This window comes from Thioalkalivibrio sp. ALJ4 (genome assembly GCF_000377225.1).
Lineage (GTDB): Bacteria > Pseudomonadota > Gammaproteobacteria > Ectothiorhodospirales > Ectothiorhodospiraceae > Thioalkalivibrio.
The window spans coordinates 1-114102 of record NZ_KB897920.1; the positions used below are offsets into that span (position 1 = coordinate 1).

108 protein-coding genes and 1 tRNA gene are annotated in these 114102 nt (G+C 65.5%); 65 read left to right on the top strand and 44 right to left on the bottom strand.

Annotation, left to right across the window (positions count from 1 at the left end; translation table 11 throughout):
* From C936_RS14345 to C936_RS0111490, 11 genes are all read right to left on the bottom strand, one after another.
* Positions 1-287, bottom strand: a 287-nt coding sequence (locus C936_RS14345; protein ID WP_038044202.1) for an FAD-dependent oxidoreductase, incomplete at its 3' end; no start/stop codon positions are given.
* Between the two features lie 14 nt (positions 288-301).
* A complete protein-coding gene (locus C936_RS0111445) occupies positions 302-616 on the bottom strand; it encodes a c-type cytochrome (protein ID WP_018175526.1) in 315 nt (104 codons plus the stop codon).
* Between the two features lie 625 nt (positions 617-1241).
* A complete protein-coding gene (locus C936_RS0111450; RefSeq protein WP_018175525.1) occupies positions 1242-1712 on the bottom strand; it encodes a DsrE/DsrF/DrsH-like family protein in 471 nt (156 codons plus the stop codon).
* 39 nt (positions 1713-1751) lie between these two features.
* Positions 1752-1919 (bottom strand): hypothetical protein, encoded by a 168-nt coding sequence (locus C936_RS15050; protein ID WP_018137714.1) that lies wholly within the window; start codon positions 1917-1919, stop codon positions 1752-1754.
* 33 nt (positions 1920-1952) lie between these two features.
* Positions 1953-2495 carry a methyl-accepting chemotaxis protein gene (locus C936_RS0111460; RefSeq protein ID WP_018137713.1) on the bottom strand — a complete coding sequence of 181 codons (543 nt, stop codon included), beginning with the start codon at positions 2493-2495 and terminating at the stop codon, positions 1953-1955.
* On the bottom strand, positions 2495-3082 hold the full coding sequence (locus tag C936_RS0111465) for a DUF302 domain-containing protein (RefSeq protein ID WP_018137712.1): 588 nt from the start codon (positions 3080-3082) through the stop codon (positions 2495-2497). Before C936_RS0111465 ends, C936_RS0111460 begins: the two co-directional genes overlap by 1 nt.
* A 99-nt stretch (positions 3083-3181) precedes the next feature.
* Positions 3182-3832, bottom strand: a complete 651-nt coding sequence (locus tag C936_RS0111470; RefSeq protein ID WP_018137711.1) for a division plane positioning ATPase MipZ — start codon at positions 3830-3832, stop codon at positions 3182-3184.
* 82 nt (positions 3833-3914) lie between these two features.
* Positions 3915-4391, bottom strand: a complete 477-nt coding sequence (locus C936_RS0111475) for a sulfur globule family protein (RefSeq protein ID WP_038038903.1) — start codon at positions 4389-4391, stop codon at positions 3915-3917.
* Positions 4392-4938: 547 nt separating this feature from the next.
* Complete coding sequence (locus tag C936_RS0111480) at positions 4939-5628, bottom strand: hypothetical protein (RefSeq protein ID WP_018175523.1); 690 nt, start codon at positions 5626-5628, stop codon at positions 4939-4941.
* Positions 5629-5664: 36 nt separating this feature from the next.
* Positions 5665-9741, bottom strand: coding sequence for an efflux RND transporter permease subunit (locus tag C936_RS0111485; protein WP_018175522.1), 4077 nt, complete (start codon positions 9739-9741; stop codon positions 5665-5667).
* 25 nt (positions 9742-9766) lie between these two features.
* Positions 9767-10873 carry an efflux RND transporter periplasmic adaptor subunit gene (locus C936_RS0111490; RefSeq protein ID WP_018175521.1) on the bottom strand — a complete coding sequence of 369 codons (1107 nt, stop codon included), beginning with the start codon at positions 10871-10873 and terminating at the stop codon, positions 9767-9769.
* A gap of 496 nt (positions 10874-11369) precedes the next feature.
* Here C936_RS0111490 and C936_RS0111495 point away from each other — a divergent pair, with 496 nt between their 5' ends.
* From C936_RS0111495 to C936_RS0111505, 3 genes are all read left to right on the top strand, one after another.
* Entirely contained in the window at positions 11370-12734 is a 1365-nt protein-coding gene (locus C936_RS0111495) for a sigma-54-dependent Fis family transcriptional regulator (RefSeq protein ID WP_018175520.1), read from the top strand.
* A 109-nt stretch (positions 12735-12843) separates the two neighbouring features.
* Positions 12844-13164, top strand: coding sequence for a rhodanese-like domain-containing protein (locus tag C936_RS0111500; protein ID WP_018137705.1), 321 nt, complete (start codon positions 12844-12846; stop codon positions 13162-13164).
* Positions 13165-13170: 6 nt separating this feature from the next.
* Positions 13171-13899: a glycosyltransferase gene (locus tag C936_RS0111505; RefSeq protein WP_018137704.1), complete on the top strand. Its 729-nt coding sequence runs from the start codon at positions 13171-13173 to the stop codon at positions 13897-13899.
* Positions 13900-13916: 17 nt separating this feature from the next.
* Here C936_RS0111505 and C936_RS0111510 read toward each other — a convergent pair whose 3' ends face one another.
* Positions 13917-14840, bottom strand: coding sequence for an MBL fold metallo-hydrolase (locus C936_RS0111510; protein WP_018175519.1), 924 nt, complete (start codon positions 14838-14840; stop codon positions 13917-13919).
* Between the two features lie 239 nt (positions 14841-15079).
* On the opposite strand from C936_RS0111510, the gene dapC reads away from it, so the two are divergent.
* From dapC to C936_RS0111525, 3 genes are read left to right on the top strand one after another with little or no spacing between them, the layout of a single operon-like run.
* Positions 15080-16273 carry a succinyldiaminopimelate transaminase gene (gene dapC, locus C936_RS0111515; protein WP_018137702.1) on the top strand — a complete coding sequence of 398 codons (1194 nt, stop codon included), beginning with the start codon at positions 15080-15082 and terminating at the stop codon, positions 16271-16273.
* A gap of 31 nt (positions 16274-16304) precedes the next feature.
* On the top strand, positions 16305-17126 hold the full coding sequence (dapD, locus tag C936_RS0111520) for a 2,3,4,5-tetrahydropyridine-2,6-dicarboxylate N-succinyltransferase (protein WP_017925459.1): 822 nt from the start codon (positions 16305-16307) through the stop codon (positions 17124-17126).
* Entirely contained in the window at positions 17119-17472 is a 354-nt protein-coding gene (locus C936_RS0111525) for an ArsC family reductase (protein ID WP_018175518.1), read from the top strand. The genes dapD and C936_RS0111525 overlap by 8 nt, the downstream gene beginning before the upstream one ends.
* Before the next feature lie 915 nt (positions 17473-18387).
* Here C936_RS0111525 and C936_RS0111530 read toward each other — a convergent pair.
* Entirely contained in the window at positions 18388-19623 is a 1236-nt protein-coding gene (locus C936_RS0111530; protein WP_018137700.1) for a methyl-accepting chemotaxis protein, read from the bottom strand.
* Positions 19624-19804: 181 nt separating this feature from the next.
* Positions 19805-21118: a DEAD/DEAH box helicase gene (locus C936_RS0111535; protein WP_018174526.1), complete on the bottom strand. Its 1314-nt coding sequence runs from the start codon at positions 21116-21118 to the stop codon at positions 19805-19807.
* Positions 21119-21607: 489 nt separating this feature from the next.
* Here C936_RS0111535 and C936_RS0111545 point away from each other — a divergent pair, with 489 nt between their 5' ends.
* Both C936_RS0111545 and C936_RS0111550 read left to right on the top strand, forming a co-directional pair.
* The gene (locus tag C936_RS0111545; RefSeq protein WP_018174525.1) at positions 21608-24136 is read left to right on the top strand and encodes an EAL domain-containing protein; all 2529 of its coding nucleotides are present in this window, start codon (positions 21608-21610) and stop codon (positions 24134-24136) included.
* Positions 24067-24489: an EAL domain-containing protein gene (locus tag C936_RS0111550; protein ID WP_255325701.1), complete on the top strand. Its 423-nt coding sequence runs from the start codon at positions 24067-24069 to the stop codon at positions 24487-24489. The genes C936_RS0111545 and C936_RS0111550 overlap by 70 nt, the downstream gene beginning before the upstream one ends.
* A 93-nt stretch (positions 24490-24582) precedes the next feature.
* Here C936_RS0111550 and C936_RS0111555 read toward each other — a convergent pair whose 3' ends face one another.
* Positions 24583-24954 (bottom strand): hypothetical protein, encoded by a 372-nt coding sequence (locus C936_RS0111555; protein WP_018137695.1) that lies wholly within the window; start codon positions 24952-24954, stop codon positions 24583-24585.
* Positions 24955-25139: 185 nt separating this feature from the next.
* On the opposite strand from C936_RS0111555, the gene C936_RS0111560 reads away from it, so the two are divergent.
* The 6 genes from C936_RS0111560 to C936_RS0111585 all read left to right on the top strand — a co-directional run bounded on the left by C936_RS0111560 (position 25140) and on the right by C936_RS0111585 (position 29302).
* Complete coding sequence (locus tag C936_RS0111560; protein ID WP_018137694.1) at positions 25140-25787, top strand: ERCC4 domain-containing protein; 648 nt, start codon at positions 25140-25142, stop codon at positions 25785-25787.
* A gap of 153 nt (positions 25788-25940) precedes the next feature.
* Positions 25941-26264 carry a ferredoxin FdxA gene (gene fdxA, locus C936_RS0111565; protein ID WP_012982432.1) on the top strand — a complete coding sequence of 108 codons (324 nt, stop codon included), beginning with the start codon at positions 25941-25943 and terminating at the stop codon, positions 26262-26264.
* Between the two features lie 440 nt (positions 26265-26704).
* Positions 26705-27610 carry a hypothetical protein gene (locus C936_RS0111570; protein ID WP_018137693.1) on the top strand — a complete coding sequence of 302 codons (906 nt, stop codon included), beginning with the start codon at positions 26705-26707 and terminating at the stop codon, positions 27608-27610.
* 138 nt (positions 27611-27748) lie between these two features.
* Positions 27749-28081, top strand: a complete 333-nt coding sequence (locus C936_RS0111575) for a hypothetical protein (protein WP_018137692.1) — start codon at positions 27749-27751, stop codon at positions 28079-28081.
* A gap of 10 nt (positions 28082-28091) precedes the next feature.
* Positions 28092-28799 (top strand): C39 family peptidase, encoded by a 708-nt coding sequence (locus C936_RS0111580; RefSeq protein ID WP_012982429.1) that lies wholly within the window; start codon positions 28092-28094, stop codon positions 28797-28799.
* Positions 28796-29302 (top strand): hypothetical protein, encoded by a 507-nt coding sequence (locus C936_RS0111585; protein ID WP_018137690.1) that lies wholly within the window; start codon positions 28796-28798, stop codon positions 29300-29302. The genes C936_RS0111580 and C936_RS0111585 overlap by 4 nt, the downstream gene beginning before the upstream one ends.
* A 25-nt stretch (positions 29303-29327) precedes the next feature.
* Here the strand turns inward: C936_RS0111585 and C936_RS0111590 are convergent, their stop codons facing one another.
* From C936_RS0111590 to C936_RS0111610, 5 genes are all read right to left on the bottom strand, one after another.
* A complete protein-coding gene (locus C936_RS0111590) occupies positions 29328-30344 on the bottom strand; it encodes a transporter (protein WP_018174524.1) in 1017 nt (338 codons plus the stop codon).
* 97 nt (positions 30345-30441) lie between these two features.
* Complete coding sequence (locus C936_RS0111595; RefSeq protein WP_018174523.1) at positions 30442-31869, bottom strand: sigma-54 dependent transcriptional regulator; 1428 nt, start codon at positions 31867-31869, stop codon at positions 30442-30444.
* 341 nt (positions 31870-32210) lie between these two features.
* Positions 32211-32600 (bottom strand): DUF4870 domain-containing protein, encoded by a 390-nt coding sequence (locus C936_RS0111600; protein ID WP_018174522.1) that lies wholly within the window; start codon positions 32598-32600, stop codon positions 32211-32213.
* A 94-nt stretch (positions 32601-32694) separates the two neighbouring features.
* Entirely contained in the window at positions 32695-33585 is an 891-nt protein-coding gene (locus tag C936_RS0111605; RefSeq protein WP_012982424.1) for a DMT family transporter, read from the bottom strand.
* Between the two features lie 42 nt (positions 33586-33627).
* Positions 33628-34143: a hypothetical protein gene (locus C936_RS0111610; protein ID WP_018174521.1), complete on the bottom strand. Its 516-nt coding sequence runs from the start codon at positions 34141-34143 to the stop codon at positions 33628-33630.
* Between the two features lie 173 nt (positions 34144-34316).
* Between C936_RS0111610 and C936_RS0111615 the strand changes: the two genes are divergently transcribed.
* The 15 genes from C936_RS0111615 to C936_RS0111685 all read left to right on the top strand — a co-directional run bounded on the left by C936_RS0111615 (position 34317) and on the right by C936_RS0111685 (position 48346).
* The gene (locus C936_RS0111615; protein ID WP_012982422.1) at positions 34317-35192 is read left to right on the top strand and encodes a decaprenyl-phosphate phosphoribosyltransferase; all 876 of its coding nucleotides are present in this window, start codon (positions 34317-34319) and stop codon (positions 35190-35192) included.
* Complete coding sequence (locus tag C936_RS0111620; RefSeq protein ID WP_018174520.1) at positions 35189-36160, top strand: lysylphosphatidylglycerol synthase transmembrane domain-containing protein; 972 nt, start codon at positions 35189-35191, stop codon at positions 36158-36160. The genes C936_RS0111615 and C936_RS0111620 overlap by 4 nt, the downstream gene beginning before the upstream one ends.
* Positions 36157-37455, top strand: coding sequence for an FAD-binding oxidoreductase (locus C936_RS0111625; protein ID WP_018174519.1), 1299 nt, complete (start codon positions 36157-36159; stop codon positions 37453-37455). The genes C936_RS0111620 and C936_RS0111625 overlap by 4 nt, the downstream gene beginning before the upstream one ends.
* Entirely contained in the window at positions 37452-38216 is a 765-nt protein-coding gene (locus tag C936_RS0111630; RefSeq protein WP_018174518.1) for an SDR family oxidoreductase, read from the top strand. The genes C936_RS0111625 and C936_RS0111630 overlap by 4 nt, the downstream gene beginning before the upstream one ends.
* Positions 38216-38869: an HAD family hydrolase gene (locus tag C936_RS0111635; protein ID WP_018174517.1), complete on the top strand. Its 654-nt coding sequence runs from the start codon at positions 38216-38218 to the stop codon at positions 38867-38869. Before C936_RS0111630 ends, C936_RS0111635 begins: the two co-directional genes overlap by 1 nt.
* Positions 38866-40377 carry a glycosyltransferase family 39 protein gene (locus C936_RS0111640; RefSeq protein WP_018174516.1) on the top strand — a complete coding sequence of 504 codons (1512 nt, stop codon included), beginning with the start codon at positions 38866-38868 and terminating at the stop codon, positions 40375-40377. Before C936_RS0111635 ends, C936_RS0111640 begins: the two co-directional genes overlap by 4 nt.
* A gap of 114 nt (positions 40378-40491) precedes the next feature.
* Positions 40492-41022, top strand: a complete 531-nt coding sequence (locus C936_RS0111645) for an invasion associated locus B family protein (protein ID WP_018174515.1) — start codon at positions 40492-40494, stop codon at positions 41020-41022.
* 34 nt (positions 41023-41056) lie between these two features.
* The gene (locus C936_RS0111650; protein ID WP_018139075.1) at positions 41057-41611 is read left to right on the top strand and encodes a Na+/H+ antiporter subunit E; all 555 of its coding nucleotides are present in this window, start codon (positions 41057-41059) and stop codon (positions 41609-41611) included.
* Positions 41608-41925, top strand: a complete 318-nt coding sequence (locus C936_RS0111655; protein WP_018139076.1) for a monovalent cation/H+ antiporter complex subunit F — start codon at positions 41608-41610, stop codon at positions 41923-41925. Before C936_RS0111650 ends, C936_RS0111655 begins: the two co-directional genes overlap by 4 nt.
* Entirely contained in the window at positions 41915-42211 is a 297-nt protein-coding gene (locus C936_RS0111660) for a monovalent cation/H(+) antiporter subunit G (protein WP_018139077.1), read from the top strand. Before C936_RS0111655 ends, C936_RS0111660 begins: the two co-directional genes overlap by 11 nt.
* The gene (locus tag C936_RS0111665) at positions 42208-43203 is read left to right on the top strand and encodes a hydrogenase subunit MbhD domain-containing protein (protein ID WP_018174514.1); all 996 of its coding nucleotides are present in this window, start codon (positions 42208-42210) and stop codon (positions 43201-43203) included. Before C936_RS0111660 ends, C936_RS0111665 begins: the two co-directional genes overlap by 4 nt.
* Before the next feature lie 19 nt (positions 43204-43222).
* Positions 43223-43624: an NADH-quinone oxidoreductase subunit K gene (locus C936_RS0111670; RefSeq protein WP_018174513.1), complete on the top strand. Its 402-nt coding sequence runs from the start codon at positions 43223-43225 to the stop codon at positions 43622-43624.
* The gene (locus C936_RS0111675; RefSeq protein ID WP_018649386.1) at positions 43621-45105 is read left to right on the top strand and encodes a complex I subunit 5 family protein; all 1485 of its coding nucleotides are present in this window, start codon (positions 43621-43623) and stop codon (positions 45103-45105) included. The genes C936_RS0111670 and C936_RS0111675 overlap by 4 nt, the downstream gene beginning before the upstream one ends.
* Positions 45102-46625, top strand: coding sequence for a complex I subunit 5 family protein (locus tag C936_RS0111680; RefSeq protein WP_018139081.1), 1524 nt, complete (start codon positions 45102-45104; stop codon positions 46623-46625). The genes C936_RS0111675 and C936_RS0111680 overlap by 4 nt, the downstream gene beginning before the upstream one ends.
* Positions 46622-48346, top strand: a complete 1725-nt coding sequence (locus C936_RS0111685; protein WP_018649385.1) for a complex I subunit 5 family protein — start codon at positions 46622-46624, stop codon at positions 48344-48346. Before C936_RS0111680 ends, C936_RS0111685 begins: the two co-directional genes overlap by 4 nt.
* Before the next feature lie 58 nt (positions 48347-48404).
* Here C936_RS0111685 and C936_RS0111690 read toward each other — a convergent pair whose 3' ends face one another.
* Positions 48405-49304 carry an alpha/beta hydrolase gene (locus C936_RS0111690; RefSeq protein WP_018139083.1) on the bottom strand — a complete coding sequence of 300 codons (900 nt, stop codon included), beginning with the start codon at positions 49302-49304 and terminating at the stop codon, positions 48405-48407.
* A gap of 234 nt (positions 49305-49538) precedes the next feature.
* Between C936_RS0111690 and C936_RS0111695 the strand changes: the two genes are divergently transcribed.
* From C936_RS0111695 to C936_RS0111720, 6 genes are all read left to right on the top strand, one after another.
* Positions 49539-51035: an FAD-linked oxidase C-terminal domain-containing protein gene (locus C936_RS0111695; RefSeq protein ID WP_018649384.1), complete on the top strand. Its 1497-nt coding sequence runs from the start codon at positions 49539-49541 to the stop codon at positions 51033-51035.
* A 107-nt stretch (positions 51036-51142) separates the two neighbouring features.
* Entirely contained in the window at positions 51143-52117 is a 975-nt protein-coding gene (locus tag C936_RS0111700) for a sensor domain-containing diguanylate cyclase (RefSeq protein WP_018649383.1), read from the top strand.
* Between the two features lie 170 nt (positions 52118-52287).
* Entirely contained in the window at positions 52288-53592 is a 1305-nt protein-coding gene (locus tag C936_RS0111705) for a citrate synthase (protein WP_018139086.1), read from the top strand.
* A 388-nt stretch (positions 53593-53980) separates the two neighbouring features.
* Positions 53981-54184, top strand: a complete 204-nt coding sequence (locus C936_RS0111710) for a DUF2892 domain-containing protein (RefSeq protein WP_018649382.1) — start codon at positions 53981-53983, stop codon at positions 54182-54184.
* A gap of 110 nt (positions 54185-54294) precedes the next feature.
* On the top strand, positions 54295-54498 hold the full coding sequence (locus tag C936_RS0111715) for a DUF2892 domain-containing protein (protein WP_012982402.1): 204 nt from the start codon (positions 54295-54297) through the stop codon (positions 54496-54498).
* Between the two features lie 139 nt (positions 54499-54637).
* Positions 54638-55372, top strand: a complete 735-nt coding sequence (locus tag C936_RS0111720) for a hypothetical protein (protein WP_018139088.1) — start codon at positions 54638-54640, stop codon at positions 55370-55372.
* On the opposite strand, the gene C936_RS0111725 is transcribed toward C936_RS0111720, so the two are convergent.
* Positions 55373-56416, bottom strand: a complete 1044-nt coding sequence (locus C936_RS0111725) for an acyltransferase family protein (RefSeq protein ID WP_018649381.1) — start codon at positions 56414-56416, stop codon at positions 55373-55375.
* A gap of 212 nt (positions 56417-56628) precedes the next feature.
* Here C936_RS0111725 and C936_RS0111730 point away from each other — a divergent pair, with 212 nt between their 5' ends.
* Positions 56629-57132 (top strand): heme-binding protein, encoded by a 504-nt coding sequence (locus C936_RS0111730; protein WP_018139090.1) that lies wholly within the window; start codon positions 56629-56631, stop codon positions 57130-57132.
* An 81-nt stretch (positions 57133-57213) separates the two neighbouring features.
* Here C936_RS0111730 and C936_RS0111735 read toward each other — a convergent pair whose 3' ends face one another.
* The 4 genes from C936_RS0111735 to C936_RS0111750 form a co-directional block, all read right to left on the bottom strand.
* Positions 57214-58359 (bottom strand): PQQ-dependent sugar dehydrogenase, encoded by a 1146-nt coding sequence (locus C936_RS0111735; protein WP_018649380.1) that lies wholly within the window; start codon positions 58357-58359, stop codon positions 57214-57216.
* A 111-nt stretch (positions 58360-58470) separates the two neighbouring features.
* Positions 58471-59961 carry a lysine--tRNA ligase gene (gene lysS / locus C936_RS0111740; protein ID WP_018174505.1) on the bottom strand — a complete coding sequence of 497 codons (1491 nt, stop codon included), beginning with the start codon at positions 59959-59961 and terminating at the stop codon, positions 58471-58473.
* A gap of 24 nt (positions 59962-59985) precedes the next feature.
* A protein-coding gene (gene prfB / locus C936_RS0111745) for a peptide chain release factor 2 (RefSeq protein WP_155987368.1) occupies positions 59986-61081 on the bottom strand; the annotation gives its coding sequence in 2 pieces (ribosomal slippage) (positions 59986-61008 and positions 61010-61081; 1095 coding nt in all).
* Positions 61082-61181: 100 nt separating this feature from the next.
* Positions 61182-62129, bottom strand: a complete 948-nt coding sequence (locus C936_RS0111750) for a hypothetical protein (protein WP_018649379.1) — start codon at positions 62127-62129, stop codon at positions 61182-61184.
* A gap of 167 nt (positions 62130-62296) precedes the next feature.
* Here C936_RS0111750 and C936_RS0111755 point away from each other — a divergent pair, with 167 nt between their 5' ends.
* Entirely contained in the window at positions 62297-63907 is a 1611-nt protein-coding gene (locus C936_RS0111755) for a DUF255 domain-containing protein (RefSeq protein ID WP_018649378.1), read from the top strand.
* 1 nt (position 63908) lies between these two features.
* On the opposite strand, the gene C936_RS15055 is transcribed toward C936_RS0111755, so the two are convergent.
* From C936_RS15055 to C936_RS0111770, 3 genes are read right to left on the bottom strand one after another with little or no spacing between them, the layout of a single operon-like run.
* Positions 63909-64082: a hypothetical protein gene (locus C936_RS15055; protein ID WP_018649377.1), complete on the bottom strand. Its 174-nt coding sequence runs from the start codon at positions 64080-64082 to the stop codon at positions 63909-63911.
* Complete coding sequence (locus tag C936_RS0111765) at positions 64082-64831, bottom strand: type III pantothenate kinase (RefSeq protein ID WP_018139097.1); 750 nt, start codon at positions 64829-64831, stop codon at positions 64082-64084. Before C936_RS0111765 ends, C936_RS15055 begins: the two co-directional genes overlap by 1 nt.
* Positions 64824-65630 (bottom strand): biotin--[acetyl-CoA-carboxylase] ligase, encoded by an 807-nt coding sequence (locus C936_RS0111770; protein ID WP_018649376.1) that lies wholly within the window; start codon positions 65628-65630, stop codon positions 64824-64826. The genes C936_RS0111765 and C936_RS0111770 overlap by 8 nt, the downstream gene beginning before the upstream one ends.
* A gap of 60 nt (positions 65631-65690) precedes the next feature.
* Between C936_RS0111770 and C936_RS0111775 the strand changes: the two genes are divergently transcribed.
* A complete protein-coding gene (locus tag C936_RS0111775; protein WP_018139099.1) occupies positions 65691-66476 on the top strand; it encodes a lytic transglycosylase domain-containing protein in 786 nt (261 codons plus the stop codon).
* Positions 66477-66512: 36 nt separating this feature from the next.
* Here the strand turns inward: C936_RS0111775 and C936_RS0111780 are convergent, their stop codons facing one another.
* The 6 genes from C936_RS0111780 to C936_RS0111805 form a co-directional block, all read right to left on the bottom strand.
* Positions 66513-66827, bottom strand: a complete 315-nt coding sequence (locus C936_RS0111780; RefSeq protein ID WP_018139100.1) for a DUF2007 domain-containing protein — start codon at positions 66825-66827, stop codon at positions 66513-66515.
* A 26-nt stretch (positions 66828-66853) separates the two neighbouring features.
* Entirely contained in the window at positions 66854-67480 is a 627-nt protein-coding gene (locus C936_RS0111785; RefSeq protein ID WP_018139101.1) for a hypothetical protein, read from the bottom strand.
* A gap of 132 nt (positions 67481-67612) precedes the next feature.
* A complete protein-coding gene (locus C936_RS0111790) occupies positions 67613-69043 on the bottom strand; it encodes an FAD-dependent oxidoreductase (RefSeq protein ID WP_018649375.1) in 1431 nt (476 codons plus the stop codon).
* The gene (locus C936_RS0111795; RefSeq protein WP_018649374.1) at positions 69043-69423 is read right to left on the bottom strand and encodes a DUF302 domain-containing protein; all 381 of its coding nucleotides are present in this window, start codon (positions 69421-69423) and stop codon (positions 69043-69045) included. Before C936_RS0111795 ends, C936_RS0111790 begins: the two co-directional genes overlap by 1 nt.
* 67 nt (positions 69424-69490) lie before the next feature.
* A complete protein-coding gene (locus tag C936_RS0111800; RefSeq protein WP_018139104.1) occupies positions 69491-70630 on the bottom strand; it encodes an acyl-CoA dehydrogenase family protein in 1140 nt (379 codons plus the stop codon).
* A 33-nt stretch (positions 70631-70663) separates the two neighbouring features.
* Complete coding sequence (locus C936_RS0111805) at positions 70664-71212, bottom strand: OsmC family protein (RefSeq protein WP_018649373.1); 549 nt, start codon at positions 71210-71212, stop codon at positions 70664-70666.
* Positions 71213-71646: 434 nt separating this feature from the next.
* On the opposite strand from C936_RS0111805, the gene C936_RS0111810 reads away from it, so the two are divergent.
* The 9 genes from C936_RS0111810 to C936_RS0111850 all read left to right on the top strand — a co-directional run bounded on the left by C936_RS0111810 (position 71647) and on the right by C936_RS0111850 (position 82894).
* Entirely contained in the window at positions 71647-72477 is an 831-nt protein-coding gene (locus tag C936_RS0111810; RefSeq protein ID WP_018649372.1) for an ABC transporter ATP-binding protein, read from the top strand.
* A gap of 59 nt (positions 72478-72536) precedes the next feature.
* Positions 72537-73820, top strand: coding sequence for an ABC transporter substrate-binding protein (locus C936_RS0111815; RefSeq protein ID WP_018649371.1), 1284 nt, complete (start codon positions 72537-72539; stop codon positions 73818-73820).
* Positions 73817-74656: an ABC transporter permease gene (locus tag C936_RS0111820; protein ID WP_018649370.1), complete on the top strand. Its 840-nt coding sequence runs from the start codon at positions 73817-73819 to the stop codon at positions 74654-74656. Before C936_RS0111815 ends, C936_RS0111820 begins: the two co-directional genes overlap by 4 nt.
* 143 nt (positions 74657-74799) lie before the next feature.
* Complete coding sequence (locus C936_RS0111825; protein WP_018649369.1) at positions 74800-76440, top strand: sigma-54-dependent Fis family transcriptional regulator; 1641 nt, start codon at positions 74800-74802, stop codon at positions 76438-76440.
* 189 nt (positions 76441-76629) lie between these two features.
* Positions 76630-78090: an ABC transporter substrate-binding protein gene (locus C936_RS0111830; RefSeq protein WP_018649368.1), complete on the top strand. Its 1461-nt coding sequence runs from the start codon at positions 76630-76632 to the stop codon at positions 78088-78090.
* Positions 78091-78093: 3 nt separating this feature from the next.
* Positions 78094-78939: a nitrate ABC transporter permease gene (gene ntrB, locus C936_RS0111835; RefSeq protein ID WP_018139110.1), complete on the top strand. Its 846-nt coding sequence runs from the start codon at positions 78094-78096 to the stop codon at positions 78937-78939.
* Positions 78940-78969: 30 nt separating this feature from the next.
* Positions 78970-79884 (top strand): ABC transporter ATP-binding protein, encoded by a 915-nt coding sequence (locus tag C936_RS0111840; protein WP_018649367.1) that lies wholly within the window; start codon positions 78970-78972, stop codon positions 79882-79884.
* Between the two features lie 39 nt (positions 79885-79923).
* The gene (gene cynS, locus C936_RS0111845) at positions 79924-80370 is read left to right on the top strand and encodes a cyanase (protein WP_018649366.1); all 447 of its coding nucleotides are present in this window, start codon (positions 79924-79926) and stop codon (positions 80368-80370) included.
* Between the two features lie 106 nt (positions 80371-80476).
* On the top strand, positions 80477-82894 hold the full coding sequence (locus tag C936_RS0111850; RefSeq protein ID WP_018139113.1) for a bifunctional diguanylate cyclase/phosphodiesterase: 2418 nt from the start codon (positions 80477-80479) through the stop codon (positions 82892-82894).
* Between the two features lie 43 nt (positions 82895-82937).
* Here the strand turns inward: C936_RS0111850 and C936_RS0111855 are convergent.
* Positions 82938-83013, bottom strand: a tRNA-Ala gene (locus C936_RS0111855).
* 357 nt (positions 83014-83370) lie between these two features.
* Here C936_RS0111855 and C936_RS0111860 point away from each other — a divergent pair.
* The 11 genes from C936_RS0111860 to C936_RS0111910 all read left to right on the top strand — a co-directional run bounded on the left by C936_RS0111860 (position 83371) and on the right by C936_RS0111910 (position 95518).
* Positions 83371-84174, top strand: a complete 804-nt coding sequence (locus tag C936_RS0111860) for an MBL fold metallo-hydrolase (protein WP_038044208.1) — start codon at positions 83371-83373, stop codon at positions 84172-84174.
* A 112-nt stretch (positions 84175-84286) separates the two neighbouring features.
* A complete protein-coding gene (gene phoB / locus C936_RS0111865) occupies positions 84287-84976 on the top strand; it encodes a phosphate regulon transcriptional regulator PhoB (protein ID WP_018139115.1) in 690 nt (229 codons plus the stop codon).
* Between the two features lie 45 nt (positions 84977-85021).
* Positions 85022-86344, top strand: a complete 1323-nt coding sequence (phoR, locus tag C936_RS0111870; RefSeq protein ID WP_018139116.1) for a phosphate regulon sensor histidine kinase PhoR — start codon at positions 85022-85024, stop codon at positions 86342-86344.
* 123 nt (positions 86345-86467) lie between these two features.
* A complete protein-coding gene (locus C936_RS0111875) occupies positions 86468-87442 on the top strand; it encodes a PstS family phosphate ABC transporter substrate-binding protein (protein WP_018139117.1) in 975 nt (324 codons plus the stop codon).
* A 208-nt stretch (positions 87443-87650) separates the two neighbouring features.
* Positions 87651-89921: an ABC transporter permease subunit gene (locus C936_RS0111880; protein WP_018649365.1), complete on the top strand. Its 2271-nt coding sequence runs from the start codon at positions 87651-87653 to the stop codon at positions 89919-89921.
* A 10-nt stretch (positions 89922-89931) separates the two neighbouring features.
* The gene (gene pstA, locus C936_RS0111885) at positions 89932-91599 is read left to right on the top strand and encodes a phosphate ABC transporter permease PstA (protein ID WP_018649364.1); all 1668 of its coding nucleotides are present in this window, start codon (positions 89932-89934) and stop codon (positions 91597-91599) included.
* 217 nt (positions 91600-91816) lie between these two features.
* Positions 91817-92647, top strand: a complete 831-nt coding sequence (gene pstB / locus C936_RS0111890; protein ID WP_018139120.1) for a phosphate ABC transporter ATP-binding protein PstB — start codon at positions 91817-91819, stop codon at positions 92645-92647.
* 26 nt (positions 92648-92673) lie between these two features.
* Positions 92674-93396, top strand: a complete 723-nt coding sequence (phoU, locus tag C936_RS0111895) for a phosphate signaling complex protein PhoU (RefSeq protein ID WP_018649363.1) — start codon at positions 92674-92676, stop codon at positions 93394-93396.
* A 101-nt stretch (positions 93397-93497) separates the two neighbouring features.
* On the top strand, positions 93498-94064 hold the full coding sequence (locus C936_RS0111900; protein WP_018649362.1) for a DsrE family protein: 567 nt from the start codon (positions 93498-93500) through the stop codon (positions 94062-94064).
* Between the two features lie 60 nt (positions 94065-94124).
* Positions 94125-94568 carry a glutathione S-transferase N-terminal domain-containing protein gene (locus C936_RS0111905; protein WP_018139122.1) on the top strand — a complete coding sequence of 148 codons (444 nt, stop codon included), beginning with the start codon at positions 94125-94127 and terminating at the stop codon, positions 94566-94568.
* Positions 94569-94648: 80 nt separating this feature from the next.
* Positions 94649-95518: an amidohydrolase family protein gene (locus tag C936_RS0111910; RefSeq protein ID WP_018174489.1), complete on the top strand. Its 870-nt coding sequence runs from the start codon at positions 94649-94651 to the stop codon at positions 95516-95518.
* A gap of 63 nt (positions 95519-95581) precedes the next feature.
* On the opposite strand, the gene C936_RS0111915 is transcribed toward C936_RS0111910, so the two are convergent.
* The gene (locus C936_RS0111915; RefSeq protein WP_018174488.1) at positions 95582-97492 is read right to left on the bottom strand and encodes a methyl-accepting chemotaxis protein; all 1911 of its coding nucleotides are present in this window, start codon (positions 97490-97492) and stop codon (positions 95582-95584) included.
* Between the two features lie 131 nt (positions 97493-97623).
* Positions 97624-99153, bottom strand: a complete 1530-nt coding sequence (locus tag C936_RS0111920; RefSeq protein WP_018174487.1) for a DASS family sodium-coupled anion symporter — start codon at positions 99151-99153, stop codon at positions 97624-97626.
* Positions 99154-99320: 167 nt separating this feature from the next.
* On the opposite strand from C936_RS0111920, the gene C936_RS0111925 reads away from it, so the two are divergent.
* From C936_RS0111925 to ppk1, 4 genes are all read left to right on the top strand, one after another.
* Positions 99321-99902, top strand: a complete 582-nt coding sequence (locus C936_RS0111925) for a superoxide dismutase (RefSeq protein WP_018174486.1) — start codon at positions 99321-99323, stop codon at positions 99900-99902.
* Positions 99903-99998: 96 nt separating this feature from the next.
* Positions 99999-101195, top strand: coding sequence for an acetylornithine transaminase (locus tag C936_RS0111930; RefSeq protein WP_018174485.1), 1197 nt, complete (start codon positions 99999-100001; stop codon positions 101193-101195).
* Complete coding sequence (gene argF, locus C936_RS0111935; RefSeq protein WP_018174484.1) at positions 101192-102106, top strand: ornithine carbamoyltransferase; 915 nt, start codon at positions 101192-101194, stop codon at positions 102104-102106. Before C936_RS0111930 ends, argF begins: the two co-directional genes overlap by 4 nt.
* A 76-nt stretch (positions 102107-102182) precedes the next feature.
* Entirely contained in the window at positions 102183-104255 is a 2073-nt protein-coding gene (gene ppk1, locus C936_RS0111940) for a polyphosphate kinase 1 (protein ID WP_018174483.1), read from the top strand.
* Here the strand turns inward: ppk1 and C936_RS0111945 are convergent.
* From C936_RS0111945 to egtD, 3 genes are read right to left on the bottom strand one after another with little or no spacing between them, the layout of a single operon-like run.
* Positions 104248-105747 carry an exopolyphosphatase gene (locus tag C936_RS0111945; protein WP_018174482.1) on the bottom strand — a complete coding sequence of 500 codons (1500 nt, stop codon included), beginning with the start codon at positions 105745-105747 and terminating at the stop codon, positions 104248-104250. The two genes, ppk1 and C936_RS0111945, sit on opposite strands and share 8 nt — an antisense overlap.
* Positions 105748-106239, bottom strand: coding sequence for a histidine phosphatase family protein (locus C936_RS0111950; RefSeq protein ID WP_018174481.1), 492 nt, complete (start codon positions 106237-106239; stop codon positions 105748-105750).
* A 17-nt stretch (positions 106240-106256) separates the two neighbouring features.
* The gene (egtD, locus tag C936_RS0111955; RefSeq protein WP_018649361.1) at positions 106257-107282 is read right to left on the bottom strand and encodes an L-histidine N(alpha)-methyltransferase; all 1026 of its coding nucleotides are present in this window, start codon (positions 107280-107282) and stop codon (positions 106257-106259) included.
* Between the two features lie 74 nt (positions 107283-107356).
* On the opposite strand from egtD, the gene egtC reads away from it, so the two are divergent.
* The 3 genes from egtC to C936_RS0111970 all read left to right on the top strand — a co-directional run bounded on the left by egtC (position 107357) and on the right by C936_RS0111970 (position 110108).
* On the top strand, positions 107357-108139 hold the full coding sequence (gene egtC / locus C936_RS0111960) for an ergothioneine biosynthesis protein EgtC (protein WP_018174479.1): 783 nt from the start codon (positions 107357-107359) through the stop codon (positions 108137-108139).
* Positions 108140-108205: 66 nt separating this feature from the next.
* A complete protein-coding gene (locus C936_RS0111965; RefSeq protein ID WP_018174478.1) occupies positions 108206-109357 on the top strand; it encodes an SUMF1/EgtB/PvdO family nonheme iron enzyme in 1152 nt (383 codons plus the stop codon).
* 19 nt (positions 109358-109376) lie between these two features.
* Complete coding sequence (locus C936_RS0111970; protein ID WP_018174477.1) at positions 109377-110108, top strand: SIMPL domain-containing protein; 732 nt, start codon at positions 109377-109379, stop codon at positions 110106-110108.
* Between the two features lie 18 nt (positions 110109-110126).
* Here C936_RS0111970 and C936_RS0111975 read toward each other — a convergent pair whose 3' ends face one another.
* The 3 genes from C936_RS0111975 to flgK all read right to left on the bottom strand — a co-directional run bounded on the left by C936_RS0111975 (position 110127) and on the right by flgK (position 114095).
* Complete coding sequence (locus tag C936_RS0111975) at positions 110127-110813, bottom strand: hypothetical protein (protein ID WP_018174476.1); 687 nt, start codon at positions 110811-110813, stop codon at positions 110127-110129.
* Positions 110814-110898: 85 nt separating this feature from the next.
* Positions 110899-112128: a flagellar hook-associated protein FlgL gene (gene flgL / locus C936_RS0111980; RefSeq protein WP_018139137.1), complete on the bottom strand. Its 1230-nt coding sequence runs from the start codon at positions 112126-112128 to the stop codon at positions 110899-110901.
* Positions 112129-112154: 26 nt separating this feature from the next.
* Positions 112155-114095: a flagellar hook-associated protein FlgK gene (flgK, locus tag C936_RS0111985; protein WP_018174475.1), complete on the bottom strand. Its 1941-nt coding sequence runs from the start codon at positions 114093-114095 to the stop codon at positions 112155-112157.
* Positions 114096-114102 lie beyond the last annotated feature (7 nt).

Here is a 114102-nt window from a genome sequence, read left to right on the forward strand (position 1 = left end):
TCGTAGGTCTGGGCAATGTTATCCATGTCCTCGAAGCCGCCGATCACCCAGTTGCTGCCGTAACAGGTGTGGTAGGTCGAGTTGGGCTCGATCAGTGTCACGTCCAGCCCCGGAGAAAACGTCTTCAGGTACTTGGCGGCCGTAGCCCCACCCGAACCGCCGCCGACCACGACGATACGTGCGCCATTGGAATAACCACCGGCGATCGCGCCACTGACCCCTGTGACGGAAGCCAGACTCGTAATGCCGAACGCCTGCAAGAAGCGGCGTCGATTGAACTGTTGCATGATGGACCCCCTGTTCAGAATCGGGCGAAGTACGACGCCATGGCGTCGATTTCTTCGTCGGTGTAACCCTTGGCGTGACGATCCATGATCGTCGCGTCACGATCGCCATCACGGAATGCCCGCATCTGATTGGCAATCAACTCCGGTGACAGACGAGCGAGATCCGGTACGCCTTCTTCGGCACCCGCGGCGTTGTGACATGCCTTGCACGACGCCGCCATTAGCTGCCCTCGAGTCACTTCGTCGTTATCCGCCAGCGCGGTGCCAGACACCGCGGCGGTCATCAGCAACGAGGCTGCAAGCCCCGCCAGATAGATATGTGCCTTCATTGAACAAACTCCTCCACTTTGCGTGAATACATTCATCTCGACAGCCCTCTGTAGCTGCCTTCCTCCTCGATCCCGGTGTTGGTCCCGGGTTGAATGGTTTGGTATTCCGTATCCGGCCTCGTGTCATGCCCACCTGTGTGCCGGAAGACCCCTGGCAACCCGCCAAAAAAGGGTCGGGCTTACATACCCGACCCAAGCGACGGAGAACAATCATGTTGCCGGTTCACAGCGGAACCGCTGGCATCCTGGCCGGACAACATGTTTCCTTCCGACGGCCGGCTTGTCCGGAAAACCCAAGCCGGCCACTGACCCTTGATTCCGCACGAACGCTGCACCCATCCTCGCCCGGAGGGCAGGTGCCACCAACGCTTCAATGGCAGGGGTCCATTCGCGGTGATGAATTCGCGGGCCAAGGGGTCTCGGCCTTTGCTCAGGGCCGATTAGCAAACTTCACGCCATCAAAATTAAATATTTTTCATTCAGCGAGTTGCAGGTCTTGGCGAGGCTGAAAAGTGTTGCGCGTTGCATCGTTGTTGCAACCGTTTTGCAACAGCACTTCCCTACGTTCGAATCTGTGAATTTATTACTTGTTCAAAACGGGACGTGACTCTTTCCCGTTGGCCCTTCAGATGAACAGGCAGATATCGGAGTCCCCGGCGAACTCGAAAAACGCCGCCGCACCCGCATAATCCAGCCCATCGATGAACTCGTCTGTGTCCATGTCGAACAGGTCCACGGTCATCTGGCACGCGATCATGCGCACGTCGGCCTCCAGACACATCTCGCGCAGGTCCTCGAGATCGGAGACCCCCTTCGCGGCCATCTTCTTTTTCATCATGGTCGTCATCATGCGCTGCATGCCCGGCAGCCCCTGGAGCATCACCGGCATGGGCATGGGCATCGGCATCCCCGGGTTGCCCAGCGACGTGACCTGCAGGTCCATCTTCTTGCGCAGCAGCTGCAGCCCGTAAAAGGTGAAGAACACTTCCACTTCGTAGCCGAGCGCGGCCGCCGTCGAGGCCAGGATGAACGGGGGATAACCCCAGTCCAGACTGCCCTTGGTGGCGATAATCGCCAGCTTCTTCTGCTCGCTCATAAGAGACTTCCTTTGATTTCGTAAAAAGCAGACCCTCGCCTACATGGATCCTCGGTTGCCCCCGTCCGCTTTCGCGCGGCGCGTTCGATTCCAGTCGCGGATCATGGTGCAGCCCACGCACAACCCGAGGGCCGCCAGCGTGCCCCAGATGGATATGGGGACCATCACCATCGCCAGTACAAAAAGAACCCAGGCCATCACGGTCATTGTTTTCTCCTCGGCTCCCTGGAAGCCGGTCGGTCAGTGGGGCATCCAGGGCCCCGGGGGCCCGCCACCCTGAAACGGGTTGAACATGTTCATCGTGCCCATCGGTCCGCCCACGTTTCGGTTCAGGTTCCACATGTCCCGCTGCATGCCGGACGTGGAGGCGGCCATCAGCTCGGTATCGCGCGTCATCGAGGCAATGCTGAGCTGCATCGCCGCGGTGTCCTCGCTGATGGTCCCGACATGGCTGTCCACCCGTTCCATGCTGGCGGCGATCTGCTGCATTCGTTCGTCTACATCCGACATGTGCCCCGCGATCACGGAGAGATCGCGATCGACCACACGCGTCATCTTGCTAATCTCCTCGGTCAGCCGGCTGACGTCGTTGGTGAGACTGGTGATCAGCCAGAACCCGTAAATCGCCAGGATGATGAAGGCCGTCAGGGCCGAGTACACGACAAGCTCCAGTCGTCGGGCCCTCAGATAGGCCTCATCCGCCTCCTCCGCAATACGTTCGTACTCCGGCGGATCAACGCCGGGCCCATGGGACGTTCTCGCATAGGGGTCCTCAGTCGCCATCAGAACTCACCCCGTGCGGCGCGATCGATGATGGTCTCGAGCGACTCTTGGACAAACAGCGCCTGTTCGTAGAGTTCTTCCGGCAACGGCCGGCCACCGTGGATCATCGGATCGAGGTTCAGCGTCATCAGCCAGAGCTGGCCCTCTTCGTCTTCCTGGAGCACGATGCGGCAGGGGAGATAGGCCGCCATGGCCTGGCTGTGCCGCACCATCTGCGCGGCGATTCTCGCGTCGCAGAACATGTAGATCTTCAGGAACGGGAAGTCTTCACCAGTAACGTTACGCACCTCCTCGCTCATCGGCATTTCGCCAACGTTGGCAATATTCAGTTCGTTGGCGACCATCCTCAGCGTGTCTTCCACCTCGCCAACGTCCAGGCCTTCTTCGACCTTTCTCTTGTATACCGTGGCCTCGGCCATATCGCCGGTTTCCAGCACCGTGCGCGCCATGCGCGCGTAGACCGTCGTGGCCTGTGAATCGAGGGCCCGAGCGCCCCCGGCGTAGGGTTGAAGAACGTAGATCGCATAGCCGACAGCGATCACGGCCAGCAGGCCGATAATGGCCAGTACATTCCAGATCACTCGCATGCCTCTATCCTCCTTTGGTGCCTTGTCAGGCTTGTTGTGAGAGCGGCGCGTCTTGTTGTTCGTATTCGCGGTCTCGCTTGCACTGTTGGTCGTCCGGCTCTACTTCCGGCGCCGCCGCCCGGGCTTGCCGAATAACGCGATCGCCAGGGCCTCCAGTTCCCGTGAAGCCTTGCCACGGGGTTCCAATTCGCGCACGGACAGTCCTTCGCTGAACGAACGACGAAACGCCATGCGTTGTTTCAATCGGGGAGCGAGTCGTTTCACGCCCGGGATCTGCCCCAGTGCGTCAAAGGTCTCGTCGGTTTCACGGACCGCCTGGTGCGTATCCGCTCGGTTAATGAACACCAGGATTTGCGGACGTCCGTCCGTCTGGTGTGACTCCTGTACCCGGCGCACGAAACGCTGGGTGGACCAGACATCGGCCTGACTCGGGGGGACGGGGATCAACAAGCGATCCGCACTCTCCAAAGCCTCGAACAAGGACCCCATGTCGGATGCACCCACATCGACGAGGATCTCCTGCCAAGCCTGCTGACCCTGTTCCGCAACCGCCTTGAGCGAAGTTGCATGCTCCAGCGCAGGTATGTAGCCCTCTTCCTCGCGAACCTCCAGGACATCGGTAAGGGTCCCCTGGGGATCCAGATCAACCGTGCATACCGAGCGCCCCTGCTCGAGCAGCCAGAGTGCGAGATTGAAGGTAACGGTGCTCTTGCCCGTACCGCCTTTCAGATTGGCTACGACGGTGCGCATGCATACTCCCGCGGTTCAGCGTGTTGCCTGGGGAAAAATGGGCCCGCCCCTGGTGGACGGGCCCCACGGATGACCGGCAACCTCAGTTGCGGTCACCCTCGCCCTGCGGCATCTGCTGCTGCGGCATTTGCTGCGGCATCTGCTGCTGCATCGGGCCGCCATAGCCCGGGCCCCAGCCGTAGCCAGGATGGCCGTAGTAACCCGGGCCATAACCATGCCCGTGACCATAGCCATGACCGCGGCCGTGACCGTGACCGTGACCATAGCCATGGCCGTGACCGCGACCGCGGGCGGAGAAGTCAAAGTCGCCCATCATGTCGCTCATCATGTCGCCCATGCCCCAGCCACGGCCGTAGCCCGGGCCGCCGAAGAACGGCGTGCCGTAACCCGGGCCGTAGTGCCCCGGGCCGTAGTGCCCCGGGCCGAAATGCCCAGGACCAGGACCATAGCCGTAACCCGGGCCATAACCGGGCCCGCCCCACTGGGCAGATGCCATCATCGGAACGGCCAGGCCGCCCATGGAAACCGCAAGAACGGCTGCTTTAATGAAAGTCTTCATGGTGTTCCCTCCATTTGGAGTGTGTTGCCCTCGATATTCGTGACGCCGGGACGAAGAGGGCGGTCCCGCACCGGCGCTTTACTTATGCCCTCAGGGTGTGAACGGAAACCCGCCCATACCCCACGGCATCATCCAGGGGAATGGCCCACCAGCTGGGCCTCCCCATCCACCGGGCCCGAAAGGTCCGGGGTACGCCCCGTAAGGGCCCGGATACCCGGAATACGGACCTCCATGTCCGTGGTAACCCCATTGGGGTTGACCGGGGTGAGTCCGTGGTGCCAGCACGTCGGCACGCTCCCGAGTTCTGGTGGGGTCGTAGTCCGGGTCCGGGAACTGCAACCTGGGCTGCGCCGCCTCCGCGGCTGGGAACTCCGGCGCCGGCGCCACGCCGGCCCAGGGGTTCACACGCTCGCGCGCCTCGACACTGGCACCGGAGACCCCCCAGGCCAGAACGACGGCCACGAGCAGCCCGAGGACAGGCTTGCCCCTTCCGGCTGCCAGCCCGCGAGCGCATGAACCGATGTGCACGGCGTTCACCATCGGTCGCTCAGTAGCCGCCCTGCTCTTCCATAGCCTCGCGGCGCTCGCGCATGGCCTCCATGCGTTTTTCGCGCTGGCGTTCCATCTCTTCCATGTACGCCTCGCGGCCCTTTTCCATGGCTTTCATTCGGGCTTCGTGCATGGCCTGCATCTCTTCCATGTACTCCTGGCGCTCGGCGTGCTGCTTCTTGATGCGCTCGCGCATTTCTTCCGGCATGTCCTCGGGCAGGTCATCCGGATCGAACTCGGGCATGGAGCCATATCCCGGCCCGTGCATCGGGCCCGGCATGCCGTATTGCGGCTGCGGGCCGTAGCCGTGTCCGTAGCCGTGTCCGTATCCCGGCCCGTAGCCCGGATAGCCCTGGCCGTAGCCGTGGCCATAACCCTGTCCATGACCCTGGCCGTAGCCGCGGCCATAGCCGTGACCATGACTGCGACCGGACATGCCGAAGCCCATGTCGCCGGAGAACTGCCGCTGCTGCATCATCCCGCCGCCGGGATGACCACCCCAGCCGTGTCCGCCCTGAGGCCCGTGGCCATAGGGACCCATGGGTGCGCCCTGCTGGGCCATCTGGCCACTGGCGCCGTCCTGGTCATTGGCATAGTCGTCGGCCTGGGCCGCACCCAACGCCAGGGCCGTGGCTATGGCGAGTCCGGTCAGCCCTGTGATCAACGGTTTTTCAAATGTTTTCTTCATTGCGTACCTCCAGATTGAATAGAGAATCGAGATCGTTCATTTCAGACGGATCCCGCGTCGCCCGCGGCCTTTGGCGGATCCGCCACTGCTGCCCCCTGTACCCTTGCGCGCACCGCTCGAACGGCCCGCCGTACTGGAGGTCTTGCCTCCTTCTGATGCGGACGACTGGCTGGTCGCCTTCTTCTTGCTGGACTCGGAACTGGATGGGGTCTTGCCCGCCGGCTGGCCGGAGGCCGTAGTACCGGACCGGCTGGACGAGGACCTGGAAGAGGTCTTTGCAGACCGGCCACCGCTCTTCCCCGCTTGCGTCGGTTTCGTACTGGTCTTGCGCACTGTTTTCTGCTTTGTGGCCGGCGCGGCGCTCGTACGCCGGGAAGAACCCTGCCCGGAACCTGACTGCGCTTTCGCAGCGGGGGAGGTGTCCTCGTTCTTCGACTTCGTGCGACTGGATTTCGGCGGTGGTTCCGCGGGGGCCTCGGGGTGTTCCGGACCGACGGAGGAATCGGCCCCATTGGGGGCTTCGACGGTCGACCCACCCGATGTGTGGGCCGGGCCCGAGCCCTGCGGGCCAGAACCGGAACCACCCGGTTGCGGACCCGCGCCGCCACTCGGGCCCCCCGGCCCACCGCCCCCGCGCCACCAGTTACGCAGCAGGCGGAAGATCGCCAGCGCCAGGTCCCGCATCCCTTCGAGGAATGCCAGCACGAGGCTCTTCAGATACAGGCCGGCCAACTGGACCGCCTGAGTAACCGGACCACCATCGCGCGGACCAAACAGGTCCTTCTGCTGACCCGAACCCAGGGGCGCCTGCCCAGGGCCGGCGGAATACGCGGCGTTACCACCGTCGGCATCGACCGTTGAGGGACAGAAAGCCCGCCGACCGGATATACAGCCCAGCGGGATCACTAGCAGGGTCAGCAGCGTGGCCACCACGGTGCCGAACATCAGCGAGATCGCCATGCCCTGGAAGATGGGATCGAACAAGATCACGCTGGACCCGGCCAGAAGCGCGAAGGCGGTGATGATGATCGGGCGCGTACGGGCCTGGCAGGCCATGATCATGGCCTCGCGCACGTCATGGCCCTGATCGACGGCCTGACGGCCGAAGTCCACCAGCAGTATGGAGTTGCGCACGATGATCCCCGCGAGGGCGATAAACCCGATCATCGAGGTCGCCGTGAACTCAGCGTTGAGCAGCCAATGGCCGGGGATGATCCCGATCAGCGTCAACGGGATCGGCGCCATGATGATGCCCGGCAAAACAAAGTTGCCGAACTCCCAGACGACCAGCATGTAGATCAGGATCAGCGCGATCGCGAAGGCGATGCCCATATCGCGGAAAGTCTCGTAGGTGACCGTCCACTCGCCGCCCCACTCGAATGCCACCGATCCGTCGTTGGCTGGGGGCCCGATCCAGTGCGGCTGCACTTCGCTGCCGTCCGGTGCCGTGTAGTCCGCGAGCTGCTGCTGGACCTCGAGCATGCCGTACACCGGCGCAGCCAGGCGCCCCACGACCTCGCCCGTCACATACTCCACCGGGCGCAGGTTCTTGTGGTAGATCGGCTCGTCCTGCGGGCGCTGGACGAAGCCACCCAGCTCGACCAGCGGGATCAGATCACCATTGCGCGACGCTACCGGGAGCAGCTCCATCTGCCGCACGTCTACCCGCTGTTCGTGTGGCAGCCGCAGCTGGATCAGGTGTGGCTCGACCAGGGACTGGGCTTTCACGTCGCCCACGATCCGACCGTCGAGCGCGGTCTGCAGGGTGCGGTTGACCGCCTCCACCGTGACACCGCGACGCAGCGCCTTGTCTCGGTCGACTTCGAAGTGCCAAACGTTGTGCGGCGCCTGCAGGAAGGTGTCCACGTCGTCGATGTGCTCGGCACCGGCGAACATCTGCTCCAGATCGCGGGCAACCGTCCGCCGCGTACTGGCATCCGGCCCGTAGACCTCGGCGACCACCGACTGGAGCACCGGGGGGCCCGGCGGCATCTCGACCACCTGGATGCGAGCACCCGCGGCTGCCGCGAGCGGTGCGAGCCGCTCGCGCGCCTCCGTGGCGATCTCGTGGCTGGAGCGGCGGCGATCTCCTTTGTCCACCAGCTGCACCTGCAGATCGCCCTGCCAGGGCTTGTCCCTCAGGTAGTAGTGCCGCACAAGACCGTTAAAGTTGAACGGCGAAGCAGTCCCGACGTAGCTTTGCACGCCGGTGACTTCGTCGAAGCCGCGCAGCACACCGGCCATTTCCTCGCTCAGCGTGGCGGTCTCGGTCAGCGCCGTCCCCTCCGGGAAGTTGACCATCACCTGGAACTCGGGCTTGTTGTCCAGCGGCAGCATCTTCACGCGCACGTCAGTGGTGAAGAACAGGCTGACGACCAGGAAAAACACCAACACAATCCCGATCAGAAACGCGTAGCCGCGCCAGCGGTGATCGGCCAGCCCGGGTATCGCCCAGCGAAAGAACCCACCCAGTCGTTCGGCCTGGCGGTGCTCCTTCTCCGTCGCCTTGGCGAGATAGCCCATGCTGGGTCGCAGCCGTTGAGTCAGCCAGGGGGTAAAGACAAACGCGGCCACCAGAGAGAACAGCATCGCCACCGACCCCAGCACCGGGATCGGCTGCATGTACGGGCCCATCATTCCGGACACGAAGCCCATGGGCAGAAGCGCCGCGATTACGGTAAACGTGGCCAGAATCGTGGGATTGCCCACCTCGCGGACCGCATCAACCGAGGTCTCGGCATCGATCCCGCGTTTCATCAGCCAGCGGCGATAGATGTTTTCCACCACCACGATGGCATCGTCGACCAGGATCCCGATGGCAAAGATCAGGGCAAACAGGCTTACGCGGTCGATGGTGTATCCCAGCACCCATGCACTGAAGACCGTGAACAGGATGACCACGGGGATGACCACCAGCACCACGATGGCCGCACGCACCCCGAGGAACAGCCCCACCAGGATGGTCACCGCAAACGTCGCGATGAAGAGCTTGAAGATCAGCTCGTTGACCTTGTCGTTGGCGGTCTTGCCGTAATCGCGCGAGACGGCGACCTCGACGTTGTCGGGGATGGTGTCGCCCTTGAGCTGCTCGAGGCGCTCCAGTACGCCGTTCGCCACCGTTACCCCGTTACTGCCTGGCTTCTTCGCAATCGCGAGCGTCACAGCGGCAGCACCATTCGCCGCTGCATCCGGGTCCGCGGCGGCGGCGCCGGAGTAGTGGCGCACGAACTGATCAACCTCGCCCGGGCCGTAGATCACCTCGGCCACGTCGCGCAGGTAGACCGGCTGCCCGTCGTCCACCGCCACCAGCAGTCTTTCCAGGTCCTGTGCCCCGGTGAAAAAGCGCCCCGTATACACCGGCGTGCTGAGGCCGCCGCTCTCGATACGTCCAGCGGTGTCTTCCAGATTGGCCGCCTGGATCGCTTGCTCGACCTGATCCAGGCTCACCCCGAACCCGGTCAGGCGATCGGGCTGCACCTCTACCCGAAGCGTCTCTTTGCGACCGCTGACGACAAAGCTCTGGCTGGTATCGGGGACCTCATTCAGCTGCTGTTTGGCCTCCAGCGCAATCTGCCGCAGCAATGCATCGTCCACCTCGTGCGACCAGAAGGTCAGGTTCACGATCGGCACGTCATCCGCACCCTTGGCCCGAACCAGTGGCTCGCTGGCCCCGGGAGGGGTCAGATCGCGATGGGCCAGCAGCTTGTCATGCACCTTGACGATCGACGATTCCATATCCTCGCCGACGTCAAACTGCACGGTGACCATCGCCTCGCCCCGGTGAGAGACGGAGTACACGTTGTCCACGCCCGAAAGCTCGCTCATCAGGCGCTCCAGCGGCCGGGCGACCAGGCTGGCTACCTGCTCCGACGGCACGCCGGGATAGGTCACCATGATGTCGACCATCGGCACCGAGATCTGCGGGTCTTCCTGTCGCGGCGTGACGATGAGCCCGAGGATCCCGATCGCGATACTGGCCAGCAGCAGCAATGGCGACAGCGGCGAATGGATAAACGCGGCCGCCATGCGACCGGCGATGCCGGGCTGATGGTGGTGGTTGTCACCACCGTCTTCCGGCGACGATCCGGAGGGATTGTTGGTGTGTTCAGACATGCGTCGGTGTCGGTTCCTTCCTCACCTACATCTGCGCCCCGGGCGCGAGGCCCGGAGTAGCGGGAGGGTGGTGGTAGCCGGAGGCGCCAGGCGTCGCAGGGGCATGAGAAGGCCGCTGACGCTCGCCCTGCAGCAGGACGTACTCGCCAGGCTCCAGACCCGAGGTCACGACCACCTCGCCATCCCGCACCGCACCGAGCCGGACGGCCCGGATCCGGGACTGGCCTTCGCCGTCGACCACCGCGACGCGCGGCAGCGCCCCGCCCGGAATCAGCGCGCTCTGAGGGATCAGCGCATGGCCGGGTGCGCTGTCGGCTGACGGCAGACCGACCGAAACGTGCATACCCGGGCCTCCGGAGACGCCTCGTGGCAGATCGAACTGCACGGTCACGGTATGCCGACGCGGGTCAGCCATGGGGAAGATCCGGGACACCCGTGCCTGGACCGTGCCCCCGGCATCCAGGCGGGCGGGCACCACATCGCCCTCGGAAAAGGCGGCAACCAGGCGCACCGGTACCTGCGCTTCAATCCGCAGGTAATCGACATAGCCAAACGTGACCAGCGGCTGCCCGGGCTGAACGGTGTCGCCCGGTTCCACATGCTTGCGCATCAGCAATCCGTCGAACGGGGCCTCCGAACGCGTCTCGCGAATGGCCGCATCCAGTTCCTCCACTCGCGCCCGCGCCTGCTCCCAGCGGGCCTGGGCCTGATCGACGCCGACGTAACGGGAGTACAGGTCGGTATGCCGATCCAGCGAAGGATCACCGAACCCCATGAACTGCCCCATGGGCCGGGTGAACATCTGGTCGAACATCGAGGGCATACCCATGCCGGGCATCTGCCCCAGGCTGCGCGACTGAGGCGAGATCATCTCGCGCCCGTACTGCATGCGCGCTTCGTTGATCGCGGCCTCGGCCACCCGCATCTCGGACATGGCCGCGCGCCGCTGGGCCAGCAGACGGTCGTCGGAAATACGTGCCAGGAGCTCGTCCTGCTCGAAGCGATCGCCTTCGGCACCGGTGAGTTCCACGACCCGCCCCGCGGTCTGGGCGCTCAGGGTGACCTCGCGAAACGGAATAACGGTGCCACTGACCGTGCGGTATTCAGGAGCCGCCGCCCGGACCTCGACCATTTGACTGCTGGCGGCAGCCGTACCAGAGGCACTCGCCAATATCGTGGCGAGCAGGGACAGGACCGCAAGAGCAGCCCTCGATGACCTTGTCACGTTCTCCCTCCTACGCCGGACCCCGGGGCTCCGGCGAGCTCGACGTTCTTTATAAATAGCCCAATTTCGAAGAAACGGGCCTTTTGGCGGCCTGGACGCCTGGAGAGACAGGGAGAGATGACACCGCACCAGTTCGACAGCAGGCCCGCTTCATGCCGGGCGGAGGAAGCAGAGTCTATGCCAATATACGAAACTACTTATTTATCAATAAGTTCATCGATATTTTCTTCTTTTTTAAACCTGGTGTTGCAACAGGAATGCAACGATCCTGCAACGTACGCGCAACGTTCTGCTGCAATCAGAAAAGGCCTTGCATTTGCTGCCGGGACCATTGCCACCTTTACTTCACTGGCCGTATGCTCGAGACAAGACCTCGCACAAACAAAGCGGGGCGGGAGGAGACATGACCGGTACGGAGTTGGCGAAGATCTGCATACGGCACAGCCGCGATCCCCACCTGATCGTCGACCATCAGAATCAGGTCCTTTACGGAAATCCCGCCTTCTTCCAGCTATTCCGACTATCCGAAGACATACCCCTTTCCCTGGAGCATTTGGGCCCCGTCAACCTGCTTGCCGAATTGCATGCGGCTTCGCCCATGACCGCCACCGAAGTCCCGCCTCACCTCGACTTCAGCACCCGACTCGAACTGCACGGCGAAACCCTGCCGGTGCGCGTGATCACGCAGTCGATCCGCATGCAACGGGACGAACGTCTCCGCCTGTTGACCCTTCAGCCGCTGCGCAGGCGCCCCGACGAGAACTGCGAACCCCTGACCTCCAGAGAGGAGGCCCCGGAGGCTGCGTCGGCGGTTGTGGATCCAGTGCATCCGCTGGTTTCCCGGGACCCCGAATGCCGCAAAGCCCTGCACTTCGCCCGCAAGGTGGCGTCGAGTGACGTGCGGGTCGTGTTGCTGGGCGAATCGGGTACGGGCAAGACGCACGTCGCGCGGGCGATGCATGCCCACAGCCCGAGGGCATCCGAACCGTTCATCGAGGTGAACTGTGCGGCCATCCCCGAGGAACTCCTGGAGTCCGAGCTCTTCGGTCACATTCGGGGGGCATTCTCCGGCGCCATCAGCGACCGGGTGGGGCGTTTCGAAGCCGCAGACGGGGGCACGCTTTTTCTCGACGAAATCGGCGAGATGAGCCCGAAGCTGCAAGCCAAGCTTCTGCGCGCGGTGCAGGACGGTACGTTCGAACGTGTGGGGGAGAATCAGCCGCGTTCGGTAAACGTCAGGGTCGTATCCGCATCCAATCGCGACCTGACGGCCATGGCCGCGAACAACCAGTTCCGCACCGACCTGTTCTATCGCCTGGCGGTGGCCAGTGTGTACCTGCCGCCACTACGGGAACGCCCGCTCGATCTCGCCGAAGCCATTTCCCAGTTCGAGCAGAGGCACCAGGTGGTTGTGGCCGACGCGTTGCGCAACAAGCTGCTGAACTATTCCTGGCCCGGCAACTTCCGCGAGATGGAAAATGTCTTCCAGTGCATGTGCTTGCGCGCCAAAAATGGGGTCATACATGACTTCCCACTCTCCGACCCTCTGGCCCCCGGCCTGGCCGGAATGCGGGAGGCCACCTCCAACCTGAACGCAGCGGCACAGGACTATGCCCCTGCCCCCTCGTCCCGGATGGAACACCCCGAAGCGCGACGGCTGCGCGAAGCCCTGGTTGCGAATTCCGGAAACCGCACCCGGGCCGCTCGCGCCCTGGGGATCGACCGCACCACACTCTGGCGCAAGATGCATCGTTACAATATGACCTAGCCACAATCTGATCGAGCCGCCGGACCTGGTCTGGGTCCCGAACCGACTGCCCCGATCGTCCGGGGCGGTGCTTTTCATGTCACACGCAACACACTAGACGGTCAATCGTATGCGCCAGATGTCCCCCCGGGAATTGCAGGATCACCTTGCCGAGACGGACCAGCCGCCGGTCCTGCTGGATGTACGCGAGCCCTGGGAATACCAGCGCTGTCGCATCGACGGCTCGAAGCTGCTCCCGATGGGCGAGATTCCGGCGGCGTACCAGGAGCTGAACCCGGACGACGAGATCGTGGTGATCTGTCACCACGGAGTTCGCAGCCAGCAGGTGTGCTGGTTTCTTCAGCGGGCCGGCTTCAGCAAGGTGATCAATCTGTCCGGCGGCATCGACGCCTGGGCGCGTGACGTCGACCCGCATATGGCGACCTACTGATACCCCGTGCGCGGGCTCCCGGCGCTGTCGGTCATCGTCCCGGCCTGGAACGAGGCACAGTGGCTTCCGCACACCCTGGCAGCCCTGCAGCAAGCCCTCGCGGACGTGGATCGACGAACCGAGATCATCGTAGTCGACAACGCCTCCACGGATTCCACCCCGCAGATCGCACAGCAAGCCGGCTGTCGCGTCGTGTTCGAGCCGGAGCGGCGCATAAGCCGCGCCCGCAACGCGGGTGCCCGGGCCGCCTGCGGCGATTACCTGCTGTTCGTTGATGCCGACACCTGGCCGGACGCCGATCTGATCCGCACGACACTCGACGCCCTGGACAGCGGCAAGGTCTGCGGCGGCGGCGCACGCGTCGCGTTCGATCACCTGACCCATCGCATCTACCGCTGGGGTGCGGCGGCCTGGAACACCCTGTCGGCGCGGCTGGGACTCGCCGCCGGCTGCTACGTCTTCTGCACCCGCGAGGCCTTCGAGGCAGTCGGGGGGTTCAGCGAGCGGGTTTATGCGGGCGAGGAGGTGTTCCTGTCGCGCGCGATGGCGCGCTGGGGCCGCCACCACGGGCAGCGGTTCCGGATGCTGGAGACACCCGTGTTGACCTCGGGACGCAAGGCGGACTGGTTCAGCCCCGCCCAGCACATCCTGGTGGTGCTGCAGGCCCTGCTACTGCCCTGGAGCCTGCGCTCGCGCCGGCTGGCCTGGTTCTGGTACACGCGCCCGAAGGGATGATGAGCGCCCGTTGAGCGCTACTGGCGACGGGCGGCGTCGAGACGCGCCATTAACGTGAGCAGGCGCATGATGTCCGGCGGTGCGGTATCGTCGCGATACTCGCGGTACAGCGTGTCCACGTTGACCGCGATCCGCTCGGCATCCCCCCAGTTGGCGTAGTCGCCCAGCGCGATGTCGAACGCGGCCTCCTCCGCCGGCATTCCGGCTTCGAAACGCGCCCGCGCCTGCGCATCGATGTACACCAGATAGTCACGCACGCGCCGGGCACCGGCCTTGTCGGTGATGGGCCCGTGGCCGGGCACAATCAGCTCGACATCCATCGCCAGGATCCGGTCGATCGCGGCGATCCAGTTGCCCACCGGGCCAGCCCACATGATGGGTGTCCCTTCGATGAACAGGATATCGCCGGTGTAGACGACCCGGTCAGCCGGCACATGCACCAGCACATCCCCCTGGGTGTGAGCGGGACCCACCTCGATCAGCTCCACGGCCTTGTCGCCTACCGTCAGATCGAGCCGCCCGGAAAAGGTGCGGGTCGGTAGTGTCAACTCCACTCCACCGAAATCGAACGCACCGAACGAGCGCTGCAGGTACTGCCCTACCTCGCCCATCGCGCCGCTTTGCGCCATCAGGCCGGCCAGCATCGCCGGCGGCAGCTCCGGCATCTCGTCGGCACTGGCCTGTGAAGCAATGATCTCGGCCTGATGCACCAGGCGGTTGCCAAAGGTGTGGTCACCATTGGCATGCGTATTGACCAGGAGATTGATATCCCCCGCGGCGATCCCGGTCGCGGCATCCATTTGCGCGAGCATCTCGGCCGTCAGGCGCTCGTCGAACAAGGTGTCGACCAGCAGCGCCTCTTCGCCATCGCGGATCAACCCGGCATTGCTCCAGCCCCAGCCGCCATCGGGTTGCAGATAGGCCCAGGCGCCGTTCCCCAAGTCATGCAATCCCTTACGGTAGGCACTTGGGCCCCGCTTCCCCTGCGTCGTGTGGTCGTGGCTGCACGCCATGCATCGCTCCCGATCGGAAACGGCCAAGCCTGCCGCATGGCCAGCGCGAGAGCAAAACCAGTGCATCCACACTGGCCGCACAGGAAGCGAGTGGATCTCCCATTGGTGTTTGGCTCCGGTATACTGCGCGGTCTTTCGTTTCCCTCGAACACGACGCCCGAGCCGCCATGAACCCGCGCCTGGACCGGCTACAGCCCTATCCGTTTGAACGCCTGCGCCGGCTGTTCGCGGATCTGCAACAACCCGCCGACCGGGAGCCGATCGCCCTGTCGATCGGCGAGCCGCGTCATGCGCTGCCGGGGTTTGTCGAACCGGTGCTGCGCGACACCCTCCAGGGCTACAACCACTACCCCACCACCCGCGGCGAGCCCGCGCTGCGCGAGACCATCGCCGCGTGGCTGCAACGGCGGTTCCAGCTGGACGGAGTGGACGCCAACCGGCAGGTACTACCCGTCAGCGGTACCCGCGAGGCCCTGTTCGCGATCGCCCAGGCCGTCGTCGCAGAGAAGCCCAGGGCGCGCGTGCTGATGCCGAACCCCTTCTATCAGATCTACGAAGGTGCGGCCCTGCTGGCCGGGGCGGAGCCGGCCTTCTACGACCTGGCGCCGGAGAACGGCTATCTGCCCGATTTCTCCGCGGTCGATGCCGCGACCTGGGATGCGGTGCAACTGGTCTATATCTGCAACCCGGGCAATCCGGCCGGGGCCTGCATGTCCGAGTCGGCAATGCAGGAGCTGATCGGCCTCGCCGACCGGCACGACTTCGTGATTGCGGCGGACGAGTGCTACTCCGAGATCTACCACCCGGATGCCGAACCCCCGGGCGGACTGCTCGGCGCGGCGGCCCGCATGGGCCGTACCGGCTTCGAGCGCTGTATCGTGTTCCACAGCCTGTCCAAGCGCTCCAACCTGCCGGGCCTGCGCTCGGGGTTCGTCGCCGGCGATGCCGAGCTGCTCGACCGCTTCGCGCTGTACCGCACCTATCACGGCTGCACCCTGCCGCCGCCCACGCAGGCGGTCAGTCGGGCGGCCTGGGCGGACGAGGCCCATGTCGCCGATAATCGCGCGCTGTACGCCGAAAAATTCGCCGCGGTCGTGCCGATCCTGCAGGAGGTCCTGGACGTGGAACCGCCCGCCGCGGGCTTCTATCTCTGGCCACGCGTGCCGGATGGCGACGACGAGGCCTTCGCCCGTCGCCTGTATGCCGAAGCCGGCGTCACGGTGCTGGCCGGACGTTACCTCTCCCGCAGCGACCCCGAGACCGGGCACAATCCCGGGGCCGGACACGTGCGGATGGCGCTGGTCGCCGAACCGGCGGCCTGCATCGAGGCGGCCGAACGCATCGCCGAACTATACAAATAACGAATTTTTCAACACTTAAAAGGACTGTTTCATGTCGGACATCAAGAGCATCATCGAGACCGCCTTCGAAAGCCGCGCCGAGATCAATCCGCGCAACGTGGAAACCAACGTGCGTGACGCCGTGAACGAGGCCATGGAGATGCTGGACAGCGGCCAGGCCCGCGTTGCCGAGAAAAAGGGTGGCGACTGGGTCGTCAACGAGTGGCTGAAGAAGGCCGTGCTGCTGTCGTTCCGCATTGCCGAGAACGAGTTCATCAAGGGCGGCTTCACCAACTACTACGACAAGGTACCGTCCAAGTACGCCGACACCTCCAGCCGCGACTTCCGCGAGGGCGGCGTGCGCGTCGTGCCGCCGGCCACCGCCCGTCGCGGCAGCTACATCGCTCCCAACGTGGTGCTGATGCCCTCCTACGTGAACATCGGCGCCTACGTCGACGAAGGCACGATGGTCGATACCTGGGCCACCGTCGGCTCCTGCGCGCAGATCGGCAAGAACGTGCACCTGTCCGGCGGCGTCGGCATCGGTGGCGTGCTGGAGCCACTGCAGGCCGCCCCGACCATCATCGAAGACAACTGCTTTATCGGTGCGCGCTCCGAGGTGGTCGAGGGCGTGATCGTCGAGGAAGGTGCCGTGATCTCGATGGGCGTGTACCTCGGCCAGTCGACCCGCATCTACGACCGCGAAAACGACGAGATCCTGTACGGCCGCGTGCCGGCAGGCGCGGTAGTGGTGCCGGGCAACCTGCCCTCGAAGGATGGCAAGTACTCGCTGTACTGCGCGGTGATCGTGAAGCGCGTAGACGAGAAGACCAAGGCCAAGGTCGGGCTGAACGCCCTGCTGCGCGATGTCTGATCTCGTCCTCTACGGGATCGCCAACTGCGACACCGTACGCAAGGCACGCCGGGCGCTGAATGCGGCCGGCGTCGACTTCCGCTTTGTGGACTTTCGCAAGGACGGGCTCGAGGAGGCGCAGTTGCGCCGCTGGGTGGATGCCGTTGGCTGGGAGACCCTGGTGAACCGGCGCGGTACTACCTGGCGCCAGCTCCCCGAGGATACGCGTGAGGCCATCGACCAGGAGCGTGCAATCGCACTGATGCTCGAACATCCGACGCTGGTCAAGCGCCCGGTCGTCGAGCGTGGCGACGACGTCTACGTTGGCTGGAATGCGGCGACCGCGCGTGAGCTTGGGGCTGGCTAACCGTTTCTAGCGGGCTCCGGCGCTCGTGGCTCTAGCCGGCACTTCGTATTGGCTGGGCCGGGTTCGGCATCTGGAGTCTACGGTGGCTTCGTCCGGCCGCCTGCCTGCGCTGTCTCGCCAGCGCACCGCGCCCGTTTTTGATCAACAACTGGCTTCTTTGCTCGTGCAAAGAAGTACCCAAGAAACACGCCCGACTGCCGCGACCCCGGCCCGCTGGGCGGGCCGGGGTTTCCCTCGCTCCGAGGGTTTTCGCGGGCGGCGCTGAAACTCGCTGCGCCTTCGGCTTCGCTCAAACAGTCAGCGCCTCTCTTCCCGCGAAAACCCTCTCCACTCGGCGCGACGACAACGGGGGGGAAGGTCAAGACAACAGCTGTCCCGACGATTGTGCTCACGGATGGAGGCTAGGTATTCCGACATCCTGGGCACGCTCGGCCTTCGGCCCTGCGTGCCGCGCCCGCTGGCGGGCGCCAGACCCCATCGTAGGATGTGATGAGCGCAGCGAATCGCATCAGGGTTGCCCCGACGTCGGAACGGTGCGTTTCGCTTCGCTCAACCGCACCCTACGGCGCTGGAGTTGGAAACAGGCGCGGGGATACCTTCTGTTTTGACCTCCATCCCCCCGTATGAAGCCCCTTGCGGAAGGGTTCTCGGGACGGAAGAGAGGCGCTGACTGTCTGAGCGAAGCCAAAGGCGTAGCGAGTTTCAGCGCCGCCGGCCCGAGGGCCCTGGAGCAAGGTCCCCGGGCGGAATCCGGGTGCCCTTCTTTGGGTACTTTCTTGGGCAAGCAAGAAAGTACCTCGCGGCGCGCTCGCGAGTGAGCGCAGGCAGGCAGGCGGCCGGCCGAAGCCACCGTAAACACCGGATGCCGAACCAGGGCCAGCCTCAAGGACGCTAGTAGAGGGCAGGCCCCGGGTGTCAGGCGGGTTGCTGGCGGAAGCCGGCTACCTCGGCCTGCAGACGTTCGGCCAGGCCTTCCAGGGCCTCGACGGCCTCCTGCATCTCGCGGGCGCCGTCGGCGCTGCGTACCGCGATGTCGTTGATGTGGTGTACGTTGCGGTTGATCTCCTCGGCGACCTGGCTCTGCTGCTCGGTCGCCGAGGCGACCTGGCGCGTCATGTCGTCGATGGTGGTCACGGAGTCGTGGATGTACTCCAGCGTCTCTTCGGCCTCGCCGGCCTTGCTGACCGAGGACTCGGCCTGCTGCTGACTGACCTCCATTGCCTGCACGGCCTTGCCGGCCGCACCCTGCAGGCGCTGGATGATCTCGCGGATCTCGCCGGTCGAGTCATTGGTACGCTGCGCCAGGTGGCGCACCTCGTCGGCGACCACGGCAAAGCCGCGCCCCGCCTCGCCCGCCCGGGCGGCCTCGATCGCGGCATTAAGCGCCAGCAGGTTGGTCTTCTCGGCGATCTCCTCGATCACCTCGAGGATGGACCCGATATTGTCGGAGTCACCCTTGAGCTCGTCGATCACCGTGCTGGCCTTGCGAATCTCGCTGGCCAGGGCGTTGATCGACCCCTGGGTCGCCTGGACCACATTACGCCCACCCTCGGCCGCGCGGGTGGCCTGCCCGGCGCTCTCCGCCGTGCTCTGGGTGTTGTTGGCGACCTCCTGCACGGTCGCGGACATCTGGTTCATCGCGGTGACCACCTGCTCGACATCCGAGCGCTGGTCATCGGTCTCGCGACTCAACTCGTTGCTGCGGCCCTCCAGCTGGCGCGCCGAAGCGGCGATCCCGTCGGCCGCGTCCGCGACCTGTGCAATCAGGCCCGAGAGACGGTCCATGACCGCGTTGAATGCGTTACTGGTGCGGCCAATCTCATCGTCAGTGGTGACCTCGACCCGATGGCCAAGGTCCGCCTGACCGGAGGCGATCGCTTCCAGCCCCGAGGCCAGCCGCTCCAGCGGGCGCACCAGCATGTTGGCCGCAAACCAGCCGATGGCCAGCGCGACCAGAAAGGCCACCACCCAAAGCCCCCAAAGGAGCCACCACAACTGATCGACCAGCGCCGCGTCGACATTCGCCGCCAGGTCACCCTTCATCGTGTGGAAGGTCACCCCACCCATGATCGAGAGGGGGATGGTACTGACGAGAATCACAAGGATCACAAGCTTGAGGCGCAGTCCGCCGATCTTCAGAAGCCGGTTCATGGGGTCCCTCCTTTCCCCGCTATAACGGCCAGGGTGGCCGCTTCTTGATAGCGGGCCCATCTTCGCGCAGGGGTCACCAAGAGCAGGTGATCCGGATCAAGTCGAACGCGGGTTCACGGACACAAAAAAGCCCGCGTCCCAATGGAGGACGCGGGCGGATGCGGTCAGGACGGCCGGGAATCTAGCGGCTGCGCGCAGCCCGATTGCCCTGGGCCGCACGACCCTGTCCAGCCCCGCGGTTACCGCCAGGCTTGCCGCCACGACCCTGGCGCGGCTTGCCATTACGCGCACCACCGCCCGGCTTGGCGCCACGGCGATGGCCGTTGCCATCGTTCGCCGCCGGGTTCGGCGCGTCGAACCCTTCGGTCTCGATCCGCTCGATCGGGCGCTGGATCAGGCGCTCGATACCCTTCAGGAGCTTCAACTCTTCGCCATCGACCAGCGACAGCGCGGCACCCGCAGCTCCAGCGCGACCGGTACGACCAATGCGGTGCACGTAGTCTTCCGGCACGTTCGGCAGCTCGAAGTTGACGACCTGCGGCAGCTGGTCGATATCCAGGCCTCGAGCCGCAATATCGGTCGCAACGAGCACCGGCACGGACCCGGTCTTGAACTGCTTGAGCGCCTTGGTACGCGCCGCCTGGCTCTTGTTGCCGTGAATCGCCTCGGAGGGCACGCCGTCCTGCGTCAACTTCTGCGCGAGACGGTTGGCGCCGTGCTTGGTGCGGGTAAATACCAGCACCTGCCCCCAGTCGTTGGTACGAATCAGATGACTGAGCAGCTCACGCTTCCGGCTGGTTTCCACCAGGTGTACCGTCTGCTGCACGGTCTCGGCAGCCGTATTGCGCGGGGCCACGTCGACCTCGGCCGGCTTGTTCAGCAGGCTCGACGCCAGCGTGCGGATCTCGCCGGAGAAGGTCGCCGAGAACATCAGGTTCTGGCGCTTTTTCGGCATCAGGCCAATCAGGCGGCGAATATCGCGGATGAAGCCCATGTCCAGCATGCGATCGGCCTCGTCCAGCACCAGGATCTCGATACCGGAGAGGTCAATCGTCTTCTGGTTGGCATGGTCCAGCAGGCGACCCGGCGTAGCCACGACGATATCCATCGGGCCCCGCAGCGCCTTGATCTGTGGGTTCATGTTCACGCCGCCAAAGATGGTCATCGACTTCAGCGACAGGTGGCGGCCGTAGGTACGGACGGAATCATGGACCTGAGCGGCCAGCTCGCGGGTCGGCGTCAGGATCAGCGCCCGCGGACGCCCCGGCTTGCGCTCGGGCGCCGGGCCATCGGTCAGTCGCTGCAGGATCGGCAGGGTAAAACCGGCGGTCTTGCCCGTCCCAGTCTGGGCGGCGGCCAGCAGGTCACCGCCTTTCAGGACTTCGGGGATCGCCTGGGTCTGGATCGGGGTCGGCGTTTTGTAGCCGGCCTGGTCCAGCGCACGCAAAAGGGATTCGGCCAACCCAAGGTCGGCAAAGGAAGAAACAGAAGACATGCAATACTCCAACGGCTACCCGCCGCTCGCAATCGAGGGGCACCCATCGGGGTATGACGAAATCGGGGGGACGGGAACCGAGAAGGTTCCGGATCAGTGAACGGACGCTGACGGGCGGGGCGTTCGGTGAGGCCACTATACCGGGTCGGAAGGTGAAAGCAAGTGATTCTCCGCGGTTTTTTCGCTTAATACCTGATTCACGCGGTAAAGACTCTGGGCCGATTCCACAAACGCTCGTATAATGCACGGATTATAAGAATAAACGCGCCAGGGATGGCCGGGTGACGCAGGTCCAGCGATGCGGATCCGTGTGGCACCCAGGGTCAGACGCGCGTGCCTCACGGTTACGGCATACATCTGGTAGTTCGATCGTCCGTTGCCGACTGTGGAGGAGCACGATGATGAGTACGTCCGGGGCAGCCGCCCGAGCAATGGGTCGCCATTTCCGATCCCGAGCGTGCACATGACTGATTTCGCTCAGGGGCCCCGATGAACGTCCTTCCCCGCTCCCCGGCTTCACGCTATGTGCCCCTGATGTGGCTGGTACTGCTGGCACTGTTCATGCTGCCTGTACTGCTCTGGATGGTCGGCATCCCGGTCCCGCCGCTGGTGCCGCTGGAGCATATGACCGCATTCCACACCGCGACCGAACTGTTCGCGGTGGTCGTGGCGATCGGGGTGTTCGCAGTCGCCTATCATGTGCGCGACCGCCGTCGGGTAATGGCCACACTGGTCCTCGCCACTGGGTTTCTCGCCGTAGGCCTGCTGGATTTCCTGCACCTGATGACCTATCCGCAGATGCCGGATTTCATCACGCCCAATTCCTCGCAACAGACCATCTTCTTCTGGCTGGCCGCGCGGCTCGTCGCCGCAACGGCGCTCCTCCTGTATGTGGCACTCCCCTTGATGCCAAGAAGCCAGGAACCCGTTCCCAGGGGCATGCTGGTGGGTGCTTTGGCGCTAGTCGCAGTGCTTGCCTGGGTGGGGCTATGGCACGAACAGCGCATTCCGGCACTGTTCGTCCCGGGCGAGGGACTGACGCCGTTCAAGATCGCGCTGGAGGGCGTGGTGGTGGTGCTGCACGCCGCCACCCTCCTGGTCCTGCTGCTGCGCCCTCAGCTCATGCAGCGCCCCGGTATGCCGCTGGTGGCCGCCGCGCTGATGGTCCTGATGGCCAGCGAGGTATTTTTCACCCTGTACGACAACCTGTCCGACGGCTTCTTTGTGCTCGGCCACATCTACAAGGTGGCGGCCTATGCGCTGATTTACTGGGCGGTTTTCATCGAAAGCGTACGCGCGCCCATGGCACAACTCCGGGCTGCCCACCGGGATGTCGAGCTCCGCCAGCAGCGCTACGAGCAACTGATCGACACGGCGCCGGACGGGGTACTGGTGACCGACGGCGACGGCACCATCCTGATGGCCAATCGCAACCTCGAACGCCTGTTTGGTTACCCGCGACGGCATCTGATTGGCCAGCCCGTGGAGACCCTGATCCCCGAGCGCCTGCGCGAACACCACCAATCGGTCCGCGAGCAGCAGAGCGACGACATCTCGGAACGGACCATGGGCCAGGCCCCCGACCTGCGGGGACGCCGGCTCGACGGCACCGAGTTTCCGGTCGACATCAGCCTGAATGCCTTCGAGGACCAGGGCGGGCGGCGCATCACCGCCTTTATCCGGGACATTTCCGACCGCCAGCGCCGCGAGGCCCGCATTCAGCACCAGGCGACCCACGACAGCCTGACCGGCCTTCCCAACCGCTGGCTCCTGCACGACCGGCTTGCCCAGAGCATTGCCCACGCCAGCCGTCACGACCATCGCATCGCGGTGATGCTGCTCGATCTCGACCACTTCAAGATGATCAACGACACCTTCGGCCACCACGAGGGTGACGAACTGCTGCGCGAAGTCGCTCAACGCCTGAAGGACGCAGCGGGCAACGACGCCACGATCGGGCGTTTTGGCGGCGACGAGTTCATGATCCTGGTCCCCGAGATTACGGATGAGCTGCAGATCGGGGAGCTGGCCCAGGAGATTCTGGCGCAGTTTGACCGGCCGTTTCAGACCGGCCCCACGCGCCAGTTCAGCTCCAGTGCCAGTCTCGGGATCGCGCTGTTCCCGCAGGATGCGCGGGACGCGAACACGCTGGTGCGCTATGCCGACATGGCGATGTACGAGGCCAAGCGCTCCGGGCGCAATACCTACGCGTTCTATTCCGAACACCTGGATGCCCAGGTACGGGCGGAACAGCAGCTCCAGGAGCGCCTGAAACACGCGCTGGAACATGACCAGCTGGCACTTCATTTCCAGCCGTTGATCGATGCCCGCACCGGGGCCGTGACCGCCGCCGAGGCCCTGCTTCGCTGGAACGATCGGGAACTGGGTGCCGTACCACCATCGCGCTTTATCCCCAGCGCCGAGGCCAACGGGTTGATCCTGCCACTCGGTGACTGGGTGATCCGTCGCGCCTGCCAGCAACTGGCCGACTGGGCACAACAGGGTGTCGACACGTCCATTTGCATCAACGTCTCGGCGCTTCAGTTCCGCCAGCCGGATCTCGTCTCCCGACTCGAAGCGGCACTGAAGGAGGCCGGTGCTTCGCCCGAACGCCTCGAGATCGAGGTGACCGAGACCGTGGCCATGGCCGATGTCGCCCTGACGCGCGAGCACCTCTCCGGGCTCAAGGCGCTCGGTGTGCGCGTATCGCTGGATGATTTCGGTACTGGGTATTCCTCGCTCGCCTATCTGAAGTCGCTGCCGATCGACAAGATCAAGATTGACCGCTCGTTCATCGCGGGGATCGGCCACGACCGCGACGCCGAGATGATCCTGCGCTCGGTGATGGGCCTCGGCCACAGCCTGCACCTGAAGCTGGTGGCCGAAGGCGTGGAGACCGCCGAGCAACTCGCCTTCCTGCGCCGAGAAGGCTGCGACCTGTACCAGGGATGGTTCTACTCGCCCGCGCTGTCGGTGGAAGAATTCCGTGCCACCGTCCACTCTCAACTGGATGCCTGAGGCTCGCCCTGCTGGCTGCGCATGCCATTGGCGATGGCGTGATCACCACGGACCTCGAGGGGCGGCTCAACTACCTCAACCCGGTCGCCGAGCACCTGACGGGATGGAACCAGGCGTCCGCCTACAACCAGCCCCTCGCAAGCGTGTCCCACCGGCTACCTCAAAAGACACTGAAGATCGATGGCAGCTTTGTGCGCGACATGGCGGAGGATCGGGTCAGCCGCGCGATGGTCGAGAGCATCCACCACATTGGCCGCGTGATCGGGGTCAAGACGGTCGCGGAGCGCGTCTCGCACGAGAGCCTGATGGAATCCATGTGCCGAAGCCCCTGGAACCATGCCCTGTTCCGGTAGCGGAAAAGCGACGTTCCGGGTCGGTCGCCGGCTGAATACCGGGAAAGACCGGTGCGGCCGGGAACGAATCCCGACCGCCTGGTTAACCCCCGGTCAGTAGCCCATGTTCGCGTGGACATCCGGCGGGGCCTCGTGCGTTAGCAGCGACCAGGTCAGATGCGCCATGACCTCGGGCGCCACCACGGTGTGGCGATTGCCCCCGTGCTGCATCCCCTCGCGCAGGCGCTGGCGAACCTCGGCCTGCCCCGTGAGGTCGTAGATCACATCCACCTGATCGCCACGGGCCAGGATGTCCTCGACCGATTCCAGCGGAATCCCGCGCGCCTGCGCCAGTTTGCAACCCTCGGTTTCGCCCTGCTCCGATACCGCGCAAATCTCCATTCCCGGCGTATCGCTGTCCAGCAGCAGTTCCAGAAAACGGCCCCCCACACGGCCCAGCCCAACAATCGCGATCTGAATCGCCATCACTCCCTCCTTGGTTTTCGTTATATCCGGCATGCATCGTTCGGCATGCCCATCCGAGTATAGGGGACATGCTCGCTTTCGCACGCCTGAACGATGTTTGCGGAGACATGGGGAAGATCGGGCCTTTTGGGCGCCGGCCCCGAGCCCCCTACACTCGGCGCATTCACTGCAATGGAGTACACCGCATGAGTCAGTTGCATCTCCCGATCCGCGTGGATCGCCGCGAGCAGGGCAAGATCATCCAGCGCCTCGAGCGCCTGGAGGGCGTGGAATTGGAGTTCGTCGATCTCGATGTCGGCGACTATGAACTCCCCGGTGGGGTCGTCGTGGAGCGCAAGTCCGCCACCGACATGGTGCTGAGCGTCGTGGACCAGACCCTGTGGGAGAACGCCGCCAAGCTTAAGGCGACGCACGACAAGGTGATCTACGTAGTCGAGGGGGACCTCTACGAACCACGCTTCCACCAGCAGGCGCTGGACATCCACCGCGCCCTGACGCATCTGACGATCGCGCTCGGGATCAGTGTGCTGCCCTCCAATGACGAAGACACCAGCGGCATGCTGATCTACCTGCTAGGCATGAACGCCCAGGTGGACCCCGACCCAATCGCACGCCCCGCCAAGCCCGAAAAGCGCCGTGCAGCGGCGGAGTTCATTGTCAGCGGCCTGCCCGGTGTGGAACCCGATCTGGCCCGCGACCTGCTGCGCCAGTTCGGCAGCGTGCGCGACGTGCTGAACACGGATGCCGAGCAACTGGCCGAGGTCGATGGCATGGACCTGGAACGCGCCCAGCGCATCGAGTCCGTCGTGACCCATGGCAGCCGCAAAGGGTAATCCCGCAGGGTGCGGGGATTCACGTGTCTCGCCCCTCGCCTGACGTTACAATGCGCGCTGCAGCCCATGCGCAGGCCCCGGGGGCACGCGCGGCGGCGCTCGCCAGACCACCGGAAGGCGGGACCGCAATTAACTGATTTCAGGGAGAAACCAATGGCGTTCATCGTTCTCGAGAACTGCATCAAGTGCAAGTACACCGATTGCGTCGAGGTCTGCCCGGTCGACTGCTTCCACGAAGGCCCCAACTTCCTCGCGATCGACCCTGACGAGTGCATCGACTGCACGCTCTGCGAGCCGGAGTGCCCGGCCGAGGCGATTGTGCCGGAGGATGATGTCCCGGAAGACCAGCTCCAGTTTATCGAGCTGAACGCCGAGCTCTCGCGCACCTGGCCGGTGATCACCGCGCGCAAGGATCCGCCGGAAGACGCCGAGGAGTGGGACGGCGTCGAGGGCAAGCTGAAGCATCTGGAACGCTAAGTCCGCATCAATGGGGCTGCCAGGCAGCCCCACAATCTCGCTGCATCCGCCTGGCCAGGCGCCCCCCTCTGCATCTCCCGATGCGCTGCAACGGCCTTCTTCCCGACCACCACCCACCCTCCTCGTCCCTGCAAGTCAGCCCGCGGCAACCGTAGCTGGGGTACCCGGTGTCTCCTCGTTGAGTCACTCACGCGAAACCCGATTCCCTCGTGATTTCAATAGGTTCAACCTCGAATGGCCGCGCCCGAGCGCACGCACTGTATCGCGGATGGCGCAGATTGGGTCCGATCGCGATACCCCTTGACTCTATAAGTCATTGTTCTCCCGGACAAACCGTCCGCTGGCCCAAGTCCTGCTAGTTGGGTTGTTGCGTAGCACGGGCCACGTGCACCGGGGCTACGACAACCGTCTATTGCTGGCTAGCCAATGGAGACAAAGCCATGAACTTCAAAAAGACCCTGATTGCTTCCGCTATCGCCCTGGCCTTCGGCCTGAGCTCGGGCCTGGCCCTGGCCAACCCGACCAATACCGCCGAAGGCGAAGTCGGTGATCAGACCGCCACCGCCACCTCCTCGGCCGATGGCGGCGGCGCCTCGGCGAACGAGTATTCCCAGGCGTTCGCAATCAATGACTCCGACCTGTCGAACAGCTCGGACAACAGCACCGCGATCTCGGACTCGGGCAATGACAGCTCCGACAACAGCACGAGCATTTCGGATTCGGGCAATGACAACTCCGACAACAGCACGAGCATCTCCGACTCGGGCAACGACAGCTCCGACAACAGCACCGCGATCTCCGACTCCGGCAACACCACAGTCTCGGATTCGGGGAACGACAATTCGGACAACAGCCTGAATGTCTCGGATTCGGGCAATGACAGCTCCGATAACAGCACGAATGTCTCCGACTCCGGGAATGACAGCTCCGACAACAGCCTGAACATCTCCGACTCGGGCAACGACAACTCCGACAACAGCATGGCCCACGCGGACGACAACAGTGCAGCCGCCAACAACGGTTCCACTGCCTCGGTGACCCGTGATCAGAGCGACAACTCCGACAACAGCTCGGCCATCATGGATTCCGGCAACTACACCGCAACTGACAGCTTCAACACGTCGCTGCAGGTGAACGCCGTGGTCAGCCAGAACGAACTGTCGGGTACTGTGACCGGGAACTACGTCGACATCGCCGGTCGTGCCAACCAGGAGAGCCACAACTACATCGGCTCGGATTCCTTCGTAGCCCCGGCGGGGATTACCCAGGTGTCGCAGAACAGCGGCGCAAACAGCCTGACCCAGCAGCAGGTCTCGGTGCAGGCGCACCTGAACCTGGGCAACTAACCGACACGCGCTGTCGGAACGGTGTGCGGCGGGGGCCATCCCCGCCGCATTCTCCCTGCCATGCAAGAGGGTCCGGTCATGTGTAATCCGTCAGCCCACCGGGGCGGCATCGGTTCTGCTGCCTTTCTGTCCGCCGGCATGCTGCTGGTGACAGCCATCGCCCATGCCGAAGTCCCGTCGGCCGGCGATGCACTGCTGTTCGGCTCGGCTCCCGACGCCTATGAGGTGGTCGATCTGGCCACACTGGACGCGCAACGGGCACGCCAGGGCGTGACCAATATTCAGCTCGGTCAGATCCACTCGCGCATTGACCTCGCGAACAACCACGCCGTGAACTCCACCACCGGCAAGAACTTCGTGGCGGCCGGGGCCTTCGACAATGCCCGCGGGATCTCCACGGTCATTCAGAACAGCGGCAACAACGTCGCCATACAGGAATCGATGATCGTGAACATCACGATCAACCCCTGAGGAATCACCAATGCCCATCCGCCGTTGGTTCCTCTGCGTAGTCATCACCACCGCGCTGATGCTTTCGCCTGCCCTGTCCGCATGGGCCGGCGGGGCCCAGTTCCCGGGCATGATCGGCAGCATGAACGTGCCGGTGGAGAGCCTGAAAGACCTGCGCTTTCGCTCCATCGTCCCGCAGCGATACGACTTCAGCTGCGGCTCCGCCGCCCTGGCTACGCTGCTCACGTACCACTACGACCGCCCCACCACAGAGGTCGAGACCTTCGACAGCATGTTCCGACGCGGCGACCAGGACCTGATCCGCGAACAGGGCTTCTCCATGCTCGACATGAAGCACTACCTGGAGGCCGAACAGGGCATGCCCGCCGACGGCTTTCGCATCGGGCTGGATGACCTCGACAATCTCGGGGTGCCGGCGATCGCGATGATCGAGACTCGGGGCTATCGCCACTTCGTGGTAATCAAGGGGCTAGAAGGCGGACGGGTACTGGTGGGAGATCCGGCTCTCGGGGTCAACAGCTACACCCGTAACGAGTTCCAGCAGATCTGGGTCAACGACATCCTGTTCATCATTCGCGAGGACGTGGACCTCGCCCGGCATCGCTTCAATGCCTCCGAAACCTGGGCCGCCGTGACCCGCGCGCCGATCGAGTCGGGTGTCGTGCGCAGCGACCTGGCGAGCTTCACCCTGCATCTGCCCCGCGCGAGCGACTGGTGAGCGCCATGATGAAACGCCTGCCCTGCTGCATCCTGGGCGTCATCCTGGCCAGCGCGACATGGGCTACAACGGCTCATGCCCTGGATGTCCTGCCCCCCCTCGGCGACGAGCGCGTAGTACCGGATTCGGTACTGGAGGCCCAGCGCGGCGGCTTCTTCGGGCGCGATGGTCTGGAGATCTCGATCGGGCTGGAACAGATCACGTCACTCAATGGCGAGGTGATCAACCACTCCACCCTGCGCCCCCTGAGCGATATCACCAGCGGCTCCCACTGGCCCGGCACCGACCTGCGTTCGGTCGTCATCCAGACCGGGGGCGCGATGCCGGCGGAAAGCTGGACCTCGGGCATGGGCTGGGTCACTGCGATCCAGAACGAACTCGACGGACAGGACATCCGCCACCAGACCATCCTGCAACTGGAGCTTGGCAATCTGCAGATGCCGCGCGGGGACCTGGGCCGGGCACTGGAACAGCACATGCTCGAGCGTGGCGGAGGCTTCTGAACCCTCCGCCACGGCAACGCGCCCCTCAAAAACGGATCGGCACCCGCAGGGTGGCCTGCACATCCGGTGCGGCCTCGGTCGCCCCGACACCGAGCGAGAAATTCACACTGGTGCGGTCCGTCAGCCGGTGCGAGATACCCCACAGTACGGTCCCCACCTGGCGCCGCCCGAACACGGGCTCCAGCCCGCTTTCGTTCTCCACCCGCGTGCGGAATACCGTGCTGTGGTCGTAGCCAAAGCTCATCGAGGTGCGGTCGTTCAGGCTGATGGCCATCCCCAGGCTCATGCCGACCGCGTCGCCGGGATTGACCTTGCCATAGCCATCGCCCACATCGCGCTCGATGTTCCAGAGATAGCTGACGTTCGCAAAGATCACGGCCGGGTCGGTCGGATAGATCATCGTCACGCTGGGCTGGATACTCCAGAACCCGGAACCGGTGGGCTGCTCGAGGAAGATCTCGCCCAGGCGATTGCCCTCGTCATCCAGGATCTCGCGGCGGGCGACATCGAAGGGCCCCTTACCAGTCGTGCTCTTCGCCTTGAGGTTGCCGATAAAGAACGGCCGACCTCGATCCGCCATGTTGAACTGGTAAGACACGCCGAACTCGATATCGCCCAATCCCTGCCCGGTGGAGCCCGTCACACGCTCCAGCGCGGTCGCCTCGAGGATGTCGCGCCGGCGCACCTGCTGCTCGCGGTAGACATACGGGATCTTCATCCCGACCTCCAGCCGCTCGGTCAGGCCATAGCGAAAGCTCACCGCCGCGGTCAGCGTGTCGCGCTCCGTCTCGCTGACATCAATCAGCCCGATCGCCAGGGCCGGGATGATGGTGAACCCCTCGATCGACACATCCAGCGAACTGCTGTGCACGTACGACAACGACGGCTCCACTACCCACTGCCCCTTCGGTGTGAGCACACCACGTTCCTCGAAGACCGTCACCTCGGGGCCCGAATCCACCGGGGCGTCCCCGACCGCCTCGCGAGCCTCCTGGCCCACGGCCGGCCCGGCCAACCCGATACAAAACGGTACGATCCCCAACCCACTTCTCCTGACCCATCGCTTGTCCACCGTCGTTCTCCATGGCCCCAGGGGCCGAACTGTTACGCAAGGGCCACTCTCTTCCCCGTCACAAGATTCAGGGCGCATTGGAACGCAGCCCGTACTTGTCGAGCAGGCGGTAGAGCGTCATCCGGCCCACCCCCAACTGGCGCGCGGCCCGCGAGACATTGTTGTCGCACTGGCCCAGCACCTTGATCAGCAATTCCCGTTCGGCGGTCGAGCGCGCCTGGGCCAGCGTTTGCGGCTTCTCGGCATTGCCCGAAGCGGCCAGTCCCAGATCCTCCGGCCGAATCAGGCGTCCCTCCGCCATCGTCACCGCCCGCCGCACCCGGTTCACCAGCTCGCGTACGTTTCCGGGCCAGGCATGGGCATACATCGCCTGCCACGCGGCCTGGGTAAAGCCGCGCAGCCGAGGGTTCTGGCTGCGGAACTGCTCGAAATAGAAGCGCGCGAGTTCTTTCAGATCCGTGCCCCGCTCTCGCAACGGGGGCACATCCAGCTGGATGACATTCAGGCGGTAGTAGAGGTCCTCGCGGAAACGACCGCGCTCGACGGCTTCGTCCAGCGCGACATGGGTCGCCGCGAGCACGCGCACATCCACCTTGATGGGCTGCAACCCGCCGAGCCGCACCAGCGTTCCCTCTTGCAGGAAACGCAGCAGATTGACCTGTAGCTCCAGGCTGAGATCGCCAATCTCGTCCAGCAGCAGCGTGCCGCCATGCGCCAGCTCGAACTGCCCGATCTTGCGTCGACCCGCCCCGGTAAAGGCGCCTGCCTCGTGGCCAAACAGTTCCGACTGGATCAGCTGCGCCGGCAATGCCCCGCAGTTCACTGCCACAAAAGGCCCGTTCGCCCTTCGTGAATGTCGGTGCACCGCCAGCGCAGCCAGTTCCTTGCCGGTGCCGCTCTCGCCCTGAAAGAGCACCGGTGCCTCGGAGCCCGCGACGCGCTCGATCTGGCGGGCCAGTCCCTGCATCGCCGGGCTATGCCCAACGATGGGAATATGGTCCGACTCGGCATCCTGATTGGGACGAGTGGGCCGGGCTTCCAGCGCCGCCATGCCGCATGCCCGTCCCAGCGTGATTTCAAGGCGCGCCTGGTCGAATGGCAGGGTATGAAAGTCGTAACAGGACTCCCGGATCAGCTCGCGAACGTCGTCGCGCAGTAATAGATCCGGGTGAACGAGCGCGATCCACTTCACATGCTGATGAGTGTGTACAAACTCGGTCACCCAGTTCGGGATGGGGCTGCCCAGGTCGACAAGCCCAACACGCACCTTGCTGAGTGTCCCCTCCGTTACCCCACCCGGCCCCGGGACGCGCCACAGCGTCCAGGCATCGGAGAAGCTCGGCATCGATTCCCCCGCGCCGCCACCGTCTACCCATGCCACCTCGCGCACCATCGCAGTCGCACAGGCGCGCTGCAGTGCATAACGCGATTCGTCGGAATCCCCCCGGGGCAGGAAAGTCCCGCCATCCACCGACCGCAAAAAGGAACCATTCAACCTTCGCGATCCGGCCATGCCCGTCCCTATTGTTCAGATCCAGCTTTACTTGCCGGTTCGACGCAACCGACCCATCGCTGGAAGTTCAGCGTTGTCTCTGCCGGAATATAGGGGAAAAGAACGATCGCAACATTAAACAAGGAGCGCGAAATTAACCACCAAAAAGACTTACAATTTATTTTAATGAAGGGCATTAATATTCCCGAAGCCAGATTCGCCCGAAAATAAAAAGGGCCGCTCGAGAGCGGCCCTTTTTGTGATGCATTTAAAATCCCCGACCGTATGATACGGGGACACTACGTCTCAAACACGAGACAATTCCTGAGTATCACTAACCAATGTCACCACAGCCAGGTCTCCGGCTGCTCGATCGACCGGTCTTCGTTATTCGCCAGCAGACCCTTGATGCAACGCACCAAAAGCCAGACGATCATGAACAGCAAGACCAGGAATCCAATACCGATCGGGGTCAAAACAGCCCCTACGATCACGCCGAGCAAGCCAATCCAGAATGTACGAATCTGGTAGGTAAAATGCGTGTCGCTGACCGCGTCCCCGTCGTTGCGCTTGATGTAAGCAATAATCAAACCGGCGATCGCGGTGAGCGCGGTCAGAAAGCTGACCAGATACAGTACGTACACCACAGTCACCATCGTGCGCTCCTTGCGCGGACCCGGCACGGGGCGGCTCACATCGCTCGGTTCGACTTCCGGTCGTGTTCCTTCGCTCACCTTGCACCTCCTGTCGGCATGGTCATGCTCATTGCGAGCCTGTTCGCCGAGACTAGCACTTCTGCTACTGACCCAGTGACAGGCGCAAGCCCCCCTACGCTGGACCCGCCCAGACGATCAGCACGATCCCGAGCAGGGCGAACACGAAGCCTGCCAGTTGCACACGCGACATACGCTCGGCCTGAAACAGGCGGGCCATCAGCGCGGTCGGCGCGGGCGACAGCGCCCCGGCCACCGCAATGATCGACAGCAGTCCCATGCGTACGGCCACGACAAAGGCCAGGGTCGCTGCCGCCTGGAACAGCCCCGCCAGCGCCAGCAGCACGAAGGTGGAGCGGCTCATCCCGCGTTCGGGCCGCAAGACCAGCATGACAAGGGCAAGCGTCAGGGCCCCGACCGCCGAGGTGGCCACCACGGGCCACAACGGTGATCCGGCCTGGGCCTGATCGAGAAACACGAAGACCAGGCCGAAGCAGACCCCGGCGATCACGGCGTCCAGCAGCCCCTTGACCGGATGCTCACCCCGCGCCAGCGCAATCAGGCCACGAACGGGTTGATCCAGACGCCGCGGGCTGGCCTTGCGCGCCCCGCCCGAGATCATGCCGATGGCCACCACGATGGCGGCAATGCCGACCAGCGCCAGCACGCCCGGCCGCTCACCAAGGGCCAGGCCCACCCCCAGCGGCACCAGAGCGGAGATCACACCAGTAATCGCCGCCACCAGGCCCATCGAGCCCTCGGCCAGCCCGCGATAATAGGCGAGAAGGCCCAGCGCCAGCGCCAGCCCGGAGGCCCCCCCCCAGATCAACGCCTGCGGGCCCGGCAGCCCCGCAAGCGGAACGGCGATCAGCAGCAGCGCGCCGGTGGCCAGGAACTGCGAATAGCAGGCCACCACGAGCGCGGGGATTCGGCGCGAGGCCAGGCCACCAAAGAAATCCCCAGCGCCAAACCCGAGCGCCGTCAGGAGTCCGAGGAAAAAGGCCATCAGCGACGCCGCCGCGAAACCGGCGCTCGCCGCTTCAGGGGCTTATTCACCCGCCTGTTCGAGCAACTCCTTCAGCCGGTCCTCGTTCGCGGCGCTATGAATACCGGTAACGGTGCCGTCACCGTCCAGCAGGATCACGGTGACCTCTTCCGGTGTGTGCGGCATGAAGCCCGCGTCCTGTTCGGACTGGGTCACCACCGTCGGGTATTCACGTGCCTGCATGCGCGGCAGCACGACGTTCTCCATCACGTGCGGCGGCATCTGGTGGATATCCGCGATGTAGATCACACCGATCTCGTTGCGCTCTTCCTCGGTCATCTCGCCGAGCACGGCGTTGGCGATATCGGCCGGGGCCATCTCCACCGTCTTGAGGATCACGCGCGCATCACCCGGTATCTGCAGCGGGTTGCCGTGCTGGTCATTCAGCGTGCGCTCGGGGAAGGCCTCGCCTTCGGCCACTTCGTCGGCCGAGGCGTTGGCACCGCCGTCGCAGGCCGCGAGGAACAGGGTGGAAGTCGCCAATAGCGCGGCGAGCAGGAGTGCGGACAGTCGGTTCATGGGGGTTCCTCCAGGGCTGTGAAACAATGCGCGCCGTGAACGGTCGGTCGTTCGCGGCAAACGCAGCCGATGGTAACGCATCCCTGGCCCCAGTAGACTTCACGGACTCGCCGACCCATGTACCCACTCGCGTTGGTCCGTGTTTCCCAGAGCAAATGCCCCGGAACCCCTCGATGCTTCAGCCACTGATCAAACTGCTGCGGCCGCACCAGTACATCAAGAACGGGTTTGTCCTGCTGGGCGTCGTATTCGCCCACGAGTGGGAACCGGCGATGCTGCTGGCCGCGGGGGTCGCCTTTATCGCCTTCTGTGCGATTGCGAGTGCGGTGTATGTGCTGAACGACATCGTCGATGTCGAGGCCGACCGCCAACACCCGGTCAAGTGCAACCGGCCCATCGCCAGCGGGGCAATCCCGGTCGGGACGGCCTGGGCGATCTTCGCCACACTGGTGGTGGTCGCCCTCGTACTGGCGGCCATGGTCAGCACCGGCGTGACCGCCCTAGTGCTTGCCTACCTCGTGCTGAACGTCGCCTACTCCTGGTGGCTGAAGCATGTCGTCATCCTGGATGTGTTCAGCATCTCGGCGGGCTTCATGCTGCGCATCCTGGCCGGCACGCTCGGGCTCGGGATCGAGCCCTCGCAGTGGCTGCTGCTGTGCGGCCTGATGCTCACGCTGTTTCTCGGCTTCGCCAAGCGCCGCGCGGAACTGGCGGATACCGCAATCGAGCGCTCTCCCGAACGGGAAGGCCCGCGCCGCGTACTCAATGACTACAGCGTGGGCCTGGTGGACCAGTTCATCGCGATCAGCGCGGCCTGCACAGTCCTGTCGTACGGGCTCTACACGGTCAGTGCACAGACGATCGACCTGCACGGCACGGATGGACTGATCTACACGCTGCCGTTCGTGATCTACGGCATCTTCCGCTACTTGTTCCTGCTGCACGCCCGTGGTGGCGGCAACGACACCTCGCGCGACCTGGTCACCGACCCGCACCTGCTCGCAACGGTTGCCGTCTGGCTGGGCGTCACCATCGCCGTACTCGCATGAGTGCGGTCCTGCTGTCCGGCTGGCGCATGCGGGCCGTGATGCTATCCGTCATCGCGGCCGTTGTGCTGTATCTCGGGGTTGCGCTGTGGGCGGGGGCCGCCGAGGTCTGGCATGCCCTCGCGCTGGTGGGGATCGGGGGCCTGCTGCTGGCCCTGTCGCTCTCATTGGTGAACTACTCGCTGCGTTTCACACGCTGGCAGCTCTATCTGCGCCGGCTGGGTCACCACGTGCCCCTGCGCAGGAGCGCCCACATCTACCTGGCGGGCTTTGCCCTGACCACCACACCCGGAAAGGCCGGCGAGGCCCTGCGCGGCGTATTGCTGAAGCGACGCCATGTTCCCTATCCCGACAGCTTCGCGGCCTTCGTCAGCGAGCGTCTGTCCGATCTGATCGCGGTTGTGCTGCTGTCGATGCTGGGCTTCACTCTGGTGGCCCAGGGTGGCTGGCTGATCCTCGCCGGGGCCAGTGCGGTGGCGCTCGCGCTGGTCATCCTGTCGTGGCGCCGACCACTCGCACGACTGCAGACGTGGACGGACCGGCCCGGCCAGCGCCTGTGGCGGACCGTTCATCACCTGGCGACTATCCTGCTGCAGGCCCGGCGCTGCCACCGCCCCACCCTGCTGGCCGGGGCGACCATTCTGAGTGTGGTCGCCTGGAGCGCGGAGGCGCTCGCCTTCTGGTGGATCCTCAACGCGATGGGCTTCGAGGCCAGCTTCGCCTTCGCCGCATTCGTGTTCGCGCTGGCGATGCTGGCTGGCGCGCTGAGCTTCCTGCCCGGCGGTCTCGGGGGGACCGAGGCCGTGATGGTCGGCCTGTTGCTGCTGCATGACATGCCCGCGGCCGATGCGGTGGCCGCCACCATGCTGATCCGCTTCACCACCCTGTGGTTCGCCGTGATACTGGGATTGATCGCCCTCGGCACCAACCCCGAGGCTCGCGGCCGCGAACAACCGGAGGCCACGGCATGACCACGAGCTGGAACCGCATCCCGCGTGTCGCGCACGCCGCCGAGGTCACGCTGAACCGGCGCGGCCAGCCCCTGCCCGGGGCTTCACACCCACTGCTGGCCTACGGCCTCGGCCGCAGCTACGGCGACGTCTGCCTGAATCCCGGCGGGAGCCTGCTGCATACTCGCGACCTTGATCGCTTCATCGCCTTCGATCCCGATACGGGCCGCATCACCGCCGAGGCCGGCCTGACCCTGGACGACTTGCTGCGCTTCGCGGTCCCGCGCGGCTGGTTCGTGCCGGTGGTACCCGGCACGCGCTTTGTCACGCTCGGAGGCGCGGTGGCCAACGACGTGCACGGCAAGAACCACCACCATGCCGGCAGCTTCGGCGAGCACGTCCGCGCCATGACCCTGCGCCGCTCGGCCGGCGAATGCCTCGAGGTGACCCCCGACGACACCCCGGACTGGTTCGCCGCGACCGTCGGCGGGCTCGGGCTGACGGGCCTGATCGAGACGGTCACGCTGCAGCTCGTGCCCGTACGCACGCCCTGGATGCGCGCGTGGTCGCAGCGCTTCGACAGCCTGGACGAGTTCTGGGAGCTGGACGCCCGGGCCGAGCGCGAATGGCCCTACACCGTCGCCTGGATCGACTGCCTGAACCCGGGCCCGCGCGGCGAGGTCGGGCGCGGCATCTACAGCGGGGCGCGCCACGCCACCACCGCACCGGCGCGCAGCCAATACCGGGAGCCCCACCGTGCCATACCGCTGGACCCGCCGGTTTCACTGGTCAACCGGGTGACCCTGCGGCTGTTCAACCAGCTCTATTACCGCCAATCCGTACACCCGACCGCCCGCGCCGTCCATCACCTGCCCTGGCTTTTTCCGCTGGACGCGATCCGCCACTGGAACCGCATCTACGGGTACAAGGGCTTTTACCAGTACCAGTGCGTGCTGCCCCCGCATGCGCAAAAGGACGGCATGCAGGCGTTGCTCGACGCCGTGGCCGCCAGCGGCCAGGGCTCGTTCCTCGCCGTGCTCAAGCGCTTCGGGGATCGCGCGGGGCCGGGCATGCTGTCATTCCCCCGTCCTGGGGCGACCCTGGCGCTGGACTTCCCCGAACGCGGCAACGAGACCGAGCACCTGTTCCGGCGCCTGGACCACATCGTGCAGGAGGCCGGCGGCGCGCTGTACCCGGCCAAGGATGCGCGCATGTCACCCGACCTGTTCCGCAGCGGCTTTCCCCGCTGGGAGGAGTTCGCTAGCTTTGTCGACCCCGAATTCTCCTCCGGCTTCTGGCGCAGGGTGACCAAATGAACCGTTTGCAGTCTGTCGTGATCCTCGGCGCCACCTCGGCGATCGCCACCGCCGTCGCGCGCGAACTCGCCGAGCACGGGGCCCGACTGTTTCTGGTCGCGCGCGACGGCGAGCGCCTGGAGACCCTGCTGCAGGATCTGCGCGTACGCGGCGACGATGCCTCCGGCACGCGCATCCTCGGCACGACGGCCGACCTGGCGGACATCGACGCCCACGCGGATGTTTGGGCGCAGGCCCACGAAGCGCTGAGCGATAACATCGATGCGGTGCTGCTGGCCTGGGGCACGCTGCCGGATCAGGAGGCCTGCAACACGTCGGTCGCGACCACACTGGAGGCGATCCATGTGAACGGCACCAGCGCCATCGCCTTCCTGGCCTGCATCGCGCCCGACTTCGAACAGCGCGGCCGTGGCGTGATCGCCGCCATCGGGTCGGTCGCCGGCGACCGCGGGCGTCAGAGCAACTACGTCTACGGCACCGCCAAGGGCATGCTGGCCACCTATCTCCAGGGGCTGCGCAACCGGCTGTTCTTCAGCAGCGTGGATGTGGTCACGATCAAGCCGGGCTTCGTGCGCACCCCGATGACCGAGGGCTTCAACCGCGCCGGCGCGCTGTGGGCAGAGCCCGAGACGGTCGCGCGCGGGATCGTCAAGGCCATGCGCCGCGGCCGCGATGTCGCCTACCTGCCCTGGATCTGGTGGGGCATCATGACCGTGATCCGCCTGATCCCCGAGTACCTGTTCAAACGCCTGAAGCTGTAATGACGGCGCCGCAACGCATCGTGCTGTTCGACTTCGACGGGACCCTGACCCGACGCGACAGCCTGTTCCCGTTCCTGCGCTTCGCGCTGGGTACGCCGCGCTTTCTCGCGGCCCTGCCCGGCTGCCTGCCGACACTGGCGGGCTTCGCGCGCGGCCGCATCGCCAACCAGGTCGCCAAGGAGGCCGTGCTCCAGCGGATGATCGGCGGCGCGTCCCTGGACGATCTGCAGGCCCGAGGCCGCGCCTTCGCCGATCACGTGCTGGACCGCCTGCTGCGACCGGTCGGCATGGAACGCCTGCAACACCATCAGGCGGCCGGCGACACCTGCGTGCTGGTCTCGGCCTCGCTGGATCTGTGGCTGCGCCCATGGGCCGAGCGCCATGGCCTGGCTGACGTGATCTGCTCGCGCCTGGCCGTCGACGATCACGGCTACGTCAGCGGGCATCTGGACGGCACCAACTGCCAGGGCGCGGCCAAACCCGCCGCGATCGCCAGCTGGCTGGGCCGCTTTGATCCGGATACCCCTGTGGATCTCTACGCCGCCTACGGCGACAGCGCGGGGGACGAGCCCATGCTACAGATGGTCACCACGGGCTATCGCCTCCGGGGCGGCCGCTTCGAGCCGGTCCAGGCAGGCACGTCCTCGGCATGAGTGCCGATCGCCTGCCTCCCGGCGCGCCCTGGCTCGCGCGCCACTACGGTGCGGCGCTGCTGACCGCCCTGGCCGCCAAGATCCTGATCGCCTGGACCCTGCCGATCACGGGCGACGAGGCGTACTTCCTGATCTGGGGGCAGAATCCCGATCTCGGCTACTACGACCACCCCCCGATGGTCGGCTGGTGGCTGAGCCTGGTGCTCGCGATCTCGGACCACCCGCTCGCGATCCGGTCACTGGGGATCGCCGTATCCATGGCCCCCGCCCTGCTGATCCTTGCACTGTGGCACCGGCAGGACCCGGTCCGGGCGCGTCTGGTCTCGCTGATCGCCCTGTTCATGCCGCTGCTGTTCATCGCGGTGCTGACCGCCACGGACACGCCGCTGCTCCTGTTCGGCCTGCTGGCCACCGGCCTGACCTGGCACGCGCTGCGCACCGGGCGTCCGGGCTGGTTCCTGCTGGCCGGGATCGCGCTGGGGCTGGCCTTCCTGTCGAAGTACTTCGCGGTGCTGCTCGGGATCGCGCTGGGGCTGCACATCCTGCTGTTCGCGCCGCGCCACTGGCGCGGACTGCTGTTGATCATCCTCGGCGTGGTGCCGGCGGTGGCCCTGAACCTGTACTGGAACTGGGACAACTGCTGGTACAACGTGATGTTCAACATCGTGAACCGGCATGGCGGCGACGGGATCGACCTGACCAACCTGCTCGCCTACGCGGCGATGCTGGTCTATGTGTTCACCCCCTGGCTGCTGTGGTTCATCGCCCGCGAGTTCCGCGTACTGGGGCCCGGCATCCGTGAACATCGCTTCGGGGTCTTCCTGAGCGCCGGGCTGATCCCGCTCGCGGTGTTCGCCCTGCTGGCGCCGTTCAAGAGCATCGGCCTGCACTGGCTGGCGGTGTTCGTGCCCTTCCTGCTGCTGCCCGCCCTGTTACTGAGCACCCGCGCGCTCAACGTCAGCGCCTGGCTCTCGGCCCTCCTGGCCGGCGTACATGCGGTGGTGCTCCTGATGATCGCGCTGATGCCCGTGGAATGGCTCGAGAACCACGACCGTTACGCCGATGCGGTCTACTACCTCGCCCCGGAATCCGTGGCCGCGGCCGTGAACGAATACGAGCCGGACTGGCACGTATTCACGCGCAGCTATTCACGCTCCGCAGTACTCGCCTACTACGCCGGACGCGACGTCGGGGTGTTCGGCTCCGGCTCGCACTACGGCCGCCAGGACGACCTGCTGACCGACTTCCGCGCCCTGGACGGCGCCAACCTGCTCTACGTTGCGACCCGCGGCGAGGTCGACCCCGACGACCTGGAACCCTTCTTCGACGAGGTCGTGGTCCGCCGCCAGGCGATCCGCGGGATCAACTGGGAGATCGCCGAGGGCCGCGGATTTCGCTATGACGCCTACCACGAGCAGGTCCTGAGCGAGGTCCTGGCCGACTACTACGCCATCCCCAACTGGCTCCCCGAAGGCCGCTGCGACTTCACCGATCGCTACAGCCAGTAACGCCGCGAACATCGGTGCGGTATTACGGTCACACAGGCATGCCGATACGCTTGAACCTGCCGCAACGCGCGTTCAAGCTGACGCGTTTGCCAATGCAATGACGGAGATCCCTACATGAAGCCTTACTTGGCATTCGCTGGTGCGCTGCTGCTGGCCATCCCGGGCCTGACCCTGGCCCAGGCGCAGACCGACCCGCAGATGGAAGAGCAGATGCAGCAGCAGGAGCCGGAGACCACGACCTACCAGGACTGGGAGGTCGCCTGCATCGAGACTCAGGGTGGCGAACGCTGCCGCATGCAGCAGACGCTGCAGATCCAGGACGAGCAGGCGCAGGGCGCCTACCTGCAGGCGTCGGTTTTCCGCGACGGTGACAGCTACATCATCGAGATCCTGCTGCCACTGGGCGTGGACCTGCGCCCCGGCATCCTGATGCAGGTGGATGACGATGGCGAGGAAATCGAGGCCCCCTACATCGCCTGCGTGGAGCAGGGCTGCGTCGCGGGCCATGAGCTCAGCGAGAGCCAGTTCAACGCGATGCGTGGCGGCAGTGCGCTGACGGTCGGCTTCTGGCCGCTGCACGGCGACCAGCCGCTGGCCTTCGACGTCTCGCTGATGGGCTTCACCGACGCCAGCGAGCGGCTCTAGGCCTTCGCTTGGCTGCGCCACACGGGCCGGTACAATGACCCGTGTGGCGAAGCACAGGGACGCAACGAGCCGGGCCGGTCTCAACCGCGCCCGGGCACGCTGGCGGCGGGCAGCCTGGACTGTCCTGGCCGCCGCCGTGCTTTGGTGGATCCTGGCCGGGCTGGATGCCCTGCTGGAACCCCTGGCACTGCTCGCGGTTCTGCTGGCCGGGGCCGCCAGCCTCGTACTGCCCACCGGTCGCCCCCTCGCCGTCCGATTCCGGGCCATACCGGGCCTGATCGGCTATTTCCTGCGAGCTTCCTTCCTCGGCGGTATCGACATCGCCCGACGCGCACTGGACCCCAAGCTGCCCATCGCGCCGGACTTCATCGAGTACCGGGCCGACCTCCCGCATGGACCACCGCTGACCCTGTTCATGGCCGTGCTCAGCCTGCTCCCGGGGACCCTCAGCGTTCGCCTCGAGGGGCGCCTGCTGACCGTGCATGTGCTGGATCGCCACAGCCAACCTGAAATGGCCCTGCGTGAGCTTGAGAAACGCATCCATGCCGCCTTCGAAGACCCCCGCCGGCAATCAGAGGAGACACAATGACTGTCTTCTATCTGGGTGCCGCACTCTTTCTGCTGGCGACGATCCTGCTCGGCCTGATCCGCGTGTTGCGCGGCCCCGGCTCCGGCGACCGCATGCTGGCCGCCCAGCTGTTCGGCACCACCGGCGTCACCATACTGCTGTTGCTGTCGCTGACACTGGAGACCCCGGCACTGGTCGACGTCGCACTGGTCTTCGCGTTGCTGGCGGTGGTGGCCGCAGTCGCATTCGTCCGCCAGCACGGCCTGCCGGAACCCTCGGGCACCCCCATTCATCAGCGCCACGGCCAGAAAAAGGAGCCGGACGATGATCGCTAACACCCTGACCGTGATCCTGATCCTTTCCGGGCTCGTGTTCTTCGCGGCCGGTACGGCCGGGCTGCTGCGCTTCCCGGATGTGTACTCCCGCCTGCACGCCCTGACCAAGGCGGACAACGTCGGGCTGGGGCTGGTGATCCTCGGCCTGATGCTGCAGGCCGGCGGGCCGGCGGACATCCTCAAGCTGTTCCTGATCTGGGTGCTGGTCCTGGCGGCCGGCACCACGGCCGCGCACATGGTGGCGCAACGCACCTGGACTCACGGGGAATTCGAGTCCGATCGATGAGCGACCTGCTCCTCGTCGTCTTCGATCTGGTCCTGCTGGTCGGACTCCTCGGGGTCGCCTGGCGCTGCCTGGCGAGCACCGACCTGTTTCGCGCGGTGGTGCTGTTCATCACCTTCGGGCTGCTGCTGGCGCTGGCCTGGGTGCGTCTGGAGGCTCCGGACATCGCCCTGGCCGAGGCCGCGATTGGTGCCGGTATTACCGGCGCCCTCTTGCTGGTCACGCTGGAGCGGTTGCGCAGCATCGCGGTCGAACGCCGGCGCGGGCGTCCCGACCAGCCACCCGACCCCGCCGGTGCCGATGCCCTGCTGCACGCCCTGCATGACCCCCCGCCACCGCGACGGACCTTTGTCCCCGCGCTGACCTTTGCCCTGGTGGTCGGCGGACTCATGGTCACCGCCCTGTGGCACCAGCCGGACGCCGTGGGTCTGGAACCGGTGGTCGACGAACATATGGATATCTCGGGCGTGGATCACCCGATCACCGCCGTCCTTCTCAACTTCCGCGCCTACGACACCTTCCTGGAGCTGGCGATCGTACTGATCGCACTGCTCGGGGCCTGGTCGCTGGGACGCTACGACCACCTTCCGGCACGCCCGGCGCCGGGCCCGATCCTCCCCGGTACCCTCCGGCTCCTGGTGCCGGTCGCGATCGTCACGGGCGTGTATATCCTATGGGCGGGCAGCCATGCCCCGGGCGGTGCATTCCAGGCCGGGGCCATCCTGGGCGCCGCCGGCATCCTGCTGGTGCTGGCGCGGCCCCGCGACCTGCCGATGGCGCCGAGTACGCCGCTGCGGCTGGGCCTGACCGCGGGGGTGGGCCTGTTCCTGGTGATCGGGGTCGTCGGGCTCTTCATCGGCCCGGGCCTGCTCGGCTATCCGCCCGAATGGGCCTACCCTCTGATCATCGTGATCGAGGTCGCGGCCACGTTGTCGATCGCGCTCACCCTGGTGGCGCTGTTCATTGCCGGACGGCCTGCCGGAGACGATCACTGATGGCCGGAGACGCACGCTGATGGAATGGCTCGCCCAGCAACTGGCCCCGGGCCTGATCTATCCGACGGCTGGCGCGGTCCTGTTCGCACTCGGCCTGTACGGGCTGATCCGCCGCCATCACCTGGTCCTGCGAATTCTTGCGCTCAACATCATGGGTTCCGGGGTCTTCATGGTGCTGCTGGGCATTGCGGCCCGTGGCGAAGGCCCACCGGACCCGGTCGCGCAGGCGCTGACACTGACCGGCATCGTAGTCGCGGTCAGCGCCACGGCATTCGCGCTCGCGCTGGTCGTGCGCCTGGCGCGCATCACGGGCCAGGCGATGATGCTGCCCGGTCCGCCGGACGATGACGCGCCGGTGGACGACATCTCACGCGAGGAACATGCCCCCTCCGCGGAGTACGAGCGGGAGCGTTGCGAATGAGCGAGACACCCGCCGCAATGCTCCCGCTTGCGATCAGCGGCCTGGTGGCCCTGTCGCTGGCGCTCGCGATCCTGGCCACGATCTGGCCCCGTCAGGCGCACCGGATTGGGGGTTATGGCGCGGTGCTGATGACCGCAGCCGTCGTGGTGCTGAGCGCCCTGTTCCTGGCCGCGGGACCCGACCCGGAGTCCGCGGCCACACGCGTGGCGCTGGGCGGCTGGGAGGCACCACTGGGCGTGATGCTGCACCTGGATGGCCTGTCGATGACCCTGCTGGTACTGACCGGCGTGGTGGGGCTGGCAACCAGCCTGTACAGCCTCGGCTACGTGCACGACCCGATCGAACGTCGCCAGTTCTGGCCCCTGTGGCTATGGCTGTGGGCCGGGTTGAACATGCTGTTGCTGTCCGGCGATGCCTTCAACCTGTACATCTCGCTGGAGGTGGTGTCGCTGTCGGCGGTGGCGCTGGTGGCGTTCACCGGCACCGCCGCCGCGGTCTCCGGGGCAATGCGCTATATGCTGATCAACATCCTCGGCTCGCTCAGTTTCCTGATGGGGGTTGTACTCCTGTTCGGGGAGCACGGAGTACTGGACCTGGTGCTGCTGGAGGCGCGCACCGAGATCGGCCCCACCGAGCGCATGGCCGCGGTATTGATGACCGCCGGGCTGATGCTGAAGGCGGCGCTGTTCCCACTGCATGTCTGGCTCGCCCCGGCACACGGCTCCGCCCCGGCCCCGGTCAGTGCCGTACTCTCGGGCCTGGTAGTCACCGGCTCGTTCTACCTGATCCTGCGCCTGTGGATGGGGCCCTTTGCCCCGCTGGCCACACCGGCGTTCGGCATCCTGGTGGGGCTGCTCGGCGTGGCCGCGCTGGTCTGGGGCTCGGCCCAGGCCCTGCGGTCCGGGCGTCTGAAATCCATCGTTGCCTATTCCACGGTGGCCCAGTTCGGCTATCTGCTGATCGCCTTCCCGCTGATGCTGGTGGACTCCGGGGCATGGAAGGTCGTGGTGTTCTTTGCCGTCGTCCACGCGCTGGCCAAGGCCTCCGTCTTTCTCGCCGCCGGTACGCTGCAGCACGCGGCCGGACATGACCGTCTGGCCGACATGGGCGCGATCCTGCGCGCCCGTGGACGCACCGTGTTTGCGCTCGGGCTGGCCGGGGTCAGCCTCATGGGCCTGCCCTTCACCGGCGGCTTCATCGCCAAATACCTGCTGCTGGAGGCAGGGCTGTCCACGATCCTGGCGGGCAGCCTGATCGGCGTGCTGTGGGTAATCGCGATTGCCGGTGGCGGGCTGCTCGCCGCCGGCTACGTACTGCGCATGGTGGCCCCGGCCTTTCACCGCGGGCCCCGGGACGCCGGTGAGGCCGTCTCGGCGTGGATGGACTGGGTGCCGCTGGGGCTGGCCGTGGTTGCGGCCGCCGCCGGATTCGCCGGCACCCTGACGCTGCACACCCTGACACTGACCCCGGGGGCGCCATGACCGACGGCGGCTGGCTGCTCCTCGCCATCCTGATGAGTTCGCTGGGCCCGGGCCTGGCGATCTTCTTCCTGCCCGAACGGCGCTATGGCCTGCGGACCCTGCTGAATCTCGGCGGGGCCGGGACCAAGCTGGTACTGGTCGGCTGGCTGCTGCTGGGCGTCCTGCGCGGCGATGAATATCAGCTCAGCATCCCGCTGCTGCCGGGGATCGACTTCGTACTCGCGGCGGACGCCCTGTCCCTGCTGTTCGCCACCCTCTCAGCAGTGCTGTGGTTCGTCACCACCGTGTACGCCATCGGCTATCTGGAAGGTTCGCCACGTCGGAGCCGTTTTTTTGGCTTCTTTTCCCTTTGTGTCAGCGCCACGGTCGGGATCGCGCTGTCGGGCAACCTGATCACGCTGCTGATCTTCTACGAGCTGCTGACGCTGGCCACCTGGCCGCTGGTGGTGCACCGCGGCACACCCGCCGCCCTGCGCGCCGGACGCCTGTATCTGGCCTACACCCTGACCAGCGGGCTGGTGCTGTTCACCGCGATCGTCTGGCTGACGCTTCTGGCCGGTGCCGAATCCTTCGTGCCGGGCGGCTACCTCGGCGAACTCGCGACCACGCACGAGACCACGCTCAAGGTCCTGTTCGTGATGTTGATGATCGGGTTCGGGGTCAAGGCGGCTTTGGTGCCGCTGCACTCCTGGCTGCCGATCGCGATGGTCGCGCCCGCCCCTGTTAGTGCCCTGCTGCACGCGGTCGCGGTGGTCAAGGCCGGGGCCTTCGGGATTGTGCGGGTGGTGAACGACGTCTATGGCGCCGAGGTCACGATGGAACTCGGGCTCGCCGCGGGGCTGGTAGTGGTCGCCGCGATCACCATCCTGTACGGCTCGATCCAGGCCCTGCGCACGGACGACCTGAAGCAGCGGCTGGCCTTTTCTACCGTCAGCCAGGTCTCGTACATCGTGCTGGGTGTCGCGCTGGCCGGGCCGCTGGGGGTCATCGGCGGGCTTGTGCATCTGGTGCATCAGGGGATCACCAAGATCACGCTGTTCTTTTGTGCCGGCAACTTTGCCGAGACACTCGGCATCCACAAGATCAGCGAGCTGGACGGCGTGGGCCGCCGCATGCCGTTGACCATGCTGGCCTTTACCCTGGGCGCCCTGGGCATGATCGGGCTGCCGCCGCTCGCGGGCTTCGTCACCAAGTGGCATCTGGGCCTGGGGGCGCTGGAGGCCCAGTTCCACTGGGTACTGGCCGTGCTGATCGTCAGCAGCCTGCTCAATGCAGCGTATTTCCTGCCGCCGGTGATCCGCGGCTGGCTGGGCGAGCGACGCACGTCCTGGCACGAGCGTATGGTCGAACATAGCGGCCCCACACGCTTCGAGACCCACTGGATGCTGCTCGTCCCCACGATGTTCGTCGCGGCCCTGAGCCTGCTCGGCGGGCTGCTGGCGGGGATGAGCCTGAGCCCGCTCGACTGGGTGACCCTGATCGTGGAACGCGACTATTCGATCCCGGGGTTCGCGCCATGAACGCCCTGATCTGGCTCGCGATCCCCTTGGTCCCGCTGTTGCTCGCGGTACTGATCGGCCTGCGGCCGCACCGGACCCGCTTCAACCGTTGGGTCCCGTGGGCGGCATTGCCGGGCCTTGGAGGTGCGGCCTTCGGGGGCGATATCGAGCCCGCCACCCTGGACTGGCTGATGCTCAACACACTACTGGGGCTCGACCCTCTGGGGCAGGCCTTTCTGGCGTTGACCTCTGGGCTCTGGCTGGCGGCCGGCCTGTTTGCGCTGAGCGATCGCCAGGATGACCCGCTGCGTCACCGCTTCTACGCGTTCTGGCTGCTGGCGCTCTCCGGGAACCTGGGCCTGATCCTCGCCCAGGACGCCCTGAGCTTTTATCTGTTCTTCTCCCTGATGAGCCTGGCGGCCTATGGCCTGGTGGTGCACTCCAATACAGCGGAGGCCTGGCGCGCCGGACGCATCTATCTGATCCTGGCGGTCGTCGGCGAAATCCTGCTGTTTTCCGGCTTCGTCATGGCGATTCACCAGGCGGGTGGCGATACGCGGCTGACCGCGATCGCCGAGGCGCGCCCCGAAGGCTGGGGCCTTGCGTTGCTGGTGCTCGGGTTTGGCATCAAGGCCGGGATGCTTCCACTGCATTTCTGGCTGCCGCTGGCCCACCCGGCCGCACCAGTCGCGGCCAGCGCCGTGCTGTCGGGGGCGATGATCAAGGCCGGCCTGCTGGGCTGGCTGCGGGTATTGCCACTGGATGAGACCGGCCATGTGCTGCTCGGCGAGACCCTCGTGCTCCTGGGTCTGTCGGCAGCCTTCCTCGCCGCACTCGCCGGGGTTCTGCAGTCGCGTCCCAAGACCATCCTCGCGTACTCCAGCATCAGCCAGATGGGGCTGATGACGGCCGGGGTCGGGCTGGCACTCGCCCTGCCTGACCTGCGGGCCTGGCTGCTGATGGCCGTTACGCTCTACGCCGTGCACCACGGCTTTGCCAAGGGTGCGCTGTTCCTGGCCGCCGGGATGACCGCGCAGCGCCCCGCGGGTGGCACAGGCCGCCTGGCCTTTTTCCTGTTCGCGGTGCTGCCAGCACTCGCCCTGGCCGGGATGCCGATGACCAGCGGCGCGCTGGCCAAGAACACCCTGAAGGAACCGCTGTACGACGCCGATCTGGCCGGCTGGATGGCTCATACGGAGTTCGCCCTGACCCTGGCGGCCGCCGGCACAACGCTCCTGATGCTGCGCTTTCTCTGGCGCTGGTATCAGACACAGCAAGACACCCAGACGCCCCCGCGCGCGGACTCGCGCCGCTGGTGGGCCTGGGGTGGCCTGGCGGCGATGTCGCTGGTCTTCCCCCTGCTGGGGGTGGCAGTCGCCCCACCGGAGCAGGTTTCCGCCTGGGTCGTGCTGACGAGTCTGAGCCTTGTCTGGCCAATTGGTGTCGGCCTGGTCCTGGGGCTGCTGGCCTGGCGATGGGCTCGGGATCGCGATCGGCCGTGGCTCCAGGAGGGCGATCTCGTCGTGCCCCTGGAGTGGCTCGCGCACACCAGCCAGCGCCTGTGGCACCGCCGCCCTGCATTGATCGGCGTCGGGCGCCACCCGGCGCGCCTGCGCTGGGTACGCTACCGGCTTCGTGAACGGCTGGAACTGGCCGAGCGTGTACTCACCCGCTGGGAGACCATCGGCCTGCTGTTCGCCGCCGCGATGCTGGGTCTGTACCTGACCCTCTGGGCCGGTTGAGACACACACAAAAAAGGCCGACCCGAAAGGGCCGGCCTGATGGGCTCAGATCAGCCGATCAGTGCTCATCGAGAAAGTCGACGGTGAAGTCCACCACGTCGTCGGCGAAGAAGTCGCGGAAGAAATGATCCGCACCATCGACGGTGTTCACCGTGATGTGCTCCTTGTCCTCGACCGCATCCATCCGCTCCGGCAGATCCGCCACCACGTCATCCTCGGACCCGATCACCACCAGCGTCGGGGTCTGGATGCCGTCGATCACGCTTGGCGTGTTGTGGACCGGGGCCGGATCGTAGTAGCTCAGGAACGCATGGGGTGCGACATCCAGTTCGCCACATTGCAGAAAACGCACGCCTTCCAGCATGGAGCCGTCGCCACGGTCGTGTTTCTCCTGGGCGCGGGCCAGTACTTCACCCAGTGGTTCCCCGGCCTGATCTTCGTAATCCGCCGCGACCTTGTCCGCATCAAAGGTGGACGGAGCGACCAGAACCATCGCGCGGATGTCGTCCGGATCGTGCTCGGTCAGATAGCGGGCCACCTGGTTGCCTCCACGCGAATGCCCGAACAGCGTGACCGGGCCATAGCCTTCGCCCTGCAGCCACTCCTGCCAGAGCGCGACCTCTTTCATGTGCTCGTCCACGCCATGATGAATCGGCGCGTCGCACTCGAACATCCCCTCACGTTCGTCGATCCCGTAGCTCAGGTTGATCGACAGCGTATTGTGGCCTCGATCGGCCAGCTGATCCTGGACCGCCTGCATGACCTCCATGCGGCCGTGGGCGAGCGTGCCATGCAGCATCAGCACCACACCGTCTTCAGGCGAGGCACCGGCCCCTTCCTGGAAATGACCGATCAGGGTCAGGTCGTCATGCTCCAGCGTGACCTTGTCGGCCGCAAACGCCGGGGCTGAAGCCAGGCAAGCGGCCGCACAGGCCGTCGTGATCCATGAATGCCGCATCTCAATCTCCTTGGGTCGGGGTTGGAATCATTCTAGTAATCCCGCGAATGACTAGACTGTCACGAAACAATAAAAATTCCCGACCCTTACTCTGTTTATTGCATCCGCCGTTGCTGCGTCTTGCCAAATCAGCGTTTCCTAGAGACACCACGAAGTGACACGGACATTTCCTGCGCCGCCCACGGCCTGTAACCTGAGGGGCCTTTCGCCCTCCTGGACGCCCCTGACCACACCATGACTGCCGCACAGCCCCTGCCCCCGGATTCCACTGCGCTGGATGCGCTGGCGGCTGCGATCATGGTCCTGCAGCAAGAGCTGCCCGCGGATCGGCTGATCCTGGAGGCCCACGAGCGCCGCACCTACGAATGTGACGGGCTGTCCGCCTATCGCCAGACCCCCGGCGCCGTCGCGCTGCCCCACACGCGGGAGGAACTGCTCACCTGCCTGCGGGTATGCCGCGAGCACCAGGTCCCGATCGTACCCCGCGGGGCGGGCACCGGACTCTCGGGCGGGGCCCTGCCCAGTGCCACCGGGTTGCTGCTGTCCCTCGCCCGCTTCAATCGCATACTGGAGATCGACGCCGACAATCGCTGTGCGGTCGTGCAGCCCGGCGTACGCAACCTCGCCATCTCCGAGGCCGCCGCCCCGCAGGGCCTCTACTATGCCCCGGACCCGTCCTCCCAGATCGCCTGCTCCATTGGCGGCAATGTCGCCGAAAACGCCGGCGGCGTGCACTGCCTGAAATACGGCCTCACCGTCCACAACGTGCTGGGGCTGGAGATGGTCACGCTGGATGGCGAGATCATCCGCCTGGGCGGCAAGACCCTGGACACCGCGGGCCCCGACCTGCTGGCGCTGATGATCGGCTCCGAGGGGATGCTCGGCATCGTCACCGAGGTCACGGTGCGCCTGCTGCCCCGAGCGGAACGCACCCAGGTCCTGCTGGCGAGCTTCGACGAGGTAGAGGCGGCCGGGCGCGCGGTGGCCGGGATTATCGCGGCCGGGTTGATCCCGGCCGGCCTGGAGATGATGGACAACGCCGCGATCCGCGCGGCCGAGGACTTCGTGCACGCAGGCTATCCGGTGGACGCCGCCGCGATCCTGCTGTGCGAGCTCGACGGCACCAACGCCGAGGTCTCCGAGGACATCATGGTGGTGCGCCGCAAGCTGCTCGAGCTTGGCGCCACCGAGGTTCGCACCGCACGCGACGCCCAGGAGCAGGCCCTGTTCTGGGCCGGGCGCAAGGCCGCCTTTCCGGCCGCGGGCCGAATCTCGCCGGACTACTACTGCATGGACGGAACTATCCCCCGTCACCAGCTCGGTACCGTGCTCGAGCGCATCAATGCACTGTCGCGCGAACATGGCCTGGGCGTGTGCAACGTCTTCCATGCCGGCGACGGCAACCTGCACCCCCTGATCCTCTACGACGCCAACCAGCACGGCCAGCTGGAAACGGCCGAGGCCTTCGGGCAGCAGATCCTGGAGCTGTGCGTGGAAGTTGGCGGGACCGTGACCGGCGAACACGGCGTGGGCGTCGAGAAGCTCGACGGCATGTGCGTGCAGTTCGCGCCCCTCGAGCTCGAGCAGTTCCACCGGCTGCGGCAGGCCTTCGATCCGCTCGGCCTGCTGAATCCCGGCAAGGCGGTGCCCACACTGGCACGCTGCGCCGAGTTCGGTCGCCAGCACGTGCATGGCGGCCAGCTCCCGCACCCCGACCTGCCGCGCCTTTAGCGCCAGAACCCGGGACACGGGGCGTCGCCGAGTGAAGTCCCCGCAACACTCTTGTAAGGTGAACGCGAGCACAAAGGCCACGGGTCCCCAACGCCCGTGCTATATCCATGAAGCGATCCCAGGACCAGCGCGAGGACACCGAGGACCCGTTCAACCAGGGCGTGGACAATACCCTGCGCCTTCTGCACCAACTCGCCCCGCTCGACACCTGGATGCTGACCCGGGTGGAGGGGGACGAGCAGATCGTGGTGCGCGCCGACGATCATGGCTACGGAATCGAGGCCGGCACGGCCTTCGACTGGAGCAACTCGTTCTGTATCCGCATGCTGGAAGGCCGTGCGCCCCAGATCGCACCGGATGCTGCACGCGAGCCTGCCTACGCCGAGGCGCTGAGCGCCCTTGCAACGGCGGGCGACCAGACCCCGATCGGCAGCTACATTGGCTACCCGGTGCAGGATGTCGACCACCAGCTGTATGGCGTGCTCTGCGCCATTCACCCGGAGACGCTGGCGGACTCGCTGGTCGAACACGACGAACCGATTCGCGCGGCGGTGAGTACGCTCGAGGCCCTGATACGGATGCGCCACCAGGTTGACTCGCTCGAGCGCGAACGCGAGGCCCTTCTTCTCGAGGCCCACACCGATACCCTGACCGGCACGTACAACCGCCGCGGCTGGGGTCTCGCACTCGCGGCCGAGGAAGACCGCTGCGCCCGCCATGGCCTCCCGGCCGGCGTCGTCATGATCGACCTGAACGGTCTGAAGGCCGTCAACGACACGCAAGGCCACGAGGCCGGTGACCGCCTGATCGCCGCGGCGGGACGCGCCCTGCTCGAGACCGTGCGTGACATCGACACCGTGGCCCGCCTGGGCGGCGACGAATTCGCAGTCCTGTTCCCCGAAACACCGATCGACTATCTGCCCGACCTGACCGAGCGCCTGCGCACGGCACTGGAACAGGCAGGCGTGTCGGCCGCCCTGGGCGCATCGGCGCGCGAGGTCCAGGGCGACCTGCCCGACGCGCAGGCCCGCGCTGACCAGGCGATGTACGCCGAGAAGCGCGCACAACGCAATGCCTCATAGGGAGGCGCACGATTCGATCAGTGTCTCCCGGGCCCCCGCTACCGAGGAACCGGATCGCGGAATCCCGAACCGGCCCTAGAACAACGCTGCCCACCGGGTGTCGATGGTTTACCATGCCCCTTTTCGACCCCGCGCGTTCGGGCGCCCCAGCGAATCTTCGAGGCCGTTTCATGAGCAAGACCGTCACGCTGACCGACAACACTACCGGCAAGAGCATCGAGTTGCCGATCCAGGAGGGTGCCCACGGCCCCAATTGCATCGACATCCGTGCGCTGTACAAGGAACTCGGTTACTTCACCTACGACCCGGGGTTCATGTCCACGGCCAGTTGCCGCTCGGATGTAACCTTCATCGACGGGGACGAGGGCACCCTGCTCTACCGTGGTTATCCGATCGAACAGCTGGCGGAAGGGAGCACCTATCTCGAGGTCTGCTACCTGCTGCTGAACGGCGAGTTGCCCTCCTCCGACGACCTGCACGACTTCTCGCGCATCATCAAGGACCACTCGATGCTGCACGAGGCGGTCCGCCGCTTCTTCGACGGCTTCCGTCACGATGCGCATCCGATGGCGATTATGGTCGGCGTGGTGGGGGCCTTGTCGGCCTTCTATCACGACAACGTCGACGTGCATAACCCGGAACACCGCCGCATCGCCGCGCACCGGCTGATCTCCAAGATGCCAACGATCGCCGCCTGGTCGTACAAGTACGCCCACGGCCAGCCGTTCATGTATCCGGACAACAACCTGTCCTACACGGCCAACTTCCTGTCGATGATGTTCGGGGTGCCCAGCGAGCCCTACCAGCCGAACCCGGTCTTCGTACGCGCACTGGACCTGATCCTCATCCTGCATGCGGATCACGAACAAAACGCCTCAACCTCCACCGTGCGCCTGTCCGGCTCTTCCGAGGCGAACCCGTTTGCCGCGATCTCGGCCGGCATCGCCTCGCTGTGGGGTCCGCTGCACGGGGGCGCGAATGAAAAGGTCGTGCGCATGCTCGAGGAGATCGTGAACTCCGACAAGAGCGTGCAGGACTTCGTCGCCCGCGCGAAGGACAAGAACGACCCGTTCCGCCTGATGGGATTCGGCCACCGCGTGTACAAGAACTACGATCCGCGGGCGAAGATCATCCGCAAGATGTGCCACGAACTGCTGGCCGAGATGGGCGACATGGGCGCCGAGAATCAACCGCTGTTCGACGTCGCCATGGAGCTCGAGCGCATCGCGATGGAGGACGACTACTTCATCGAGCGCAAGCTCTATCCGAACGTGGACTTCTACTCCGGCATCATCCTGCGCGCGATGGGCATCCCGCTGAACATGTTCACCGTGATCTTTGCGCTGGCCCGCACGGTGGGCTGGATCTCGCACTGGAACGAGATGATGCAGGATCCGGAATCACGCATTGGCCGTCCGCGCCAGCTCTACACCGGGCACCCCTCACGCGAGTACATCGCGATCGAGGAACGCTAGGAACGTTCTAGGGAAACACTGATCAATGTACACGCTCGCGCTCGAGTCGCTTTTACGTGTGAACAAGGCGCGGTGACTGCCGTGCAGTCATTCTGCACAAGGGAGCCGCAACACCGTGCGCGCGCCCGTTTTTGATCAACAACGGGCGGCCGAGCCCCTGCTTTAAATGGATTGTGGGGTTGGTACCCCAGGTTCCCCGATCCCGCGTTGCGCCGCTTGCGGGTAGAACCACTACCCGTTGCACGACGCGCCTTGTCTCGGAAAACCTGGGGTACCAACGCGAGCGTGTACATTAATCAGTGTTTCCCTTGGCGCTCCCCCTCCCTTGCCGTGCGACTGCGCCAGTGCTATCACTGGGTAAACAACGGACGCAAGGGAGGGACCGTCCATGACGCTTGATCGCTTTTTCCTGGTGTTTGCCGGGATCGTTGTACTGATCAGTGCCCTGCTGACCTGGGCCGCCAGTGGATGGTGGCTGCTGCTGACGATCTTTATCGGCGTCCACCTGATCCAGTCCGCCTTTACCGGATTCTGCCCGCTGGCCATGGTGCTGAAGAGCCTGGGCATGAAGCCCGGCCAGATCTTCCACTGAACCGACCTGTTCCGGCACGTGTGCGGACCCACCGACCAGTGGGCCCTTGTATTTCTGTGTCTGCGGGCACATATTAGAGTTGTCTAATAGATAACCCGGGAGAATCCCCCATGAGCATCGATCGCATTGTCCTCGCCTTTGCCGGCACCGTCGTCATCATCAGTGCCATCCTGGCCTGGGTGTTCAGCCCCTGGTGGCTGCTGCTGACCCTGTTCGTCGGCTTCAACCTGCTGCAGTCGGCATTCACCGGCTTCTGCCCGCTGGCCATGATCCTGAAGGCCATGGGCGTCAAGCCCGGCGAGGCCTTCAACTAGGTCCGCAATATGGCAAGGCCCGGGCCGCTCGGTCCGGGCCTTTTTGCTTTAAGGGAACACTGAACAGTGTTTCCTTAAGGGCCTGCAAAACGCCCCGCCCTGGCGCACAATGGAGGGGCACCCAAACCAGCCTCCCACGATGCTCTCGCTGATCCCGCGTCTGTTCCAGCGCGCCCCCGAACCCGACACCGAGGCCCGCCAGTGGGTCCGCGCCGTTACGCTCTGGGCACGGCGCCAGGCCGTCTGGGCGCAGCCGCTCGGTCAGGCCCACCTCGTTCTGCCGATTCGCGAGCATTTCCCCGGGCAGGCCGATACCCGCCACGGGATGGCGCAGATCGTGTTCGACGCCGTATGCAGCCATGCCGGCTTTGCCGACGGCCCGTTTCGGCTCGCGCAACCGGATGACCTCCTGGATAACCCGGTGCCGATGGGCTCCTGGGGCCATGCGCCCCGCCCCGAATCCATACCGATTCCCTACGATCCCCGGCTGGTCGGCGAGAACGAGGCCCTGATCGGGCACTTTGCCCGCGAGATCGCGCTGAGGCTCCTCCCCACCTCGGAAGAACCTGCCCCCTCGCAGGAGGGCAACGAGGGGCATGTAGCCGAACTGCTGGCCACACAGATGGGATTCGGTGTGATGCTCGCCAATACGGCCTTTCACGTGCGGGTCGGTGGTTGTGGCTCCTGCAGTGCCCCGAGTGCGGAACGCCAGGCATCGCTTGGGCGCGACGATCTCGTCTACGCGCTGGCCCTGTTCTGTCACCATCAGGGCATTGCCCCGAGCCGGGCGCGAACCTTCCTCAACAAGCCGTTGCGCCCGGTGTTCCGCCAGGCCACACGCAGCCTCGCGCAGCAAGCTCGCCAATCGGCCTGATCAGCTCTTCGTCGGGCGCCTCCATGCCCACGGCACGACCAGCAGGCTTTCCAGGGGCCCCTTGCGGAACAGTCGGCGCCAGCCCACCGCAAACAGCATGAACAGCCCGGTGAATACCGCGACCACCACCAATGCGGGGCCAACGTCCTGCTTGAAGACCACGTCGTCGCGCCACAGGGCGATCACAACCAGGTGCAGCACGTAGAAGGTCAACGCCAACTGGCCGGTCGCGACCAGCGGCCACAGCGCACGCCCGAGGCGATCCGCCGCCACCAGGCACACGGCAAGCACGGCTACCGCCACCCCGGTCGCATTCAACAGCCATAGCGGACGTTGGCTGTGGGCCTTCATGTCGGCGAGATCGGCCCAGCGCAGACCTCCGCCTGGCTCGCCCAACCACGCAAAGAGGGCGACATGCAGCGCCCAGGCCACCCCTGCAACGGCGGCACCCACCAGCAGCATCCGCAAACGCAGCGCATCGCTGCGCAGATCGCAGCGGCCCAGCCACAGCCCCACCACAAACGGCACGATCCAGGTGATCAGCGGGTACGGGCCCGAGAACAGGAGGGCGTGCAGCATTACACCGGGCGGGTTGTCCGGCCCGATACCGACCCGCTGGAAGGTATCGGGGTCCAGCATCTGGCCATATAGGTACAGCGGTGGCCCCAGCACCAGGGCGAACAGGCCCACCAGGAAGAGCACCGTGGTGCGTAACCGCACCAGCCCGATGGAGAGTACGAAAAACAGGGCATAGGTCTGCAGGATCACGTTCAATTCGCTCTGCATCGCCTGCAGGGCCAGACCCAATGGAAACAGCAGCAAGGCACGCCAGAGGAGTTGCCCGGCCAGGCCCTCGGCCGCGACACGCCGCGAGGCCGCCAGGAACGAGATTCCGACCCCGGCCACCAGCATGAACAACACCGAGGCCCGCCCATGCGGTAGCGCGTACCACTGGCCTGCAACCGAATCGAGACGAGTGGGCCCCACATGCACCATCAGCATGCCGATCATGGCCAGCGCACGGGCCGCATCGACCCCTTCCATCCGTCGCCGGGCTTCCGTGGCGTTACTCAAGCCCACCCAATCTCCCAAACACTTGTTGCGCCTCGTTCTCACCACCCGACCGTGCCCGATACGCGCCGAGAGGTCACCCGTCAGACGAGCGTTTCGCCGATCACGTTCGTATTCCACCGGATTGCGAAACGCCCGAGCAATGACTAGATAACAGATGGGATCCAAACAAAGGAGTCGCTCCCATGCGCATGACCAAGCTCACCCCCCTGTTCCTCGCCGGCGCCCTCGTATTCGCCGCAAGCCCGGCGCAAAGCAGCGAGGGCACCTTTAACACTCCGACGCTCCTCCCCGAACTCGCCGTCAAGGCGGTCGAGGCGGCCATGGAGGCCTGTCGTGATCGCGATACCCAGGTCGCGGTGGCCGTCGTGGATCGTCACGGCGTAACCCAGGCCGTCAAACGCGACCGCTTCGCCGGGGCTCATACCGTCGATACCGCCGTATCCAAGGCCTGGACGGCGGTCAGCTTCCGTACCGATACCCTGGAACTGCGCGAAATGACGATGCCGGGCGAAGCCGGTTACGGCATTCAGCACCTCCCCAATGTCACCATCCTGGGCGGCGGTGTGCAGATCACCGATAACGGGAGCATCATCGGCGGCATCGGCGTCTCCGGCGCCCCCAGTGGCGAAGTCGACCACGAGTGTGCCGAGGCAGGCATCGAGGCCATTGCCGACGACCTGTTCTAGGCCCGCAACGAACAAGGCCCTTCCCGCTCGGGAAGGGCCTTCTACTGTCCGGACCTTGGTAGCAAGCCAGGACCGGTGGTGCTAGCGGGCCTCCATCCGGTACAGCCCGCCGTCGGACTCGTCTGTCAGCACGTAGATATGCCCGTTCGGGCCCTCGCGCACATCACGGATGCGCCCGATCTTGCCATGCAGCAGCTCCTCCATGTGCACAACTTCGTCGTCCTCGATCACGATGCGCAGGATACGCTCGGCGCGCAGGCCGCCGGCCAGCAGATTACCCTCCCAGGCCTCGAAGCGCTCCGAGGTGATCAGCGCCAGCCCGGAGGGCGCCAGCGTAGGCAGGAACTCGTAGATCGGGGGAATCACATCGTCCGATTGACGGGCATCTCCAAACGGGCGCTCGGTCGGATATTCACGTCCACGTGTGACACCCGGCCAGCCGTAGTTACCGCCAGCCTCCATCCGATTGAGCTCGTCCCCGCCGCGTGGACCATGATCGGTCAGCCAGATCGTGTCATCGGCGGGATCGACCACCAGCCCCTGCGAGTTGCGCAGGCCGTAAGAATAGATGTGCGGCTGGGCGTCTTCACGGTCGGCAAACGGGTTGTCGGCCGGGGCCTCGCCATCCTCGGTCAGGCGCAGCAGCTTGCCGGTGTGGCTTGACAGGTCCTGGGCCGGCTCCTCCTGGCGGCGGTCGCCGATAGTCATCAGCAGGGTGCCGTCGGCGAGCCAGGCGAGGCGAGAACCGAAGTGGCCATGATTGCTGCCCCCGCGATCCTGCTCGAAGAGCTTCTCGAAGTCGTGCAGCTCGCCATCCTCCAACAGGCCACGGCCCATCGCAGTGTAGGACTGATCTTCGTCACCAGAGGAATAGGTCAGGTATACCCAGCCGTTGTCACGGAAGTCCGGGTGAAGGGACACATCCAGCAGCCCGCCCTGGTCGCGGGCCACCACATCCGGCACACCCGCCACCTCGCGGACCTCGCCGTTCCTGCGGATGTGCTTCAGCGCGCCGGTACGCTCGGTGACCAGATAGCCTCCACCGGGCAGGAACGCCACCGACCACGGGTGTTCCAGATCGCCCGCAACCCGCACCAGGTCGAACTGCTCGTATTCGGTGCTGATGCCGGACTCGACCGTCTCGCCGGCCTGGGCACCACCGGCCAGCAGCGCCGTGGCGGCCGCAGTACCAACCAGACTGCGCCAGACAGGGCCGTAATTCGCCATGACAACCTCCCGTTCTTTCCGTGAAACCACAACCATGCGACCGACAGGGTTTCCCGGTGTTCCCGCAATCGGCTTGCCCGTCGGCACGTTCTCGGCGGAGAAAGGGCGGCTTCAGGCCTCCGGGCGCAGGTGCGGGAACAGCAGCACATCGCGGATGGAGGCGCTGTTGGTCAGCAGCATCACCAGGCGGTCGATGCCGATGCCCTCGCCGGCCGTGGGTGGCAGGCCGTATTCCAGGGCGCGGATGTAGTCGGCGTCATAGTGCATCGCCTCGTCGTCGCCGGCGTCCTTCTCCGCGACCTGGGCCTGGAAGCGCTCGGCCTGGTCCTCGGGGTCGTTGAGCTCGGAGAAGCCGTTGGCGATCTCGCGCCCGCCGACAAACAGCTCGAAGCGGTCGGTCACGAACGGGTCTTCGTCGTTGCGCCGCGCCAGCGGCGAGACCTCGGTCGGATAGGCGGTGATGAAGGTCGGGTGACGCAGTTTGTTCTCGGCGGTGTACTCGAAGATTTCGGTCCACAGCTTGCCGAGGCCGAAGCTCGCCTTGATCGGGATCTCCAGGCGCTCGCAGTGGGCGCGTACCTTGTCGATATCGGCCAGGTCCTCGCTGGTGATCTCCGGGTTGTGCTCGAGGATCGCCTCGCGCACCGTCATGCGCGTGAACGGCTGACCGAAATCGTAGGTCTCGCCCTGGTACTCGATGGTGGTCGTGCCCAGCACGTTCTCGCACAGCCCGCGCAGCAGCGTCTCGGTGCGGTCCATCAGCGCGTGGTAGTCGACGAAGGCCTCGTAGAACTCGAGCATGGTGAACTCGGGGTTGTGCCGGGTAGACAGCCCCTCGTTGCGGAAATTGCGGTTGATCTCGAAGACCTTCTCGAAGCCGCCGACGACCAGGCGCTTCAGATACAGCTCCGGCGCGATACGCAGATACAGCGGCATGTCCAGCGCATTGTGGTGCGTGGCAAACGGCCGCGCGGTCGCGCCGCCCGGGATCACCTGCATCATCGGGGTCTCCACCTCGATGAAGTCCTCGCGTTCGAAGTACTCGCGGATGTAGCGCACGATCCGGGTGCGGGTGCGGAACAGCTCGCGGCTGTCCGGGCTGGTGATCAGGTCCACGTAGCGCTGGCGGTAGCGCTGTTCCTGGTCGGTCAGGCCGTGGAACTTCTCCGGTAGCGGGCGCAGGCTCTTGGTCAGCAGGCGCAGCTCGTCCAACTGGACCGTCAGCTCGCCGGTCTTGGTCTTGAACAGCGTGCCCTGCCCGCCGACGATATCGCCCAGGTCCCAGTGCTTGAAGGCCGCGTAGGCACCCTCCGGCAGGCTGTCACGCTGGGCGAACAGCTGGATATCCCCGGACTGGTCGCGCAGGCGGACAAAACTCGCCTTGCCCATCACGCGCTTGCCGATCATGCGCCCGGCCACGGTCACGCGGATCCCCTGCCCCTCCAGCGCCTCGCCTTCGGTGTCGTCATGCGCGGCGTGCAGATCGGCCGCCAGGGCATCGCGGCGGAAGTCGTTGGGGAAGGCCGGGCCGGCCTCGCGCAGCTCGTTCAGCTTGGCGCGACGCTGGGCGATCAGCTTGTTCTCGTCGGTAATCTCGGTCATCGGGAATCCCGGTAAAAGAAAGCGTTACAGCCCACTCTTAAGGCTGGCTTCGATGAACTGATCCAGGTCGCCGTCGAGCACGGCCTGGGTGTTGCCGACCTCCACGCTGGTGCGCAGGTCCTTGATCCGCGACTGGTCGAGCACATACGAACGGATCTGGCTGCCCCAGCCGATATCGGACTTGGCGTCCTCGGCCGCCTGCTTCTCGGCGTTGCGCTTCTGGATCTCCATCTCGTAGAGCTTGGCCTTCAGCTGCTTCATCGCCGTGTCGCGGTTCTTGTGCTGCGAGCGGTCGTTCTGGCAGGCCACCACGATGCCGGAGGGCTCGTGGGTAATGCGGATGGCCGACTCAGTCCGGTTGACGTGCTGCCCACCGGCCCCGGAGGCGCGGTAGGTATCCACGCGCAGATCGGCCGGGTTGATCTCGATCTCGAAGCTGTCGTCCACCTCCGGCGAGGCGAACACCGACGCGAACGAGGTGTGCCGGCGATTGCCCGAGTCGAACGGCGACTTGCGCACCAGGCGGTGCACGCCGGTCTCGGTGCGCAGCCAGCCAAAGGCGTATTCGCCCTCGATACGCACAGTCGCACTCTTGATACCGGCGACATCGCCCTCGGAGAGCTCGATGATCTCGGTCTTGAAGCCGTGGTTCTCGGCCCAGCGCAGGTACATGCGCAACAGGATGTTGGCCCAGTCCTGGGCCTCGGTGCCGCCGGAGCCGGCCTGGATGTCGAGATAGGCGTTGGCCTCGTCCATCTCGCCGGAGAACATGCGCCGGAACTCCAGTGCCTCGACCCGCGCGGTCAGGGCCGCGACGTCGGCCTCCACCGCCGCTGCCGTCTCGGCATCGTCATCGGCCTCGGCCATCTCCAGCAAGTCGCGGCTGTCGGCCAGCTGCGTGCCGATCTCGCGGATGTTGACGACGATGTTCTCGAGCTGGGCGCGTTCCTTGCCCAGCGCCTGCGCACGATCCGGGTCGTTCCAGATGTCCGGGTTTTCCAGTTCGCGCTGGACCTCTTCTAGGCGTTCTTCCTTGACCGGGTAGTCAAAGATACCCCCTAAGGCCTTCCAGGCGGCCTTTCAGGTCATCAATCTGGGTATACAGCGGATTCAGTTCCATGATGCGTCGATTTCCGGTGTGCGGGTGGGCAGAAAAGCCGCGCATTATAACACCCCTGACCCGGCGTCTGGCGCACTCGGGTCCAACCGGACGGGGTGCGTCAGAGGACTCGCGCGCGCCGCCAGAAGGCCAGGCTGTCCCGGCGTTCCAGCACCCTGGGCGGCTCCGAGCGCGCAAGCGGATCGTGAAACTCCAGCGCCTCCAGGTGTCCCTTCCGAAGCAGAGGCAGCAGAGGCCGTACGACGTCATCGGCCAGGGACTGCATCACCTCCGCATGGCGTTCGAGATCGCGCGCGCCTGCCAGGGCATCCAGTACCACGACGGTATCGCGCACCGCCTCCGCCGCGGCGGCCGGATCCGGATTCCAATCAAGCGCCGTCCAGTCCGCCAGAAAGTGCGCGACAGGCCCACCGCCACAGACCGCGCGCACGGCCGTGGCGCCCTCTGGACGCCCCGGTGACCAGAACCACAGCCCGTGAACGGGCTCGCGCCCGGATTGCTCGCGCGCCTGGTTCACCGGATGCTGGAACCAGGTCATCTGCAGGGCGTTGTTTAGGACCTGCAGACGGCGCGCGACGTCACTGTCCATCGCACCCCGGCTCATCGAGCGACCCCAGCCCGCTGAGGGCGGCTCGCCCGCTCCATCCCCCTCGCCCTCCATTTCCAGGAGCCACAGCCCAGCCGACGACAGCCGCAGCGTGGCCCCCGCCGCTTCCAGATCCGGACGCGCGGCCTCCCACAGCGCCTCGCGCTCTTCCCGGTGGACCTCGAAGACCGGATCCGCGACCAGGTCCTTCATCCCGGGCGTCAGCCGCACGGGCCAGGCCAGCCACAGGCGCGATCCCGAGACCGGCTGCTCGAAGCCCAGCCGCCGCGCGAGCTGGACCTCCCAGCCCTCCCGGGCATCCGCCGGCGCAGCTACCAGCGGGCGTGCTCGGCCCAGCCAGCGCGCCAGATGCCGGATTCCCGGGGGATCCTCGCCGTCCTTCGGCAAGGCCGCCTCGGCACGCCGAAACAATCCGGGCAGCAGAAGCGTCACCCTCGCCATCTCGGGTCTCCCCTCGTCGCGGCCGTCCCTCCCCTGCAAAGGCGCATCTCGATCCCCCCGTGGCTTGATCCACGGCCATGCTACCACCGAGGCGGATGTCTCCCGAGGAACGGCAACCCCTTGATTGTGGTCTACCGTAGTAAGCAGCCCAAATCTCCAGGTGCGCCATGGACGAGCACAAATTTTTTGCAGTCGCCACCATCGGCGGGTGGACCAGTCCCGTCCTGGGCCTTGTTCTGCTGGGCCTTGCGGGCATTGTTGGTGCTCAAGGCGCGGCCGGACCCGCCGAGGCCCCGGATAACGGGCCCGACAACGGTTTCGAGGTGGATGACTACCCGGAAGGCTCCCAGATCGACTGGCAGTCCTGGGACAGCGAACTGTTCGAGGAGTCGAAGGAGCTCGAACGGCCGATCTTCTTCTACTTTCACGGGCAGTGGTGCACCTGGTGCCGCGACTTCCAGGACGAGTCGCTGGAGAACCCCGACGTCGTCGACACCATCGATCAGCACTACATCCCGGTCCTGGTCGACCTCGACGAGCGCGCCGACCTGTTCCGCCGCTACGGTGGTCGGGGTCTGCCGTTTGTGGTGATCGTGAACCACGAGGACGAGATGCTGACCCGCTTTACCGGGCATGTGAATCCGCGCGACCTGCAGGGCATCCTGGAGGCCCAGCGGGACATGTTCTCGGTCACCGGCCGCGAGATCACGCCGGACGACGCCGCGATCAATGACCTCGACCGCTTCCGCGAGATGCTCGACGAGGTCTACGACCGCTCCGGCCACCGCCTGAGCGGGAGCGCGGCCTTCGGCACGCTGAGCAAACGCCCGCAGCCCTGGACCTATCGCTTCCTGCTCGACGAGGCGGACTGGGAAGACCGCATGCCCGCCATGCTCGACCAGATCGCCGCCGACCTGTACGACGGAGTGGAGGGAGGATTCTTCTTTTTCCACGACTGGGATCAACGCGATCCGGTCCTGGCCCTCGAAACCTCCAAACGACTGGACCAGAACGCCGCGTTCCTCTGGCTGTATGCCGAGGCCTACGAGCGCTTCGGCAAGGAACATCACGCCGAATTCGCCCGCGGTATTCGCGACTATCTGCGCGACCAGCTCTGGGACGAGGCTCAGTCGCGCTTCGGCAATAGCCAGTATGCGGATCGCGACTACTACCAGCTCGACCCGGAAGAACGGCTGGAGACCGATCCCCCGCGGGTGGACCGCAACACCTATGCGGACAGCTCCGGCCAGGCGATTGCCGCCCTGGCCAACATGGCCCGGTTCATGGAGGACGAGGACACCCTCGACTGGGCGCGCGAGGCCATGCAGGCCCTGGACCGGTACCTGGGCACAGAGGCCGGCTTCCTGCACGGCATCACCGCCGACGGGCGCCCGGCGATGGAGGGATACCTGCCCGCACAGATCTGGCCGGAGATCGCCCGCCTCGAATTGGCCCGCGCGATCGAGGCGCTGGAGGGCGAGAAGCCCGATCTGCCCGATCCGGTCGCCGCGCTGGACCGCCTGAAACCGTTCTTTGACGAGGAGCTGGAGGCGCACGCCGAGCGTGTCGGATCGGACCTTGAACCGTGGTCAGAGACGCGCAGTCAGGCTGCACTGGCCTGGTGGCTGCACCGTCTGCCGGAAGAGATCGTAGAAGAATCCCACATCGATCCGGAGAAGGTTCGCGCGCGGCTGCACATCGAACCCGGCGCCGATCCCGACGACGTGGCCATCGGCTTCCAGGCCCTGCGCGCCGGCATCCCGGGACTGGACGACTGACCTAGTCGCCCCCGTCGAGCGGGTGAATCCGCACATCGCCCTCGTCGAGCATCTGCGTACCCCGCTCCGGTGGGGGCACGTCGGCGTAAGGGTCGCCGTTCCAGTGCCCCTGCTGCCAGCTCCAGCCAAACAGGGCAAGATTCGCCAGCAGCAACAGCACGACGAACCAGCGCATCACGAGCCCCCCTCCGCGCGTGCAATCTGCCACAGGCCTTCCAGCACGAGGTTCTCGCGCAGAGTGACGAATTCGGTGAGCTGCCCGGCAAGCCAGGATGCATCCCCACCGTGTAGCCAGCAGACGGTGTCATTGCCCAGGTGGGTGCGGGCCTCGACGATCAGGCGATCGACCGCGCCGGAGAGACCCAGCGTCAGTCCGCGCTCCAGGCCCTGTTCGCTACCAAGCCCCGGTGTCGAGTCGAGGGTCGCGGGCCAGCCACCCGGATCGCGCGGAGCGACGCGGTCGGCCAGCCGGGCCTGCAGCGAATCCCAGCCCAGCTGTCGCCCCGGCAGCAAGTACCCGCCCCGATGCCGACCCTCGGCATCCAGCAGGTCGACCGTAATCGCGGTTCCCGCATCCACCAGCACGCAGGGCCCCGGCCCTTCCGCCCGGGCCGCCACCAGTGCACAGAAGCGATCCACACCCAGCTGGCCTTCGGCATAATCACTGCGCACGCCATAGCGCCCGCCCCCGTGCGTTCCCACCCAGTGGATGGGTACCGCCGCCCCCACCGCGTCTTCCAGCGCCGCCTGGCGCTCCGGGCTGCCGACACGGGCGGCCCAGATCGCCAGACCAGCGTCTTTCAGCGCCTGAGCACAATCATCAATCGCGAGGCTTGTGCCCTCGTCCAGCACATGACCGGCCGCGTCGCGGCGCTGCCACTTGATTCGGGTACTGCCGATGTCGATCAGCGCGCAGTCAGGCATGCCCAGCCCTCCGGATGGATACTTCTCCTGCGTCGAGATGATGCAGGACGCCCGCCTCATCCTCGACGCGCAGACGCCCCGAATCCAGGCAAATGCCCCGGGCAATGCCCGACAGGCCCGTATCCGGTACCTGGATGGGGCGTCCGGCCAGCACATCGAGGCGGTCGAGATCGTCCGCCAGCGCCGCCAGCCCCTGTGCCATCAGCAGCGAATGCAGGCGCATCTGCCAGCCTGTCACCTCGGCCGCCAGCGCCAGCCAGTCGGGCCCCTGCCCGTCTGACAGGGCTTCCAGGTCGGTCACCTCGCGATCCAGGCCGAGCGCTCCGGAACCCCGGCGATTGAGCCCGACCCCCACCACCAGGCGCCCGGGCCGATCCGGCCGGGGAAGCCGCTGCTCGACCAGGATACCGCCCAGCTTCGCAGCGCCTACCACCAGGTCGTTCGGCCACTTGAGACCCGGGCCTTCCACACCGAGCGCCTCCAGCGCGCGGATGACCCCGATCCCCACGCCGACCGGATAGGCCGCAGGCACCGGCTGGTTGGCGGCAATCGGCCAGGAGAGCGAGAGGGCCAGGCCGGCATCCGGGGGCGCCACCCAGGCCCGGCCTCGTCGCCCCCGCCCAGCCAGCTGCTCGCGCGCCAGACACACCCTGGGGCCGGCATGCATCTGCGCGGGGTCGAGCAGTCGTGCATTGGTGGAATCCACCCGTTCCAGCACCTCCACCCGCGGCGGTTCCAGCGCGGTTCCCGCCAGGGTCTCGCGCAGCAGCCCTTCCAGTTGCGCAGTTTCCGGCGCCATAATGGGATCGGTCGTCTGGGGAGCGTTCATTCGGACGTGGGCGACAAGGGGGGGATTCGGTTGCGCAATCGTGCATATGGTAAGCGTTTCGCGGGCGGACTGCCGGCGTTGCTGCTGGCCGCCGGCGTCCTCGCCTTGCCCGCCCAGGCCGACCTTTACACCTACTACGACGCCACGGGTGCCCGCGTGATTACGGACCAGCGCCCCGAGGGCATCGAGTACGAGACCGTGCCTTCGCCCCAGCGTCCCGGCACCTCTGCCAGCCAGAGCGGAACGGCTTCAGGGGGTAGCTGGTCGCCCAGCGAGATCTTCGTGTTCGAGGGCCCGGACGGCCAGCGTCTGGTCACCAACCAGCGGAGCCAAAACGCCAACATGAACCTGATCGCCACCTACGGCCGCCCGACAGCCCGGGCGCGCTGCGGCGAAAGGGCCCGCCAGGCCCTGGCCAGCGGCGGTGGCGAGTTCGCCGAGCTGATCCGCGCCGCCGCGGGTCACAACGGTGTCGACCCGGCCCTGGTACAGTCCGTGATTCACGTCGAGTCCTGCTTCGACCCCGAGGCCGTCTCGCGGGTGGGTGCGCACGGCCTGATGCAGCTGATGCCGGCCACCGCCGCCGACCTGGGCGTGACCGACCGCTTCGACCCAGCCCAGAACATCCATGGCGGCACGCGCTACCTGGCCGAGATGCTGCAGCGTTTCGACGGGGATCTGGACCTGGCCCTGGCCGCTTACAACGCGGGCCCCGGGGCGGTGGAGCGTCATGGCGGCGTACCGCCCTTCCCCGAAACCCAGACCTACATCCAGCGGGTACGGGCCCAGTACGGCTCGGGTAACGGGATTCGCTAGTAAAGACGCCCTGCGTAGCGGACTAGTGGTGGAGAATCAGCGCCGCTCGCGCCCGCAGTTCCAGCACTGGGTGAACTGCGGCTCGATCCGCTCGCCGCAACGCGAGCACTTCCATTCCTTCCCGTCGTGCTCCGGCTCGCCTTCCAGGTACTCCACGATCAGCTCGCGGGCCTGCTCGGCCTGGGCCTCGTGCACCACCATCACCCGCCCCCAGCACTCGGTCGGCGGGATCTCGCCGGCGGCGCCATAAAGCCCGGCCTGGGCGACATAAGCGGGGATGCCGGCCTCCTTCAGGAGATTCTCGATGAACCCGGCCATCACCGGGTCGGCAGCGGTGTAAACGGTACGCATGACCCGACCCTAGCAGTCAGTACGTCCTATTGCACCGTGCCCTGGTTGGCTGCCTGGAAGTATTCCATCGCCTTCTGGATGGCATAGAACGGGGCCTCGTCGAGGGCCTCGCGGGTGTGCGGCTCATGGACGTCGGCGTGATACTTGCGCATCGCGAGCACATGGATCGGCAGCTCGCGCGCAAACATCGGGTTGTCGAAATTGAAAAACTGCCCCAGGCCCAGCACGAGGTTCTTGCGCTCCTCGGCCTCGAGCGCCTCCGGGCTGACCGCGACATCCGGCAGCTGGCCGGCCTGACCGGTCACGGTCACGACGATCTCGCGATCACCGTCAGCCGCGACCGGGCGTTCCTCTTCACCGCTGATCAGCTTCAGGTCTTCCGACAGGTCCAGGTAGCCCTTCGCCAGGATGTGGCCATGCGGCTGGAATACCTTGCTGGACATATTCACGGCCCACAGCTCCAGGGCCTCCTTCAGCTGCTGAGCCGTCTGCGTCTCGCCTAGGGCAAACAGCTGCTGGGCGTAGAGGATGTCCCATACCCAGACCTGGCCGTACTCCGGCAGCTCTTCGTCCTCGCCCGCAGTCACGGACACGCGCTGAATTTCGGGCTCGTCCGCCGCGCGGGCATGCAAGGTGATCGTAAAACTGGCCAAGGCGTTCTCTCCTGCCGACGATGGAACGGCCATCGCGTAAATGCATCAGCGCCCCAGTATAACGAACACCCCGTACAGCACTCGGTTCTTCCACGCCGGCCGGGGCCTTGCCGCCAACGGCCATCTCACCTGTTAGCTGGCCATGCGCGGCCGCTCGGCACCCACGGGTTGTCCCAGCCGGGCCTCCAGGTCGGCCGCGCGCCGCGCCAGGGACCCTGACACCGCGAACCCGGCCAGCACACCGTCGGCATGGAACTCCAGCTGGCGACCGGAGGGAGTGGATTCAGTCTCGACCCAAGCGCCTCGAGCGACGTCGCGCGGCGGACAGACATTCAGGGGCAGGCTTGTGGTCTTCACCTGGACCGTACCGGGTCCGGGCACATACTCCGTCACGTCGCCACCGAGGGTTCGAGCCAGCACCGCCGCCTGGTCGCGCAGCGTCTCCACGTACGGGCGCAACCGGCCGGCAAACTCGCAGCCGTCGCCGAGGGCAAAGATCGCCGCATCGGAGGTCGCCAGTTGTGCATTCACGCGGACCCCGAGGCCGCAGTCCAGACCAGCCGCCCGGGCGATGTCGTTCTGACCCTCAAGCCCCAGTGCGGACAGCACCACCGCCGCCTGGACCGGTTCGCCGTCCTGCAGCTCGATGGTCGTCCCCGGCCCTCCCTTGTTCAGGCCAACGATATTGGCATCCAGCCGCAAATCGACACCACTCTTCTCCAGGGCTGCGGCGAGGTCCCGGCTCATGGGCAACGGCAACAGCCCCGCGAGTGGTTGTGTGGCGCATTCGATCAGCGTGACCGGGAAACCTCCCCTGGCCAGGTCATCGGCCAGCTCGCAGCCCACCAGACCCGCCCCAATGATGGCCACCGGCGTCTCGGCCGGGCTCTTTCCCGGCGCTTCCAGTGCCTCGCGCAGCAGACAGTAGTCATCCAGGGTGTTCACGGCCAGCGGGGCCGGCGCGTCCCCCGGAAACTCGATGCGGCGCGGGCGGGCACCGGTGGCCAGCACCAGCTGGCCATAGGGGATACCCCCCCGGGCCGTGATCACACGCTGGCGGTCGCGATCGATGCCCAGCACGCGCAGAAACGGCATCAGCTCCACACCCAGACGCCCCGCGCGCTGCTGCCCGCCCTCCTCGACCAGTTCGTCGAGCGCGGTCTCGCGGCCAAACGCGTTCGACAGCCGCGGCTTGGTGTAATAGTCGCCACTGTCCGCGGTAATCATGCGGATGGTGCGGCGCGGGTCCTGCTCCCGCAGGCGCTCGGCCAGGGCCCAGCCGGCCATGCCGGCACCCACGATCACGACCGCGTCGGGATCGTCGCCGCGCGGGCCACTCCAGGCGCTTGCGGCGGAGACCGCGTCGGTGGACTCGGCCCGCGGCTCGAAGGGACTGAAGTCCGCCTTGGTCACGTTGCAGTCCGGGCAGTACCAGTCCTCGGGGATGTCCTCGAAGCGGGTGCCCGGCTCGAGGCCGGAGTCGGGATCACCCTTCGCCTCGTCGTAGATATAGCCGCAGACCTTGCAGATATAGCGCTTGTAGTCGTCGGTTTCGGTAGTCATCACGCGGCCTCCAGAGTGTCCAGAATCGCCTGCAGCTTCGGATCCAGCTCCGCGCCAATGGTGTCGAGCTCGGGACTCGCCCAGGGCGCAAACACATCGCGCGCCGAACGCGTGCTAACACGCAGGACATCGCCGTGACCCGACACATGGATGCGCAGCGGGATATCGATGCCGGCCGGCTTGCAGGCCTGCCACACGCGCACCGCGTAGCTCGGGTGAAAGACCTCGAGGATCTGGTCGGTAGGGACCTCGACCCCGATCTTTGCCGCATTGGCCTGGCCGTTGATGTGCGAGACCAGCTTCAGTCCCTGGGCTTCGATCGCCTGTTTTAGCCGTTCCACGGCGGTCTCGGGGTCCAGTCGGGTGGTGATTTCCAACATGGGGATTCCTTGCATTCGGGGCGCGGTCCCGGCTTCACCGGGGCCACGCGGGTTCGAGGGCACCGGTTCAGTGCGCGTGGATCCGCGCAAGCTCCTTGCGCAGGTGCTTGATCGCGGGCGTCACAATGGCGACGAAGTACGACTCGCGCAGCTTGCGCTGGGCCGCCGCGTCCGCCTTGTAGCCCCGCGCGCCGCAGTGCAGCAGGGCCGACTGCGAGGCGCGCAGCGAGAGCTCGGAGCCCGTCAGTCGCATCTGCAGCACATCGGCAAAGAAGCGCTCGGAGTCATCGAACGGTGTCTCCGACAGCGCGTAACAGGCACTGCGGGCATCCGCCAGGGCCTCCTCCAGCTCGCCGACCTGGTCATCCAGATAGCCATTCACGTGCGCGAGGGTCTCGTTGGACTCGCGCATGGTCTCGATGCAGCCATCGATCAGGCCCAGCCCCATGCCCATCTGCAGCAGCACAAAACCGGGGCGAATGCGGCGGATGTACTCCGGCAGAGGGTCCGCAAGGATATGGGCATCCGGCACGAACACCCGGTCGAAGTGGCAACCGAAGGTGCGCGAGCCCTCCAGCGCGGTGAACTCGGGGCAGGCCGTCAGGCTGAAACCGGGATCGGCACAGTTGATCAGCGCCATCAACGGACGCGGGTTGGCATCAGTGGTACGGAAGATCGCGCCGAAATAATGGTCCTCGCCCAGGTTGGACACCCAGGGCAGCGCGCCGGAGACGATATAGCCGCCATCGACTCGCTCGGCATTCAGCTTCAATTCCTCGATGTTGGCGAACCACTTCATCGGATTGGACAGAGCGGTCGCGCCCAGCGCCTCGGCATTGGCCAGCTTCGGCAGGGCCTCGCGCTTGAGCACGTCGGAGTCACTGTTCTCCGCGTACCAGGCGCAGGCGTTCTGGCACCAGGCCACAAAGCCTGTGGTCATGCACTCGGCCGAGATCACCTCAGTCGCACGGATCGCGCCGGCAATATCGGTCGTACCGGTCGCGTTCTGGCTGGCCAGGTGGCGATTGAATGCGCCGAGGCGCCCGGCCTCGCGCAGGAAATTCTCGGGGTAGACGCCTTCGCGGTCGATACGGGCGGTTAGCGGCGCCAGTTCGCGTTCCACCAGCGCCTTCAGCGGGGCATCGGCGTCTGCCGGCCCTGCGGCCGGCGACACCCCCGTCTGTTCGTCAGTACGGGTCTGCAACATGGGTTCTCTCTCCCGTTCGGGATGGCAGGTGGTTCAGGCCAGCTCGACGCTGACACCAACCGGGTTGCGCATGGTGTTGGCCACGGGCGACCAGAAGTCGGCATGGGCCACCAGCTCCTTCAGCTGCTCCTCGCTGGCATCACCCTCCAGGTGCGCCTTCACGCGGATATCGGTGAAGCCGAGGCGCTTGTTGACGTCGGTATCGCCCACACCCCAGACAGCGGTCACGTTGATGTCGCCCTCCAGGGTCAGTTCCAGCTTGGTCAGCGTGATGCCGCGGTCGATGGCATTGGCGTGCATGCCGACCGACAGGCAGGCACCCAGGCTGGCCAGCACGGCCTCGGAGGGGTTGGGGGCGGTGTCGTCGCCCAGCAGGTGCGGCGGCTCGTCGATCACATGCGCATCCAGATCGCGCACGTAGGTCAGGTTGCGAAACTTGCCCTCGCAGACCGTGGTGGCCTTCAGAGTGACGATGCTCTCCGGGTTGGCCTTGCCCTTGGTGGCCAGGTCGTTAAGACCCTTCTGGTCGATCGGCTCCAGCGCGTTCATGGACAGGGTGGTCGTGGCTTCGGCAGTGGACATGGTGTAGCTCCTCTTAATGGTTGGCGGTTAGGGCCACCGGTTGGGTGACCGTCCCGGATTGCCCCGGGTCGACCAGCACAGTGCAGAAGCTGTGCCAACCGCCGAAAAACGGCTTCATGAAGCGATTTCCACCTGAACACGACAAATTGACCAATCACCCGGACCGGACGATGTGTCCGCTTTGTCGGCCAAGCCGGACACTTTGTCGTCTTTGTCCGCGACCCACCGGACGCCCCAGGCTGTTCGACACCAACAGATGTCCCAGCCCCGCCGCGATTCAAGACCTGCGGAACGGCTTCACGTCGCCATTTATCGGAGGGACCGTGAACCCTGTGGGGCTCACATCGCGAGGTTTGGCACGCGCCTTGTAAGGAGACCTGTGAACGCGCCGTCCACCGGGCGGCACATGAACGCAGGCTTACGAGGGAAATGCCATGGGCGCCGCCATCTCCATCGACTACATCACCCACCACTATCCGGGTCAGGAACAGCCGACCCTGAAGGACATCGAGGTCGCTGTCGCACCGGGCGAGACGGTCGCCCTGATCGGCCAGAGCGGTTGCGGCAAATCGACCCTGCTGCACATGCTCGCCGGGCTGCTTCTGCCCAGCGACGGCTGCGTGCGCATCAACGGCCAGCAGGTCATCAAGCCCAGCCCGCGCTGGAACATGATGTTCCAGAAGCCTTCGCTGTATCCCTGGATGACCGTGCGCAAGAACGCCTCGCTGGGGCTGATCTTCCAGGGTCGCCGGAAAGGTCTGAAAGACCGCATCGATCAGCTCCTGGACACGGTGGGCCTGGCGGACAAGGCCGAGGTCAACGTGCAATCGCTCTCGGGGGGACAGCAGCAGCGTGTCGCCCTGGCCCGCAGCCTGGCGACGGACCCGGAACTGCTGCTGCTGGACGAGCCGTTCTCCGCACTGGACGCCTTCACCCGTGTCGCTCTGCAGGACGAGGTCACCCGCCTGGCACGCGAACGCGGCATCTCGGTGGTGTTTGTTACCCACGACATCGACGAAGCCGTCGCCATGGCCGACCGCGTGCTGGTGATGGGCTCCAACCCCGGCACGATCACCGCCGAGCTGAAGGTGGAACTCCCCTACCCCCGTGATCGCGCCAGCCATCAGTTCGTGGATCTCAAGAGCGAGCTCATGGAGTTCTTCGGCGCCACCCGCCACCCGGGCGGCTCCGGGGTGCAACCCCGCGCCGAATCCGAGAGCGAAAGCGAATCCAGCCGTCGTCCGGCACGGATCCGCGCGGCCTGAATACCCGCAACCCACCGATACCCGTCGTCCCCGTCATCGTCAAAAAAGGAACCACCGTCATGTGCAACTGCGACCACCACCACGACATCGACCGCGAGCTCGACCAGCTGCTGTCGACCAATTTCTCGCGGCGCAACTTCCTGCGCACCGCCGCCGCCGGCGGGCTGGCCGGTACCGGTCTCGCCCTGCCGGGGTCGCTGTTCGGCGCCGAGCCGGACGGCCTGGAAGAGCCCGAAGGGATCACCCGTGACTTCGACGGCGTGGTGCGAATCGGCTACATCCCGATCACCGATGCCGCCGCCCTGCTGGTGGCCCATTCCGAGGGCTATTTCGAGGACGAGGGCCTGGAGGTCGCCGATCCGACATTGATCCGGGGCTGGTCGCCGCTGATCGAGTCCTTCGCGGCCAACCGCTTCAATCTCGTGCACCTGTTGAAGCCGATCCCCCTGTGGATGCGCTATCAGAACGATTTCCCGGTCAAGATCATGTCCTGGGCCCATATCAATGGGTCGGCCGTGGTCACCGGGCGCCATGTGGAGGTCAAGGAGTTCTCGGACCTCGGCGGCAAGAGCGTTGCCGTGCCCTACTGGTACTCGATGCACAACGTGGTGATGCAAATGGCCCTGCGCGATGCCGGTCTGACCCCGGTGATCCGCGACCAGGGAGCGGCACTGGAGTCGCACGAGGTCAACCTGATGCTGATGCCGCCGCCGGACATGCCGCCGGCCCTGGCCGCACGCTCTATCGATGCCTTTATCGTGGCCGAGCCGTTCAACGCGGCGGGCGAGATGCTGGCCCACGGCAACCTGCTGCGCTTTACCGGCGACATCTGGAAAAACCACCCGTGCTGCGTGATTTGCATGAACGAACGCCTGACCAACCGCGAGCCGGAATGGACGCAGAAGGTCATGAACGCCGTGGTCCGCGCGCAGGGCACCATCCAGGAGGACAAGAAGGCGGTCGCCACCCTGCTCTCGCGTGACGGCAAGGGCTACCTGCCAATGCCGGCCGGCGTGGTCGAGCGGGCCATGACCAACTACACCAACGACTCCACCTACACCGACAGCGGCGCGATCCGCAACGCCGACTGGGGCAACGGTCGCATCGACTTCTCGCCCTGGCCCTATCCGTCCGCCACGAAGTATCTGGTCAGTGCGATGAACGAGACCCTGGTCGGTGGCGACACCACCTTCCTTCAGGACCTGGATCCCGACTTCGTGACCGACGACCTAGTGAACTACGAGTTCGTGAAAAAGGCGATGGAGAAGCACACCGCCTGGCACGGCGCGCCCGGCGTGAACCTCGATTCGCCGTTCGAGCGTGAGGAGGTGATCGCGCTATGAACCGCGAAGCCACGATGAACGAGCTGAACCCGGCCCTGGAACGGATGATCCCGTTCCTGCGGCTGGCGGATCAGGTCCGGCGCCGGGTGCAGTACCCGGCGGTGGGCATCGCCGGGCTCTTCGCCCTGTGGTGGTGGGGCGGCTGGCTGATCGCCAATAACGAGGACACGATGGCGTTCGCCAGCTTCGCCCCCGGGCCGACCCTTACGGCGTTCTGGGACCTGGTCAGCTCCGGCAACGTCTGGAAACCGATCGAGTCCAGCCTGTACCGCGTAGGCTGGGGCCTGTTCTACGCGATCGCCATCGGGGTACCGCTGGGCGTAATGATCGGCTACTTCCTGACGCTGAAGCAGATCACCCATGTGCCGTTCCAGTTCCTGCGCATGATCTCGCCGCTGGCCTGGATGCCGATCGCGGTGCTGGCCTTCGCCACCTGGGACGGGGCGATCATCTTCCTGATCGCGATCGCCGCGGTCTGGCCGATTACCTACGCCACGGCTCATGGCGTCCAGCGCATCGACCCGATGTGGCTGAAGGTCGGCTCCAACCTCGGGGCCAACCCGATCCACACCCTGCGCTACATCGTGATGCCCGCGATCGCCCAGGATGTGTTTGCCGGCATCCGCCTGGCGGTGGGCGTGGCCTGGATCGTGCTGGTTCCGGCGGAGTACCTCGGTGTCACCTCCGGGCTGGGCTATGCGATCAACGATGCCCGCGACACGCTGGAGTACGACAAGCTGGCGGCCTTCGTGCTGGTGATTGGCATCATCGGCTACATGCTCGACGCGATCTGCGTGCGCCTGATCAAGCGCAGCAGCTACCACGCCGAGAGCTAGCGTTAATAAGTCGCAAGCCTCGCCGCGGTGCAATACACGCCCCGCGGCGAGGCAGACGGCACCACAACGGACCACAAAACCGCCTGCCAGCCCGCCTTATGACAGGAAATACGGGCTGGCAGGTTTTCTGCATATACCCACCCATGGCACTGCACTCGCTTTCCGAACCGGCTGCACCCGACCTGGCCACCCGCGAACAGGAGATCACCCTGTTGCTGGAGGTGGCCAAGCTGATGGGCCGTTCGGGCGATCCCGACGCCGCGATCTACCGCATCCTCGGGATGATGTCGCAATTGCTGGGGCTGAACCGGGGCCGCGTACTGCTGCCGGACCCGGACACCGGCAAGCTCCGGATCCGCCATGCCTACGGGCTGACCGATGCCGAGCGCGAACGGGGCCGCTACAGCCTTGGCGAGGGCGTGACCGGGCGCGTGATGAAGACCAGCCAGATCGCGCTGATCCAGGATATCGACAACGAGCCGGAATACCTGGCCCGCGCAATCGACCGCGCCACCCTGCCGCAGGAGACGGTCGCCTATATCGCCGTACCCATCGTGCAGGACGAACACGCGATCGGTGTACTTGGCGTGCACCGCCTGCGCCGACGCTCGCGCCAGTTCCAGGACGACCTGAATGTGCTGCGCGTGATCGCCAGCATGATCGGCCAGGTCCTGCGCATTAACCAGCTGATCGCCGAGCGCACCGCCGAACTGGTATCGGAAAACCGCTACCTGAAAAGTGCGCTGGATACCCAGGGCGGGCAGTACGGCATCCTCGGCGAGAGCCCCGCCCTCAAGCATGTGCTCAAGCAGGTGCACCGCATCGCGGATACCCAGGCCACGGTCCTGATCACCGGGGACTCGGGGACCGGGAAGGAGAAGGTCGCGCGCATGATCCACCGGATCAGCCAGCGCAACGCCCGCCCCTTTATATCGCTTAACTGCGCGGCCATCCCGGCCGACCTGCTGGAGTCGGAGCTGTTCGGCCACGAAAAGGGGGCATTCACCGGTGCCAGCAGCGCCAAGACCGGGAAGATCGCGCTGGCCGACGGCGGCACGCTGTTCCTCGACGAGATCGGCGACATGCCGGAGGCGTTGCAGTCGAAGATCCTGCGCGTCCTGCAGGAGCGCGTGGTCCAGCCAATCGGGGGCAATCGTGACATCCCTGTGGACGTGCGCATCGTGGCCGCCACCCACAAAAACTTGCAGGCGGCCGTCAACGCGGGCGAGTTCCGGCTCGACCTGTTCTACCGTCTGAACGTGATCCCGCTGCACATGCCCGCCCTGCGCGACCGGGCCAGCGACATCCGCCTGCTGACACGGCACTTCCTCGACCGCTTCACCCATCTGCACGGCTGGAACGTGGTGCTGGACGAGCGCGTGCTGGAACGACTGGAGGCGTTCGACTGGCCGGGCAACATCCGTCAACTGGAGAACGTGCTGGAACGCGCCGTTCTGCTCTCCAGCGACGGCCGCATCACGACGGCACTGATCGACGAGATCCTGCACGAGGAATCGCGCATCAGCCCCCACGAGCCCACTCGAACCCCCGCCGAGGCGGCTGCCCCGCCAGCGGTCAATCCCGCACCCCTGGCGCCCAACGATGACGCACAGCGCACCAGCGTGGTGCGTCCCTACCAGCGTGTCCATGCATCCGAGGCCGAGCGTCTGCTGCGCGCCATCGAGCAATCCAGCGGCAACAAGACACGTGCCGCACTCGGCCTGGGGCTGACCCCGCGCCAGCTACGCTACCGCCTGAAAAAGCTCGGCATAGAAGTCACTTAGAAGCGATCAAGACGATTAATAAGGACACTTTGTCCACTCTGTCCAGAGTGTCGACCAAGTGTCGTCAGATACCTCCCCGCCAACTCCCACAGGTCGTCGTTTCCCTTCTTGGCATGGCTTCTGCAAAGCCTCAGGCATGGGCGGCGCAACCGCCCCGATTTGAATCCGTCCACCCAGGAGAACATCGCCATGCCGACCAAGAGCCTAAGCGACCCGTTTGACGCCAATTCGGACCTCCGCCACGACAGCGCCTGCCGCCACGGCCATCACGGCCCGGGCCAGTGCAGCTGCTTCGACGCGGCCGACCCCAACCTCGAACGCCGAATGGACAACGGCGAATTCGCCGCAACCGAGCCTCACCACGCCGAGAAGAAGGCCCAGGACACGCTGGACGAAGAGGCCCTGATCGACCGCGCGGTCGAGAGCGCGGTGGTGCGCGGAATGTTCGGCCACAACGAGATCAACCGGCGGCGCTTCCTGCAGATGCTGGGTGGCGGCACCCTGGCCGCGGCGCTGGGTTCGGTTATGCCACTGGACAAGGTGAAAGCCGCCATCAAGGACGGCGGACCGCTGGAGAAGACCAAGCTGCGCGTCGGCTTCGTGCCGATCACCTGTGCCACGCCGATCATCATGGCCCACCCGATGGGCTTCTACGAGCGCTATGGCCTCGATGTGGACGTGATCAACACGGCGGGCTGGGCGGTCGCGCGCGACATGTCGCTCTCGGGTGAATACGACGCCTCGCACATGCTCTCGCCGATGCCGCTGTCGATGACGATGGGCACCAGCTCGTCCAGCCGCGAGCACTTCATCATGCCGGCGATCGAGAACATCAACGGTCAGGCGATCACCCTGCACAACAAGCACAAGGACAAGCGCGATCCCAAGGACTGGAAGGGCTTCCGCTTTGCGGTCCCGTTCGAATATTCGATCCACAACTTCCTGCTGCGCTATCTGGTCGCGGAACACGGCCTGGACCCGGATCAGGACATCAGCATTCGCGTGATCCCGCCGCCGGAGATGGTCGCCAACCTGCGCGCCGAGAACATCGATGGCTATCTGGCGCCCGACCCGTTCAACCAGCGCGCGGTCTGGGACGAGATCGGCTTCATTCACATGCTGACCAAGGAGATCTGGGACGGGCACCCCTGCTGCGCCTTCGCCTGTTCGGCCGCCTGGGCCGAGGAACACCCGAACACCTTCGGGGCGCTGTTCCGTTCACTGATCGATGCCACCCAGTACTCGTCCGACCTCGACAACCGCGCCGAGATCGCCGAAGTCATTTCCTCTCGTTCCTATCTCAACCAGCCGGAGCCCGTAGTCCGCCAGGTGCTGACCGGCCGCTACGCCGACGGCCTGGGAGAGGTGAAGGAAGACCCACACCGGATCGACTTTGATCCGTTCCCCTGGCACTCGATGGCGACCTGGATCCTCACGCAGATGAAGCGCTGGGGCTATGTGAGTCGCGACTTCGACTACAACCGGCTCGCCGAGGATGTCTTCCTCGCCAGCGAGTGTGCCGAGGTGATGAAAGAGCTCGGCTACGAACCGCCGAGCGACACTTACAAGAACTTCGAGATCATGGGGAAGGTGTTCGACTACACCGATCCGGAAGGCTATCTCGAAAGCTTCGAAATGCGCAGGAGCTAAGCCATGTTGAGCAATCTCAACTTTCGAGCCGGGGTACTTTCGGTTGTGATCCTGCTGTTCTTCCTGGGCGTGTGGCAGTTGGCCACCGCCCCGGAGGTCCTGATGATCCAGGAGGAAGAACTCAGCGAGTACGAAATGCTGACCGGGGGCGGCGGGCAACGCGGCTCCAGCGGCATCCCCGCACCGTCCGAGGTGATCAGCCACGCCGTTTCCGAGCTGAGCAACCCCTTCTACGATGCCGGCCCGAACGACAAGGGCATCGGCATCCAGCTGGGTTACTCGATCTATCGCGTCCTGCTGGGCTTCTTCCTGGCCGCGCTGATCGCCGTTCCGTTCGGCTTCGTGATCGGCATGTCGCCGCTGTTGAACAAGGCCTTTGACCCGTTCATCCAGGTGCTCAAGCCCATATCGCCCCTGGCCTGGATGCCGCTGGCCCTGTTCGTGATCCGTGACTCGAACATCTCGGCGATCTTCGTGATCTTCATCTGTTCGATCTGGCCCATGCTGGTGAACACGGCCTACGGCGTCGCATCGGTGCGCAATGACTGGCTGAACGTGGCCAAGACCCACGAGCTGTCCAAGGTACGCACGGCGTTCACCGTGATCCTGCCCGCCGCGGCCCCGACCATCCTGACCGGGATGCGCATCTCCATCGGCATCGCCTGGCTGGTGATTGTGGCCGCCGAGATGCTCGTGGGCGGCACCGGCATTGGCTACTACATCTGGAACCAGTGGAACAACCTCGACCTGGCCAGCGTGATCTTCGCGATCGTGATGATCGGCATCATCGGCTTCCTGCTGGATCTCAGCCTCGCCCAGGCCACCAAACTCGTGCGCTACGCCGACTAGCGTCGGCGCAGCCCAACCAGGAGTACAACCATGAGCAAGGGCTTCCTCGAAATCGAGAATCTGAGCCAACGCTTCCCGCAGCCCGACTCGGACGACCTGATGACGGTCTTCGAGGGGGTAGATCTGGGGATCCAGAAAGGCGAGTTCGTCTGTCTGATCGGCCACTCCGGGTGCGGCAAATCCACCATCCTGAACGTGCTCGCCGGCCTGGCCTCGCCCACCGACGGCAACGTGATCATGGACAACAAGGAGATCAAGGGGCCGAGCCTCGATCAGGGCGTGATCTTCCAGAACCACAGCCTTCTGCCCTGGCTGTCGGCGCGCGACAACGTAATGTTCGCGGTGCGCGCCCGCTGGCCCAACTGGAGCAAGCAGAAGCGTCTGGAACATGCCGAGCGTTATCTGAAGATGGTCGGGCTGGATCACGCGATGGACCGCAAGCCGTCGCAGCTCTCCGGCGGCATGCGCCAGCGCGTCGGCATCGCCCGCGCCTTTGCGATCGAGCCGAAGCTGCTACTGATGGACGAGCCGTTCGGGGCACTCGATGCCCTGACCCGCGGCGTGATCCAGGAGGAGCTGCTGAAGATCTGGCAGGAGACCCACCAGACGGTATTCATGATCACGCATGACGTCGACGAGGCCATCCTGCTGGCCGACCGCGTGCTGCTGATGACCAACGGCCCGCACGCCAAGGTCGCGGAGTCGGTGAAGATCGACATCCCGCGTCCCCGCGAGCGCGCCACGCTCCACCAGCACGAGCACTACTACAAGATCCGCAATCACCTGGTGGACTTCCTCGTACACCGCGCGAAGGACATGTCCCTGGAGGCCCAGCAGGAAGCCGCTCAGGGTATGGATCCGCGCCACGAGCCACGCCATGTCAATCCGGCGAAGCCCTCGGAGTCCGCCGCGCTGCAGGAGCGGGCCGCGATCCGGGCCGTTTGAACACCCTTATCCACTAACACGACCAAGAGGACTTACCCGATGAGTCTCAGCAAGACCGCCATGACCACCACCATCCTCGAGGCCAAGGAGAACCGCGGTAGCACCTGGGCCGCGATCGCCGAGGCCACCGGCCTGCACGAGGTTTATGTAACCTCCGCCTGCTATGGCATGAACCACCTCGAGGCGGACCAGGCCGAGAAACTGGCGAGCTTCCTCGGCCTCGGGCCCGAGGTTGCCCAGGCGCTGCAGGCCTTCCCGCACAAGCACTGGGACAAGACCATCCCGACAGACCCGGTGCTCTACCGCTTCTACGAGGCGATCAACGTCTATGGCGACACCATGAAGGCGCTGATCCACGAGAAGTTCGGCGACGGCATCATGAGCGCGATCGACTTCACCATGGATATCGACAAGGTCGAGGACCCGAAGGGCGACCGCGTCAAGATCACCTGGAACGGAAAATTCCTGCCCTACAAGAGCTGGTAGTCCGCCCGTGCGCCCTGCCGCCGACCCGTGGCGGCGGGGTCCCTCCCCTTGCACCGCACTCGCCCGCCCCCATGCGGCATTCCCCCAGATCGAGTAGGCTCTTGCCATGTTCTGGCCACGACCCCTGCTCTCCTCGCTGCTGGCGCTGCTGACCGCTGTTGCGCCCGCCCTGGCCATCACCGATACGCCCGACGTGCATACGATCGGGGTCCTCGCCTTCGAAGACCTCGAGGCCACCGAGGCGCGCTGGCAACCCACGGCCGACTATCTGAGCGAAAGCATCTCCGACGCCGCGTTCCGGATCCGTGCGCTCGACTACGCTGACCTCAATCGCGCCGTCGAATCGGGGGAGCTGGACTTCGTACTGACCAACACCGGACACTACGTGCGGCTGGAGGCGCAGCAGGGCATTACCCGGCTGGCCACCCTCATCGGGAGCGAGCAGGGCCAACCGGTCCGCCAGTTCGGCGGCGTGGTCCTGGTACCCGCCGGGCGCGAAGACCTGCAGACCCTGCCCGACCTGCGTGGCCAGCGCCTGCTCGCCGTAGACCAGGACTCGCTGGGGGGGTGGCAGGCCGGCCATTTCGAACTGCATCGCGCCGGGATCGACCCGTTCGAGGATCTCGAATCGCTCACCTTCACCGGGATGCCGCACCGCCTGGTGATCGACGCCCTGCTTGCCGGCGAGGCCGACGCCGGGATGGTCCGTACCGGGCTGCTGGAATCGCTGATAGAAGCGGGCGAGATCCCCTCGGATGCCCTTCGAGTACTGCAGCCGCGCGAAACCGCCGAATTCCCGCTGGCCCACACGACCCGGCTGTACCCGGAATGGCCCTTCTCGCGTCTGGACCACACCCCCGATGCAATCGCGGAGGCGGTCACCATCGCCCTGCTGCGCCTGCCGGCCGATCACCTCGCGGCCAGCGCAGGCGGCTACCACGGCTGGTCGGCCCCCCTGTCCTACACCCCGGTGCACCAGTTGTTCGAGACGCTGGGCCTGCCGCCCTACGAACCGACGCTAGTGCTGGATCTCCGCGCCCTCCTGGAGGCCCGCCCGGAGATCCCGCTGGGGTTTCTGCTGGCCCTGCTGCTGCTTTCGACGCTGGCCGTGGTGCATTACCGCCGGCTGAACGCCCAGCTGGCCCTGGAAGTTGACCAACGGCGCGAGGCGGAATCGCGCCTGCGCGCGCACGAGGCGCGCCTGGCCTATCAGGCCGGCCACGACCCGCTGACCGGGCTGCCCAACCGCGTATTGCTGCACCAGCGGCTGGACAGCGCCATGGCCGAGGCCCGGCACCAGAAGGACCGAATAGCAGTGCTGTTCATGGATCTCGACCGCTTCAAGACCATCAACGACAGCCTGGGCCACGCGGTCGGGGACGAGCTGTTGCAAATCCTCGGAGAGCGCCTGAAAGAGCGCTTCCGGGCCCAGACCGTGGCACGCATCGGCGGGGACGAATTCATCGTGGTGCTCGATGACATCCGCGACCGGCCCGATGTCGAGGCACGCGCCCGCGAACTGCTGGAGCTGATCGCGGAGTCCTTCGCGGTCGGGGGCTGGCGCGACCTGCAGGTGGGCGCGAGCATCGGCATCTCGCTTTTCCCCGACCATGCCAGGGATGCCGGAGAGCTGATCACTCAGGCGGATGCGGCGATGTACGAGGCGAAGGATGCCGGCCGCAATACGTTCCGCTTCTACAGCCATTCGATGACCGAGGCGGCGAGCCGCCGCCTGGAGATCGAGAACCGCCTCCGCCGGGCCCTGGCGCAGGACGAGCTCGAGGTCTTCTATCAGCCACAGGTACGGATGGCCACCGGCCGCATCACGGGGGTCGAGGCCCTGGTGCGCTGGCGCGACCCGGAAGAAGGCCTGATCTCTCCGAACGTGTTCATCCCGGTCGCGGAAGAGACCGGCCTGATCGGGGCGGTCGGCGACTTCGTGCTGGAGCAGGCCTGCCGCCAGGTGATCGAGTGGGACCGCTCCGGACACCCTCCGCTCGAGGTCTCGGTCAACCTGTCCGGACACCAGATCGCCGCGCCCGGCCTGCCGCGCCGGATTCGTCAGGTACTGCGCAACACGGGCCTGGAACCACGCCGTCTGACCCTCGAGATTACCGAGAGCACCCTGATGCACCAGGCCGAGGCCACCCGCGGCACACTGGAACAACTGAAATCCCTTGGCGTATTGCTGGCGATCGACGACTTCGGCACTGGATATTCGTCGCTTGCCTACCTGAAGGAGTTCGCGATCGACATCCTGAAGATCGACCAGACGTTCGTGCGCGACCTGCCGGAGGACCGCAACGACGTGGAACTGACCATGGCGATCATCAGCATGGCCCACAACCTGGGGCTGGACGTGCTGGCGGAAGGCGTGGAGACCGAGGCCCAGCGGAGCTTTCTCGCCTCGCAGGGCTGCGATGCCTGGCAGGGCTACCTGACCACGCCCCCCGTGCCCCCCGAGCGAGTGATCGAGCTGGTGCAGTCCAACCACCCTTCGAGCGCCCGCCAAACCGGAAGCTGAAACGAAAAAAGGCCTGCGTCTGCAGGCCTTTTCTCTGATGTATTGGTGGAGCGGAGGAGGATCGAACTCCCGACCTTCGCATTGCGAACGCGACGCTCTCCCAGCTGAGCTACCGCCCCAATCAAGGCGCGCATTCTAGCAACTCCCGACGAGCGCGGGAAGAGACAGTCGCGTAATCCCTGCCCGTCGCCCTTGCCCAGGCTGACCAAGCGGCGTTCCTCGCCCCATCCCGGGTGCCAGCACAGGCCCGGAACCGGGTGGAAAACGCGATGCCTAGCACCTTTTTCAGCCGTTGTCCGACCACACGTGCCATTTTCGTGGTGCAGGTCACGTCAGACACGCTTAGACCTGATCTAGTCTTAATGTATGTTAGAAGTACGTCGGAAATCCGTCGTAGCTACCGTCTCTTCAAGGAGGCGTCTCTGCCGCATGGTCTGCCGAGACATTCACAACTTTCAGTTGCAGTCCGATCCGGAATGAGTCTCTCTGTCCGCATATTGGGCGCTAGTGGCGGCATCGGCCCCAACCGTCGCACGACATCGATTCTGATCGACGAAGATATCCTGATCGACGCCGGCAGTGGGGTCGGTGACCTGACTCTGGGCGAATTACAAAAGGTCCGTCACGTATTTCTGACCCATTCGCACCTCGACCACATCGGATTTCTGCCGATGCTCGCGGACATGGTGTATTCACCGGACGCGCCCCCCATCCAGATCCATGCGCTACCGGCCACCCTGCAGGCCCTGCGCGAACATGTGTTCAACTGGGTGATCTGGCCCGACTTCACCTGTCTCCCCTCTCCCGAGCGGCCCCTGCTGCAGTTTCAGTCGATTCAGCCGGGGCAGCAGGTAATGATCGGATCGCGCGAGATTCATATCCTGCCTGCGCTGCATACGGTGCCCGCCGTGGGGTACGGCGTGATGCACAACGACGGCATGGGCTTCGCGTTCACCGGAGACACCTCGTCTTCCGGGGCCCTGTGGGATGCCTTGAATACCCTGCCCTATCTGGACTTGTTGATGATCGAGTCCGGGCTGCCGGACGAAATGGACGGCATGGCCGAGCTGGCCAAGCATTACACCCCGCATCGTCTTGCGGACGACCTGGAGGCGCTCCATCACCAGCCACGGATCGCCATCACACACCTGAAGCCCGGACATGAATCCGCCATCCGCCGGCAGCTCCAGCAGTCGCGGCATGCGAGCCGGATGGTGCTACTGGAAGGCAGCGAGCGGTTCGAACTGCATGCCCAGAACCGGGCCCTCAAGGTCGGATAGGCTCTCAGCCGCAACGCCCGGCCTGCATCAGGCCATTCCCGTTCCCTCACCGTCACACGGCTGTAACATCTCTGTTATCTAATGCAGGGCATCCTGAACTCGGGAATGGGTCATGGCTGTAAAGATACTGCTGGTCGAGGATGACACCGCAATCCGCGAAATGCTCCAGCTGCCGTTGCACAAGGCCGGATACGCGGTGCGCGAGGCGGGCGATGTGCGCACTGCCAAGGCCCTGCTGCTGGAAGATCCCCCCGATCTGATCCTGCTCGACTGGATGCTGCCGGACACGAGCGGCCTCGATTGGGCGCGCACGCTAAAGGCCAGCCCGCTCACCAAGGACATCCCGATCATCATGCTGACGGCCCGCGGCGAAGAAGAAGACCGCGTGCGCGGGCTGGATGTGGGTGCCGACGACTACGTGACCAAACCGTTCTCGCCACGCGAACTGGTTGCCCGTATAAAGGCCGTGCTACGGCGTACCGCGCCGATCACCAGCGAAGAGCCGGTGGAAGTCGAGGGTCTGCGTCTGGACCCGGTCTCGCACCGCGTGAGCGGCAACGGCGAGGCCCTGTCGATGGGCCCGACCGAATACAACCTCCTGCACTTCTTCATGACCCACCAGGACCGCGTGTTCACCCGCGGCCAGTTGCTGGACCAGGTCTGGGGCACCAATGTGTACGTCGAGGAACGCACCGTGGACGTGCATATCCGGCGCCTGCGCAAGGCGCTGGCGCTGACCGGGCATGACCACCTCGTGCAAACCGTACGCGGATCGGGGTACCGTTTCTCCCAGACTCCCTGACCGCGGCCGGCGCCGCGAGCTCCAATCACCCCACTCGGTCGTCCGATGCAATCACGCAACCCCTGGCCCGGTGTCATCGCGGGAACCCTGCTGGTCGGTGTCCCGATCGCGCTGCTCGGCTGGAGCATGGGGCAGTTCTGGGCCACGATCGCGTTCCTGCTGGGGGCGGCGCTGTTCTGGAACCTCTCGCACCTGTTGCTGCTGGAACGCTGGCTGCGACAGGGTGGGCGCAGCGAACCACCGGATGTGCGCGGGCTTTGGGGGCTGGCCTTCGACCATCTTTACCGCCGACGCCGGCGCCACGAACATCGCGTCCACCGGCTGCGCCAGTACCTCGAGCGCTACCGCGACTCGGCACGGGCGATGCCGGATGCAGTCGTGGTCCTGAATGACGATCTGCGCATCGAGTGGCTGAACGAAATGGCCACGCAGCTGCTGGGACTCAACTGGCCGGAGGACGAGGGCCAGCGCATCACGCACCTGCTGCGCAATCCGGCATTCATCACGTTCATGGAGAGCGCGCGCACCACGCCGGGCAGCGTGACCACACCCTCCCCGATCTACGACGACCAGCAGCTGGAATTCCGCCTGGTGCCCTATGGCGATGCGCAATTCCTGCTGCTGGCGCGGGACACCACGCACCTGCACCGGTTGGAAGTGATGCGGCGCGACTTCATTGCGAATGTCTCGCACGAGCTGCGCACGCCGTTGACCGTACTGTACGGAGTTGTGGAAACGCTGGAAGACGAACTGGCGGACCAGCCGGACAAGGCGCGCTCGGTCCAGCTGCTGCGCGAGCAGTCCGAACGCATGAAGCTGCTGGTCGACGACCTGCTGACCCTCTCCCGCCTGGAGACCGGCAGCCCGCAGGGCCCGCCACAATGGGTCGACGTCGGGGCCATGCTGGACACGCTGAAAGGCGAGGCGGAACTGCTCTCCGGCGACCAGCGCCACCGCATCGAGATCCACGCACAGCACGGGCTCCAGTTACAGGGGGCCGAGAACGAATTGCGCTCGGCCTTCGCCAATCTCATCTTCAATGCGATCAAGTACACCCCGGCCGGGACCCGCATCGAGGTCCGCTGGAAATCCGACCCGGACGGCGCGCGCCTCAGCGTAATCGACGAGGGACCGGGGATCGCCCGCCACCACCTTCACCGCCTGACCGAACGCTTCTACCGGGTGGACGCCGGCCGCGACCAGCGCCGCGGCGGAACCGGGCTCGGACTGGCCATCGTCAAGCATGTGCTCGCGCGACACGGCGGCCACCTGGAGATCGACAGCCAGCTCGGTCGCGGCACGCGCTTCACCTGCCTGTTCCCCCTCTCGATCACCCGCACCAAGCCCACCGAGCCCGCCAAAAACTGACGCCCTGCGATGTCACACGGCTGTCATGTCCCCGTCACAGGAGCGTCAACGCGGCTCCGCATAATCCCCCTCCAAGGTCGCTTGAAGTGACCTTGCAAGAATTCCATTCAAGGGGAGATTCCCATGTTGTTGAAGCGCAGCATTCTGGCCCTGGCCACCGCCACCGCAATGGCCGTTACGCCGTTTACCGCCTCCGCCGAAGTCGATGCCGACATCCCGGCCTACGAGGCGGTCTCCGGGATTTCCGGCAACCTGTCGAGCATCGGCTCCGACACCCTGAACAACCTGATGACGCTGTGGGCCGAGGAGTTCCAGAACTTCTACCCGAACGTCAACGTCCAGATCCAGGGTGCCGGCACCTCCACCGCGCCGCCGGCCCTGACCGAGGGCACCGCCGACTTCGGCCCGATGTCGCGCATGCCGCGTGACAGCGAGCATGCCGAGTTCGAAGAGCGCCACGGCTACGAAATGACCGCCGTCCCGGTCGCGATCGACACCATCGCCGTGTACGTGAACCGCGACAACCCGATCGAGGGCCTGACCCTCGAACAGACCGATGCGATCTTCTCCTCCACCCGCCGCTGCGGTGGGGCCGAGGATATTACGCGCTGGGGCCAGGTCGGCCTCGACGGTTCCTGGGAAAACCGCGACATCACGCTCTACAGCCGTAACGCGGTCTCCGGCACCTATGGCTTCTTCCGCCAGCACGCCCTGTGCGACGGTGACTTCAAGGATTCGGTCAATGAACAGCCCGGTTCCGCCTCGGTGGTCCAGGGTGTCTCCGAGTCGCTGAACGGCATTGGCTACTCCGGCATCGGCTACATGACCTCCGGTGTTCGCGCCGTCCCGCTGGGCGAGAACGAGGGCGAGTACTACGAGCCGAACGCCGAAAACGCCTCGACCGGAGACTACCCGCTGGCCCGCTTCCTCTACGTGATGGTCAACAAGCACCCGGAAGACGGCCTGACCCCGCGCGCGGCCGAGTTCCTGAAGATGGTGCTGTCGAAGGAAGGCCAGGAAGTCGTGGTGCGTGACGGGTTCATCCCGCTGCCGGCCGCCGTGGCCGAACGCGAGCGTAAGAACCTCGGTCTGGAATAACCCAGGCCTCGCGCCGGCCATCTCCGGATGGCCCGAACCGGGTCCCTCGCGGGGCCCGGTTTTTTTGTGCCCGCCTCTTGCTGCCCGCCCGCTCGACCCGCAATACAGCGTTCAACGGTCCGTCACATGGCTGTCACGTTTCTGTCATGAAGCGGCCGTAGCATGCCGGCCAGTTGCACCCTACACCCGCCGCATCAGGGGACCCTGAATGTCCAGCCTCTCCGCCACCTCGACGCTCGGCCGCTTCCAGCGCTGGCGCCGCACCAAGGACCGCACCGCCCGTTACACCATCGGCTTTTTCGGTGTGGCCGTGGTTGGTGCACTGACCCTGATGTTCGTGTATCTCGCCAGCGAGACACTGCCCATGTTCCAGGGCGCGACCCTGGAGCCGCGCACGGAATACGCGGCTCCAGGCGGCGCCGACACGCAGACCATCCATCTGGCAGTGAACCGTCATCGCGAGATGGCGGTTCGCCTGACCGAAGACCGACGCGCCCTCTTCTTCCGCCCCTACAGCGGCGACATCGTGAAAGAAGAGTCGCTACCGATCCCGGAGGATGTGCAGGTCACCAGCTTCAGCGCGGCCGAGCCGCGCACGCGCCTGGTGGCCGCGGGCCTGGACAATGGGCAGGTACTGGCCATCGAGTACGAATACAACGAGCGTTTCAGTCCCGAAGGCCGTCTGTACGACCCGGGCCTGGTGTACCCCCTGGGGGACGAAGACTCCGCGCTGCTGGACGTGGACGACGACGGCCGCGCGATCTCGGTGGTCGGCATACAGCGCGGCTCCAGCGGCATCCGCGTCGCCGCTGCGACGGAAAATGGCGATCTCAAGCTGGTGCGCTTCGAGAAACGCACCTCGATGATGACCGGCGAGACCGAGGTCCGACGCTCCGCCTACGACCTGCCCTCGCTCCCGGATGGCGCCACGCCGACCCGCATCCTGCTGGATATCACCGGCCGCCACATGCTGGTCGGCGACGATCAGGGGCAGCTGCACTTCTTCGACATCAACAACCCCTCGCGCGCCAGCCTGGTCGACAGCAAGCGCGTGATCCGCGGCGATGATGCCGAGGTGACCTCGCTGGAGTATCTGCTCGGCACGGTCTCCATCATCGTCGGGGGCTCCGACGGCACGGTCGCCCAGTACATGCTGGTGCGCGACGACGACAACGTGAATCGCATCACCCGCGTACGCGATTTCCCGTCGCATGCCGGCCTGATTCGCAACACCCAGCCGGAGTACATCCGCAAGGGCTTCCTGACCGCCGACGATCAGGGCGAGGTCAAGATCCACTACTCCACCTCTCAACGGACCCTGATCGAACGCCAGATCACCGACCAGCCGCTGCACCGGGTGTATGTCGACCCGCGCAACCGCCTGCTGATCGGCATCGACGACGACGAGACCTGGCACCTGCAGGACCTGTCCAACCCGCACCCGGAGGTCTCTTTCCACGTACTGTGGCAAAAGGTCTGGTACGAGGGCCGCTCCGGGGGTGACTACGTCTGGCAGTCGTCCTCGGCCACCGACGAGTTCGAGCCGAAATTCTCGCTGGTGCCCCTGACCATCGGTACCATCAAGGCCGCGTTCTACGCGATGCTGTTCGCCACCCCGCTGGCGATCATGGGGGCGATCTATAGCGCCTACTTCATGTCGCGGCGCATGCGCAGCATCACCAAACCCTCGATCGAGCTGATGGAGGCGCTGCCGACGGTCATCCTCGGCTTCCTCGCCGGGCTGTGGCTGGCCCCGTTCATCGAGGCCAATCTGCCGGCTGTCGTCAGCATCCTGATCCTGATACCGCTGGGCATGCTGGTCGCCGCGTTCCTGTGGACCCGTGTGCTGCCGGAGAATCTGCGCAATCTCGTGCCCGCCGGCTGGGAGGCCGCGATCCTGATCCCGGTGATCCTGGTCATCGGCTGGTTCTCGGTCTCCATGAGCCCGCTGATCGAGGTCTGGATGTTCGGTGGCGATGCCCGCCAGTGGCTGACCGATCAGGGCATCACCTACGACCAGCGCAACGCGCTCGTGATCGGCATCGCGATGGGCTTCGCCGTGATCCCGACCATCTACTCGATCTCCGAGGATGCGGTGTTCAACGTGCCCAGGCACCTGACCCAGGGCTCGCTGGCCCTGGGCGCGACCCCGTGGCAGACCGTGGTGCGCGTGGTGCTGCTGACCGCCAGCCCCGGGATCTTCTCCGCGGTGATGATCGGCTTCGGCCGCGCGGTGGGCGAGACCATGATCGTTCTGATGGCGACCGGCAACTCCCCGGTGGTCAACTTCAACATTTTCGAGGGCATGCGCACGCTCTCCGCGAACATCGCGGTGGAGATGCCGGAGGCCGCCGTCGGCAGCACCCATTTCCGCATCCTGTTCCTGGCCGCCCTGGTCCTGTTCGCGCTGACCTTTGCGGTAAACACGGTCGCCGAGATCGTGCGCCAGCGCCTGCGCCAGAAATACAGCTCCCTTTGAGGCATACCCGATGAATCGTTGGTTCAAATCCGGCACCCCGTGGATCTGGCTGAATGCCGGAGCAGTCGCTGCCTCGCTGGTGATGGTCTTCGGCCTGATCCTGATGATCGCCGTGAACGGCCTGTCCTTCTTCTGGCCCTCGGAGGTCATCGAGTTCGAATACCAGACGGAGCAGGACTCCGAACCCCGGCGCGTCATGGGTGAGCTGCAACGCTCGGAGACCATGACCGCCCAGGCCATGCGCGACGCTGGATTCACCGTACCGGAAGGCCAGGACATCGTGGTCCGTCACCTGATCAAGCGCGGCAATCGCGACCTCGACAGCCGCGACTTCCAGTGGTACCTGGACGACTTCATGTCCGAATGGGAACGCCCGCGCGACGTGGTGGTGCTGGAGCGTCTGCAGTGGGGCGATTTCTACGGCTACATCCGCGAATACCAGGAAGACGGCGACACGGTCGCCGAGGGTGGCGAGGCGCGAACCGCGTTCGAGGAACGCATGCCGCAGACCCGCGAGCTGGTTCAACAGATCGAGCGCATCGAGCGTATCGAGATCGGCCGGGTGAACTTCGAGCTCGAGCGCCTGCGCATCGCCCAGCGCGGCGTCGAGCGTGCCGAAGAGCTGTCGCTGGAGGAGCGCGGCCAGCGCCAGGAGGAGCTGGACGCCGAGCGCGCGGAGCTGGACGCCCGCTACGCCGAACTGGAGGCCGAACGTAACGCCCTGCGCGAAGAACTGGCCCGCTTTGCGATCGTGCTGGAGACCGCCGACGGGCAGCACGCGACGATCCCGCTTTCGCGCATCGTGAACGCCTGGTGGCCGAACGACATGAGCGTGCCGGCCAAGCTACGCCACTATGTCGTCGCCTTCTGGGACTTCATGACCGGCTACCCGCGCGAGGCGAACACCGAGGGCGGCATCCTGCCGGCGATCTTCGGCACCGTGCTGATGGTCATCCTGATGTCCATCGTGGTGACCCCGTTCGGCGTGCTCGCTGCGATCTACCTGCGCGAGTACGCGAAGCAGGGCCCACTGGTGCGCACCATCCGTATCTCGGTGAACAACCTCGCCGGGGTCCCGTCGATCGTGTTCGGGGTGTTCGGGCTCGGCTTCTTCGTGTACCTGATTGGCGGCAACATCGACCAGATCTTCTTCCGCGATGCCCTCCCCTCGCCGACCTTCGGCTCGCCCGCGATCATCTGGGCCTCGCTCACACTCGCGCTACTGACGCTGCCGGTGGTGATCGTCTCCACCGAGGAAGGCCTGACCCGGATCGGCGCCAGCATCCGCCACGGCTCGCTGGCACTGGGCGCGACCAAGGCCGAGACCCTGTGGCGCCTGATCGTGCCGCTGTCGGCCCCGGCGATGATGACCGGGCTGATCCTGGCCGTGGCGCGTGCCGCGGGCGAGGTGGCGCCGCTGATGCTGGTCGGCGTGGTCAAGCTGGCGCCGACCCTGCCGCTGGATGGCAACTTCCCCTATCTGCACCTGGACCGCGCGTTCATGCACCTGGGCTTCCATATCTTCGACGTCGGCTTCCAGAGCCCGAACGTCGAGGCCGGCCGCCCGCTGGTCTACGCCACCGCCCTGGTGCTGGTAATGCTGATCATCGTGCTCAACCTGACCGCGATCTCGATCCGCAACTACCTGCGCGAGAAATACCGCGCCGACAGCGATTGAGTTGCCCGATGCACAACGCCTCCCGCAAACACCGTCATTGCGAGGCCCCGAAGGGGCCGCGGCAACCTCCCGCCGCCACCCCGACGCCTGCCCGGGGTCGCGTCGGGGCCGACCCACGGAGATCGCCACGCGCCTGCGGCGCTCGCGATGACGGTGCTTTTCCGAACCGTCGCGAGGACGGGATGCGTCGAACCCTGTTTCCCATGGAGTACCCGAGATGAGTGACACCGCTACCCACGCCGTCAACGTGACGCAAGGCGACCGACCCGACCGCGGCCTGCGGCTCTCCAGTGAGGAGATCTGCCTGACCGCCGAGGACCTGAAGCTGTTCTATGGTGAGGATCAGGCCCTGAAGGGCATTGACATCCAGATCCCGAAGAACCGGATCACGGCATTCATCGGCCCGTCCGGCTGCGGCAAGTCCACGTTCCTGCGCTGTTTCAACCGCATGAACGACCTGATCGATGCCGCCCGCATCGAAGGCACGATCCGGCTCGACGGCGACGACATCTACGAAAAGGCCGTGGACGTGCCGGAGCTGCGCCGTCGCGTCGGCATGGTGTTCCAGAAGCCCAACCCGTTCCCGAAGTCCATCTACGAGAACGTGGCCTACGGCCTGCGGCTGCAGGGTGTCAAGAATCGCCGACGCCTGGACGAGGTGGTGGAAAAGTCGCTCAAGCGTGCCGCGCTGTGGGACGAGGTCAAGGATCGCCTGCACGAGAACGCCTTTGGCCTGTCCGGCGGTCAGCAGCAGCGTCTGGTGATCGCCCGCGCGATCGCGATCGACCCCGAGGTCCTGCTGCTGGACGAGCCCTGCTCCGCGCTGGACCCGCTGGCCACGCTGAAGATCGAGGAGTTGATGATCGAGCTGAAGAAGGATTACACGCTGGTCATCGTCACCCACAACATGCAGCAGGCCGCACGCGTGTCCGACTACACCGCCTTCATGTACATGGGCGAGCTGATCGAATACGCCGACACCGACACCCTGTTCACCTCGCCTGCCAAGAAGCAGACCGAGGACTACATCACCGGCCGCTTCGGTTAGGCCATTTCGGATCAGGAGTCCGGATCATGGACAAGAGTTTCTTCAAACAGCACATCTCCCAGCAGTTCAATGCCGAGCTGGAGGACATTATCAAAAAGGTGATGACCATGGGAGGCCTGGTCGAGCAGCAGCTCGGCGATGCGGTGAACGCAATGGTCGAGGGAGACACCGAACTGGCGGAGACCGTCATGACCTCCGACTACAAGATCAACGCCCTGGAGGTCGAGATTGACGAGGAATGCACGCACATCCTCGCCCGACGCCAACCTACCGCTTCGGACCTGCGCCTGGTGATCGCGGTGATCAAGACCATCACCGACCTGGAGCGAATGGGCGACGAGGCCGAGCGCGTGGGCCGCATGGGCCTGCAACTCCTGGACTCGGACCGCCGTGAGGCGCCCATGGACGAGATCGCGAAGATGGGCCAGCTGGTGCGCGAGATGACGCGTGGCGTGCTGGATGCCTTTGCCCGCATGGATACCGAACAGGCCGTGCGCGTCGCACAGCAGGACATCCAGATCGACAGCCTGTACGAGGACATCACGCACAAGCTGATGAAGCAGATGACGGCCGCTCCCGACGCGGTGCCGCGCTTGATGGACATCGTCTGGGCCACCCGCTCGCTGGAACGGATCGGTGACCGTGCGCGCAACATCTGCGAGTACGTGGTGTATTTCGTGAAGGGCAAGAACGTTCGCCACACCAGCTACGACCAGATGGCCGCCGAGGCCACAGGAGATCGCCACTAATACGAAGGTTCCGCATCCGCGAACGGCGCGCGAGTAGACAACGGCACGGCAATCAGGCTCAAAATAGGGTTCAACACACCCGCCCTGACCCCTGGTACCCGATGCCGCGTTTCATCTCGACGTTGTTTGTCCTTTGCAGCCTGACACTGCCCACGGCCGTTGGCAGTCTGGCCGCTGCGGATGAGCCGGAAGAGGCCGTCCCCTCTTCCAAGGTCGAGGCACTGCTCGAGAAGACCGAACTCCCCGATGGCGTCGCATTCGAGATTGTCGAAAACGACCGCGCGGCCCTGAGTGCCCTGCTGCCCGAGATTCAAGCGAACATCCGGGTGCTGCGCCAGCGCGACCCGGACCTGCCGATTGCGGTCGTCACCCACGGAGCGGAGCAGTTCACTCTCACCCGCGCCGAGGCCGTGGCGCATGGCTCGCTCCACGCCGAGATCGAGTCTTTGGTGATGGATGACGGCGTCAACGTCGTGGTCTGCGGGACCTTCGCCGGCTGGCGCGATCTCGAGCCCGATGCCTTCCCCGAGCATGTCGAGGTGGCCACGGCCGCACCGGACCGGCTGAATGACCTGGAGGCCGCAGGCTACACCGTGATCCGCCTGCGTCCGTCCCTGCTGGACGCCCCGGCGGAAGACCCCTGGGAGTTCGACTTCGGCCAGCCGTGACGTGCCACGCCCGATGCGGGCTCTGTCACCCGCCAGGGGGCTTGTGGCATCCTTTCGCGCATGCGATTTCTGATCCGATGGTTTTTCCGCGGCGTACGCCTGATCCTCACGCCGTTCATGCTGATTGGCGAGCGCCTGTCGCGCCCGCGCGGCATCGAACGCGACCCCGCCGACCAGGCCCGCGTTGACGAACAGACGCGCCACCTCGCGCTTTACCATTTCCCGGCCTGCCCGTTCTGCATCCGGGCCCGCCGTACCATGCAGCGGCTGTCGCTCGACATCGAGTTGCGCAATGCCCAGGCGGCCGGCCCTCACCGCGAGGAGCTGCAGACCGAGGGCGGCAAGCTGCAGGTGCCCTGCCTGCGCATCGAGGAACCGGACGGCCAGGTACGCTGGCTGTACGAGTCGGATGCGATCGGCGAATATCTGCGCGAGCGCTTCGACCCGAACCGCCCGGACGGTAGCTCCGGAGATGCCGCGGTGTCCGGGGACTCCCGCGCCTGACCGCGACAGGCCACCGACTCGGGGACTGTCGGCACAGCACGGTATAAGATTGGGGTTCCCGTACCCGAGGAACCCGCTGGATGGCTGCCCTGAACCGCCCTCGAAGACTGCCCCGTCTGTTCATTCTTCCGGCTGCGACCCTGCTGCTCGGCTCACTGCTTGGCGGAACCTCTGCCCAGGCACTTGAACCCCTGTTCGATGCCCACCTGCACTACCGCGACCGGCAGATGGAACACTTCCCGCCGGAGGCCGTCGCGCGCACGCTGCAAGAAAATTCAATCCAGTCCGCGATCATCATGTCCCCGCGCTCGAAACTGATCGAAGCGCTGGAACCGGAGGTGGATGCGCGCATCGTCCCGTTTCTCGAGATCTCCCAGCGCCTGGGGCGCAAGATGGACTGGATGCACGAGGACGGCCTGCGGGAACAGGTCGAGACCATACTCGACCGAAGCCAGGTCCAGTGGCGCGGGATCGGGGAGCTGCACATACAGGCCGATGACCGATTTGCCCGCGGCTTCGAGGACCTGCTGGCACTGGCAGTCGAGCGGGATCTGTGGATCGTGATCCATGGCGACCCTGCCGTGATCGACCATGCCTACGCCGTCCAGCCCGAGGTACGCATCCTCTGGGCGCACGCCGGTTCCTATGCCTACCCGCCACTGGTTCGTGACTACCTGGAGCGGCATCCGAACATGGTCATGGATGTCTCCATGCGCAACCCGCGCATCAATCCCGGGGGCATCATCGACGCCGACTGGTTCGAACTGTTCCTCGACTATCCGGATCGTTTCCTGATCGGCAACGACACCTTCAGCCTGGCCCGCTGGGAGCACTTCACGGTGCTGAAGGACAGCACCCGGGCCTGGCTCGAGCAGCTACCCGCGAACGTCCAGCGCATGATCGCCCGGGAGAACGGCGAGCGCCTGTTTCCGCCCACCGAGAGCCAGTAAGCCGGCCACAAAAAAGCCCGGGACCGTCTCCGGTCCCGGGCTTGGCATCAACTGGCTCGGGGCTTATACCTTGAACTGACCCACCCGCTGCTGCTGCTCGGAGGCCAGCTTGGACAGCTCCTCGGAGGCATTGCGGATCTGTTCCGATCCGGCCGCGGTCTGATCCAGCACCTCAGTGACATTGGCCACGTTGCGGTTGATCTCCTCGGCCACCGTCGACTGCTCCTCGGCGGCACTGGCGATCTGCGTGTTCATGTCGCTGATGCGGGTGACCGACTGCGTGATCGCGGTCAGCGATTCGCCCGCGAGATTGACCTGCTCCACGCTCTGGTGCGCCTTGGAACGGCCATCTTCCATCGCCTGCACCGCCTCGCGGGTACCGCTTTGCACCCGCTCGATCATCTGCTGGATCTCGTGGGTCGAGTCCTGCGTGCGGCTGGCCAGGGTACGCACCTCGTCGGCAACCACCGCGAAACCGCGGCCCTGTTCGCCCGCACGCGCCGCCTCGATCGCCGCATTCAGCGCCAGCAGGTTGGTCTGATCGGCGATATCGCCGATGACTTCCAGGACCTTGTTGATCTCCTCGGCATCCTGCGACAGGCGGCTGACCACCTCGGCGGCGCCATCCACCTGCTGCGACAACGCGTTGATCGCAGCCACGGTACGCTGCACCACCTGCTGACCCTCGTTGGCGTCCTGGTCGGTGTTCTGTGCCGCGGCGGCGGCATCCGCCGCGTTGCGGGCCACCTCCTGCACCGTAGCCGTCATCTCGTTCATGGCTGTGGCAACCTGATCGATCTCCGACTTCTGTCGCCGCACCTGCTCGTTGGTCTCTTCGCTCGTCGCGGACAGCTCGTTCGCTGCTGCGGCAACCTGATCGCCCCCGGCCGCGACCGTGGATACGAGGCCACGGATCTTCTTGACGAAGTTGTTGAACGCCTCCGCCAGCTCTCCGAGTTCGTTCTTGCCAGAGACCTCCAGCGAACGGGTCAGATCGCCCTCGCCTCCCGCGATATCGTTCAGCCGGGCCACCGTGCGATTCAGGGGACGAACGATGCTTCGGGTCAGGAGCCAGGCCAGGAGGGCACCAAGCGCCACGGCAACCACGCCAACCGCAACCACCGTGCCGGTCGCGTTGCGCGTCATCGCGACATACGCGCTGCGGTCCACCATGACCTCAAGCACGCCGACCACGTCACCGGAGAAATCCGTAACGGGACGCGCGACCACGGCCATCGGGGTGCCTTCATAGGTCACGTTGCGCACCAGTTCCTCGCCCTCCATGACCTCGCGCATCTCGGCATCGCTGAAGGTGGACTCGCCACTGATCGTACCGCCAAAGCGGTTGAACGACCGACCATCACGCAGGTAGAGGGCAACCGGCGAATCCGTTTCTTGGGTGAACTCTTCAAAGAAGCTGTCACCAAACGACAGGCCGAATTCCACAGAGCCGACGTGGCCGCCGTTGTGCTCGATCGGCACCACCCCGCGAATCCCGAGACCGGCCACGCCCTCTTCCAGCCCCGAGATCGGGGTACGCTTGTCGTTGGTGTCGACCACCGTCTGGCGGAAGTCGGACAGGTCGTCGCCATAGTTGTCGGGCGAGTGAACGCGCAGGAACGAAGTCGCCGGCGGTGTATGGAACTGGTACTGATGCACGCCGTACTGCTCGCTCAGGGAGGCGAAACTCGGAACGGTCATCTCGGCCAGACGCTCGCGATCGCCCGTCGCCATCGCCTCTTGCACGTCGGGGATCTTCGCCACGGTCTCTGCCATCGCGGTCGCGCGTGCGGCCTCCTGATCCAGGCGGCCGACGAGCTGCGCGGCCAGATCGCTCAGCTCGCGCTGTTCGGCACGATCGGCCATGGTGCCCAGGCTGTTCATCACGACTACGAGTGTCAGGATCACGGCCAGCAGCACCACCGTGATAATCCCGACCATCAGCCGGACCCCGATTCGGATGTTATCGAACATGTTGAAGACTCTCCCCAATAAGGCTTTGCGGGCCAGCGGCATCCTTGCTGCGGCAGTTCACCGTCGATAGCGGCGGCGAAGCATAAAACTTGAGGGAGATCACAGGAAGCCGGAAAGGCCGGGAGACAGGCCTAGCCCTGCATCAGGATGGCCTCCGCCAGGGCGTAGACCGCAAGCGTAATCATGGCAATTGCCACCAGGGAGAGCAGCGCCCCGCCACGGATCATGTCGATCACTCGCAGCCGGTTGCTGGCGAACACGATCGCGTTGGGCGGGGTCGCGACCGGCAACATGAAGGCCACGGAGGCGGCAAAGGCCACGGGGATCGCGAGGAGCACGACGGGAATATCCATGCGCATCGCCAGCGCAGCCACCAGCGGCAGCAGCGTGGCAGCGGTGGCTGTGTTGCTGGTCACATGCGATAGCAACATGGTCACCACCACGGCCCCGGCAATGATCAGCAGCAGCGGCCATGCCTGGGCGGCGCCCAGGCCCTCGGCGGCCAGCTCCGCCAGGCCGCTCGCCTCGATGGCCGAACCCAGGCTGAGACCACCGCCGACCAGCAGCAGCACCCCCCAGGGGAGCTCGCGCGTATTGTCCCAGGCCAGCAGCCGGCGCTGGTCTGCTGCGCCCGAGGGCAGCAGGAACAGCAGCCCGGCCCCCAGGACGGCAATCCCGGCATCCGTCAGATGAATCGGCAGGAGACCTTCCAGAAAGGGGCGCGACAGCCACGCCAGCGCTACCAGCAGGAAGACGCCGGCGACCCGGTATTCGGCCCGAGACCAGACCCCGACCTCGGCGCGCTGCTGGTCCATCATCGCCTGCAACCCCTGCAGGCGTACTCGATGAACCGGGAAGACCCAGCGCGTCAGCAACCACCAGGCCAGCAGCAGCAACGCGGTGGCCAGGGGCAGGCCCAGCATCATCCACTGCACAAAACCGATCTCGATGCCATGCCGGTCGCCCAGATAGGCGGCGGTCAGCGCGTTCGGCGGAGAGCCGATGATCGTCGCCATGCCCCCGATATTGGCGGCAAAGGCGATCCCCAGCAGGAGCGCCAGTGCGGGGCGGCGGGAATCGGCGCCGGGGCCGTTACCCGCGATGTGCGTATCACGATCCATCAGCGCCAGAACGGACAGGGCGATCGGCAACATCAGCGCAGCAGTGGCTGTGTTGCTGACCCACATCGACAGCCCCGCCGTGGCCAGCATGAAGGCCCCGACCAGGCGATGCAGGCGATCCCCCGCCCGGCTGACGATCGCGAGCGCAATCCGCTGGTGGAGTCCCCAGCGCTGTACCGCCAGCGCGATCGCAAAACCGCCCATGAACAGAAAGATGATGGGATTGGCGTATGGCGCGGTGGCCGCGTCCATCGGCATCACGCCGAGCAGCGGCAAAAGGGCAATCGGCAGCAACGCCGTTACGGGTAGTGGCAAGGCCTCGGTAATCCACCAGGTCGCCATAAAAAGGGTCAACCCGAGCACCCACCATGCCTCGCGTGCAACGCCTTCTGGCGCTGGAAAAACCAGGAACGCAAGCATCAGGAGCGGGCCCAGGAAAAGCCCGATGCGCCCGCGCCAGGCGTAAGCACTGCGCGAGGGGTTCGCACCCACCGACGAGGGGGCGCCGTCCGATTGTCGATCGGCATCGTGCGCGGACATGCCGTGGCTCCTTCACACTTCCGCAAACGTTGGCTGAACGATAACCAAGCCGCATCATCGGAAATTGCATCACCCGAGCAACGTGACTATCGTTGACGAGTTTACTGGCGCGGCCACCAATGGTCGGCCAGCCGCAGTCTCGCATGTTTTCTTACAAGGAGTCTTTCATGGCCTACGAACTGCCCGATCTGCCCTATGCCAAGAACGCGCTGGAGCCGCACATCTCCGCCGAGACGCTGGAATACCATCACGACAAGCACCACGCGACCTACGTGACCAAGCTGAATGGCCTGCTGCCCGGCTCCGAGTTCGAGAATGCCTCGCTGGAGGACATCATCAAGAAGGCCCCGGCCGGCGGCATCTTCAACAACGGCGCCCAGGTCTGGAACCACACCTTCTACTTCAACTGCATGGGCCCGGACGCCGGCGGCGAGCCGTCCGGCAAGGTGGCCGACGCGATCAACAGCGCCTTTGGCTCGTTTGATGGCTTCAAGGAGAAGTTCAACGAGGCCGCGGTCGCCAATTTCGGCTCCGGCTGGACCTGGCTGGTGCAGAATAGCGACGGCTCGGTGGAGATCGTGAACACCTCCAACGCGGCCAATCCGATGCGTGATGGCAAGACCCCGCTGCTGACCTGCGATGTCTGGGAACATGCCTACTACATCGACTACCGCAACGCGCGCCCGAAGTATCTGGAGAACTTCTGGAGCGTGGTGAACTGGGATTTTGTCGCCCAGCAGATGAAATAAGTCGCGATAACGCGATTGGGGGCCGCCCCAGTGCGGCACCCTGGGCAGAAGCCGGCGGCTCGCTCGCCGGCTTCTTCATTTGGGAGAGCTTTGCTAATGAGTGATGTCCTGCAGAATACCTACAGCCGGCTGCCGGTTGCCTTCGAACGGGGGGAAGGCGCCTGGCTCTGGGATACCGAGGGCAAACGCTACCTCGATGCCCTGTCCGGCATCGCGGTCTGCGGCCTTGGACACGCCCACCCGAAAGTGGCGCATGCGATCTGCGATCAGGCTCAGACGCTGGTACATACATCGAACCTGTTCCGCATCCCCTTGCAGGAACAGCTCGCGCGACGCCTGTGCGCGCTGGCACAGATGGAGCAGGCCTTTTTCTGCAACTCTGGCGCCGAGGCCAACGAAGCGGCCATCAAGCTGGCCCGGCTGCATGCCCGCCGCCGCGGCATCGCGAAGCCGAAGGTCATCGTGATGCACGGCAGCTTCCACGGGCGCACGCTCGCGACGCTGTCGGCCACCGGCAACGAAAAGATCCATGCCGGATTCGAACCCCTGGTCGAGGGCTTCGTGCACCTCCCCCACGGCGATGCCGAGGCCGTCGCGGCCCTGGGCAACGATCCGGACGTGGTCGCCATCCTGGTCGAACCCATCACCGGCGAGGGCGGCATCCACGTACCCCCGCCCGGATACCTCAGGCGCCTGCGCGAACTGGCCGACCAGCACGACTGGCTGCTGATGCTGGACGAGATCCAGGCCGGGATCGGCCGCACCGGACACTGGTTTGCCTTCCAGCACGAGGGCATCACGCCCGACGTGGTGTCGCTCGCGAAGGGCCTGGGCAACGGCATCCCGATCGGGGCGAACCTGGTGGCCGGCCGTGCGTCTGGCCTGTTCACCCCGGGCACCCACGGCACCACCTTCGGCGGCAATCCGCTGGTCTGCCGGGCGGCCCTGGCCGTGCTCGATGTGATGCAGGACGAGGGCCTGTGCGAGGAAGCGGGGCGACAGGGCGAGATCCTCCGCCGCCGCCTGGCTGACCGGCTCGAGGACAAACCGGGGGTGGTCGCCGTGCGCGGACGCGGGCTGATGATCGGCATCGAGCTGGATCGCCCGGCCGGAACACTGGTTCAGGCCGCCCTCGACGCAGGGCTAATCCTCAACGTGACCGCGCAGCGGGTGATCCGGCTACTGCCACCACTGATCGTGGACGACGCCCAGGTCGACCAGATCGCCAGCACCGTGGCCGATCTGGTCGACACCCTGCTCGTATCCGAAGATTCCCGGGAGGCCCAGGCATGAAGCCCCGCCATTACCTGTCGTTCCACGACCTGTCCGCAGACGAGACACGCGCCCTGCTCGAACGTGCCGTCGAACTGAAGCGCCAGACTCACGCGGGCGAGCACCACGACGACATCCTGCGCGGCAAGACGCTGGGGATGATCTTCGAGAAGTCCTCGACCCGCACGCGTGTCTCGTTCGAGGTCGGCATGCAGCAACTGGGCGGCAACGCCCTGTTCCTGTCCCCGCGCGACACCCAGCTGGGCCGCGGCGAGCCGATCGAGGACACGGCCCGTGTGCTCTCGCGCATGGTGGACTGCGTGATGATCCGCACCTACGAACACGAGAAGATCGAACTGTTCGCCCAGCACTCCTCGGTCCCCGTGATCAATGGCCTGACCGACCGGGAGCACCCCGCGCAGCTGCTGGCTGACCTGCAGACCTATCTCGAACACCGGGGCGACATCCGGGGCAAGCGCGTGGCCTGGATTGGCGACGGCAACAACATGTGCCACAGCTACATGTATGCCGCGCACCTGCTGGACTTCCATCTGGTGGCGGCCTGTCCCGAGGGCTACGACCCGGAAGAGGACGTCGTGGATGCCACGCGCGACCATTTCGAACTGACCCGCGATGCGCGCGCGGCGGCCGAGGGTGCCGACCTCGTCGTCACCGACGTCTGGGCCAGCATGGGGCAGGAGCAGGAAAAGAGCGCCCGCCGCCGGGCCTTTGCCGGGTTCTTCGTGGACGCCGACCTGATGCGTCTGGCCAACGACGACGCCCTGTTCATGCACTGCCTGCCCGCGCACCGCGAGGAAGAGGTCTCCACCGAGGTCCTCGAAGGCCCACAAAGCGTGGTCTGGGACGAGGCGGAAAACCGGCTGCACGCGCAGAAGGCCCTGATGGAGTTCCTGCTGACCCGCGGCAGCTGATCCAGAACAGGACCTGTCACGAAACTGACATAATGCACACCTACACTCGGGGCCCCACCCTTGCCCCGAGTCGTGCATGCCGGATGCCGACGTGACCGATACCGAGCTCTTCCTCAACCGCGAGCTGTCACTGCTGGAATTCAACCGGCGCGTGCTGGAACTGGCACGCGACCCGGGCTTTCCCCTGCTGGAGCGGTTGCGCTACCTGAGCATCTCGTCCACCAACCTCGACGAGTTCTTCGAGGTCCGCGTGGGCTCGCTGCGCCAGCAGCTCGACCTGAACGTCCAGGCGCCGGGGCCGGACGGCCTGTCCGCGGCGGAACAGCTGCGCCTGATCGCGCCCCGGGCGCACGCCCTGGTCGACAATCAGTATCGCGCGCTCAACGACGAACTGATCCCGGCGCTGGCCGAGGAAGGCATCCATTTCGTGCGGCGCTCGCACTGGAGCGAGCAGCAGAAGGCCTGGGTACGCCAGTTTTTTCACGAGCAGCTGCAGCCCGTCCTCAGCCCGATCGGGCTCGACCCCGCGCACCCGTTTCCGCGCATCCTGAACAAAAGCCTGAACTTCATCGTCACGCTCAAGGGCAAGGACGCATTCGGGCGGGAATCCGGGCGCGCGGTGGTCCAGGCACCACGCTCCCTCCCGCGTCTGGTGAAACTCCCGCGCGAGGTGGCCAGCGGCGATTCCGATTTCGTGCTGCTGTCGTCCATCCTGCACGCCCATGTCGGCGAGCTGTTCAAGGGCATGAAGGTCACCGGCTGCTACCAGTTCCGGCTGACCCGCAACTCTGATCTGTTCGTTCAGGAAGAGGAGATCGACGACCTGCTGAACGCGCTGGAAGGCGAACTACCCCAGCGCAACTACGGCGCGGGCGTTCGCCTGGAGGTCGCGGACAACTGCCCGGAAGAAGTCGCGCAGTTCCTGCTGCAGGAATTTCATCTGGAGGCAGACGACCTCTACCAGGTCACCGGTCTGGTCAACCTGAACCGGATGATGGCCGTGTACGACCTGGTCGACCGACCCGACCTCAAGTTTCCCCCGTTCATCCCCGCCCTGCCGCGCACGGATGCCAGCGGTGAAAGCATCTTCGCGGCCATCCGCCAGCAGGACCTGCTGCTGCACCACCCCTACCAGTCGTTCATGCCGGTGGTGGATTTCCTGCGCCAGGCCGCCAGCGACCCGCGCGTCCTGGCGATCAAGCAGACGCTTTATCGCACGGGCACCCAGTCGCCACTGGTGGAAACGCTGATCGAGGCCGCGCAATCGGGCAAGGAAGTGACCGTGGTCATCGAGCTGCGCGCCCGCTTCGACGAGGCCGACAACATCGAGCTGGCCAACCGCATGCAGGATGCGGGCGTGCATGTGACCTATGGCGTGGTCGGCTACAAGACCCACGCAAAGCTCGCCCTGGTGGTGCGCCGTAACGGCGACAAGCTCGTGCGCTACGCCCACCTGGGCACGGGCAACTACCACTCGGGCACCGCCAAGGCCTATACCGATTACGGCCTGCTGACGGCCGATCCAGTAGTCACCGAGGACGTCCATCGCGTGTTTCAGCAGCTCACGGGCCTTGGCAAGGTGGAACGCCTGCGCGAGCTGATCCAGGCGCCTTTCCGTCTGCACGATGCGATGTGCGAGAAGATCGAACGCGAGGCCGAGAACGCCCGCGAAGGCCGGCCTGCGCGGATCGTCGCACGCATGAACTCGCTGAACGAGACCGGCATCATCCAGGCGCTTTATCGCGCATCGCAGGCGGGCGTGAAGATTCAGCTGATCGTGCGCGGCATCTGCAGCCTGCGCCCGGGCGTGCCGGGCATCTCCGAGAACATCGAAGTGCGCTCGGTGCTCGGCCGGTTTCTCGAGCACTCGCGGGTGTTCTATTTCGAGAACGGGGGCGAGCCCGAGCTGTATCTGTCCAGCGCCGACTGGATGCCCCGCAATTTCTTCCGACGGGTGGAGGTCGCCTTTCCGATCCGCGATACCGCCATGCGCGACCGTGTCGCGGAGGAGTGTCTGTTCAACTACCTGCGGGATACCGCCAGCGCATGGGCCCTGCAGGTCGACGGGAGTTATCAGCGGGTCCAACCGGTTGCCGACGAGCCGCCCCATTCGGCACAGCAACAGTTGCTCAAGACGCTCGCTAGCTGACGACCAGCTCCAGGTCGTGGCGCGCCCACTGCCCGGCCTCCTCCTCCAGATCGGCCCGCGTGAGCGGATGCGCATCCAGCCAGCCAGCGGCAAAGCCCAGCACCAGCCCGCGCTCGCGCGCCTCGATCCGCTCCAACGGCGGGGGCTCCGGCGCACGCGCGCGATGCAGCAGCACCGCCAGTCGCAGCAGACTGGCCAGACGCAGCAGGGGCTCGACCCGGGCCTGACGTACGTCATTGAGCAGCTTCGGCTTGAACGCGCGGCGGTGCAGGCGCACCAGCAGCGCCAGCTCGTGCTGCTCGGGCTGCGAGAACCCCGGCAGATCGGCCCAGTTGAGGATGTATTCGCCGTGCTTGTGGTACTTGCTGTGCGCGAGCGCCAGTCCCACCTCGTGCAGCTCAGCCGCCCAGTCCAGGCGCTCGCCGTCGTTCTCGTCCAGCCCCCAGCGGGCCCGGACGGCCCCCAGCAGTCGCGCGGCCATGGCCTGTACCCGCGCGGCCTGGGCCTCGTCGACGGCAAAACGGCGGCGCAGGTTTTCAATCGTCAGGCCACGGACATCCTCGTGCCGAAAGCGTCCCAGCAGATCGTGGATCACTCCCTCGCGCAACGCGCCATCGGAAGGATGCAGCCGCTCGATCCCCAGCGCCTCGAACGCCCCGATCAGCACCGCCAGCCCGCCCGCAATCACCGGCACCCGGTCCTCGGCCAGCCCTGGCAGCTCCAGCTTGTCCAGACGCCCAACCTCGATCATGCGTTGGCGCAGGGTGCGCAACGCGTCAAGTGTCATGCCCGGTGCCTCGTCGATGCCGGTCTCGCGCACAATACGGTCCAGTGCCAGGATCGTGCCGGAGGCCCCCAGCGCCTGGTCCCACCCGGCCTCGCGATAGATGGAGGCGATCGGCTGCAGCTCCTGGCCGGCATGCAGCTCGGCGGCGGCAAACGCCCGGGGTGTCAGGCGGCCATCGGAGAAGTGCCTCTGGGTGAAGGTCACACAGCCCATCTCCAGGCTCTCGGCGAGGATGGGCCGGAAGCGCTCGCCAATGATGAATTCGGTGCTGCCACCGCCGATGTCCATCACCAGCCGCCGCCCCTCGTCATCCGCGAGCGTGTGGGCCACGCCCAGATAGATCAGCCGGGCCTCCTCGCGCCCGGCAATAATCTCCACTGGATGCCCGAGGGCCCGCTCCGCAGCGGCCAGAAAACGGTGACTGTCGGCCATCTGGCGCAGGGTATTGGTGCCCACGACGCGCACACTGCCCTGGCGTAGCTGGCGCAGTCGCTGGCCGAATCGCTCGAGGCAGTCCAGTGCGCGGCGTTCGACGGTTGCATCCAGGCGACCGCGGGCATCCAGACCACTGGCCAGTCGCACCGTTTCCTTCAGCCGGTCCATCTTCAGGACCTCACCGTCATGACGCCGGGCCACGATCATGTGAAAGCTGTTGGAACCCAGATCGACCGCCGCGACAGTCTCGCCCTGTCCGTCCATCGCCATCTACCCGTATTCTCCCGAGAGACCCTCCAGCACCCGGCGGGGCAACAGCCAGAGCAATTGCATGGGACCGGGCAGACCGCCTCCCAGGGCGCAGACCGAACCCTTGCCCATGTGTACCCCGGAAGCCCCCGCCGGGCAGCCCATCAGGCGCCCGGCCAGCGAAGAGAGGTCCGGCTCATGGCCGACCACCACCAGACTGCCGTCGGCCGGCAGGCGCGCCGCCAGGGCCTCCAGTTCCACGCCGGCCACCTGTCCGGGTGCCAGCCATTTCTTCTGGCGCACCGGGACGCCCAGTCCTTCGGCGATGGGTGACGCCGTTTGACGCGCACGCAGGTAAGGGCTGGTTAGCAGTTCCACATGCCCGGAAAGCAAACCGGTCAGCGAGGCGGCCATGCGCCGAGCGCTCACCTGGCCGGCCTCGCTCAACGGCCGATCCCGATCGGCACCTTCCCACTCCCCTGCGTTGCCCGCCTGGGCGTGGCGGACCAGCACGAGACGCGGGCTCCGGCTCATGCCTGTGCGCCTCCCGGGGCCAGCAGGAACAGGCTGTAGGCCTCATCCGGCGCCGACCACTCCGCCACCTGTGCCAGTCCGGCGCCGGACAGCAGTTGCTGCACCATCGGGCGCGTAAACTTGCGCGAGATCTCGGTGCGAATGGACTCGCCATCGGCGAACTGCAGGGTGGTCGCGGGTTCGGAGACCTGGACGGTCTGATCACCCTGGGCGACCAGGTGCATCTCGATACGTGAATGCGCCTCGACGAACGGGGCGCGATGGCGGAAACCATCGGGATCAAAATCGGCTCCCAACTCACGATTGAGGACGGACAACAGGTTCAGGTTAAACGCTGCCGTCACACCGGCCGCGTCGTTGTAGGCCGCCTCCAGCACGGGAATAGCCTTGACCCGGTCCAGCCCGAGCAGGAGCCGATCCTCCGCGCCCATGGCGGCGCGAATCTGCGACAGCAGGGCGATCGCCTCGGCGTCCTCGAAGTTCCCCAGGCTGCCACCGAGAAAGGTGAACAGGCGCGGGGCTATTGGGACAGGTGTCAGCGTCGGCAGAGCCGAAAGCGCGGCGAGATAGTCACCGCACAGGGCCTCGATCACGAGCGTCGGGAATCGTCCCAGCAGTCGCTCGGCCGCCTCGTCGAGGATCTCTCCACAGACATCATTGGCGACGTAATACGGATCGTCGACGCGCTCGTTCAACGCAGCGATCAGGTACTCGGTCTTGCGCGAGGTCCCACTGCCGAGCTCGATCAACGTATGGGCACCCGAGGTCTCGACGATCTCGGTCGCTCGGGACTCCAGCAGGGCCGATTCAAGTCGAGTGGGGTAATACTCGGGCGTGTCGCAAATGGCATCGAAAAGCTGCGAGCCACGGGCATCGTAGAAGTACTTTGGCGGCAGCCAGCGCGGCGCCTCCAGCATGCCCTTGCAAAAGTCCGCTACCAACTCCGCATGGGGATCGCGCACCTGCACCACATGACGGGTATAGCGCTCCGGGAGCGACATGGCAGGACTCTCGGGATTCATGGGCACATCCGTGCTTCGGGGTTCCCGGCACGCTACCATGAAACTCCCGACCTCCCAACCGCGAGTCCGCGCCAATGTGTCGCCATCTTGCCTATCTCGGCCCGCCACTGGCACTCAGGCGGATACTGCTGGACCCGCCGCACAATCTGATCGAGCAGGCGATTGCCCCGCAGGAGCTGGTTTACGCCCGCGTCAATGCGGATGGGTTCGGCTTTGGCTGGTTCAGCGAGGACGGCACCGCGCGCTGCTATCGGCGTGCCGACCCCCTGTGGCAGGACCCGAACCTGCAAGCACTCGCCGAAACACTGGAAGAACCGCTGTGGATCTCCGCCATCCGCAGCGCGACCCCCGGGTTCGGGGGCGACACCGTCAATGCCCAGCCGTTCGCCATCGACGGGCTGCTCTGCAGCCACAATGGGCTCATTGGCGGCTTCCGGCCGCAGATCCGCCGCCAGATCGAGAACCTGCTGACGCCCGAGATCGAGGCGGGCATCCAGGGCACCACGGATTCTGAATACCTGTTTGCCCTGGTCCGCCAGTTCCTGGCGGATGACGAGAACGCCACACTGGAAGGCGCCCTGGGCGAGGCCTTTTCAACACTGGAAACCTGGCTCGGCGACGAAATGGCCCTGCTCAACGTCCTCCTGTCCGACGGGCGCCGTCTGGTCGCCAGCCGCCATGCGATCAACAGCCCCTGCCCCAGCCTGTACTACACGTCCGACGATGACGACTTCCCCGAGGACTCGGTGATCGTCGCCTCCGAGCCGCTGACGGACCGCGAGCGCTGGCGCCCCGTCCCTTCCGGGCACATCCTGATCCTGGATCCTGACGAGCCACCGGAACTCCTTGCGCTCTAGCCTTTCCACTCGGATATGAGCACCCCAGCATTCGACCCTCCAGCAAGCCTCGTCTCTTCTTCGTCCTTGCTGGACGACCTGGCCCGTCAGCACGAGCGCTTGAACACTGCACTGGAAAGCACACCCGCCGAAATCTGGCGTAACCAGTATCACCCGGACCTTAGCCCGATCGGCTGGCACTACGCCCACTGCCACTTCATCGAGGCCGTCTGGCTGCGCGAACGTATTCTCGGGCACCCACCACCCCGCACGCGGGACTGGCATGACCTCTATTTCCCGGAACTCAGCCCCAAATGGCGCCGGGGTGGACGCCTCCCCGCGCTCGATCGACTCACTCGATGGGGACGCGAGCTCCAGTTCCGGCATCGCGATTGGCTTGCGCGTAACGCCGAGATCCTCGACCACCCGCTGATGGCTGACGAGTACCTGACGGGGTTCCTTGCCCAGCACCACGCGATGCACCTGGAGACCCTGGCTCAGGTGCGCTGGTTTGCCCGCCTTCAGGGGCCTGAGCCCGGCCACTCGGAACCCCGCCTGCAGGCGCCCGAGATCACCTCGCAATCCTGGCTCGAATGGGATGCCGTGCACACCACCGTAGGCAGCGACGACGTACAGGTCTTCGACAATGAAAAGGGCGTTCACGGGAAGGAACTCGCGCCCTTTGCCATCCGGCGCGACCCTGTCACCAACGGGGAATGGCAGGCCTTCATGCAGGAGGCCGGCTATCACCGCCCCGAACTATGGAGCCGCGAGGGGTGGGACTGGCGCAACGCCCACGACATCCGGGCCCCACTCGGGTGGCGCGCGCCCGGGACCGACATTGGCCTGCAGGTTCTGCCGGAGGGAACGGTACAGCGCAACGCCGATGCCCCGGTGGTGGGCGTATCCCGCTTCGAGGCCGAGGCCTTCGCCCGCTGGGCCGGCGCCCGGCTGCCCCACGAACACGAATGGGAACATGCTCAGCGCGAGGGATCGCTGCGAGGCACCGGCCGAGTATGGGAGTGGTGCGGAAATCCGTTCGCACCGTATCCCGGATTCCGCCCGTTCCCCTACAACGAATACTCGGCCCCGTGGTTTGACGGCCAGCATTACGTCCTGCGCGGCGGCAGCGACTGGAGCGATCCGCTGCTGAAACGCCCGAGCATGCGCAATTTCTTCACCCCGGAGAAACGCCATGTCTTTGCCGGCGTGCGCGTCGCACGTACGATGGAACCCTGACCCCACCGGATAACATCCCATGAGCCGCACCCTATCCCTGCGTCCCCTTGTTGCATGCCTCTGGCTTAACGCCCTGCTGCTGATCCCGGCCCTGGCCAGCGCCGATGGAAACACCACACTGATGCTCTCCGGCCATGCCGAGCAGCAGGTGGAGAATGACCGCATGACGGTCCAGATGCAGGCCCAGGCCCGTGCCCCGGACGCACGGGACGCCGCAGACACGGTCAACCGCCGCATGGAACAGGCCCTGGCTCGCGCGGAAGACTACGACGCGGTCGAGGCGTCGACCCGCAGCTACACGACACAGGCCATCCACGACCGCGACAAACCTGGCCAGATCACAGCCTGGCAGGTCCAGCAGACCCTGGAACTCGTCAGTAGCGACTTCGAGACCCTGACCGAGCTGGTCGGGGCCCTCCAGGGAGACGAACTCACCGTGGGCCAGATCCGCTTCTCGCTCAGCCGCGAGACACAGCAGGAGCACCGCAAGGCCTTGCTGGAGGCCGCCATGCACGACTGGAAGGAACAGGCCCGCGCGATGGCACGTTCCCTGGGGGCTACCCATCTGCGCCCCGTGGAAGTCGAGCTCGTCGACAGCGGCTATGACCGCCCGCAGCCGATGATGGCGATGCGCGCGATGGACGAAGCCGCCAGCCAGCCTGCACTGGAGGCCGGGACGTCCACGGTTTCCGTCACCGTGCGCGCCAAAGTCGAAGCGCTGGGGGGCGAGACGCTGCGCGTCGACCCGTAGTCAATCTACAGGAGCTGGCTAGCGTGCGAGATGCAGGGCCAGCTCCCCTTCGCGCACATCGATGCTCTCGATCCCCGCGCGCAGGTGCTGGAAGGGCTCCAGCGCCAGCAGGTCCTCGTCTTTCAGGCCGCCCAGCCACGCATCCGGCAGGGGGATGCCGGCGACGGACACACCGACGAGCCGAGCTCGCAGTTCCTCGCCTTCGGTCTCGAAGCGCACACCGGAGCGCACGTTCAGCACACGCCCGCCCATCAGCGGCACATCCGCCGGCACGTCGATGCGCACGCGCGTGCTCACCTGCCCCGGCGTCAGGCGGACCGCCACCCGGCCGGCCAGGTCCGGATCGCGCGCGATCAGGGCATTCAGCTCGCGTTCGCTGAACTGGACGATCCGCGCCTCGTCGGTCTCTTCGTAGAGTTCGGGGATCAGCGGCTCCGCTTCCGCCTCGAGGTCGATGATCGGCTCACTGGGGGCCTGATCGGGGCGCGGTGCATCGGGTGCAGAGATCGCCTGCAGCTTGGCCTCGAGCTCCACCTGCTCCTGCTCGCTCAGGGTCACGGGCTTCGGCTCGCCGGACTGCAGCATCACCACGCCCCAGAACGCCGCCCAGATGACCGCCAGCACCAGCAGGACGATCAGATAGCGCGGGGGCCGCCCCGTGGAGCGGTACTGGATCGGTGCGGAGGGTTCTTTGTATTTGGCCATTGCGCGGTTCCGTCCCTGGGGGACGCTTCATGGGGATCGCAATATGGTCGCACAGACACCCACGCGTGTGCGCAGGCGCTTCTGCCTAGATGAAGTCGAACAGGGAGAGCCGGTTGACCTGGGTATAGGTCTGCTGGGCCGCCTGAAGCGCCACCTGCTGCTGGTTGAAGCGGCTGATCGCCTCGGCATAGTCCAGATCGCGGATCTGCGACACCGCGCTTTCCAGATCCAGCAGCCGGTCCTCGTTGAGGTCCTTTTGCTGGTCAAAGGCCTTCAGCTTGCTCCCAAGCTCGGCACGTTTGTCGCTGAAGTTACCAAGCACGGCATCCAGATCCGCCAGTGCGGTGTTGCTGGCGCTGGCCAGATCCGCCCGCGCACTGGCGGAGTCGCCACTGCGCTCCAGGGCATCGATAATGCGATCCAGCGTCTGGAACACGCTGAAATTCTCGGCCGGACGCGATAGCACCTCGTCACCCGGCTCGGGCGTACCGCTGATGGTCACGCTGCGGCCGGCGAATTCGATGGACTCGCCCGATACATAGGGGACATCCTCTTCCAGCGAAACAGTACCGCCGTCCTCGTCGACATAGGTAATGCTGTAGACAAGCCCCCCATCGCCGTTCTCGTCGAAGGAGATGCTGTATTCGCGATCATCCAGGTCGGAAACACTCGTGACGCCAGTTTTCTCCAGCACCAGCGACCCATTGTTCTCGACGACCTCGGCACCGACACGGCCATCGTTCTCCGGGATATCCATGAACACGGCCGCGCCATCATGGCCCACCGCGATCTTGCGATCGGCCGAAACGGCCACCTCGCGCACACTCCCCGCACCCGCAGCCCCTTCGTAACGGATCTCGCCATCGCCATCCTGCCGGAAGGGCTGATTCTGGGACTTGGTGCCAGCGAAAATGTATTCGCCATTGGGATCCTTGGTGTTGGCAACATCCAGCAGGCCGTCGCGGATCTGGCGCAGCTCGTCGGCCAGGTACCCGCGGGTCTCACGCGTCTGGCTGTCGTTGTTGCCGGTGACGACCAGCTCGCGCGCACGTTGCAGGGCATCGGTGCCCTGCTGCAGCAGTGATTCCTGTTGCTGCATGCGCGGCTGGGTGTTCTCCATGTTGCGCTGGAACTGCTTGGTCGCCTTGATGATGCGCTCGAACTGGTTGATCTGGGTCGCGCCGCTCGGGTCGTCCGATGGCGACAGGATGCGCTTGCCGGAGCCCAGCTGCAGCGAGGTGCGGTTGAGTTCGCCCTGGCCCGCCTGGATCTGGTTGATCCCGCTCTGGAAGATCTGGGTTGTGGAGATACGCATCGGGTTTCCCTCGAATTGCCAGCTGTTTAACGGCGGAACGCGCCCAGCAGGCTGTCGAACAGCGAATTGCTGACCTGGATCACCTGGGCGGCGGCCTGATAGGCCTGCTGGTAGCGGATCAGGTCGGCGGCCTCTTCATCCAGATTCACGCCCGAGATCGACTCGCGCTGGGCCTTGGCCTGCTCCAGCTGGGCATTCGCGGAGTCCAGCGCCACATTGGCCTGTCGCGTGCGCGTGCCGACATTCGCGATCAGGCTGTTGTAGGCATCGCCAAAGCCGGGTACACGACGTTCGCCGTCTTCCGTCTGAACTGTGCGAGCCTCGGACAGATCAGCCATCTCGAGCATGTTGCGGTTATCCCCCGGCCGGTCGCGGTCGAGCCCGATGGTCAATTGGTCATCCGGACCGGGCTCACCGCTGAGCGTGATCGACCAGCCATGCTCAGTCTCAAGTGTGACCGCATCCCCACCATTCACTGCCCCCCGGCCAATCTCGTTGCCATCGGCGTCCTCGACCACGTATTCGTCAGTATCGCTATCGATAACGATAGTGGCCGCGCTGTCCAGCAAGGATGGATCAAACCCGTCGGCAACTTCGAGGGCATCTACCGTACCGCTCCAGTCATCCCCGTCGGCAACAGTCGCCTCTGGGAGAGCTGCAGCTGCGGCGATCCCGGCCGGGTCATCCAAGACGACTTCGAGGTCGCGCGCGCCATTGCGGGTCGGCTGGATCAGCCAGTTGTCGCCCTCCGTGGGGTCATCGGGATTATCGAGCTCGTTTACGTCGATGATCATGCCGTCGGCTCGGAAGCGACCGTCGCCGAGGTCTTCCATCTCCACCACCTGATTGCCCGGCAGCCGCAGTAGTTCGAACTCCTCGTCGCTGTTTACGCGCAGACGGTAGTCGGATGTGGTCAGCCGGTCGGCGTCAGCGATCTCAACGCCCGGGACACCACTCTCGACGTTACTGGAACGTCCCCAGACCGCGGGTTCGCCAATCCCGAAGATGTCGCCCCCGATCTGGCCATCGGCATCGAGACCCTGGGCGTTCTGCTCGTTGAAGGCCTGTCCCAACTGAGTGGCGATCTGACCCAGGGTGTTCTGCGCGGGGTCGATGACCGAGTCGCGAATCTCCAGCAGCCCCCCGAGCTCACCGCCCTGCAGGAAGCGAGTCACATTCGCTACCCCACTGCCCGACTGAATACCGACCTCTAACTTGCCCGGGTCCCCGGAGAAGGATTCGGCCACCAGCGACTGGTTGGTTCCGCCCAGCACCAGCGCCTGACCATTGCCGATGAACACATTCAGCGCGCCGTCGTCCTGCTCGACCGTGGTGACGTCGATCTTCTCCGCCAGCTGGTTCAGCACACGGTCGCGCTGGTCCAGCAGGTCGTTCGGTGTGCCCTGGGTGCTCTTGGCAACGATCTCGCGGTTGAGGCCCGCCAGCGATTCGGCGAGCTGGTTGATCTCCTTGACGTTGGTCTCGATCTGCCCATTCAGGATGCGCCGCTGCTCCTCCAGGCGCCCGTCGATGGCCTTGAAGCGCTCGGCCAGCGACTCGGCCTCGGTCAGGAACACCGTGCGTGCAGCATTGGAGGTCGGATCATTGGCCACGTCGGAGGCGGCATCAAAGAACCCCTGCAAGACCGGCGCCAGGCCACTGGCCTCGTCCGCCAGCAGGTTGTCGATCCGTCCGGCGAGATCCGCCTTAGCCTGGGCGTTGGACTGCTCGGAGATGCTGGTGCGCAGCTGGGTGTTGACGAAGTCATCCGAGATGCGCCGGATGGCATCCACGCCGACCCCCTGCCCCTGATACGAGCCACCCAGGAACTGCGGGTTCAGGTTGCCCAGCTCCGTGCGCTGACGGCTGTAGCCCTCGGTCGCGGAGTTGGCGATATTGTTGCTGGTCGTGCCGATCGCGCGCTGAAACGCCAGCAGCGCGGAGGTCCCAATACCGGAGACACTCATACCCCGC

Excerpts from the sequence above, each read along its gene's own strand:
- C936_RS0111445 (WP_018175526.1), bottom strand. The coding sequence starts at position 616 with ATGAAGGCACATATCTATCTGGCGGGGCTTGCAGCCTCGTTGCTGATG.
- C936_RS0111450 (WP_018175525.1), bottom strand. The coding sequence starts at position 1,712 with ATGAGCGAGCAGAAGAAGCTGGCGATTATCGCCACCAAGGGCAGTCTG.
- C936_RS15050 (WP_018137714.1), bottom strand. The coding sequence starts at position 1,919 with ATGACCGTGATGGCCTGGGTTCTTTTTGTACTGGCGATGGTGATGGTC.
- C936_RS0111460 (WP_018137713.1), bottom strand. The coding sequence starts at position 2,495 with ATGGCGACTGAGGACCCCTATGCGAGAACGTCCCATGGGCCCGGCGTT.
- C936_RS0111465 (WP_018137712.1), bottom strand. The coding sequence starts at position 3,082 with ATGCGAGTGATCTGGAATGTACTGGCCATTATCGGCCTGCTGGCCGTG.
- C936_RS0111470 (WP_018137711.1), bottom strand. The coding sequence starts at position 3,832 with ATGCGCACCGTCGTAGCCAATCTGAAAGGCGGTACGGGCAAGAGCACC.
- C936_RS0111475 (WP_038038903.1), bottom strand. The coding sequence starts at position 4,391 with ATGAAGACTTTCATTAAAGCAGCCGTTCTTGCGGTTTCCATGGGCGGC.
- C936_RS0111480 (WP_018175523.1), bottom strand. The coding sequence starts at position 5,628 with ATGAAGAAAACATTTGAAAAACCGTTGATCACAGGGCTGACCGGACTC.
- C936_RS0111485 (WP_018175522.1), bottom strand. The coding sequence starts at position 9,741 with ATGTCTGAACACACCAACAATCCCTCCGGATCGTCGCCGGAAGACGGT.
- C936_RS0111490 (WP_018175521.1), bottom strand. The coding sequence starts at position 10,873 with ATGGTCGAGGTCCGGGCGGCGGCTCCTGAATACCGCACGGTCAGTGGC.
- C936_RS0111495 (WP_018175520.1), top strand. The coding sequence starts at position 11,370 with ATGACCGGTACGGAGTTGGCGAAGATCTGCATACGGCACAGCCGCGAT.
- C936_RS0111500 (WP_018137705.1), top strand. The coding sequence starts at position 12,844 with ATGCGCCAGATGTCCCCCCGGGAATTGCAGGATCACCTTGCCGAGACG.
- dapC (WP_018137702.1), top strand. The coding sequence starts at position 15,080 with ATGAACCCGCGCCTGGACCGGCTACAGCCCTATCCGTTTGAACGCCTG.
- dapD (WP_017925459.1), top strand. The coding sequence starts at position 16,305 with ATGTCGGACATCAAGAGCATCATCGAGACCGCCTTCGAAAGCCGCGCC.
- C936_RS0111525 (WP_018175518.1), top strand. The coding sequence starts at position 17,119 with ATGTCTGATCTCGTCCTCTACGGGATCGCCAACTGCGACACCGTACGC.
- C936_RS0111530 (WP_018137700.1), bottom strand. The coding sequence starts at position 19,623 with ATGAACCGGCTTCTGAAGATCGGCGGACTGCGCCTCAAGCTTGTGATC.
- C936_RS0111535 (WP_018174526.1), bottom strand. The coding sequence starts at position 21,118 with ATGTCTTCTGTTTCTTCCTTTGCCGACCTTGGGTTGGCCGAATCCCTT.
- C936_RS0111545 (WP_018174525.1), top strand. The coding sequence starts at position 21,608 with ATGAACGTCCTTCCCCGCTCCCCGGCTTCACGCTATGTGCCCCTGATG.
- C936_RS0111550 (WP_255325701.1), top strand. The coding sequence starts at position 24,067 with ATGGTTCTACTCGCCCGCGCTGTCGGTGGAAGAATTCCGTGCCACCGT.
- C936_RS0111555 (WP_018137695.1), bottom strand. The coding sequence starts at position 24,954 with ATGGCGATTCAGATCGCGATTGTTGGGCTGGGCCGTGTGGGGGGCCGT.
- C936_RS0111560 (WP_018137694.1), top strand. The coding sequence starts at position 25,140 with ATGAGTCAGTTGCATCTCCCGATCCGCGTGGATCGCCGCGAGCAGGGC.
- fdxA (WP_012982432.1), top strand. The coding sequence starts at position 25,941 with ATGGCGTTCATCGTTCTCGAGAACTGCATCAAGTGCAAGTACACCGAT.
- C936_RS0111570 (WP_018137693.1), top strand. The coding sequence starts at position 26,705 with ATGAACTTCAAAAAGACCCTGATTGCTTCCGCTATCGCCCTGGCCTTC.
- C936_RS0111575 (WP_018137692.1), top strand. The coding sequence starts at position 27,749 with ATGCTGCTGGTGACAGCCATCGCCCATGCCGAAGTCCCGTCGGCCGGC.
- C936_RS0111580 (WP_012982429.1), top strand. The coding sequence starts at position 28,092 with ATGCCCATCCGCCGTTGGTTCCTCTGCGTAGTCATCACCACCGCGCTG.
- C936_RS0111605 (WP_012982424.1), bottom strand. The coding sequence starts at position 33,585 with ATGGCCTTTTTCCTCGGACTCCTGACGGCGCTCGGGTTTGGCGCTGGG.
- C936_RS0111610 (WP_018174521.1), bottom strand. The coding sequence starts at position 34,143 with ATGAACCGACTGTCCGCACTCCTGCTCGCCGCGCTATTGGCGACTTCC.
- C936_RS0111615 (WP_012982422.1), top strand. The coding sequence starts at position 34,317 with ATGCTTCAGCCACTGATCAAACTGCTGCGGCCGCACCAGTACATCAAG.
- C936_RS0111620 (WP_018174520.1), top strand. The coding sequence starts at position 35,189 with ATGAGTGCGGTCCTGCTGTCCGGCTGGCGCATGCGGGCCGTGATGCTA.
- C936_RS0111625 (WP_018174519.1), top strand. The coding sequence starts at position 36,157 with ATGACCACGAGCTGGAACCGCATCCCGCGTGTCGCGCACGCCGCCGAG.
- C936_RS0111630 (WP_018174518.1), top strand. The coding sequence starts at position 37,452 with ATGAACCGTTTGCAGTCTGTCGTGATCCTCGGCGCCACCTCGGCGATC.
- C936_RS0111635 (WP_018174517.1), top strand. The coding sequence starts at position 38,216 with ATGACGGCGCCGCAACGCATCGTGCTGTTCGACTTCGACGGGACCCTG.
- C936_RS0111640 (WP_018174516.1), top strand. The coding sequence starts at position 38,866 with ATGAGTGCCGATCGCCTGCCTCCCGGCGCGCCCTGGCTCGCGCGCCAC.
- C936_RS0111645 (WP_018174515.1), top strand. The coding sequence starts at position 40,492 with ATGAAGCCTTACTTGGCATTCGCTGGTGCGCTGCTGCTGGCCATCCCG.
- C936_RS0111650 (WP_018139075.1), top strand. The coding sequence starts at position 41,057 with ATGACCCGTGTGGCGAAGCACAGGGACGCAACGAGCCGGGCCGGTCTC.
- C936_RS0111655 (WP_018139076.1), top strand. The coding sequence starts at position 41,608 with ATGACTGTCTTCTATCTGGGTGCCGCACTCTTTCTGCTGGCGACGATC.
- C936_RS0111660 (WP_018139077.1), top strand. The coding sequence starts at position 41,915 with ATGATCGCTAACACCCTGACCGTGATCCTGATCCTTTCCGGGCTCGTG.
- C936_RS0111665 (WP_018174514.1), top strand. The coding sequence starts at position 42,208 with ATGAGCGACCTGCTCCTCGTCGTCTTCGATCTGGTCCTGCTGGTCGGA.
- C936_RS0111670 (WP_018174513.1), top strand. The coding sequence starts at position 43,223 with ATGGAATGGCTCGCCCAGCAACTGGCCCCGGGCCTGATCTATCCGACG.
- C936_RS0111675 (WP_018649386.1), top strand. The coding sequence starts at position 43,621 with ATGAGCGAGACACCCGCCGCAATGCTCCCGCTTGCGATCAGCGGCCTG.
- C936_RS0111680 (WP_018139081.1), top strand. The coding sequence starts at position 45,102 with ATGACCGACGGCGGCTGGCTGCTCCTCGCCATCCTGATGAGTTCGCTG.
- C936_RS0111685 (WP_018649385.1), top strand. The coding sequence starts at position 46,622 with ATGAACGCCCTGATCTGGCTCGCGATCCCCTTGGTCCCGCTGTTGCTC.
- C936_RS0111690 (WP_018139083.1), bottom strand. The coding sequence starts at position 49,304 with ATGCGGCATTCATGGATCACGACGGCCTGTGCGGCCGCTTGCCTGGCT.
- C936_RS0111695 (WP_018649384.1), top strand. The coding sequence starts at position 49,539 with ATGACTGCCGCACAGCCCCTGCCCCCGGATTCCACTGCGCTGGATGCG.
- C936_RS0111700 (WP_018649383.1), top strand. The coding sequence starts at position 51,143 with ATGAAGCGATCCCAGGACCAGCGCGAGGACACCGAGGACCCGTTCAAC.
- C936_RS0111705 (WP_018139086.1), top strand. The coding sequence starts at position 52,288 with ATGAGCAAGACCGTCACGCTGACCGACAACACTACCGGCAAGAGCATC.
- C936_RS0111710 (WP_018649382.1), top strand. The coding sequence starts at position 53,981 with ATGACGCTTGATCGCTTTTTCCTGGTGTTTGCCGGGATCGTTGTACTG.
- C936_RS0111715 (WP_012982402.1), top strand. The coding sequence starts at position 54,295 with ATGAGCATCGATCGCATTGTCCTCGCCTTTGCCGGCACCGTCGTCATC.
- C936_RS0111720 (WP_018139088.1), top strand. The coding sequence starts at position 54,638 with ATGCTCTCGCTGATCCCGCGTCTGTTCCAGCGCGCCCCCGAACCCGAC.
- C936_RS0111725 (WP_018649381.1), bottom strand. The coding sequence starts at position 56,416 with ATGGAAGGGGTCGATGCGGCCCGTGCGCTGGCCATGATCGGCATGCTG.
- C936_RS0111730 (WP_018139090.1), top strand. The coding sequence starts at position 56,629 with ATGCGCATGACCAAGCTCACCCCCCTGTTCCTCGCCGGCGCCCTCGTA.
- C936_RS0111735 (WP_018649380.1), bottom strand. The coding sequence starts at position 58,359 with ATGGCGAATTACGGCCCTGTCTGGCGCAGTCTGGTTGGTACTGCGGCC.
- lysS (WP_018174505.1), bottom strand. The coding sequence starts at position 59,961 with ATGACCGAGATTACCGACGAGAACAAGCTGATCGCCCAGCGTCGCGCC.
- C936_RS0111750 (WP_018649379.1), bottom strand. The coding sequence starts at position 62,129 with ATGGCGAGGGTGACGCTTCTGCTGCCCGGATTGTTTCGGCGTGCCGAG.
- C936_RS0111755 (WP_018649378.1), top strand. The coding sequence starts at position 62,297 with ATGGACGAGCACAAATTTTTTGCAGTCGCCACCATCGGCGGGTGGACC.
- C936_RS15055 (WP_018649377.1), bottom strand. The coding sequence starts at position 64,082 with ATGCGCTGGTTCGTCGTGCTGTTGCTGCTGGCGAATCTTGCCCTGTTT.
- C936_RS0111765 (WP_018139097.1), bottom strand. The coding sequence starts at position 64,831 with ATGCCTGACTGCGCGCTGATCGACATCGGCAGTACCCGAATCAAGTGG.
- C936_RS0111770 (WP_018649376.1), bottom strand. The coding sequence starts at position 65,630 with ATGGCGCCGGAAACTGCGCAACTGGAAGGGCTGCTGCGCGAGACCCTG.
- C936_RS0111780 (WP_018139100.1), bottom strand. The coding sequence starts at position 66,827 with ATGCGTACCGTTTACACCGCTGCCGACCCGGTGATGGCCGGGTTCATC.
- C936_RS0111790 (WP_018649375.1), bottom strand. The coding sequence starts at position 69,043 with ATGACTACCGAAACCGACGACTACAAGCGCTATATCTGCAAGGTCTGC.
- C936_RS0111795 (WP_018649374.1), bottom strand. The coding sequence starts at position 69,423 with ATGTTGGAAATCACCACCCGACTGGACCCCGAGACCGCCGTGGAACGG.
- C936_RS0111800 (WP_018139104.1), bottom strand. The coding sequence starts at position 70,630 with ATGTTGCAGACCCGTACTGACGAACAGACGGGGGTGTCGCCGGCCGCA.
- C936_RS0111805 (WP_018649373.1), bottom strand. The coding sequence starts at position 71,212 with ATGTCCACTGCCGAAGCCACGACCACCCTGTCCATGAACGCGCTGGAG.
- C936_RS0111810 (WP_018649372.1), top strand. The coding sequence starts at position 71,647 with ATGGGCGCCGCCATCTCCATCGACTACATCACCCACCACTATCCGGGT.
- C936_RS0111815 (WP_018649371.1), top strand. The coding sequence starts at position 72,537 with ATGTGCAACTGCGACCACCACCACGACATCGACCGCGAGCTCGACCAG.
- C936_RS0111820 (WP_018649370.1), top strand. The coding sequence starts at position 73,817 with ATGAACCGCGAAGCCACGATGAACGAGCTGAACCCGGCCCTGGAACGG.
- C936_RS0111825 (WP_018649369.1), top strand. The coding sequence starts at position 74,800 with ATGGCACTGCACTCGCTTTCCGAACCGGCTGCACCCGACCTGGCCACC.
- C936_RS0111830 (WP_018649368.1), top strand. The coding sequence starts at position 76,630 with ATGCCGACCAAGAGCCTAAGCGACCCGTTTGACGCCAATTCGGACCTC.
- ntrB (WP_018139110.1), top strand. The coding sequence starts at position 78,094 with ATGTTGAGCAATCTCAACTTTCGAGCCGGGGTACTTTCGGTTGTGATC.
- C936_RS0111840 (WP_018649367.1), top strand. The coding sequence starts at position 78,970 with ATGAGCAAGGGCTTCCTCGAAATCGAGAATCTGAGCCAACGCTTCCCG.
- cynS (WP_018649366.1), top strand. The coding sequence starts at position 79,924 with ATGAGTCTCAGCAAGACCGCCATGACCACCACCATCCTCGAGGCCAAG.
- C936_RS0111850 (WP_018139113.1), top strand. The coding sequence starts at position 80,477 with ATGTTCTGGCCACGACCCCTGCTCTCCTCGCTGCTGGCGCTGCTGACC.
- C936_RS0111860 (WP_038044208.1), top strand. The coding sequence starts at position 83,371 with ATGAGTCTCTCTGTCCGCATATTGGGCGCTAGTGGCGGCATCGGCCCC.
- phoB (WP_018139115.1), top strand. The coding sequence starts at position 84,287 with ATGGCTGTAAAGATACTGCTGGTCGAGGATGACACCGCAATCCGCGAA.
- phoR (WP_018139116.1), top strand. The coding sequence starts at position 85,022 with ATGCAATCACGCAACCCCTGGCCCGGTGTCATCGCGGGAACCCTGCTG.
- C936_RS0111875 (WP_018139117.1), top strand. The coding sequence starts at position 86,468 with ATGTTGTTGAAGCGCAGCATTCTGGCCCTGGCCACCGCCACCGCAATG.
- C936_RS0111880 (WP_018649365.1), top strand. The coding sequence starts at position 87,651 with ATGTCCAGCCTCTCCGCCACCTCGACGCTCGGCCGCTTCCAGCGCTGG.
- pstA (WP_018649364.1), top strand. The coding sequence starts at position 89,932 with ATGAATCGTTGGTTCAAATCCGGCACCCCGTGGATCTGGCTGAATGCC.
- pstB (WP_018139120.1), top strand. The coding sequence starts at position 91,817 with ATGAGTGACACCGCTACCCACGCCGTCAACGTGACGCAAGGCGACCGA.
- phoU (WP_018649363.1), top strand. The coding sequence starts at position 92,674 with ATGGACAAGAGTTTCTTCAAACAGCACATCTCCCAGCAGTTCAATGCC.
- C936_RS0111900 (WP_018649362.1), top strand. The coding sequence starts at position 93,498 with ATGCCGCGTTTCATCTCGACGTTGTTTGTCCTTTGCAGCCTGACACTG.
- C936_RS0111905 (WP_018139122.1), top strand. The coding sequence starts at position 94,125 with ATGCGATTTCTGATCCGATGGTTTTTCCGCGGCGTACGCCTGATCCTC.
- C936_RS0111910 (WP_018174489.1), top strand. The coding sequence starts at position 94,649 with ATGGCTGCCCTGAACCGCCCTCGAAGACTGCCCCGTCTGTTCATTCTT.
- C936_RS0111915 (WP_018174488.1), bottom strand. The coding sequence starts at position 97,492 with ATGTTCGATAACATCCGAATCGGGGTCCGGCTGATGGTCGGGATTATC.
- C936_RS0111920 (WP_018174487.1), bottom strand. The coding sequence starts at position 99,153 with ATGTCCGCGCACGATGCCGATCGACAATCGGACGGCGCCCCCTCGTCG.
- C936_RS0111925 (WP_018174486.1), top strand. The coding sequence starts at position 99,321 with ATGGCCTACGAACTGCCCGATCTGCCCTATGCCAAGAACGCGCTGGAG.
- C936_RS0111930 (WP_018174485.1), top strand. The coding sequence starts at position 99,999 with ATGAGTGATGTCCTGCAGAATACCTACAGCCGGCTGCCGGTTGCCTTC.
- argF (WP_018174484.1), top strand. The coding sequence starts at position 101,192 with ATGAAGCCCCGCCATTACCTGTCGTTCCACGACCTGTCCGCAGACGAG.
- ppk1 (WP_018174483.1), top strand. The coding sequence starts at position 102,183 with ATGCCGGATGCCGACGTGACCGATACCGAGCTCTTCCTCAACCGCGAG.
- C936_RS0111945 (WP_018174482.1), bottom strand. The coding sequence starts at position 105,747 with ATGGCGATGGACGGACAGGGCGAGACTGTCGCGGCGGTCGATCTGGGT.
- egtD (WP_018649361.1), bottom strand. The coding sequence starts at position 107,282 with ATGAATCCCGAGAGTCCTGCCATGTCGCTCCCGGAGCGCTATACCCGT.
- egtC (WP_018174479.1), top strand. The coding sequence starts at position 107,357 with ATGTGTCGCCATCTTGCCTATCTCGGCCCGCCACTGGCACTCAGGCGG.
- C936_RS0111970 (WP_018174477.1), top strand. The coding sequence starts at position 109,377 with ATGAGCCGCACCCTATCCCTGCGTCCCCTTGTTGCATGCCTCTGGCTT.
- C936_RS0111975 (WP_018174476.1), bottom strand. The coding sequence starts at position 110,813 with ATGGCCAAATACAAAGAACCCTCCGCACCGATCCAGTACCGCTCCACG.
- flgL (WP_018139137.1), bottom strand. The coding sequence starts at position 112,128 with ATGCGTATCTCCACAACCCAGATCTTCCAGAGCGGGATCAACCAGATC.
- flgK (WP_018174475.1), bottom strand. The coding sequence starts at position 114,095 with ATGAGTGTCTCCGGTATTGGGACCTCCGCGCTGCTGGCGTTTCAGCGC.